72 protein-coding genes (1 of these 72 cut by a window edge) are annotated in these 85,233 nt (G+C 43.3%); 23 read left to right on the top strand and 49 right to left on the bottom strand.

Translation table 11 applies throughout. The annotated features are described in order from the left end of the window. Positions 1-29: 29 nt before the first annotated feature. Positions 30-974 (bottom strand): SDR family oxidoreductase, encoded by a 945-nt coding sequence (locus L4D78_RS12045; protein WP_428467148.1) that lies wholly within the window; start codon positions 972-974, stop codon positions 30-32. A gap of 255 nt (positions 975-1,229) precedes the next feature. On the opposite strand from L4D78_RS12045, the gene L4D78_RS12040 reads away from it, so the two are divergent. Further along, complete coding sequence (locus L4D78_RS12040; RefSeq protein ID WP_428467147.1) at positions 1,230-1,973, top strand: helix-turn-helix transcriptional regulator; 744 nt, start codon at positions 1,230-1,232, stop codon at positions 1,971-1,973. 69 nt (positions 1,974-2,042) lie between these two features. Then, positions 2,043-2,771, top strand: coding sequence for a transglutaminase-like domain-containing protein (locus L4D78_RS12035; protein ID WP_428467146.1), 729 nt, complete (start codon positions 2,043-2,045; stop codon positions 2,769-2,771). 25 nt (positions 2,772-2,796) lie between these two features. Here L4D78_RS12035 and L4D78_RS12030 read toward each other — a convergent pair whose 3' ends face one another. After that, on the bottom strand, positions 2,797-3,705 hold the full coding sequence (locus L4D78_RS12030) for a LysR family transcriptional regulator (RefSeq protein ID WP_428467145.1): 909 nt from the start codon (positions 3,703-3,705) through the stop codon (positions 2,797-2,799). A 181-nt stretch (positions 3,706-3,886) separates the two neighbouring features. On the opposite strand from L4D78_RS12030, the gene L4D78_RS12025 reads away from it, so the two are divergent. Beyond that, positions 3,887-5,872 (top strand): alkyl/aryl-sulfatase, encoded by a 1,986-nt coding sequence (locus tag L4D78_RS12025; protein WP_428467144.1) that lies wholly within the window; start codon positions 3,887-3,889, stop codon positions 5,870-5,872. 70 nt (positions 5,873-5,942) lie between these two features. On the opposite strand, the gene L4D78_RS12020 is transcribed toward L4D78_RS12025, so the two are convergent. Together L4D78_RS12020 and L4D78_RS12015 are read right to left on the bottom strand one after the other, a co-directional pair. Continuing rightward, the gene (locus tag L4D78_RS12020; RefSeq protein ID WP_428467143.1) at positions 5,943-6,698 is read right to left on the bottom strand and encodes an alpha/beta hydrolase; all 756 of its coding nucleotides are present in this window, start codon (positions 6,696-6,698) and stop codon (positions 5,943-5,945) included. 5 nt (positions 6,699-6,703) lie between these two features. Then, the gene (locus L4D78_RS12015) at positions 6,704-7,078 is read right to left on the bottom strand and encodes a DUF2784 domain-containing protein (protein WP_428467142.1); all 375 of its coding nucleotides are present in this window, start codon (positions 7,076-7,078) and stop codon (positions 6,704-6,706) included. Positions 7,079-7,377: 299 nt separating this feature from the next. Here L4D78_RS12015 and L4D78_RS12010 point away from each other — a divergent pair, with 299 nt between their 5' ends. Together L4D78_RS12010 and L4D78_RS12005 are read left to right on the top strand one after the other, a co-directional pair. Further along, the gene (locus L4D78_RS12010) at positions 7,378-7,764 is read left to right on the top strand and encodes a VOC family protein (RefSeq protein WP_428467141.1); all 387 of its coding nucleotides are present in this window, start codon (positions 7,378-7,380) and stop codon (positions 7,762-7,764) included. A 225-nt stretch (positions 7,765-7,989) separates the two neighbouring features. Continuing rightward, positions 7,990-8,280 (top strand): helix-turn-helix transcriptional regulator, encoded by a 291-nt coding sequence (locus L4D78_RS12005; protein WP_428460220.1) that lies wholly within the window; start codon positions 7,990-7,992, stop codon positions 8,278-8,280. 74 nt (positions 8,281-8,354) lie between these two features. Here the strand turns inward: L4D78_RS12005 and L4D78_RS12000 are convergent, their stop codons facing one another. Beyond that, positions 8,355-8,675, bottom strand: a complete 321-nt coding sequence (locus tag L4D78_RS12000; RefSeq protein ID WP_428467140.1) for a carboxymuconolactone decarboxylase family protein — start codon at positions 8,673-8,675, stop codon at positions 8,355-8,357. A gap of 182 nt (positions 8,676-8,857) precedes the next feature. On the opposite strand from L4D78_RS12000, the gene L4D78_RS11995 reads away from it, so the two are divergent. Beyond that, positions 8,858-9,757, top strand: coding sequence for a LysR family transcriptional regulator (locus L4D78_RS11995; RefSeq protein WP_428467139.1), 900 nt, complete (start codon positions 8,858-8,860; stop codon positions 9,755-9,757). A gap of 213 nt (positions 9,758-9,970) precedes the next feature. Here the strand turns inward: L4D78_RS11995 and L4D78_RS11990 are convergent, their stop codons facing one another. Both L4D78_RS11990 and L4D78_RS11985 read right to left on the bottom strand, forming a co-directional pair. Next, the gene (locus L4D78_RS11990) at positions 9,971-10,759 is read right to left on the bottom strand and encodes a phytanoyl-CoA dioxygenase family protein (protein WP_428467138.1); all 789 of its coding nucleotides are present in this window, start codon (positions 10,757-10,759) and stop codon (positions 9,971-9,973) included. A 27-nt stretch (positions 10,760-10,786) separates the two neighbouring features. After that, on the bottom strand, positions 10,787-10,957 hold the full coding sequence (locus L4D78_RS11985; protein WP_428467137.1) for a hypothetical protein: 171 nt from the start codon (positions 10,955-10,957) through the stop codon (positions 10,787-10,789). A 193-nt stretch (positions 10,958-11,150) separates the two neighbouring features. Here L4D78_RS11985 and tolA point away from each other — a divergent pair, with 193 nt between their 5' ends. The 3 genes from tolA to L4D78_RS11970 all read left to right on the top strand — a co-directional run bounded on the left by tolA (position 11,151) and on the right by L4D78_RS11970 (position 13,987). Beyond that, a complete protein-coding gene (gene tolA / locus L4D78_RS11980) occupies positions 11,151-12,011 on the top strand; it encodes a cell envelope integrity protein TolA (protein WP_428467136.1) in 861 nt (286 codons plus the stop codon). A gap of 159 nt (positions 12,012-12,170) precedes the next feature. Next, positions 12,171-12,860 (top strand): zinc metallopeptidase, encoded by a 690-nt coding sequence (locus tag L4D78_RS11975; RefSeq protein ID WP_428467135.1) that lies wholly within the window; start codon positions 12,171-12,173, stop codon positions 12,858-12,860. Positions 12,861-13,492: 632 nt separating this feature from the next. After that, positions 13,493-13,987: a YcxB family protein gene (locus L4D78_RS11970; protein WP_428467134.1), complete on the top strand. Its 495-nt coding sequence runs from the start codon at positions 13,493-13,495 to the stop codon at positions 13,985-13,987. Positions 13,988-14,322: 335 nt separating this feature from the next. Here L4D78_RS11970 and L4D78_RS11965 read toward each other — a convergent pair whose 3' ends face one another. Further along, positions 14,323-15,291, bottom strand: coding sequence for a LysR substrate-binding domain-containing protein (locus tag L4D78_RS11965; protein ID WP_428467133.1), 969 nt, complete (start codon positions 15,289-15,291; stop codon positions 14,323-14,325). Positions 15,292-15,413: 122 nt separating this feature from the next. Here L4D78_RS11965 and L4D78_RS11960 point away from each other — a divergent pair, with 122 nt between their 5' ends. After that, complete coding sequence (locus tag L4D78_RS11960) at positions 15,414-16,727, top strand: 6-phospho-beta-glucosidase (RefSeq protein WP_428467132.1); 1,314 nt, start codon at positions 15,414-15,416, stop codon at positions 16,725-16,727. 130 nt (positions 16,728-16,857) lie between these two features. Here the strand turns inward: L4D78_RS11960 and L4D78_RS11955 are convergent, their stop codons facing one another. After that, positions 16,858-16,986 (bottom strand): hypothetical protein, encoded by a 129-nt coding sequence (locus tag L4D78_RS11955; RefSeq protein WP_428467155.1) that lies wholly within the window; start codon positions 16,984-16,986, stop codon positions 16,858-16,860. A gap of 739 nt (positions 16,987-17,725) precedes the next feature. Between L4D78_RS11955 and L4D78_RS11950 the strand changes: the two genes are divergently transcribed. The 3 genes from L4D78_RS11950 to L4D78_RS11940 all read left to right on the top strand — a co-directional run bounded on the left by L4D78_RS11950 (position 17,726) and on the right by L4D78_RS11940 (position 24,053). Then, the gene (locus L4D78_RS11950) at positions 17,726-21,565 is read left to right on the top strand and encodes an RHS repeat domain-containing protein (protein ID WP_428467131.1); all 3,840 of its coding nucleotides are present in this window, start codon (positions 17,726-17,728) and stop codon (positions 21,563-21,565) included. Then, the gene (locus tag L4D78_RS11945) at positions 21,562-22,800 is read left to right on the top strand and encodes an RHS repeat-associated core domain-containing protein (protein WP_428467130.1); all 1,239 of its coding nucleotides are present in this window, start codon (positions 21,562-21,564) and stop codon (positions 22,798-22,800) included. The genes L4D78_RS11950 and L4D78_RS11945 overlap by 4 nt, the downstream gene beginning before the upstream one ends. A gap of 92 nt (positions 22,801-22,892) precedes the next feature. After that, positions 22,893-24,053 (top strand): hypothetical protein, encoded by a 1,161-nt coding sequence (locus L4D78_RS11940; protein ID WP_428467129.1) that lies wholly within the window; start codon positions 22,893-22,895, stop codon positions 24,051-24,053. A gap of 210 nt (positions 24,054-24,263) precedes the next feature. Here L4D78_RS11940 and L4D78_RS11935 read toward each other — a convergent pair whose 3' ends face one another. Then, positions 24,264-25,523 carry a DEAD/DEAH box helicase gene (locus L4D78_RS11935; protein ID WP_428467128.1) on the bottom strand — a complete coding sequence of 420 codons (1,260 nt, stop codon included), beginning with the start codon at positions 25,521-25,523 and terminating at the stop codon, positions 24,264-24,266. Between the two features lie 320 nt (positions 25,524-25,843). Between L4D78_RS11935 and L4D78_RS11930 the strand changes: the two genes are divergently transcribed. Together L4D78_RS11930 and L4D78_RS11925 are read left to right on the top strand one after the other, a co-directional pair. Further along, entirely contained in the window at positions 25,844-26,101 is a 258-nt protein-coding gene (locus tag L4D78_RS11930; protein ID WP_428467127.1) for an HP1242/YdcH family protein, read from the top strand. A gap of 289 nt (positions 26,102-26,390) precedes the next feature. Continuing rightward, positions 26,391-27,770, top strand: coding sequence for a hypothetical protein (locus L4D78_RS11925; RefSeq protein ID WP_428467126.1), 1,380 nt, complete (start codon positions 26,391-26,393; stop codon positions 27,768-27,770). 94 nt (positions 27,771-27,864) lie between these two features. Here L4D78_RS11925 and L4D78_RS11920 read toward each other — a convergent pair whose 3' ends face one another. The 25 genes from L4D78_RS11920 to L4D78_RS11800 all read right to left on the bottom strand — a co-directional run bounded on the left by L4D78_RS11920 (position 27,865) and on the right by L4D78_RS11800 (position 58,015). Continuing rightward, positions 27,865-28,641, bottom strand: coding sequence for a protein kinase domain-containing protein (locus L4D78_RS11920; RefSeq protein ID WP_428467125.1), 777 nt, complete (start codon positions 28,639-28,641; stop codon positions 27,865-27,867). Then, entirely contained in the window at positions 28,638-32,027 is a 3,390-nt protein-coding gene (tssM, locus tag L4D78_RS11915; protein WP_428467124.1) for a type VI secretion system membrane subunit TssM, read from the bottom strand. Before tssM ends, L4D78_RS11920 begins: the two co-directional genes overlap by 4 nt. An 11-nt stretch (positions 32,028-32,038) precedes the next feature. Next, complete coding sequence (gene icmH / locus L4D78_RS11910) at positions 32,039-33,232, bottom strand: type IVB secretion system protein IcmH/DotU (protein ID WP_428467123.1); 1,194 nt, start codon at positions 33,230-33,232, stop codon at positions 32,039-32,041. A gap of 3 nt (positions 33,233-33,235) precedes the next feature. Continuing rightward, entirely contained in the window at positions 33,236-34,561 is a 1,326-nt protein-coding gene (tssK, locus tag L4D78_RS11905; RefSeq protein ID WP_428467122.1) for a type VI secretion system baseplate subunit TssK, read from the bottom strand. 12 nt (positions 34,562-34,573) lie between these two features. Continuing rightward, on the bottom strand, positions 34,574-35,086 hold the full coding sequence (tssJ, locus tag L4D78_RS11900) for a type VI secretion system lipoprotein TssJ (protein WP_428467121.1): 513 nt from the start codon (positions 35,084-35,086) through the stop codon (positions 34,574-34,576). Continuing rightward, a complete protein-coding gene (locus L4D78_RS11895; RefSeq protein WP_428467120.1) occupies positions 35,083-36,081 on the bottom strand; it encodes an FHA domain-containing protein in 999 nt (332 codons plus the stop codon). Before L4D78_RS11895 ends, tssJ begins: the two co-directional genes overlap by 4 nt. A gap of 20 nt (positions 36,082-36,101) precedes the next feature. Then, positions 36,102-36,791 (bottom strand): substrate-binding periplasmic protein, encoded by a 690-nt coding sequence (locus L4D78_RS11890; protein WP_428467119.1) that lies wholly within the window; start codon positions 36,789-36,791, stop codon positions 36,102-36,104. Positions 36,792-36,826: 35 nt separating this feature from the next. Continuing rightward, on the bottom strand, positions 36,827-39,439 hold the full coding sequence (gene tssH, locus L4D78_RS11885) for a type VI secretion system ATPase TssH (protein WP_428467118.1): 2,613 nt from the start codon (positions 39,437-39,439) through the stop codon (positions 36,827-36,829). Then, complete coding sequence (locus L4D78_RS11880) at positions 39,436-40,413, bottom strand: type VI secretion system baseplate subunit TssG (RefSeq protein WP_428467117.1); 978 nt, start codon at positions 40,411-40,413, stop codon at positions 39,436-39,438. Before L4D78_RS11880 ends, tssH begins: the two co-directional genes overlap by 4 nt. Beyond that, the gene (tssF, locus tag L4D78_RS11875; protein WP_428467116.1) at positions 40,404-42,179 is read right to left on the bottom strand and encodes a type VI secretion system baseplate subunit TssF; all 1,776 of its coding nucleotides are present in this window, start codon (positions 42,177-42,179) and stop codon (positions 40,404-40,406) included. Before tssF ends, L4D78_RS11880 begins: the two co-directional genes overlap by 10 nt. After that, the gene (tssE, locus tag L4D78_RS11870) at positions 42,172-42,615 is read right to left on the bottom strand and encodes a type VI secretion system baseplate subunit TssE (protein ID WP_428467115.1); all 444 of its coding nucleotides are present in this window, start codon (positions 42,613-42,615) and stop codon (positions 42,172-42,174) included. Before tssE ends, tssF begins: the two co-directional genes overlap by 8 nt. Then, positions 42,612-44,039 carry a type VI secretion system contractile sheath large subunit gene (tssC, locus tag L4D78_RS11865; RefSeq protein ID WP_428467114.1) on the bottom strand — a complete coding sequence of 476 codons (1,428 nt, stop codon included), beginning with the start codon at positions 44,037-44,039 and terminating at the stop codon, positions 42,612-42,614. The genes tssE and tssC (L4D78_RS11865) overlap by 4 nt, the downstream gene beginning before the upstream one ends. Positions 44,040-44,069: 30 nt before the next feature. Further along, positions 44,070-45,548: a type VI secretion system contractile sheath large subunit gene (gene tssC / locus L4D78_RS11860; RefSeq protein WP_428467113.1), complete on the bottom strand. Its 1,479-nt coding sequence runs from the start codon at positions 45,546-45,548 to the stop codon at positions 44,070-44,072. Next, on the bottom strand, positions 45,545-46,051 hold the full coding sequence (tssB, locus tag L4D78_RS11855) for a type VI secretion system contractile sheath small subunit (protein ID WP_428467112.1): 507 nt from the start codon (positions 46,049-46,051) through the stop codon (positions 45,545-45,547). The genes tssC (L4D78_RS11860) and tssB overlap by 4 nt, the downstream gene beginning before the upstream one ends. 23 nt (positions 46,052-46,074) lie before the next feature. Further along, positions 46,075-46,599: an Hcp family type VI secretion system effector gene (locus L4D78_RS11850; RefSeq protein ID WP_428467111.1), complete on the bottom strand. Its 525-nt coding sequence runs from the start codon at positions 46,597-46,599 to the stop codon at positions 46,075-46,077. Positions 46,600-46,651: 52 nt separating this feature from the next. After that, positions 46,652-47,971, bottom strand: a complete 1,320-nt coding sequence (locus L4D78_RS11845) for a type VI secretion system protein TssA (protein ID WP_428467110.1) — start codon at positions 47,969-47,971, stop codon at positions 46,652-46,654. A gap of 18 nt (positions 47,972-47,989) precedes the next feature. Next, positions 47,990-49,039, bottom strand: a complete 1,050-nt coding sequence (locus L4D78_RS11840; RefSeq protein WP_428467109.1) for a hypothetical protein — start codon at positions 49,037-49,039, stop codon at positions 47,990-47,992. Between the two features lie 30 nt (positions 49,040-49,069). Next, positions 49,070-49,369 carry a PAAR domain-containing protein gene (locus L4D78_RS11835; RefSeq protein ID WP_428467108.1) on the bottom strand — a complete coding sequence of 100 codons (300 nt, stop codon included), beginning with the start codon at positions 49,367-49,369 and terminating at the stop codon, positions 49,070-49,072. After that, on the bottom strand, positions 49,369-49,947 hold the full coding sequence (locus tag L4D78_RS11830) for a DUF6931 family protein (protein WP_428467107.1): 579 nt from the start codon (positions 49,945-49,947) through the stop codon (positions 49,369-49,371). The genes L4D78_RS11835 and L4D78_RS11830 overlap by 1 nt, the downstream gene beginning before the upstream one ends. 2 nt (positions 49,948-49,949) lie before the next feature. Then, positions 49,950-52,013 (bottom strand): type VI secretion system Vgr family protein, encoded by a 2,064-nt coding sequence (locus L4D78_RS11825; RefSeq protein ID WP_428467106.1) that lies wholly within the window; start codon positions 52,011-52,013, stop codon positions 49,950-49,952. Further along, entirely contained in the window at positions 52,013-53,086 is a 1,074-nt protein-coding gene (locus tag L4D78_RS11820; RefSeq protein WP_428467105.1) for an ABC transporter substrate binding protein, read from the bottom strand. The genes L4D78_RS11825 and L4D78_RS11820 overlap by 1 nt, the downstream gene beginning before the upstream one ends. After that, entirely contained in the window at positions 53,083-55,203 is a 2,121-nt protein-coding gene (locus L4D78_RS11815) for an MFS transporter (RefSeq protein WP_428467104.1), read from the bottom strand. Before L4D78_RS11815 ends, L4D78_RS11820 begins: the two co-directional genes overlap by 4 nt. Continuing rightward, complete coding sequence (locus L4D78_RS11810) at positions 55,200-55,922, bottom strand: hypothetical protein (protein ID WP_428467103.1); 723 nt, start codon at positions 55,920-55,922, stop codon at positions 55,200-55,202. Before L4D78_RS11810 ends, L4D78_RS11815 begins: the two co-directional genes overlap by 4 nt. Before the next feature lie 766 nt (positions 55,923-56,688). After that, a complete protein-coding gene (tsaA, locus tag L4D78_RS11805; RefSeq protein ID WP_428467102.1) occupies positions 56,689-57,108 on the bottom strand; it encodes a tRNA (N6-threonylcarbamoyladenosine(37)-N6)-methyltransferase TrmO in 420 nt (139 codons plus the stop codon). Positions 57,109-57,127: 19 nt separating this feature from the next. Continuing rightward, positions 57,128-58,015, bottom strand: a complete 888-nt coding sequence (locus L4D78_RS11800; RefSeq protein WP_428467101.1) for a DMT family transporter — start codon at positions 58,013-58,015, stop codon at positions 57,128-57,130. Between the two features lie 156 nt (positions 58,016-58,171). Here L4D78_RS11800 and L4D78_RS11795 point away from each other — a divergent pair, with 156 nt between their 5' ends. The 4 genes from L4D78_RS11795 (at position 58,172) to L4D78_RS11780 (ending at position 61,640) form a co-directional block, all read left to right on the top strand. Beyond that, positions 58,172-58,762 (top strand): TetR/AcrR family transcriptional regulator, encoded by a 591-nt coding sequence (locus L4D78_RS11795; RefSeq protein ID WP_428467100.1) that lies wholly within the window; start codon positions 58,172-58,174, stop codon positions 58,760-58,762. Between the two features lie 104 nt (positions 58,763-58,866). After that, on the top strand, positions 58,867-59,805 hold the full coding sequence (locus tag L4D78_RS11790; protein ID WP_428467099.1) for a 2-dehydropantoate 2-reductase: 939 nt from the start codon (positions 58,867-58,869) through the stop codon (positions 59,803-59,805). Between the two features lie 152 nt (positions 59,806-59,957). Then, the gene (locus tag L4D78_RS11785; RefSeq protein ID WP_428467098.1) at positions 59,958-60,218 is read left to right on the top strand and encodes a hypothetical protein; all 261 of its coding nucleotides are present in this window, start codon (positions 59,958-59,960) and stop codon (positions 60,216-60,218) included. Between the two features lie 42 nt (positions 60,219-60,260). Continuing rightward, on the top strand, positions 60,261-61,640 hold the full coding sequence (locus L4D78_RS11780) for an MATE family efflux transporter (RefSeq protein WP_428467097.1): 1,380 nt from the start codon (positions 60,261-60,263) through the stop codon (positions 61,638-61,640). Between the two features lie 197 nt (positions 61,641-61,837). Here the strand turns inward: L4D78_RS11780 and L4D78_RS11775 are convergent, their stop codons facing one another. From L4D78_RS11775 to L4D78_RS11730, 10 genes are all read right to left on the bottom strand, one after another. Next, positions 61,838-62,956, bottom strand: a complete 1,119-nt coding sequence (locus tag L4D78_RS11775; protein ID WP_428467154.1) for an AI-2E family transporter — start codon at positions 62,954-62,956, stop codon at positions 61,838-61,840. Further along, positions 62,949-63,620 (bottom strand): potassium channel family protein, encoded by a 672-nt coding sequence (locus L4D78_RS11770; RefSeq protein WP_428467096.1) that lies wholly within the window; start codon positions 63,618-63,620, stop codon positions 62,949-62,951. Before L4D78_RS11770 ends, L4D78_RS11775 begins: the two co-directional genes overlap by 8 nt. Before the next feature lie 11 nt (positions 63,621-63,631). Further along, positions 63,632-64,543 carry an HlyD family secretion protein gene (locus tag L4D78_RS11765; RefSeq protein ID WP_428467153.1) on the bottom strand — a complete coding sequence of 304 codons (912 nt, stop codon included), beginning with the start codon at positions 64,541-64,543 and terminating at the stop codon, positions 63,632-63,634. A gap of 17 nt (positions 64,544-64,560) precedes the next feature. Next, complete coding sequence (locus tag L4D78_RS11760; RefSeq protein WP_428459928.1) at positions 64,561-64,764, bottom strand: DUF1656 domain-containing protein; 204 nt, start codon at positions 64,762-64,764, stop codon at positions 64,561-64,563. A 5-nt stretch (positions 64,765-64,769) separates the two neighbouring features. Continuing rightward, a complete protein-coding gene (locus tag L4D78_RS11755; protein WP_428467095.1) occupies positions 64,770-66,437 on the bottom strand; it encodes a TolC family protein in 1,668 nt (555 codons plus the stop codon). Between the two features lie 9 nt (positions 66,438-66,446). After that, positions 66,447-68,696, bottom strand: coding sequence for an FUSC family protein (locus L4D78_RS11750; RefSeq protein ID WP_428467152.1), 2,250 nt, complete (start codon positions 68,694-68,696; stop codon positions 66,447-66,449). Between the two features lie 306 nt (positions 68,697-69,002). Continuing rightward, positions 69,003-70,310, bottom strand: a complete 1,308-nt coding sequence (locus L4D78_RS11745) for an amidohydrolase (RefSeq protein ID WP_428467094.1) — start codon at positions 70,308-70,310, stop codon at positions 69,003-69,005. Positions 70,311-70,345: 35 nt separating this feature from the next. Continuing rightward, positions 70,346-71,452 carry a lipocalin-like domain-containing protein gene (locus tag L4D78_RS11740; RefSeq protein WP_428467093.1) on the bottom strand — a complete coding sequence of 369 codons (1,107 nt, stop codon included), beginning with the start codon at positions 71,450-71,452 and terminating at the stop codon, positions 70,346-70,348. Then, entirely contained in the window at positions 71,452-73,917 is a 2,466-nt protein-coding gene (locus L4D78_RS11735) for an ABC transporter permease (RefSeq protein ID WP_428467092.1), read from the bottom strand. The genes L4D78_RS11740 and L4D78_RS11735 overlap by 1 nt, the downstream gene beginning before the upstream one ends. After that, positions 73,898-74,569 carry an ABC transporter ATP-binding protein gene (locus tag L4D78_RS11730; protein WP_428467091.1) on the bottom strand — a complete coding sequence of 224 codons (672 nt, stop codon included), beginning with the start codon at positions 74,567-74,569 and terminating at the stop codon, positions 73,898-73,900. Before L4D78_RS11730 ends, L4D78_RS11735 begins: the two co-directional genes overlap by 20 nt. 390 nt (positions 74,570-74,959) lie before the next feature. Here L4D78_RS11730 and L4D78_RS11725 point away from each other — a divergent pair, with 390 nt between their 5' ends. Beyond that, a complete protein-coding gene (locus L4D78_RS11725) occupies positions 74,960-76,420 on the top strand; it encodes an SDR family oxidoreductase (RefSeq protein ID WP_428467090.1) in 1,461 nt (486 codons plus the stop codon). A 97-nt stretch (positions 76,421-76,517) separates the two neighbouring features. Here the strand turns inward: L4D78_RS11725 and L4D78_RS11720 are convergent, their stop codons facing one another. The 3 genes from L4D78_RS11720 to rsuA all read right to left on the bottom strand — a co-directional run bounded on the left by L4D78_RS11720 (position 76,518) and on the right by rsuA (position 79,302). Continuing rightward, complete coding sequence (locus tag L4D78_RS11720; protein ID WP_428467089.1) at positions 76,518-77,168, bottom strand: DUF2913 family protein; 651 nt, start codon at positions 77,166-77,168, stop codon at positions 76,518-76,520. An 8-nt stretch (positions 77,169-77,176) separates the two neighbouring features. After that, on the bottom strand, positions 77,177-78,367 hold the full coding sequence (locus L4D78_RS11715) for a Bcr/CflA family multidrug efflux MFS transporter (protein ID WP_428467088.1): 1,191 nt from the start codon (positions 78,365-78,367) through the stop codon (positions 77,177-77,179). Between the two features lie 239 nt (positions 78,368-78,606). Beyond that, positions 78,607-79,302 carry a 16S rRNA pseudouridine(516) synthase RsuA gene (gene rsuA, locus L4D78_RS11710; protein WP_428467087.1) on the bottom strand — a complete coding sequence of 232 codons (696 nt, stop codon included), beginning with the start codon at positions 79,300-79,302 and terminating at the stop codon, positions 78,607-78,609. Positions 79,303-79,606: 304 nt separating this feature from the next. On the opposite strand from rsuA, the gene L4D78_RS11705 reads away from it, so the two are divergent. From L4D78_RS11705 to L4D78_RS11695, 3 genes are all read left to right on the top strand, one after another. Further along, on the top strand, positions 79,607-80,101 hold the full coding sequence (locus tag L4D78_RS11705) for a GNAT family N-acetyltransferase (protein ID WP_428467086.1): 495 nt from the start codon (positions 79,607-79,609) through the stop codon (positions 80,099-80,101). A 140-nt stretch (positions 80,102-80,241) separates the two neighbouring features. After that, complete coding sequence (radD, locus tag L4D78_RS11700; protein WP_428467085.1) at positions 80,242-81,987, top strand: DNA repair helicase RadD; 1,746 nt, start codon at positions 80,242-80,244, stop codon at positions 81,985-81,987. Between the two features lie 172 nt (positions 81,988-82,159). Beyond that, positions 82,160-83,314 carry a conjugal transfer protein TraF gene (locus tag L4D78_RS11695; protein WP_428467084.1) on the top strand — a complete coding sequence of 385 codons (1,155 nt, stop codon included), beginning with the start codon at positions 82,160-82,162 and terminating at the stop codon, positions 83,312-83,314. Positions 83,315-83,401: 87 nt separating this feature from the next. On the opposite strand, the gene L4D78_RS11690 is transcribed toward L4D78_RS11695, so the two are convergent. Further along, positions 83,402-85,233, bottom strand: partial view of a TonB-dependent hemoglobin/transferrin/lactoferrin family receptor gene (locus tag L4D78_RS11690; RefSeq protein WP_428467083.1) — the 3' portion only. The gene runs 328 nt beyond the window's last position; the window shows 1,832 of its 2,160 coding nt (coding positions 329-2,160); its start codon lies off the right edge, out of view — the gene reads right to left on this strand; it ends in the stop codon at positions 83,402-83,404.

The following is an 85,233-nucleotide window of genomic DNA, read 5'->3' as shown; positions in this document are numbered from 1 at the left end:
GTTCTTATAGCGTTCTAACTCTTATCCTTTTAAAACAAGTCTCGTTGCAAGCTCGCCCCTGGTTTGCAGGCATAGTCAGAAAAATCTGTCACCCCTTGGTGTTTCAACACTTCTTCATCAATAAAAAAGTTGCCAGAACACTGAGAAGCTTCACGGGTAATAATTTCATAGCAAGCGTCAGCCATAATGGTGGGATGACGTGAATGCTCCATAATCCTTTTGCCGTTCTTCATATGCGAGATTGCAGAAGTTGCGATGGTCGTTTTCGGCCAAAGAGAGTTAGCCGCAATATCGTACCCTTTCAGCTCTTGCGAGAAAGTTAGCGTCATCATGGACATGGCATATTTTGAGCTGGTATACGCACCATAGTTTTTAAACCAGTCGGGATTTAGATCAATCGGTGGCGACAAGGTGAGTATGTGTGGGTTGGAAGACTTTCGCAGAAAAGGTAAGCATGCCTGAGTCAATAAATATGTACCACGCACATTAATGGAGTACATCAAATCAAAGCGTTTACTCGGGGTGTTTTCCATGTTCTGCAGGTGGATACTACTGGCATTATTAATAACGACATCTATTCCACCTGTTTCGGCAGCAACATGCTCTACCGCAGCTGATATCGCAACTTCATCACGTACATCCAACACGACGGGAATCGCTTTACCCTTACCCAGTTGGTTTATTTCTTCCGCTGCAGTGTAAATGGTACCGGGTAACGTCGGATGTGCTTCTGCTGTTTTAGCGGCAATAACTACCGTCGCACCCGCTTGGGCGCAGCGCTTAGCAATCGCAAAGCCAATACCCCGAGAACCGCCACTAATAAACACGGTTTTATTTTCTAAACTGCTAAATTGCTCGGTTAACTTCTCGCTGTGATTGGTTTCATCAGCCTTTACTTTCGGCATCGATAACGTATTTGTCATTACTTCTAATTGGTTAATAACACGCCTTGCTTTGTCGAATAGATTTGCCATTGCTATACACATCCTGTTGTGTTCAATATTAGTTCGCGACGATCATGTTATCGCCCTTAAACCAAGTATAGAGTAAATATTCCAATCACAAAAAAAAGTAACAAATAGATAACTCACAATGAGAACCGACATGTATTTATTCAATTAGCACACAGRTCCACTACGCGCATCTAGTACAATCAAAGGAGCCAAGTACAGTTTAATACTTGAACAAAATGTATTTTTTATAGAAACGAGAAGTAGAGACGAGAAGTGATGAAGTCTAATGTTTGGATAAAGGCAGGTATAGTGATCATATATGGTTCATCTATCGATGCTGCGCCTCATCGTCACCATGCGATTCAGTTGGCTTGGTCTAGAAATGGCTTTAGCTGCAAACTAGATAAGAACGAAATATCGACACCTGTAATTATTGACTCTAACGTCGAGCATCAGCTACAAATTGATGAGGGCTGGATATTGTTGGTCGAACCCACTAGCGAATTAGGGATAGCGCTATCTAAGAAATTGGTAGGACAACCGTCAAAAGTACTTATCGCGCCTTCATCTAACTTTGAGCTTACAGAACACACTGATGATTTAACTGTACTACTTTCTCCTTTATTTGAAGCTTTAGATCTTTCAAATCATTACCCTCTCATCAATAAAAGCCAAATCATGGATCATCGCATTAAGAAGCTGCTGCATGAACTCAATCACTGCTTAGATGGGAACTGCCTTAAACCAACCAACTGGCGAGCATCTGATGTTGCTCAAAAGCTGTCTCTATCTGAAAGTCGTTTTCTTCATTTATTTAGCAAAGAGCTTGGCATTCCTTGGCGACCATACTTGCTATGGTGCCGAATGATTTGTGCTGTAAGAGCAATATTAAATGGAGAGCCTGCTACAGATGCCGCTCATATGGCAGGTTTTTCTGATAGTGCACATTTAAGTCGAACTTTTCGAAAGACGTTTGGAATGACGATTCGCCAAGCAAAAACTATTTTTCAAAAAAGTTAGCCAGTTTATTCAAGTTTTAGCGCAGCGCATTGGTTACTCTTTTCACATAATCGATGAAAGGAGCTACCCATGAACGAGCTATCAAAAAATTACCTACTAGAAACACCAATGCTGGATTTCATGCATCCATATATCCAAGATCTGGTTGAGACAAAAAAATGGAAAACACTGTCTCAATATGACGCTATTGGTGCCATTTATAATTATGTACGAGATGAGGTACGTTTCGGCTATAACAAAGATGACCGCTTACCTGCCAGCCAAGTATTAAAAGATGGTTACGGACAATGTAATACCAAAGGAACGCTATTAATGGCACTGCTTCGTGCGGTTGGGATTGCGACTCGTTTTCACGGTTTTACCATTTATAATGAGCTACAGCGAGGGGCTATCCCGAACTATCTTTTCAAGGTCGCGCCTGATCGCATCATCCATAGCTGGGTAGAAGTTTATCAAGGAGGGCGCTGGATTAACTTGGAAGGCTATATATTAGATATAGATTATTTAAAGCAGGTTCAAATTCGATTCGCCGAACAAAGTGACGCGTTTTCAGGCTACGCAATTTCGACCAAGTGCTTATCTAATCCTGATGTTGACTGGAACGGGCAAGATACCTATATACAAAGTGAAGGGATTGCTGATGACTTTGGTGTATTTAGTCAGCCAGAAGAGTTCTATTCAATACATGGTAGTAATTTATCAGGTATAAAAAAAGTGATATTTCGATATGTACTCCGCCACCTAATGAACTGGAATGTGGATAATATTCGTACAAACGGAATTCCAAATAAAAGGTAACTAAAACAGATAAGAATGTTTGCCACTAAAAGCACTTTTTAATTACCATTTTTACTCTTTCTCGAAGCCATTGGTGAGTAGAGGAAGAAGAGTTTGATTTGTGCCATTGCATATAAAATGGAATACGCTTGAGTGGAATTGGGGGTTCAATAATAGTTAACCCAAGCGTTTGCTTATAATACATAGCAAGGCTTCTGGTTGTATGGCAAAACAGCTGAGTTTCACTCACCACTAGCATATTCGCGAGCATCGAACTGGCTTCATTCACGATATGACGTTTGATGTTCACCGGCTTTTCAAAAAACAAATTCAAAGCCAGCTTATTATTACGCCGCAAACTCAATACTGATTGAGGCAATATTTGATAATCATCGAGACTAATCCCAACCTCACTGTGTGAGTGCGAACTTGCGACCACCAGCACAATATCATCTTCGAAAAGTAACTCATGAGCTAAGCTCTTGTCTTCTAAAAGATAGCTATCAACAATGAGATCAATTTTCCGATTTCGAAGATCTGCAATACCACGCTCTTCATCATAAATATGCTCATGCAACGAATAGGTTATCTTCTCGTTTTCCTTGCTTGGGGGCTCTCTCAGCAGCTGAGTATGGAACTCCTCTGGCGTTGAAATAAAAAACCGTTTAGTTGACGTCTGCGGATTAAAAGTATCAAACGAATTAACCACTTGTTCAAAGGCGAGTAGCTCATTACGGACATTATTATACAGTGCTAACGCCGCAGAAGTCGGACGCACTTTACTGTTGCCTCGGATAAACAGATCTACCCCAAGTGATTTCTGTAAACGGCTCATCGCCAAACTCACCGCAGGGGGAGATACATCCAGCGCTTCACTCGCTTGGACATAACTCCCCGTTTCCATCACTTTGACAAAGACCTTGAACAAATTGAGATCGAACTTAGAAAAATGCATCCGCCCCCCATTGGAGATAAATATTATTAATCTTCGAGATACACCCTAGTCAATGTTGATTATCTCGGCAAGTTGTTAAAGTTTACTCATCAACAGGACTCATCTTGATGGCGAAAAGGTTCGCTTTAATGAATAGGTGGGCCCCATTTTAGCTATCTCTTTGAGATTCTAAGGAAACGTTATGAATAAAAGTTTATTAGCAGTTGCAATTGGGTTAGCTCCACATATCGCACTAGCAGACTATGATTCTATTGATAACTATCAGGGAAAGCCTGCAACTAAGCATACTATTCAAGCCAATAAAGCGTTTGCCGAACACCTACCTTGGGACGATAGCAGCGCCTTTGATCGCACTAGTCGTGGGCTTGTTGCAGAGCTTGAAGGTGATGCGACTAACGTTCGTGCGCGTTTCCCTCACTACTCAGATATGAACCTTGATGAGCTGCCTCACTCGGTGAATCCATCATTGTATCGCCAAGGTATACTCAACTATGCTGCAAATGGTTTATATGAAGTGACAGAAGGTGTATGGCAAGTTCGCGGGGCCGATATTACCAATATGACCATCTATCGCTCAGACAATGGCTATATAATTCATGATCCGCTATTAACAGAAAGCGCAGGCAATGCAGCGTGGGAATTTGCAAAAAAGCATCTGCCAACAATCAATGGTGAGCATAAGATTACAGGCGTGATCTATTCACACTCTCATCAAGATCACTTTGGTGGCTCACGTGGGATTATTGACGAGTCCTTTGATGGCTTAATTATTGCTCCAGATAAATTTATGGAGTCTATCGCAGCTGAGGCGATGGTCGGTGGCAATGCGATGAGCCGACGCTCTCAATATCAATATGGCACAACACTTCCAACTACCACCAAAGGCATCGTTGATAATGCATTAGGGTTAGCACCAAGCCAAGGTGACGTCACCTTAGTGCCACACAATAAAGAAATCAATGAGCGTGAAGAGTGGGTAAATGTTGACGGCATAGATATATTATTCATCAATATGCCAGGCGCCGAAGCACCGAGTAAGCACGTACATTGGATCCCAAAATACAAAGCACTTCACACCGCAGAGCTTACGTTCGATGGTCAACACAACATATATACATTCCGAGGAGCCAAGACTCGAGATGCTCTGATTTGGTCTAAATATCTACACGAATTAAAACTGCGCTTTGCCTCTGAAGCCGAGGTTCTGCATCAAGCACACTCAGCGCCTGTCTGGAATGATGGAAATGGTGAAATTTCCGAGTATCTAACACTGCAACGTGATAACTATGGTTTCTTACATAACCAAACCATGCGCTTAGCTAATCAAGGTGTCACCATAAATGATATTGGCCGAGAGATTGAAAAAATCATCCCTCAAGCACAACTGGACACATGGCATACCAATGGTTATCACGGCTCATATAGCCACAATGCACGTGCTATCGTAAATCTGTATTTAGGCTACTTAGACTTAAACCCTGTTAACGTAAATCCATTGCAAACGGTTGATAAGTCTTGCGTATACGTCAACGCCGCTGGTGAAAATACGCTGATTAAAGCAGGTAAAGAGCATTACGCTCAAGGAGAGTACCAAGAAGCATCTCAACTGCTTAATGATGTACTGCAATGTAACCCATCAAATGATACAGCCCGCCAACTGTTAGCTGATTCATTTGAGCAACAAGGGTATCAATCAGAAACCATGGCATGGCGTAACTCGTACCTTCAAGGGGCCTATGAGTTACGGACTGGTCATGTTGCGGAATCAATCAAAATGTCGTCTGTAGATATTATCGCCAATACGCCAACATCAGGCTTCTTGGACTTCTTAGCGGTATCCATTAATGGCAACAAAGCGATTGAACTAGGGTTAGATTTCAGCTTAACCATTAGCCACCCAGATCTGAACGAGCATTACTATGCAGAGATCAGCAATGGTAACTTAACAGCAATCCAAACGGATGAGCCAATAAAAGCCGACACAACATTGACGATCAACAAGAGCGATATGTCAGAGCTATTAATTTCAGAAATTACACTTGCGGACCTACTGGAGAGCAAAAAAGCAGCACTAAAAGGAGATAATGACTCCTTCATGAAGATGGTATCAACGGTTGTCACCTTCACTCCAGATTTTGATATTGTGCCGATGCCTTTGAGCAAATAGACATGTGAGTCAAAGAGGTTAAGGAGCCTTGATATTTATCACTTCTTAGCCTCTACTGTACCCCCTCCCCCTAATCCAATACACGCTTCAGCCCTGATATATAGGCAGGAAATTGTGAAATAGTATTGTGGCCTGCACCTGTAATGACAACCACCTCTACCAGCTTATCGCCAAATTCAGCAATTAGCTGGTCGGTTCTAGCCCGAGGAATCACCCTATCCTCTTCTGCAATGAATATATAGGTATGAGCCGTAATATCTTTAGCCCTATCCGAAGATCGGTATCTGTCTTTTATCATCCAGGAGACGGGAAACATCCAATAAATATCTTTAGCGACATTTTCAATGCTATCAAATGGCGTCACCAAGATAAGCTTGTCCACTTGCCGATTAGCCGCCACGTATGTGGCAATACCTGAACCAAGGCTCCTGCCCATCAAGGATATTGAATCATGTTTACTTTTAACCGACTGAAATATCTGTACAGCATCGCTATATAGCACCTTCTCAGTCGGCGTACCTGCATTATTACCGTAACCTCGGTAAGGGATCAGGTAGATGGTATAATCCGGAATTACCGCATTAAAGAATGGGATATTGGCTTCGATACTTTCTGCGTTCCCGCCGTAATAGATTAACGCCTTAGGTTGCCCTTCATTGAGTACCCAGCCAAAAAGCTGTACACCATCAACAACGAAGCTGGTATTCATTTCGCCATAAACATCACTGGCAAGCTGAGGAAAATACAGAAACTGACGCTGTAGGGAACAAAAAGTAAGAGCAAAAAGTGCGTAGCACACCACTAAGGTAACCAATATACTATTCATTCCCGCTACCTGTCTTGCCTGTGCTTATAACAATAATAGACGAGCACATAAATAACTATATTGATCCCCACAGCCGCAATACCCAGTAAAATCTGGACATCAAAGCGCAATCCAACCGGATAAATAATGGGAATAATATAGTGCTCGACAAATCCTTCTGGATAACCTTCACCACCTGCCGCTTGCCTCAATTGGTTTTCCAATGGTGTTAAAGGGCAGATCCAACCTTTGAAGCTGATCACAGCAACCCAGAGTGCTGCAGGAAGATGGACAAAGAACATATAGCCACGCCATAGTAGCAGCGAGCCTCCGAGCAACGCGAAGATGATAAATAAAAGGTGAAGTATTACGACAAGATCTGCCAGTACCCGATAAATCATAAGCTATCTCCCCCTCCCCTTGGTCAAACATAGCTTATCAAAGCAATAACTGTTATCCACATTCAGGTTAATATTTGAAAGTTATACCGACCTACAACACGTGGGTTCTTAGCTGTTATCAACAAAATCTGGGGACAGTTCAAGCTAAACGATGTGGGAAAATAGTAGAGTGGAATAAACAGGTAGCTTGCACCGCAATTCAGCAAGTAATAAAAGTATATAAAAGCAATCTGGAATAAGTTTTTCCACAACGCTTTGACTATCATTTGCCTAATCCAAACTGCATAAGGTAATTATCAATGAAAATCTGCGTAACAAGTGTGCCTGTTGAAAACCAAGAAAAAGCTCTTGATTTCTATACAAATATTTTAGGCTTTATCAAGAAAACAGAAGTACCACTTGGTGAGTACAAATGGCTGACTGTTGTGTCTCCACAGGAGCAATCAGGCGTTGAGTTGCTACTTGAGCCTATGGCTTTCGAGCCTGCTAAGCTGTACCAAGAAGCCCTGAAAGAAGCTGGTATCCCTTGGACATCGTTCGCTGTCGATGACGTTAATGAAGAGTACACCAGACTTTCTAAGCTTGGGGTTCAATTCTCAATTGCTCCTAAAGAGGCAGGTAACGTTATCATTGCGGTATTAGATGATACCTGTGGTAATTACATCCAACTAATGCAGCAACTATAAAACCGTCGTAATGCATTAGACCGTCCAGATGACACCATTAGTGTTACCTGAATTATTCGCTATTGCCCATTCAGTGTTAGTATAAAACATGAGCCCCTAACAAATTACAGGTGCAAAATGCCCTTCGGCCCTAAGACATTCTATGAGAGAGAACTCGATCGTTTATACAGTGAGGTATCACTCCCAGCCAAGCAGTACACGCTTATCAGGCAGTCGAAGGCATTCATGGAAAAGTATCACTCTGAAAGAATTGAGTTAAATGATTTAGCCAAAGCTGCATTCATGTCTCGATTCCACTATGTTCGAGTATTCAAACAAGTATATGGGGTAACTCCTAGAAGCTACCTGAAAGATATGCGTATCTCAAAAGCCAAACAGCTTCTGAAAGACGGTCGCTCAATAACGGACACTTGCTTCGAGGTAGGTTATGAAAGCTTGGCGACTTTCTCTACCACCTTTAAAAAGAGCACAGGTTACTCTCCACGAGAGTTTCAAGATTATTATAAAAAGGCCTGAAATAAGCTTTGAACAAACCAAACGGCAACCCCATTCAAGAGACAGTACCCGAGCCGAAGATTAAATTTACCTTGTTATGCTAGCTTTCCTACACGATTGAAGGAATTCACCAATATCGCATACTCTACAAGTGCTACATCGTAATACTGCTGATCAATTAACTCACATCTAACGACACCTTGAATGATAGCTGCGGCTTTTACCGGATTTAACGACTCAATTTCTGCTTCAGAGAACTTTTCAAGCTCTTTACTATGCATCTCCATGCAATAGCTGCATCCGTTTAACTTAGATATTTCCAGTGCAATGTAGGCGGCCTCTGCTTGATTTTGACAAGCCAGTTGCAGTTCACCATAAATCGCCCCAAACTTTTGTTGAATATTTGATAATCGCATAGATAACTCCCAAATGAATAAAAGTGAAACAAGTTAAAGTCGCGTAAGGTAAAGCGGTATGTATTTATTCGAATTAGCCGTTGGCTCAACTTTTCTTGAATCGAACAAGATAGGAAAATTATATATCGACAGTTTCATGACTTAAATGCTATTTTTTCTATAACACTAATAGCCAAATTGACATGAATATGGGTGAGCCATCGATTTACGAGTTGGAGGTTTTTGTCGCAGTAGCTGAGGCAAAGAGTTTCAGTAAAGCAGCAAATATAAAAAATGTAACTCAACCCGTTGTTAGTCGAACGATACGGAAATTGGAATCAAGGTTTAATGCATCTCTTTTTAAGCGAACAACAAGAAAGGTTCTATTGACAGACGATGGAGAGTGGTTACTAAAGCGTGCTTATTTAATATTAAAAGAGCATGAAACTATAATTCCGCATTTTCAGCAATTAACTCATGAAGTATCTGGTGAGATAGTTGTCGACGCTGCAACGCCATTTTCGCTCTACGCCATTATTCCACTAATGCATAAACTTCAGGATGTTTACCCCAAATTAAAAGTTAATCTGATTAATAATGAAGGACGAACTGAATTACTAAACTCGAACGTAGACATTGCTATTCGCATAGGTGATTTACAAGACTCGTCGATGAGAGCAAGAAAGCTCGGTGTAACTAATCGAGGCCTTTATGCATCACCAGAATATATCGCGCGATCGGGTTTACCCTCTAACTACTCTCAGCTATCGGAACATCATCTCTTAGGGTTTTATCAATTTGAATATTTAAACCAGTGGCCGTTGGAAAACTCAGAGGGGGATGTGTTTACTGTTAAGGATACTATTGCAACGAGTAATAGCGGTGAATCTCTCAAACAGATGGCTTTGAATCACATCGGGATAACTTGCTTATCTCGTTTTACTGTAGAAGAAGATCTAAAGGCTGGCCGCCTAATTCCGATAATGGAAGAGAAATGGCGAGATGAAAACATCCCAATATATGCGGTATTTTACACTGGGCAACATTTAAATTTTCGTACCAAAGCATTCTTAGATTTTTTGGTTGATAACATTATGCTCTAGCTCAATATAATTGAGGACTTCAATAAGTACGTCTACGTGAGCTAATCCAGCTTTTATTCATATGACCATCACCAGTATAACTAAGCTTTAAATCTTGAATGGATAGACGCTCTAATACACTGTGTGGTGGTCGGTTTTCGGATGTTGCATTCACTTTTATGACATACCCAAATTAATATTTTTGGGCTAAAAGCATGATATATCGCTAATTTACTAAGAGCACGCCATCGACTTCAGGTGCAGCGTGTTCATAAATAATCTTGGGTCGGCAATATTATTCAGCATTGATTGAGTGGGTAAGCAATCGTTATCGACGTAGTCGACATAATCAGACGCCGAATCAAAAATCAAAATATCCAACGCCAAACGATCCAACCCGTATAAACCTCGGTGGATCATATCCGCTGAAAACACCAACAAGTCGCCTGCCGCTAACGCAATCTGTTTACCGCCAGAAATGCTATCACTGCTCACCTTACCATTCACTTCTTGGCGAACATTGTACTCTTCTTCATTGTCCCATCGCTTGTGCGTCCCGGGGATGATCTCCATGCCGCGCTCATCAAATAAAGGCACGCGAAGGTGTAACACTTGCGTATCTTGTATTACTTTCATCTGGTCTTTAATGTCATAGTCATATTGGCAGTCACGATGCCAAAAGTCTTTTTGTTGCGGATTCACAGGGTTGAAGAACAGTTGCGTATTCATGAACGCTGGGGTTTCCGGAATCACCGCATCGACCACTTCCATGATTTTTTTTGAGCTGATGAAGTTAAAAAGTATCGTTCTATCGTCGATGGGTAAATATTCGCTTCCCGTAATTAAAGACGAGTTAAACGCTTCTTCCTGATAGAACTCTTCGTTGTCTGCTTTCCACAACTCATGGAATTTCAATACTACTTTTCTAAGCGATGAAATCTGAGTTTCATCGAAATAATTTCTGATAACAAAGTAACCATGTTCGTCGTAACTGTTACTTAATTGTTGGCTGTTTTCTATCACTGACTACCTTCGCACTCTTTGTACCGTTTACTGGCCACGGCGTTCTTTGGCGTATGATGCCAGACAGGCGTCATTCAACCAAGCAACTAATGAGGGAACAACTAGGGAAAGTCGCGCTAAGAAAGGAGTATCTTTATATGTATCATGGGTTTGTGCTTTCAGTGTCAAAGACAATGACACAAACCGCGTATCTCTCATCAGTCTCGACACCACCCATTAATCGATCAATGACCAGACATCGATATAATCAGGTTTGGCAGGTTGTTCTAAATTACTTTTGCCCCAAAACTTGTTGCGACCGATCGACTACTCAGTTCACCTAATCGCTATTTGACTTACTTTTCCTCATGCTTGTAATGTGAGGGCAAGAAGCTAAGGGCAAAGGAATATAATGAAATACTTTATCTTGTTTTCAGCACTGGTTGGCTCACTACAAGCAAATGCATCATTCAAAAATAAAGATTGGTCTGATGATATGGAGGATATACATATCTATCATTCATACACATCGAAGTCATATGGATATGGCGATTATGTGAATTTCGGTATTGAGTGCAGAATTCATGAGGGAGACAGCAAAGGTAAGGTTGGCTTATCATTCTATGATAGTGGTGCAATTGCTACCCCAAACTCAAGTGTTAGATTAAGAGTCCGAGTTGATAAAAACACTGTATATAACCTCGAAGGATTTATGTATAGCAACTCCTATAGAGGTGGGCTTGTCAACCGTAATATTCCTGAAAAATTATGGGTTGAGATGAAATTAGGGAGCAGCATTAACCTAGAGGTGTATAACCACAATGAATTAAAAACTAAAGAAAAGTTAAGCCTTAATGGTTCAGCCAAAGCCATTGAACGCATATCTTCAAAGTGTAGTACTCCACTTGCCGACGATGTAAAACCTATATATAAATCAACAGCCTCAAACACACTTTCAGCAAAAAACAAAAAGAATATCAGCTCCGAAACAAGTGTTCGAGATAGGTTTGTTTCATCAGAAATGTTGAGATACAAAGAAATTTACATGCAAATGATTAAACAAAACCTTTTAGTGTCTCCTTCATACTCTTCAAAAGAATGTGAAATATCGATGAGACTGTCAACTAACGGGCTTGTGCTAGATGCAAGTGGCTATGGAGACAACAGTTATTGTAGAGCACTAAGAGCAGCGGTGGTAAAAGTCTCACAATTCCCAATGCCACACGACAAAGCTATTATTGAAAAACTTAGAAACGTAGATATGTCGTTTTAAAAACAAAGAACAGGTTTGTCCGATTATAGTCGAGTACATAAAGGTAATAACTCCGTAGCGCCGCTTTCGAGTCAGCCTATTGTCGGCAAGCATCTGCTGCTTATTTCTATGCGTATAATATTTAGTAGTCACACAATTGATCATGGCATACTGATTTAAATGTTTTGGATAGTCATATTACTCATAATCGCTATATGCGTCTTCCTGCCGGGCCTGTGGGTCAAGCATGTGATGGAAAAGTACAGACAGCCGGCTGATCGCTACCGCAAGCAGGGAAGTGGTGGTGAACTTGCTCGCCACCTGCTGGATAGCTTCGGCTTGGGTAACGTCGAGGTAGAGGAGACCTCTGCCGGTGATCACTATGATCCGGTCGCTAAGGCTGTGCGTCTGACGCCGGACAACTACTCAGGATACTCGCTGACGGCAGTGACTGTGGCCTCTCATGAAGTGGGGCATGCCATCCAGGATTCACGTGGAGAGTCCTTGTTTCTGGCGCGGCAGAAACTCGTAAAGACTGCCATGGTTGGTGAGCGTATTGCCGGAATGATGCTAGTGGCTGCTCCGCTTGTCCTAATGCTAACCCGCCTGCCGCAAGCGGGAGCGATAACGATAATGATTGGCATTGTTTCAATGGCACTAAGTACCATGGTGCACCTGTTGACTCTTCCGGTTGAGTTCGATGCCAGTTATGGCAAGGCTCTGCCGATCCTGCAGAAAGGCGGCTACCTGCACGATGGTGATCTGGAGCATGCGGAGAAAATTCTCAAGGCGGCGGCGCTGACCTATGTCGCTGCCTCGCTGACCAGCTTGTTAAACTTGGGGCGATGGGTCGCGGTGCTCCGTCGGTAATGGCTGCTTGATGCCAGAGGTTTAGCGAGTGCCATGTCATTGAGCAAGCGTGGTATCAACTCGGCGCACTAACCATTCGCTCTAGGAGACTCCCAAAAGCCTCGTAGCGCTCGGCACAACTTCTTGTGCCGCCCTTGAACTCAAACGTTACTTTTCCATACCTCATATTATCCGTTATCTTCTAAATTACTAAAATATCTAACACGGAAATGTCCACAACTGAGTTACGAGGTGGCCGACTCTATTTGTGATCACCAAGCGATTCTGTCGTATTCGATATAGGAATCCACGTATTAGCAAAGTGGCTAATCAATTCAAGTTAAGATGCGTATGTATACTCAGCGCCTTGTTGAGGGAGCGAGCCTTTAATGTTTGCGCACCAGTTGCCCTCAACGAGCTATCAACTTTATATAGCATTACAGAGCACCTGGGTTTTTAGTTGGTTGGTCTTACCTTTATATTCATCATTTAATAGCAAATTGGCAATGGCGAGAGTAGACCCTGTCGGTGTTCTTGATTTAAAAAAGAGGATCAAAATAGCTAAAGAAAAGCACCGAGAAGCTATACAATACTCGAGTTGCGAGATCGCAGCATGGGATACTCATTCACAGATAACCTCAAAGTAGCCACATATGTCTAAAGATTTTAGTTTCACCACAGAATACACCCTCGACAAGGCCTTTTTTGCAGAGTGTTATGATCAAACTAGCCGTCCTACTGAATTTCCAAAAGCCTATTTAAAAGGCATAATTTTTCTTCTTTTTGGTGTAATTTTATTAGGATTTGAGCTATTACCCAGCGGTTACGTTGGTTGGTTCTTTATTGTTTTGAGTGTTATTGAGGCGTTCAGTATTTATTTTAAGAGAACCTGGTGGTTATGGCGACAAACATTCAGCTCGGGCTCAGGCAGCAAAGTGGTATTTCAGGTTGACTCTAACGGTGTGAGTTATAAAAGCGGTAAAAACACCCGTAGCATCGCCTGGAGTGAAATCGACCAACTTGAACAAAGCGACTTAGGGTTTATCCTTCATATGGGTAAACAGCGCCAATATGTCAGTAAATCTTGCTTAAATGATGAAGTGATCGCGTTCATTGTAGAGCAGCACGCAGTATCAAAAATGAACTAACGTCATGCGCGCAAAATAGAGGTAATAAAACGAATACGGTCAGGTCTTTCATTTTGCTTTGATAAGAGTGGTTTAGTTCCTAGCTAGGTGTGTAGTGGATGAGAGGGTTTGGCCAGCTACAAGTAAGTTGGCTGAATGATTGTAATACTAGAACTAATTCGTAGAGTCAGAGTGTTCTATGGTTCGTGACGTGTTACAGCTAATAGTTATCTATCACCCTTATTGTTCAGGTGATCACCTAGCTTTCCAATACCTATAGTAATGGAGACAAGATACAAAATCTGACCCTATTATTCGGCTTTTGAAGGGTGATGGTTGTGGTAACGAGAAGTGTCTTAAGTCGTTGGCAAGCACGTCGTTAACCAATCAATAAAGGCTTTGTTCCTTGGCCTTGTTTGTTGCCCTTGAGGGCAGATCAAATAGTAACCGCGTCCTGAGGGTACGCTTTCAAAAGGCGCGATTAGCTCGTTCGTTTGCAGTTTTTCTTCTACTAGTGCGACTCTCCCCATCGCCATACCCATCGAGTAACTTGCTGCTGATATTGCCATCTCAGCATGGTTGATTAACACGCTCGCTTCAGGAATAACTAGCTTTTTGACTTGCTCATCTGTCTGCCCATCGAGCCAATACTTCCATTCATATTGCGGTTGGTTTGATTCAAGCGATTCTGAGCAATGAATCAAGGTTAAACCCCCAAAGCTATCAACTAGAAGCTGATTATTTTCAAACTGGCCACCTTTGAGATTGTTCTCTTTGAAATGAATAGCTCCGAGCTGGCTATCAAAATAGTCAGGAGAACAAACCGGAGTAATAAATTCATCAAACAACTTTTGGCTGAAAAACTCAGCGTGATGCCCTTCACTATAATAAATAGCCAAGTCCACCGGTTCGTGTTGAAAGTTTAGCGGACTCGCCTTCACTCTTAGCTTAATTTTCAAGTTAGGGTACATCGCTTGAAACTCAGGTAAGCGCTTTAGCAACCAACTTTGAGCAAAGGTCGGTGCAAGGCCAATGTACAGCTCGCCACTTAACTCCTTAAACTTAATATCGTCTATTTCAGAATAAATTAGATCAAAGGACTGGTTAAGTGCCTGTAACAACCGCTCCCCTTCCACCGTCAACTCTAGGCGCCTTGTCAGGCGCACAAACAACATAAAACCTAGCTCTTGCTCTAGCTGCTTGATTCGTTGACTCACCGCACCTTGAGAAATAAATAACTCTTCCGCTGCTTTGGTAAAGCTTAAAAACTTCGCCGCTACGCTAAACGTGTGCATGTTGGTGAACACTTGTTGTTTTCTACCCATTTGGACGGAATATTCCATTTATGAATTAGCATAACTAATCTATAGTAAACTTTGTTTGGTTTGTCGTGCCTCTTCAATGTGTATTTAATTAACTTAACTAATCCATAAAGAGCAAACCTCATATGAATAACCAACTTAAAATTACAATTATTGGTGCTGGCTCTAGTTACACTCCCGAGCTCATTGAAGGTCTCATTCATCGTAGCGGAGAGCTTCCTATTGGGCAGCTTTGGCTAGTCGATATCGAAGAAGGTTACGAAAAGGTGAACATCATCGGTGACCTAACACGCCGTATGCTTGCTAAAAACAATTTGGAGCACATTGAAGTTCACGTCACGCTTGATCGCAGAAAAGCGCTGAAAGATGCTGATTTTGTTTGTTCTCAGTTCCGTGCAGGCTGCCTAGAAGGTCGTATTCGTGATGAGCGTATTTCTCTAAAGTACGGCATGATTGGTCAAGAAACCAATGGTCTTGGTGGCTTTGCTAACGCTTGTCGTACAATTCCTATCGCGCTTAAAATTGCTCGTGAGATGGAAACATTGTGTCCCGATGCATGGTTACTCAATTTCACCAACCCATCAGGCATAGTGACAGAAGCGATTCTTAAGCACACCAAAGTGAAAGCGGTCGGCCTATGTAATGTGCCAGTGATCATGCAAAAAGGCATCGCCAAAATGCTTGATGTCAACGAGCAAGACTTTATCTTACAAGTGGCAGGTTTGAACCACTTCATTTTTGCTCGTCAGGTGCTGCTTAACGGTCAAGACAAACTGGAAGACATTGTTGATGAGATGCTGTCAGGTAACGATAAGCTTGTTCCAGCGAACATACCTGCATTCGAATGGCCAGAAAAGCTGTTGCGTAACATGGGGATGATTCCATGTGCTTACTTGCGCTACTACTACACCAGCCAAGATATCATGCAACAAGAAATCCAAGAGGCAGATGGTGAAGGTACACGTGGCGAAGTCGTTAAGGCAATGGAAGAGCGTTTATTCAATATCTACGCTAATCCAGATCTTAACGAGAAGCCAAAAGAGCTAGAAAAACGGGGCGGTCAATACTACTCAGAAGCAGCTTGTGAACTAATGAGTTCTATTCACAACGACAAACGTACTATCATGCACGTTAATACACGAAACAATGGCGCAATTGCAGGTCTTCCAGATGACTGCGCGGTTGAAGTAAGCAGCATGATCACTAAATCTGGCCCAGTGCCATTGAACGTTGCACCGTTCCCTTCAGATACATTGCGTCTGATTCAAACAATGAAAGATTTTGAATCGCTAACAGTTGAAGCAGCAGTAACAGGTGATCGTAATGCAGCACATCGAGCGCTAATTCTGAACCCATTGGTCACGACAGGCAGTATTTTAGAAGAAGCATTAAATGAAACCATTAACGCAAACTTAGGTTTTATGCCTCAGTTCAGTTAATCAACTACCTATCTATAGATTAGGGGCTGTGTTAGTGAACAGCCCCTTCTTTAACTCGCTGTTAAACTAACAGGGAGCCTTACCTTGTATTCATGGCCGCTTTATCTGCGCACTTTTTTCTTACCGCTACCTACTGTTTATTTGCGGCTAAAAGCTCTTCACTAATAACGTCGTCGACCTCAAAACCTTCACCTTGCTCACGTTCAAGTCGGACCTTATTCTTCTTTTCGATGACTTTGAGCACTCTTAATGGTTTCAATAGTTTCCAGAGGGTGTGCACCACGAATAAATTGAAATAATGCAAAGTTCACCCTGAGTAATAATGCCTCTGCACGGCTTAAGTACCTCATAATCCAAACATGAAGACAGTAGGTTCAAGACATGATGTTCTTTCTTAATGTATTCAAGCTCTCTGCTTTCGTTATATTGTTTAAGTACATAGGTTTATTCATTTGACCATCACCAGTATAACTAAGCTTTAAATCTTGAATGTATCCAAAATTATCTCTTCAACGTCGCGCCTGATCGCATCATCCATAGCTGGGTGGAAGCTTATCAAGGAGGGCGCAGGACTAACTTGAAAGGCTATATATTAGATATAGATTATTTAAAGCAGGTTCAAATTCGATTCGCCGAACAAAGTGAAGAGATTGCTGATGACTTTGGTATATTTAGTCAGCCAGAAGATTTCTATTCAATACATGGTAGTAATTAATCAGATATAAAAAAGTGATATTTCGATATGTACTCCGCCACTTAATGAACTGGAATAAGACTCGTACAAACGAAATTTCAAATAAAAGGTAACTTAAATAGAGAACAATGCTTCTATTAACTGGATTTATTTAGACCAAATCCAACATTAAAAACTTAATAGTTGAACTATGGGGTTTTGTGCCTATTCTCAAAAAGACACAAAAAAGATAAGATATTAATTAACTGCAATACTTTTATATAGTTAACTTCTAGCTGTTCAAGCCTGCTTTGGGTTATATTTTATGCATGCAATTGCACTGCCCGATGTTGCAATTAAGGATTCACCTAACAAAGGCGTATCACTTATGTTAACTAGCAATGCTTTTAACTTTATCGAGTACCTTGATTCCGGTGTAGATCCGCGCACCGGCTCCTATTCGGCTACCATTAATACACTGCAACTGATGGGCAACGATCTTTTGGGTCCCAACTTCAGTGGCAATCTCTCTTTCAGCTTTCTCAATGACTCAGATAGTGGCTTTGGATTAGGCTGGAGTTTACCCTCCGGCTTTTTCAACAAGCACACGAGTCAACTCACACTCACGGACGGCAGCAGCTTTCAAATCCGCTGGAATGGCGCTCTGGGGCGTTATAACATACCCTACAATAAATTAAAAAATCTGCGAGTATATTTTAAGAGAGAACTCAACACCAAAGATGGCGAGATTTTTGTTTATCATGCTGATGGTGAAATCGAGATCTATGATTACAATCGAGGTACGCTGCTGGAAAAAATATCTAGCTACGGCTACAAACTCACCTTCGACTACTATTCCCGCGATAATGTGCAGACGCTCTATCAGGTATCAGATGAAAAAGGGCTGACACTTCATTTCGATACCTGGTCCAATACTTGGCAGACTGTGATCAGCCTCTGGGATCACAGCCAAAAAATCTCAGAACTCACACTGTACCTGTCGCAATACGGGCCTGGTAAAGTGTTGGAATATGCTTCCCTTGCCAACCAGCCGGACAAATACATTACCTTTGAATATAAATACGTCTCTTCTAATTCTACTTTGCTGATCAGTGCCTGTACCTACCCTACAGGGCTAAGAGAAGAAATAACATATCGAGATTTTGGCTTTCACACCGCCAAGGACAGTCCCTTTGAAACTTTACCTCACGTGGCCAAGTATCGACGTGATCCCGGAAGCAGCCAGCCTGCGGCGATCCATACCTATCGCTATTCAGATAAAAATTTCTTGGGGTTTGGTGGCAGCTATAGCTATGTCGCCGGGGAAGACACCCTGTTTAAAGAGAATCGTGACTACCGCTATTGGTGTGAGGAAACCATTAACGGGAATCGAACTGTCTTCAGGGAGTACAATAAATATCACCTACAATTGAAAGAGCTTGTCCACCACTATAGTACCCTGTATCAGGATGTGGACTTTGAGTACTACTGTGACGAGAGCCTTAGCATTGATCGCCAACCTCCACAGTACACCTTCCTAAAACAAAAGCGGACTCGTTTGATCAATACCAGCGAGCGCACTTTGTTGGACAGTTTTGGCATCGATGAGTGGGGCAATGAAATCCGATCCGTCGCGGCCAACGGTACCGTGGTAGAGCACGAATATTTTCATGAAGATGGCGAAGCGCATATATCGGCCTCACAGCATGCCTTTCGTAATAAGATAAAGAAAACACTCACCTATAATCTTGGCGGCAGCGCCGAGGAGTTTAACACCCAGTACTTTGACTACCAACAGATTGCCACTGGGAGTTATGACCAGCTGGCTTGCTTATTAAAAAGCGAACGCATGGGCAGTACCCGTATTGATTACGAATATTACACCGACCCCAAAGACACAGTGCGTTTTGGTCGGAAAAAAACGGAACAAGTCAACATCAATGGTCAAATCACACGTTACGGCAATGATTACCAGGCCAGTAAAACGTATTATCAAATTGTATTGCAGATCCATTATTTTGACGGCAGCAACGAGGCCAAATATGAGCGCTTTGACAAATATACCGGCAACGTGATCGAAAGGCAGGAAAATGAAGCCTTAACCATCAAAATCCAATGGAGTGACCAGCAACGAGTAATCGCCGAACAGCTATTTCATCGCGGTCAGTTCCATTCAGAGGTGCGTTATAACACTAGAACCGGCAAAGATCAAAATCGCACTACGGAAATACAAGCTAACGGCATGAATCTGAACACCGATCTAAATAATGAGGGTGCCGAAATCCGCCGGAGTACTGTGTTAGAAGGCTGGGATTACCCCTTGTCCAGTTCGGCGTATAACGCCGACGGAGAAAAAGTAACCGTCACCCAATATGAGCACTTTGATACCAACATACTCGAACTGACTTTCCGGCTTGATTATGACATCTGGGGGGAGATCAAGAGTGTTATTCACCCAACAGGAATGGTTGAACATTCAGTGTTCGATCCTATTCAGAATATTCAAAGCCGATGGGTAGAGGGCCTCAACCGTCGAGTGCAATCCTTTAACGACAGTGATCAACTAATACAGGAAATAGTCTACGACAGTACAGGGCAGCAATTATACGACACCCACAACGAGTATGACGAACGTGCCTTACTGGCCCGTACCACCACCTCCCTAGGTGCGCAGATAGAATACAGCTATGACGTTCTCGAGCGTGTGATCGAACGCCGAGTTCATGCTGACGGCTCGGTGATGACCGAGACCTATTACTATGATCCTCGGTTTAACGAGGGAAAAATCACCGCAGTTGCCATCAATGGGGTGATTATCGCAGAGAGGGGTTACGATGCTAGGGGGCGCACAGTGATGAAGCGGTACAACGGTTGCGAATACCGTTACCAGAATTTTGACGTCAACGGTCACCCCCAGATCATTATCGAACCAGCGGGCCGAACCCGTCTCCTACAATACGACGAAGTTAATGAACAGGTGATCCGCAGTGAAGTACTCGGGGACACCAAATCACTTACACAATTCAGCTATGACGACTATGGCCAGCGCATTAACGACGCCAATGCCAACAGTGACTCCCGCTACACGTGGGATCTGCTAGGGAACCTGAAAAGTATAACGCTCTCTGTCTTAAACCAGTCTCCATTGGTGGCAAATTTTGAGCACTCTCTGTCCGGTAGCCTGCTAAACAGCAGCGATTTTGCAGCGACCGACACCCGATACAAATTCGATGAGTATGGTCGGCCTGTCATCACCCGCGTAATCGCGGGCCAGCGTACTCTGGTTTGCGAAACCGAGTTCGATATCTATTCGCGGCCAACCAAATATCAGTTTTCCGATGACCGAAATAGGGCCGAATTGATCATTGATTATGGCCCTGCGGGCCAAGAGCTGCGCCGTCAATGGCGGACCAATGGTAAAATCAGCTTGGTTATTGAAAATAAATATGATCATACCTTGCGGCTGATCCAGCGAAGTACCCAATTTGAAGAGCAGTACAACCATGAACAGTTCAGCTACGACCAGCTCGGTCGGCTCAAGGTCTTCACCGTCAGCGGTGATTGTTTGCCGACAGATCGTTGGGGCAATGAGATCCTGCATCAGGTATTCAGCTATGACGAGTTTAACAATATTGCTCAAGTGATCACCGATTTTGCTCAGGGTGCTAGCAATACTGAACGCTATCGTTACGACATCACCAACCCCATGCGGTTGGTGACCATAGAACACAGTCGGGCAGACTTTTCCAATCAGGAGTTTGAATATGACGCTTGGGGCAACCAAACACTGGGAACCGATGGGATCCGTTTGAGTTACAACAGCAACGATAAGGTTGAGGCCATCCACTCATCTCAGAAACAACTTATTCGCCAGTATCTTTACAGTGCCCACGACGAGCAGATATATGCTAAAGACGGAATCAACAGCGCGCAACTGTTCAATGCCTATGGGCAGCTCGTAACAGTCAGAAATGATACAGCAACAGCCAGCTTGCAGTCTTTTGGGGCAACCAGTGCATTACGGACACGCTATGACAGTAACTCGGTTGAATTCGATCTGGAACGCCAATCTGTCAACGGCGATCACCTGGGTAATGCCCTCGCCCCGACCCAAACCAAAACCTATACCCCGTTTGGACAATCGACTAAAGGAAGCAAACTATGACAAACCTAAGCAGACGTAAATTTATCAAAAACGCCTCACTGTCGTTAGCTGGTGCTTCCTTCGCTCCCTCAATTCCTATAAATGCCATGATGCTCGATAAAACTACCGATATTGTCTGGGAGCTGAGCCAATTCGGATTTCAGGGCCACCGGCTGGAAGCCAAGGTTGACCTCTACCATACGGGAAATGGTTACCGGCTGTACGATCCCGCCCAGCGTCGTTTTACCCAGTACGATCGAGAGATGGCCCCGTTCGGCTTGGGCGGACTGAACGGTTATACCTATGTTATGAACGACCCCATCAACCAGATTGATCCGGAAGGGCGTTTTAACATCAGTGGCTTTTTCAGGGCACTGCTCGGGATCATTTTAGGTGTCGCCGTGACAGTCTCTACCATCCTCTCTGGGGGAGCAGCTATCATCGTCGCAGGTGGGGTCTTCACCGGAGTCGCCGGTGTGGTTTCGGGTATGAAAGATATGACCTCAGCCATCTTGGACAGTGAGCACTCAGCGCAACGAGGCTTGGCCATCGCCTCTGGGGTTACCTCTCTGGTCTCAGCGCTTGTCGGCAATGGTAAAGGACTTGCATCGGCCTTAGGCAATGGCGCTAAGGTCTCTGGATTGGCGCAAAACGCGTCCAACTTTACCAGAATCACAGGCTTCGCCAGTAATAATCTGGGCAAACAGCTGTCCCATGCTGGCAAGGGCAAATTAGGGGGGGTAGCCGCAGGTTTAGCGGGGGCTGTCGGCTCCACCACAAGTTTAGCTGGTACGGTCCAAGACGATGAAAAAATCAAGTTAGCCGGCGGGGTTATTCAGTTCACCAGCGGCATGGTTAGCGGCGGTCTAACAAACAAGGGGAACCTCAGTAAAACCACCGACACATTTGGTAAAACGCACTACTTTATCGACCCAAAAAAACGAATTGACCAGCGTGTTGACTGGGCCAAGCGAGGCTTCTCCGTGAGTAAGGATCCCCGTTCGATTATAGAAAGAGGGATAGGGTTAAATGATACCTCGGATCCTGAGAGAAGCAACAATCACGACACTACCCAGCCCGAGAAAATATTCGCTGGCCGCAACCTACAAGCGGGTAGCCAGAACAGTATCATGCGGCTTGAGGCCATAGCCAAAAATAGCTTGCAGCGCTTTACGGATTACCAGCGCCATACCTTGAACGACGTCAGCCTAAACCAGTCCCGTTTCGGCGGCGAAAATGTAGTAGGGGCTTGGTGAGGCTCAAGCTATATGATGCTTTGAAGTGTTGCAAAATAGCTTCCCTCCCTAAAGGGGAAGCTAAACTCACTAAAAGTTAATAAGGATGTAATATGAAGCAGATTAAACTTCTTTGGCTCGTCAGTGTTACGGCTGGCCTAATGCTTTTTTCCACCTTTGCAACCGCAGTACCTGGAGGTCCTCCGGGTGATGGGATCTATTCGGTATCTCTACGTACTCACGCCAACCAGAGTAAGATTTACGCCAATGGCAATATGCAACTGGGCTTGGATGTATTCTACGAGCTGGAAGACGGTGAGTCGTTAAATAAGATCGAATTGCTGAAGTTTCCCACCTTGCAGCCGATTTCTCAGCTGGGGATTAATATCGATACCAGTCCCAATGAGTATCTAAAGCAAATCGGATCAGCCCCCCGGCTTCTGGCGTCAACTCAGGTTGAAACCAACCAGCAGCGGTACCTGAGAACCGACAATATATCAAAAGTAGAGGTGTGCGTGAAAGTGACCACCAAGTCTGGCAAGAGCAAAGATAGTTGTAACCTTTCTATTGCTAACGGGGTGATCGTCCTAGATGCAGTAAGGCCTGTACTTTATGATATGGATGACTATCAAATTTCTGGTTCCTACGAAGGCTGGCGCGGTCAGGATATCCATTTCCTCTCTATTGCCAAGCGTTCACAAAATATGCCGGACATTATCATGATCGATCATCCTGTTATTAAGCGAGACATGTATCACCCTGGTGATCAATATGCGGTCGGTAATATCCATTTTAATACCAACCATTGGAGCCAGTTAAAAGGCTTCCTCGTTGGGCCCAATATATCCCAAATCACACTTTGGGAGTCACGCAACAATTATGACATTAGAGATACTATCACTACTCGTGCTTTCACCCGGCTCGATGAAAGTTACAAGTCACGATACCAATTTGGTTTGTTGCTCAATTACACACACAAGCAGAACAATACATACACAACGGAATTGGTCGATGGCCATCTCTGTGCAACAGTGTGGAGTGCTCCGCGTCGTACCTGGGTCTGCTCCTACAACAATTGGGGCAATTCTGCATCTTTCAGGAACATGAACCACTTAGCTCCCCTAGCACTAGGGGGGCGCGGCAGTCCAACCCGGCAAATGACAGAGGTTGACATGTATGATGAATATGGCACCAGACAGGCGTTTACCTTCTTGTTCGACAGGGATATTTCATCCGGCGTCTGGGGGTTACCAGCCATTGAAATATACATGTAGGCTTGAATAGTAGAAATTTAAAGAGAAGAAGGTAAATATACAATCAGACGTACATCTTTTTGCGGCTGTTTCAGCGCTAGCTCGATCACAGCGTAGGCCAACAGGGCAACCCTTTAGAAATACCCAGAGATACTGTGGCCATTATCATAGAAGTAATGGCCACTCATTGACACGCTGTTAATCTATAAGGGGGAGAACCCTACCTTGTATTCATAGGTATTTATTGCGTGCTTTTTTCTTACCGCTGCCTGCTGGCTTTGCCATTGGCTTATTTGCAGCTAAGAGTTCTTCACTGATAACGTCATCGACCTCAAAACCTTCAACTTGCTCACGTTCAAGTCGGATTTTATTCTTCTTTTCGATGACTTTGAAATGATGATAATCTTCATAATCGAGCAGTGATAATGCTAAGCCGACTTCACCCGCACGGCCACTACGACCGATGCGGTGCATATAGTCTGCAGGGCTTCTTGGTAAATCAAAGTTGATCACCACTGGTAATTTTTCGATGTCTAAACCACGAGCAGCAATATCTGTTGCAATTAATACTTCAATTTCGCCCGATTTAAATGCCTCAAGCACACGACTACGTGCACCCTGCCCTTTGTCACCGTGGAACACTTCAGCATTAATGCCACGTTTGTGAAGCTTATCCGCTAAGTGTTCACAGCTTTTTTTAGCATTAACGAAGATCAGTGCTTGTCGCCATTGATGCTGTTGGATCAAATGTGCGAGTACGGCTGTTTTTTCACCTTTGTTAACAGTGAAAACGCGCTGTACTAATGTGCTCGCATCAGCACTTTGCAGTTGAATTTCAACAGGATCGTTAAGTAACTCTTGAGTTAACGTCTGTACTTTTTCAGGGAAGGTCGCAGAGAACAATAGCGTCTGCTTTTTCTTTGGCAATAATGCCAACAGCTCAGATAGCTCTTCAGTAAAGCCTAGGCTTAACATACGATCGGCTTCATCAAGCACTAAGGTTTTAACCCTATCGAGCTTAATAGCATTACTTGAAATTAAATCGAGTAATCGGCCAGGCGTTGCCACCAAAATATCAGTACCACCGCGCAGGGCGAGCATTTGAGTATTCGCTGACACACCACCAAAAACAGCAACCGTTTTAATCGCGCCGTTAAAATGTACCGCATAAGATTTAATGCTGTCTGCAACTTGCTTCGCTAGTTCACGAGTAGGGACTAAAATCAGCCCAGTAACATAGTTACCTTTACTGGTTTTGTTACTCTGTGTGTTGTCCGCATATAAGTGCTGCAACATAGGCAATGCAAAGCTAGCCGTTTTACCCGAACCGGTATTCGCCCCAGCAATTAAATCACGCCCTTCTAATACACTTGGGATAGCTTGCGCTTGAATGGGCGTTGGCTGTTGATATTCCAGCTCAGTCAATCGAGCTAACAAGGGTGGAATAAGGCCAAGTTCTGTAAAATTGGCAGGCGTTGTGACAGTGGTCATTAATATAAAAGGCTCAAAGCTAAAAAATAATCCGCTATTTTAGCGTATTTATGCCTGTTAAGTTAGTGAATTCGGTCGCCCCCTCCGGAATGTCATTCCCCGTATAGATCGAATTTAACTGGGTATGGGTATTGATATGTCTCCTACAAAATCGAATCCGTATTACTACCAGCAAAAATAATAGCCCTAACAAGCTGTTGCCCATCGACATGTTTGAACGCTTCGCTTAAAACATACTTGGTTGCTTTGCGTTTTAAGTCGCATTTTTTTCAGAGAATCACTTCTATACTGAGGGTAATCCGACTGAAGAGGTAATGCCTATGCTAAATGAAAATCATGCCTTCATCTTAGATTTCCCTGATCTTAAATTAGATATTGTTCAGCTCAACCACGACGACCCAACATTTAAAGCCGATCTTCAGCAGTATCATGAGCTGGATTATGATATCCGCCAGCTGGAGATCTCAGGCAGCCCTATTGATGATGACAGCATGCATAACCTGAAGCTTCAACGTATGACATTAAAAGACATGCTATATAAGCAGCTAACCAAGCATCATGAGCAGGCAAGCACCTAACCCACCTGAACATACAAAGCCTATATATAAAGCACTTGTGCCGTTGCAACGACAAACGTTGCAACGCCTAAAGCACTTAAGTGACTAGCGACTAGCGACTCAATTCATTCTCTTACCTCTCTACTTACTCCGTAAAAAAGCAATTTACTACGAACAAAAACAATCTGAACGCTGTAATAGCATGTAATAACGCCACTGAATGCTTGGAGCTATGATTTTTATCAGAGCCTTATAGCACCACGTACTAATGCAGTCCAAGGCACTAAACATCCATTTATGGAGAATTAAAATGTTTGGTTCGTTATTGAATAGTATTCAGGGAATTAATAGTAAATCTGTAAGCAGCTCTGAGGCAGGTATAGAAGAAGTTCTTAAAAGTCTCCCCGCTAATTTAAAACAGAATGAAGAATATTTCATCAATGTGATCGCTCGTTCGATCGAACTTCTAAAGTCCGAAACCGAAGTGTTAACCCTGCCAACCATTAACTTAAACCTATCGAAAGAAAACGCCCTACCACAGTTTATGGACGAATGGGAGAAAACAGCGCAAGATGGCACAACTATTTATTTGCAAGACTATGCTGAACGCGGTGAGAATAACCGCAAAAAGAAAGCCTATTTTTCTGCCTTAACTCCAGATTTATTTAACGACGCTTATCGCGAAAAAGTCAGCTGTTTTTTTGAACAACTACTTGATAAGGACAATGTCGATAAACCTATTATGTCCAATTATCAAAATAGTTATCTTGACCTTTTTTGGTCTTTGCATCTGGATGTAATGCCGAATGATATCCCCGATTATGCCAAAGGTATCGGCCTAAATTTCATGAACTGTCTGGCACTAGTGACGCCTCTCGTGCCATTGAGTGAAGAAAATGCAATAGATCGTATGCATTCCTATTATAAAAGTTATATGTACGTCCGAGAAAACCGCAGCAAATTAGACCGCTGGATCAAACCTCATGTAGACACCATTGTCGCCAACCCTGATAAATATACTAATACTTTTGTCCACTATTGGGATATCAACGGTGATAAGAACATGGCCGGTGGGCACTTTGAGAAAAACGATATCGTGTTTGAGTGCTTCCACAATTTTCTTGCGCTTAACCAGTGGGGCAACGTTATCTATAACATTATGAATTTATTAAGAGAGGATAATAACGAACCACAAGCTCTCCAAATTCAGGCGTATCATCAGGAACTGATGAGTGGGGACTATAATGTTAACGATGGCGACTTTACCAAGCTAGACTATTTTGTGTTTGATCTACTGCGGGCCATTATGCCAAATGATGGCAGCATTTCTCGCGCAAAGTACGACGGAAAAATCAATCAATTCACCGATACCTTAAATATTCATGACCATAATCAGGTCAAGTTAGCAGACGGTCGTACTATCGAAAACAATGCCTATGGCACGACATATAGCAGCCATTCTGGAGGGCAATGCCCTGTCGCTGAAACAGCAGGTTATTCACCGTTCGGCTTTGGCTACCACCGCTGCCCCGGGGAGTTATTTACCGCAAATATATTCAAGATATTCCTTATTACTGCATGGGACAACGATATAGGTTTTAAATTAAATGAAGGCACCACTCATAAACCGATAGCAGTCGCTCCAGCTGCATTTGTACCTGACAACATTACTTTCATTGTTAAATCTTAACTGGCTTTACAATAAAGGGGGGAGTTCTATTAGCCAAGTATACAGTAAGAAACATGAAAACCAATCTCCATCAGAGGTCATAGATGGCGGGCTCTCATGTCAGCCCCCATAGCAACATCTGGCTTTCTTTATCATCCAAATCTTCCTTTATCTTCTGTTGGTAGAACTCAAGTTGCTGATAACTTTTATCAGAAATCCCCCACTTCCGATATTCGTTGTGCGTTAATTGAAAAAGATCCGCGACTGAATGACATCTTGCTAAGCCTTGGTTATCAAACAGTGCTGCTATCGAAATTAAAAAAGCGAAATAGTCATGTTCACGCTTGGCAACCAGAGCCGCTTGTGGATAACGAAATGATGGGCTGAATTGGCTAAATCCTCTTTCTTGCCATTGTTCATTAACGCGCCGCATATTTGAAAAGTCGATTAACGTTGCCTGACTTCCCTCCATGAATATGATATTACTCGGTTTAATATCGCCATGTACCAACCCTTCACGATGGAATAGTTCTAAATTATTTAAAGCGGCCTCTACGTATTTAGCCAGTGCTAGCCGATAGTGCTGCTTACCTTGATGCTCGTTGAACCAATCAGATGCTGAACGCCCCGGTATAAAACTCGTTATCAAAGTGCACATGTTCGCATTTTTATAAAATGACAAGCATTGTGGTATGTGTACATTGATGTATTTTAACCGATTTAGCCAATGCGCCTCCTTTTGTAACGCGTAAGCACTTTCTAAGGTTTCACCAAACTTCACTCGGTAAGACTGCTGCTTACCCTCGACAAGCAAGCAACATCGACCAATTAGCGTTCGTCGACCTTCCGGTAGTATTTCCTCAAGCCATGCAGGATAAAGACTGTCACTCATAATTTTTCTGGTAACTCTAACCCTTGGAAAAACCGCGGTGAGAATGGTTGCTCTCGCCCGTTCGACTTCACGATAAGATTGACGTAATTATTATCCGCCAAATATTGCCAAGCTAAGTTGTCCGTCCCGACAATATTCGAACCTTGCATCTTATCTGCCACTCTGAACCATCCCCATTCACCGGCAAGTTTCTCTCGGGTATCTGCCCCGTTATTATCACTGGTGACAATAGATATATCACTGATACCATTACTCACTATCGGCCAACTTTGTTTACGCCACAATAATGGTCCGTTTTTATACTCAAACAATCTATTACCAGACTCGATTGAAAAGCGAGTTAATGACGGCGACATACGCTCTGCTTTTAATAAAAACTCAAAGCCAACTTTATCGTTAGAAAAAATGCCACGCTGTAGCCGCTGGACTGTTGCCTCCAAAGGGGGAAACTGATTAGAGACAATCATATTTTGGTGGGGAATAAAGCCGCGTATTACCGTTTCGCCAAAGCCTCCGGAATCAAAGTAACCATCATATTTTTGTACAAAGCTGTCGAACAACCCACCCCGCTTAAAGAAATCTTCGAAGTCGCTAATTGAAGTATCAAACATCGACTGTTTATCAAATGGGTAACGACCTTTGAAACGCTTGTTATAGAACCGATAAATGCTATCCCAATCGTCATTGATGTAAGTTCGTGAAGCGCTCAAAGCCAGCTCATTAATCATCAACGCCTGCCCTCTCATTAGAATAGGGAGGATAGGATCATCATAGTTATTAGATAACTTATACAAATGCGCGATTGGCGTGCTGGTATCTGCATTTTTAAGCTGTTCTAGGTAATATTCACCACGGCTTCTCACTTCCTTTGAGTTTTCTATCCATTCAAGTGATAGTCGTAACTGTTTTAATGCTACGGCTAACTTACTTTGGCCAGTATCACCCGCAGCAAGCAATTGGTGAATATTCAAAAATGGCATGGCGATCGAGTTCGCGACGCGTTCAATAGTATCGCTACGTAACGCATTGGGATTTTCTCCACCCTCTGCCTTTTCCTCTGAAATTAAATCTGCTCTATTGGCAAGGCGTGTATGGGTATCAATAAGTCGATAGAGTTGCGCCAAAGGTGAATAAAGTGGGTCGGTAGCCACTTCAAGTTGAATGGTAGTCTCGCCCCAAGTCGTTACCTCAGCCCAAACCACATTGGCTGTTAGTGACTTCCAGAATTTCACATAATCATTAATATAGCGCTCGCGTAGCTGACGATTAATACGGTTCATTTCCGCTTCACCGCTAATACGCCCCATAACACCTTCATAAGCTTGAGTCGCCTCAGACGCCAACTGCAAGCCTGTCTCATTGGTCAGTTCATCAAAGCCTTCACGCGTAAACACATAAGGCACAAGGTAGCCACTAAAACCCGGCGTGAAGGTAAATATTGATTTATATGCTGGAGAGAGTTGTTTACGTATATCAATCCGGCGAGAGAAATTAGGGTGCTGCATTATGTGTTGATACAACAGCTCACTCATGTCATTTAAAGAAAGTGAAGCTCTCACTAATGCTAACAGCTCCGCATCTGATTGCGGAGGGACTGCACCACTATTTAAAGCATCCATCGCAAGTGATTCAAAATGCTCAAGAAGAACGGCATCACCTTCTCCTTCTTCTTTCAGCGCCGCAATATAATAGCTAACCAAAGCGCCGACATCCCGTCTGTTCGGGTTATACAAAAGCTGGTGATAATTGAGCAACTCAAGTGTTTTCACTTTATCGTCTAACGAGTTATAAACGAACATATCCTTTAAGATATAGTCTCTCATTATTGTTAAAAGCACAGAATTCAGCTCTTGATAATACGCACTTTCAACATATGTTTTTATGCTCGAGTCTGGTAACCATTCTGATAAGTCATACCATGGTGTTTCATCTTTTTGATAGAGCAGATTAATTGCACGTAGCTCTGATAAGCTAAAAACCGGCGAAGAAAGATCGTCGGGCACAATCGCATTGTTTTTTAAGTTCTCTTTATAACGCTCAAGCATTACAAGCGCTTTATTATCCATTTTTTGCTGACTTTCATAACTTGCTTGCAGTAACAAAACGAAACCTGAAAGCACTAAAGCCAAGCAAGCCAAAATAGCAATTCGAGAGAAACGATAACGCCATTCTTTGGCACGATAGACGCCCACCAAGTTGGCTTCATTAATAATACAGCTACGAAACAGTTTTTTGCTGAATAAGCTTAAGCTGGTTTCTATCGCTGGATCAGATGCGAGGCTATCAAAGCCCAGCTCTGCTGCATTCATAAAAGTCAGTATGTCTGTCGCGGTAGACTCACCACCAGCGTTCAATAAGAAGTACCCTCTGAAATGTAAAACAACATCATCAAATTGGTGCTGGTTAAACGTCGTTGCCAAAAAATCTTCAATATCAAACCGGATCGCTGATAGCTGGAAAATACCAGATACCGTGGATTCACGGTAATCATCATTAAGCTGCTGTTTCAACGCTTCACTCATTGTCACTGACAAGCGCTGGATCAAGTCATCAAACGAGGTATCAAACCAGTCTTTATCGTAGCCACTCCCTTGTATTGCTGGCCTTAGTGCGCCAAAGGGTTGTTCTCGGTCGACTTCACTCAGTGTTGAAAAAAGCTCACAACAATCCTTTATGCCAGCCAGGTGAGTAAAGATACAGTAAGTAGGAATAGACAAACCAGTACGGCTATTAAAGTCAGCTAAATAGCCTCTATATTTCAAACTTGTTTCATTTACCGCAATTTCATCACTTTGTGCGAGTGTCTTAAGGTTTAATGTACATAAAACACCATTAATAGCTTGGCGCTCCCTCTTTTTCATGACTAAGTCGAAAAGAGTCGCAATGCTTTCTTTAACGGTTTCCTGAGGGTGGCTCAAATCTATTGATATCAAAACGGCATTATCAGAGCCCCAGAAATGCACTGGGCTTAAAGTCTCATCCGGCACCTCAGATGATTCAACGGCTTCAAAGCCAACCTGACGAAGGAAGGTAGTATCCTCACTCAAGTTATTAGTTAAATGAACATACCAAGGTATTTGATATGGGTTCGCGTTCAAGCCCGAATGATTTTTCCATATGACTGAAAACCGGCTTTTTATCGCTTGAGCCTGCCGTTGTTGCCGCTTGACGTTATCTTCATCGATAACAGGTTTAGGGCGACGTAAAAAATAGAACATCCCCCCTCCTACCAGTGCCATTTCGAGCACAATCGCAATAACTTCCAAGCTCAACAGCCATTGAGGTGTGAGGCTATACCAGCCCAATAGCCACAAGGCGGCACATGTTATGCCAGCAGTAGCCAATGCCAGCAACGATGAAAATATAATAGCTTTGCTTTTTCCCATCACATCACCTACTAACGCTTCTCACTAAAAATGAACGCATCTTCTATCCCTTGTTGCTTTGCGGTCGCAAGAGTCTGAATCGCCACTTCCTTATTTTGGGCGATACTCAGTAGTCGATACTTCCCTCCCCATTCACCGATTGAGGTATTGGGGATCGCCTTTTCATATTGTGATTGAAACCTCTCAACATTCTGCCGTGTATTAAACGTGGCAAGCTGTACCGCCCATACTTGTGAGCCCACTGTCATTGCTTCAGGGGTTGAGACTGGTATTGCTGGTTGTAAACCCGCTGAACGACCCATATCAGCAGGTGTGCTCGTGTAGATGTATTCATTGTCCTGAGCACTTTCTATCCGATAGAAATCATCTGTAAAGTCAGTTAACTGTGTAAACGGCGTCGCTTTTTGTGGCGCAATACTCTCATACCAATAGTGCAATCCACCCCATAGGCAGCAGACCAGAACAATAAATGTCACGATAAATCGACTTATTTTTATTGGCTTCTGCGGCCGCTGACTTTGTCCTGCTTGCTCAGTATCTGTAGTAATTGGGGCAACTCTGTCAGACTGTGTATACAATCGTTTCTTTGCAAAGACTGCTTCTTCCAATCGGTTAAGGATAGTATTTAGCTGCTCGCGGCCATCAACTCTGAACCGACCTTTAAAGCCAACTTTTAGTAGAATAAAAATAAGCTCTAGCAAATCCACCAGCAAAACAGGCTGCAGTAATGCTCTTTCTGCCACAATATAAAACTGCTCACCGCCATTTTTGATCCCAAAGAGCTCGCTGACTAAACTCTGGTTTTCCCAGCCAGCAGCTTCTCCCCATGGCGAGTGAACAATTTGCTCGTCCAACATTGCAGCAAACATAAAGCACGTTTTATCCGCTACTGATGGTGGATATTCCAGTTTGGCAATTTTATATTTAAGTTCCGTAATGGCTTGTTTTAGCTCAGCTCTAAACGCAAAGAGATCCTCGGGGCATTGCATGCGTTTTACACTTACTGCAAAAGAGAGCAAGTCCGAGCTTTCGCTTAATAATCGATTCTCAAAAGGCTGTCCATTTTGCTGCGCAAACATGTAGCGCGCTTTATTCTTCAACACATTTGCATGTGATAAGGATATCCCCTGCGTACCCTGTTTACTTTTAGTCTCAGGGCGAACAGCTGCAAGCGTAATGGTTTCTTCATCAAACAAATCATTCATAATTTAACCCAATGCGTAGAGTTTGATCTGCAGTTCGGGAATTCGACTATCTACATGCAGCGCTATCGGCTCTCGATTCGTTTTAAGCTGCTGCCAATACTCATGCGATGGGTCGATATCGAAATAGGCAACATCGGCTTGCGCCTTCAGCTCTGTTGGTGCAACAGGAAGAGCATTGACGTTTACACCTGATTGGCCATTGCGCACCAGTTCCACTATCTGGCTTAAACCACTTAACGTGCAGCAACTCGGAAAGGTTTGTACCAACTCACCCGTCCCAACGGATGACTGTACCGATAAGACAAAGCGCTTCCCTTCTAGCTGGTTGATATTTGGAATTGAAAGCCTTAGCAAACGGCGTTTATTGAAAAGTGTTGTATCCCAATCAAACTCTGTGACATTGTCACTTTGAACCATCGATAGCTTTTCTCTAAGTTCAGCGAATAGTCCAGAGAAGACATTGGCCAAATTTTCCCTCGATAACGTTTTTGGCGGTACTGCTATCGCGGGAGCGAAGCTATCCAATTCCGCAGAGAAAGCAACGAGCCCTTCATATAACACTTCAACCTGTGTTTCTGGTTGTTCCAATTTAAGGTGGAACCAAGGCAGCCAACGATTCAACGTTTGTAACCAAAGAAACTCCCTCATCAGACTCAAGTCACTCTTGGTTTTCTGACCTGCGCCAATACGCTGTACAACGTCTTTGGCTTTGACTTGACTAAGAATATACAACTCTTTAAACCGCTCTTTTAGCAATGGCGAGGCACCGTACTGCAGGCAGGTGGGGATAAAGCTTTTATCGAGCAATACCTCACCGTCATCTTTACGCTCAAGGATCTTGGCAATAGGTAGCAAAGTAAGCCCTGTGACATCATCACCTTCAATAACAAGGCGGATATTCGGCTCAGCAAGTTGCGCATCTATCGCACTTTGTCCCGAATCACTGACGTCAAATAAGTTGCTATGTGATACGGCATACCTGCGTAGTTCGGAAGCTTCACCGTATTCGTTCTCTCCATCGACGGAGAGCGGTAACCCAAGATAAACCCGCTGGTTCAACGTTCCTTCTGGCACTTCAAGAAGAAGTTCTTTTGCATAATCAAACAGCGTACCATCAGGAAAAATCCCGCAGCATTTCACCACACCAAACTTACCAAGTTTCAGATAGTTAGACTCAATGTCCAATATCGACACTCCAAAACGTTGACCGCTAGAGGCTAATGACATGTATTTTTGAATATATTGATTAGTATGACGATCTTGTTGTTGAAAGTGCTGTGGGGCGATAAACATCCCCTCTTTCCATACCACTTTATTTTGACGTTTCAAAAGTAATACTCCTTAAAAAACATTCCACCAGGAATTCTCAACGGGTTGAGATACTTMCACCTTATTACTCGTGATACGTATAATGAGCGGATAATCTTCCGGTTTTTCCACTATTGCGGTATACGCTTTAGGGGTTGCCGATTCATAGTTTGCAAACTCAGCCAACACTGCAATGAACTTGGTTTGTTGTTGAACTTCTAATTTAAATGTTCTTTCTTCACCAGGAATAACTGGTTCAACAACCGTAGAGTCAATCAGTGAGTCAGACAAAACAGTTTTATCTGACTCGTATAGCGTAATAAAATCTGATTTTTGAAAATTACCCGTGTCAGCTAATTGGTATACGCGGATAATAACAGGGCGTGACTGGCCATCTTCAAAAACATTGATATCTTCAGAAGCGGCTAGCTGGACTGAAATATCAAGTGTTGGCATAAATACTGTCTTATCATTCGAACTGCACCCAAATAATAAACTGAAGATAACTAACAATGCGCTATATATAACGGCTTTATTTTTCATCATCTCTTCTCGCTCAATTCTTCAAATAAAATTGATGAAAACAGACGGTAAAATTCTCGACGTTCATGCTTTCGATGAAATTGCTTTTTATATAGCGCCCAGTATTTTTTTTCTTTGTTTCCCCAGCCAGTAATATAATCATCGAACTCCTCTTCAAGCTGAGAAGGGTTAAAGCTATCTAAAAACCGTTCTAACGTCGCCTCTATCGAGACAACCAATTTCTCTCTGTCTATCGATGATGATAAGTTTCTTTCCTGTTGTGCAATGATGGCATTCAAGCGTTTGATACTATTCTGTAATTCGTCTGAATAGCAACTGTCAGATAGGGTTAAGGCCTGAGCGTTGGCCAATGTCCGTTCTGAGTCTTCTTCCACCATGACAACCTCGTCAGGCTGAGTGGTTTTCTGTGCTTCCCAACTCTCATCTTCGTCAAACGGATCGAAACCATACAGGTCATCACCGAGTATATTTTCAGAGGAAAAAGGATCCGGTACTGTCTGGGATAGATGACCTGCTTTTTGTTTCACTACGTTGGCGTGAGTACCTAATACTATATCCTGAAAATCCTCATCAAGATTATTAATATTAAAAGGCGATAGTTTCTCTTCTACCTGATGCGATTCGTGCCCATTGCTATTGTTACTGTTACTGTTACTGTTACTGTTACTGTTAAATAAAGCATCGACATCGCTAACAAGTAAGGTATATTCTCCCAGCTCTAATTTATCGCCATCACTTAATTTTTGATTAACACCTTTACCTAACAATACACCATTAATGAATAACCCGTTTGTGCTACGGTCAATAACCTGAAATCCTCCTAATGGATGCGGGCGTATTTCAGCATGCACTCTTGATAATGTTTTATTGAAGTCTTCAAGCTGAATCGTACACTCATACGACCGCCCCAAAGTACCACCACTAGATGGTAATGAAACTTGTCGACTATTTACTTGCTCATCTTCAGGCGTTGCTATTAATTGAAAGCTAATGGTCATGCGATTATTCCTTCTTTATTTCACCTGCACTGTTCCATGGCAAGGTTGAAGCGATTTAAAAAAGCAGGCTTGCCTACCAAAAAAGCTTTTGAAAAATGCACCATTAAGTCTTGCTTGTTCGTTCTTATTTTCTTGAAGTAATCGAGTGGAATTCCCGCTTTAACCATTGCCTCTTCAAATACCAGCTCATATTCATAAGCAACATCTAGCTCTCCTTGCCACAGCATTTGCAAGAGAGAATCTGCATCCCTCGGTTTTTTTATGACATTGTACCCCTCTTTTTTTAACGATAACCATTTGTTGGTATTGTATTTAACACCATATCTTAAGCTATATTTTGCCGTTTCATCGTTCAGGTCTCCTCTCACTCCCGGACTAACAAACCATGCAAGGTTTTCAGAAACGATAGGGCTAGAAGATTGAGCATACGACGCACGTTTTGCATTCGCTGAACCTGAAAAGAAACCGTGAGCTTGGCCTGTTTCTACCAGCAACTGCGCTTTATCCCAGCGCATCATTCTGATTTCATACGGCTGCCCCATCTTTCGAAAAGTACATTTCACACGATGAACAGCAACTCCCCCAATCGTGCCATTCTCATCGACAGTTTGATAAGGCGACCAATTCTGAGTTGCCAGTACAACTCGCTCTACCGCATTCGCGGCAAAGCAGATCAGGCAAATCAGAACAGCTACGACTCCTTTCAACATACGCTTTAGCACTCCCTATTCGCGATTTTAATTTTCTACTTAATCTCTAACACCAACTCACCGGATGTTCGTTCCGCACTTACCACAACTTGCTCAATCGGTAAGCCGTCACTAAGGCGCTGTATACATTCAATGGCTAAACGTGGCATCAATAAACGATTGATGATCTGTTCAACTGCACGGCCACCTGTTGTCGGATCTGAATTTCGAGATACCACAAAATCAATAAAAGCTTGATCCCAAGTAAAGCTCGCTTGGTATTTTTCTTTGATTTTTCGAGAAATTCGCTCAAGGTTTATCGCTGTTATCTTGCCAAGTTCATCATGGTTTAGTGGGTAATAAGGGACGATGGTTGTTCGCCCTAAGAAGGCAGGTTTGAAAAATTGCTGAAGTGCGGGGCGGATCTGTTCAACAAGGCTTTCTGTTTCAGGTCGCTCATCACTTTGCACGCAAATATCGCAAATGGCCTGATCGGCAGTATTGGAAGTCATGATGATAATGGTATGTTTAAAATCAATCATCCGCCCTTCGCTGTCTTTGATATAGCCTTTATCAAACACCTGATAGAAAAGATCATGTACGCCAGGATGCGCCTTTTCCATTTCATCGAGTAATAGAACTGAATATGGGTTACGCCTTATTGCCTCGGTTAACACCCCACCTTCACCATAACCAACATACCCAGCAGGAGAGCCCAGTAACATCGATACTTTATGCTCTTCTTTAAACTCAGTCATATTGATAACTGTCAGGTTGTTATCACCGCCAAATACTTCATCGGCAAGCGCCATTGCGGTTTCTGTTTTCCCAACTCCGCTTGGGCCACACATCAAGAACACGCCAACAGGCTTACGGTTATCGGTTAAGCCCGCACGGGAGATACGTATGCTCTTGGCCAGTTCACCAATTGCTGTATCTTGGCCTATAACCCTATGGTGCAGTGCCTCTTCCAATGACAGCAGCTCTGCCACTTCTTCCTTCACCATGTTGCCGGCAGGAATGCCCGTCCAGGCTGATATTATTTCCGCAATAACCTGTCTATCAACCATGGCAAAAACCAACGGCTCTTCACCCTGTAATCTATCTAGCTCAGACAGCATTTCCTGCAGTGCGAGTTGGCTGTCTTTTATATCAGTGGAATTTAGATGGCCTTGCTCTATAACACCTGTCAGCTGCGTTATTTCTGCGACTAATACCTTTTCTTGCTCCCACTTTACTGTCAGCGAATTAAGGTCTGCTTGTTTGTTAACAATACTTTCTCGCAAGCTGTGACGGTTTTCGGCTTGTTCAACAAGCACGGCATCTTCAACCGAGTATGCTTCAAGCTCATTGTTTAAATAGCGTATTTGCTGCTCAAGATATTCAATACGTTCAGGTTTTGCGCCTTGCGTTAAGGCTATACGGGCACATGCGGTATCCAATAGGCTGATTGCTTTATCTGGTAATTGCCGTGCTGGTAGGTACCTGACCGACAGGGAAACTGCAGCTTCAAGTGCATCTTCTCGAATAAAGACACCATGATGCTTACGTAAAGAGGCAGCAACACCTCGTAGCATTTGCAGTGCATCAGTCGTGCTAGGCTCTTCAACCTTCACGACCTGAAAACGACGAGTCAGCGCAGGATCTTTTTCAAAGTACTTTTTATACTCCGCCCACGTTGTGGCGGCAATAGAACGAAACTCCCCTCTCGCTAAAGCCGGTTTTAATAAATTTGCTGCGTCATTTTGCCCTGCCGTGCCTCCAGCCCCTATAAGGGTATGAGCTTCATCAATAAACACGATAATTGGTGTCTCTGAGTTTTTAACTTCGCTGATCACATCCTTCAAGCGATTTTCAAACTCACCTTTAATGCTCGCGCCAGCCTGTAGTAAACCTAAATCGAGCGACCGAATCTCAACCCCCAGCAGTACTGGGGGAACTTCACCACTTATAATTCTTAATGCAAGCCCTTCAACCACCGCCGTTTTACCCACCCCGGGTTCACCGACCAAGATTGGGTTGTTCTGTCGCTTCCTGCACAGAATATCAATTGCATCGCGAACTTCGCTGTTCCGCCCTGAAATGGGTTCAATTTTCCCATCGATAGCTTGCTGGTTTAGGTTAACCGTATACTTATCCAGTGCACCACCAGCACTCTGACCTGAGGGTGCGCCAGCTGCCGTAGGAGTGCTTACACTTTTATCACCAGAACTTAATTGAGCGGTCTGAGATGACAATGCTTCAATAGAAATATTTTTGAGGCTTTCCAGTACCAGTTTTTTCACACCAAAATGATCTGACTGCTGTAATACTAAGAGCAAATGCAAGCTGGTGATCTGCGTATGACCATAGTTAACCGATGCCTGTAACCACGCTTCTTCCATCAACTCACTAAGGCCGCGACTTATTGTTGGCTGCCCATTCGCCCCCTTTACTAGCCGTTCTATGCGTACGGTTAACTCATTAACAACCTCATTTATATCAACACCCTGCCTATTTAGACATGACAGTAAATGCTCATCTTTCGCCGTAATAAGCTGCACGAGCCAGTGCTCAACTTCAATGGCTGGCACCGTTTGCGACATGGCTGCTGCTGCAGATTCCTCCAGAGTTTCCTTTAGCTGAGGAGTGAGCTTCCCAACTAAATTACCCAGCTTTACCTGTGTCATATATTATTCTCCGGCAGTAGTAGTATTTTCCGAAAGTGGCTGCTCCTTCTTTGTGGAGCAAGGCAATTTGCTTCGCCAAGACGCATACTACTGTTCCCATATGAAAGGACTGGCGAATCAATATATTCACGTTTTACATATAAATAGAGCTTCGGTTCTGTGTTTTCTCGTAAGTATGTACGCGCCAATTGCTTCATCGTGCTTGCCAAATGCGCATTTTTTGACAAGTTAAGGTATTCATCTTTCGTTCTTGGCGTAATACAAATTTCCAACGACTTGAAAGCTTGATCCCCCTTAGAACCCAGTACGACACCCTGACCTAACTGGTGGTTTTGCCCTCCATACCAACCAATTTTGGTCTGATGAGCGGGGCGGATCTGATACAGGGCGGAAGGTAAAACATTAGGAGATATATCAAGTAAAAAGTAATCACATAGAAGCCGCTTTAGTCCGGATAAGCTTCTGCTTTTATTAGATAGTGCCAATCCATAGCGGAGAATACTTGGATCTTGCCGGCCATGTTGCCGCCCCGGTAGGGCGAACATGCTAGCAAGTGCTGCCTTCTGGCTTAAGCGTGTCATTGTTGGTTCAAGCGCCGACTCTTTTTCATCCCTCAGCAGTAAATTACCTGCACTTTCTACACTGGCGCGAAGCTCGTAGTAACGCTGATTGAATACATCGAGAAACTTCTGTAACGCTTGATCATCTTGGTGGAGGCTTTGGAGCATTTCAGCGTAAAGGTAATCAGGAATAACGCCCTTACATCCTGATAATGCCTCCAGCCCTAAACGTAGTTTTATCTCGTCATTTGTTTTTTCAATACCAGTAACAGCCGTTGGCATCCCCTTTGGCATAGGGTCCGACTCTAGCCGTAACGACATACCAGCATGGCCTCCCATCGTATTTAGAATACGAACGGCCTGAATAAAGTCGAATGTCTGTGGGTGAGTGAATAAACGGGAAACTACAGACATATCTGGCTCCCATGGCATTTATCAAAATGGATACCAGATTCATCACTGCCAAAACGTTCAACCGACACCTGAATGAAACGATCAAAGCTACAAAATTGCTGAAAATAGGTGTTGAGTACGGCACTGACAACCGCAAACTCAGAATCTAGTAACTCATTATCCAGCAGTAATGTGACCTCCGTCCCCGATGAAAAGATGCTTTTCTGGCCAATCGTCACAGGGGCAACGAGATGGCTGTATGTGACTTTTTTTATTGAGTCGGCAACGTTACATAAAACGCTGTTACTGCATAACCGAACGGAATCCTGTAGTGCCTTTGTGGGGTCTTCGACTTGAATCAAGCTTGATAAGTTTGCATTCAGCAAGGCGATAAACCGCCAACTCAGGTTATTATCCAATGAAGGGAACTGCGGTGCTGTCGGTGTTTTTAGTACACGAACCGTGCCGGGAAGATCAATCGCTGCTAATGATTCTGCTTCGCTATCGCTTGGAAGTAAGCAAGGTAACCGACCATTACAAACATTGAGTAGAAGTGACAACACAACATCCTCTTTTTCCCCTTTTAATTGGGTATCACTTATCGAGATGTCCATTTGGCGTCGCCCCTTCTCATCCCAATACTGACGGGTCTGCCATTTAGGTGTTTGCTCATCCAACCAAAATCCCCCTTCATAAATAGAAGCTAAAGGAAGATCCCCTGTCGGCAGTACCTCGCTTACCGTCTCGACTGACACCACGGCCAACTCGTTATCTGTATTCACATCTGCAATTACCGGCATCGATAGCTTGGTGAAGTCATAGCGTATTGGCTCACCATGTTGTTGGTATAGGTTTATCGTAGGTACTGTGTTTAAGGCGAAAACTTGTTGGCTAAACAGCCGTAAATATTCAGTTGGCAATTGCTGTACAAAGAAGTTGAGTGTGACTTTGTTAGATGAAAAGCCCATGAGGTCACGGCCTAATTCTTCTATTCTTAGGTAGGCCGCTTTATCGGGAAAAGCGAAGTAATCTCTAAGTTGATCAAAGCCACTTAGGTGGTTGCCATACTGCGGCAGCCAATTGAATTCAGGATCAGCAACCCTCGAGCGAAAGCGCTTCACATCCACCACCACCTGATGACCCGATTCATCGAGTACCGACAAGGCTTCGGTATTGAGCAACAGCAAATCAATCAAGCTACGTGAACTGTTTTCAAATCCACGAACATAGAAATCAAAATGATCGAGTGTCATTTGTGAAAACATCACTGAAGGATCATCACTTGAGAGGGTTAGTTGGATTACTGAATCTGCACGCCTGATAGTTGGTGGCGTAAGGAAATTAAAAGGGGCGGACTTGGCCTGAATATCTTCGATAACATAGGGTACAACGATCAGCTCATCAACCAATGTAAACAGGCACTCTGCTTGATTAACCGTAACTGCCAATTCCGAACCTTTAGGTAACGATACCAGCTCGCCACCAGCCTCTCCTTCCAGAACTAGAGCGAAAGGTGCGTAGCTAGGAACAATTTGTAGATACCCAGGGTACAGCACATTAAATAGGCCTTGGAGCACTTCTGGGAACTGCTCGTCTATACGCTTTTCTGTTTTTGCGGTTAACAAAGCGACTGCATCAACTAGGCGAGTAATGTTGGGGTCTTCCTGACCACTTTGGTTAAGCCGCATAGATGCAGAATGATCGGGAAAACTTCCTCCAAATCCATCCAGCGCCCGACGAATGTAGGCAAGTTCTCTTTCATAGTAGCTGAGTAATTGATCAGACAATTTCCTGCCCCTCCATCTTTGCCGTTTGACTGGAAAGGCTTATGCTGGAATCAAATAGAAAGACATGCTCCCCGTTGGGTATATTGACTCTTGCCATTAACGAAAACTTCATCACATTTTTATGCGGATCACTTTCATTAACGAATACACTCACCTCTGACAGGCGCGGCTCAAAAGCCCTTACCCATTTTTCAAGGGAACGTGAAAACTGCTCTTTATTTACCTGACTACTCACACTGTACGCAGCATCGAGACCAAAGCTAAAATTGGATAACTGCACTTCTTTGAACTGCTTGGGTAGCGTTCTCATCGGTGCTTCTGAATTAAGCAATACCGTTAACTGATACCGGATCGATTCTAATAGTTCGTCATCACTATTCGTTTTCTGTCCATTGCTAGCTTCCCGCTGATCGATAAAAGTTCGCCAAAAACTCATCGCGCCCCTCCTACAATTCCGTAGCCACTTGACTCAGCACCTAAATCCGTTGAAATCAACACCTCACCGCAAGCGTTATCGAACTGGTATTGCGGCTGAACAAGCACGTCGCAAGTAAAACGGCCAAGCTGGCCTTCAATCTCTTTGACTTCAACCCGCCCCTTGCTTAGCGGATATTTAGCCAATGTACTTTCATCGGCATCAGACAGGTTACTTGCGTATCTATCTAACCAGCTGTTCAGAAAGTTTTCACACTCCTTTGCCGTCTGGAAGTTACCCATCATTCCTCTGATCTGTACCTTGAGGTAATGTGCAATACGGCAAATCATCAACGTTGTTTGGATTTGTCCCATTACCGCTTCGGCATCATCTTTTCCGTGATTCCAGATAGAGGCATTCCCCCTAAAGAAATACTTATCGGTCGTTAAGCTATGACAGAGAGGAATAAAGCCGTAATCAGCATAAAAGCCACCCATTTCAGTAATAAAACGAATATCGGGTGCTGGATGCAACGTTGCCTCTGTCCCCGGTCCCGTTGGCGGAAGATTAACAAGGGCACCGCAATGTTTGTCCTGCCAACGAGATTTCATGAACCCAAACCAATTGATTCGATTGAATTCTCGCATCGCGATTGAAGCAAACAGAAAAGCAGAATTTCCCCATAGCCCCTCGCCAGTATGATTGCCATTGTTGAAGACGACCCTTTTGGCTGAACTACTGGTATAAGGCTGTCGAAGGCACACATTGGGAAGTGTAATCCCGATAAAGCGGGAGATAGATAAGCTTCTAAGGCGCTGCCATGAAATAAATTCTGGCCCTTGGATGATTTTATCAATCCGTGCGGTGTCCGATAGCCAGTCCGCACCAGACTCCCCGAAAAAGTTATCGGCAGGAGAAGAAATAAATGGGCATAAACACATATCGCCCATTTGCGCTAATAACTCCAAGGTGTATAGGTCGTCGTAATCGCTCTCAAAGTTCATTGAAATCTTATGGTCAACAACAACCATTCCGTAAGGTTGCCCTCCTGAAGTATTTAACTCTCGATTACCAATCAAGTTATAAAGTGCAGTACGCTTTAGCGATACTGCGGTATTGAGTTCGTGAGATAACTGGTCCCATGATAAATCTAAGATCTTCACTTTTATTTTTTGATAATTAACAGGTAGAGACACCAATGTCTCTACTCCTCTCCATGTTGATTCAAGTTGTGAAAAATCAGAATGATGAATAAGCGCAGAGAGCTGCTCAGACACTAGTCGGTCTATCTCGGCGATCAAATGGTTAATCGACGCCCTCAGAGCTTGCTTACTTTTAAGCATCTCTTGATCTAATTGGGCGAGCAGCAATAAAGCGTTTTTTAAGTAAGCCTTATCGTTACTGTCTAACCGGATTAATTGCTCTTGCAGATCTGCGCTTATCATCCAGATACCACCTCTACTAACCACAGGTTACTAACCCGGTATTTTGGCGACCATACGAACAGACGTCGTCAGCTCTTCCATCTGCAACCAAGGGCGTAAATGCGCTATCGCAGAATACGAGCCTGGCCGTCCGGGTTGCTCAACCACCTGAATTTGAGATTCACACAGAGGCGTCTTGGAGCGCTCAGTATTCCCAACTGCACCTGAATTGGTATATTGGTCAATCCAAGTCTGGAGCTGCTTTTGAATATCATTGGCTTCAAGGTTTGAGCCCAGCATGTCGCGTCCCATTACTTTCAGGTAGTGGGCAATACGGCTACTTGCCATGATGTATGATAAGCGTGCCGAAATAGCGGCATTACTCGTCGCATCGGGATCCGTATAGGTCTTCGGCTTCTGGGCTGTCTGGCTACCGATAAACACCCCGTAATTGGCATTTTTATAATGAACCAATGGCAGCATGCCAAGATCGCTCAGCTCTTTTTCCCGTTCATCGGTCAAGTTAACTTCAATCGGGCACTGTTGCTGCAAATCCCCTGCAAGGGATTTAAACGTCAGGTTAGGCAAATTCTCGACCTTGCCCCCGTTGTCTAGCCCTCGAATTGCCGTACACCAGCCAAAGGCCGTATGCGATTGGGTCATCTTCAAACCAAGCTCGTAGGCGGCGTTTGACCAAACTAACTGAGAGTTATCGCTTGGTTTTGGATTACCATCGCTATCTGTCGCTAGCTCCTCATAAGCGAATGAGTTCGTTCCTAACCCCTTATCACCATACGGTAGGCGAGCAAGCGTCTGCGGCAGTGTCAGTACAACATAACGCGCATCATCACTTTCTCGGAACGCATTCCAAGAAGCGTATGCCGGAGAGTCAAAACCTGCGGCTACCGGTTTACCTTCGTTAAACGTCTCAAAGCTATCCAGTTCAAACATTTGAGGGTTAGCAGCAGAAATAAATGGGGCATGGCTTGCGGCGGCGGTTTCACCCATATAACGCAACAGGGCGACATCTTCATCTTTATGGGAGAAGTGGTAGTCACCAATCAATGCGCCATAAGGCTCACCACCAGCGGTGCCAAACTCTTTCTGATATAACGCATCGAATAGTGGACTGCGATCAACTGCGGGGGCATCTTCGAACTGATCCAGCAGTTCATCTTTATTAAAGTCGACCAATTTGATCTTAAGTGATTGGCCAGTGTCGCTTTCACGGACTAACTTGTTGAGCCCGCGCCAAGAGCCTTCTAATTGACGAAACTCGTCTTGTTGCATGATCTCAGAGAGTTGACATGACATTTGTTTGTCAATTTCTGCAATTGCATTCTCGATGGTTTTGGTGACGTTTTTATCCCAAGTTACCGTACCGCTCAGCGCTTGCTCGGTAAGAACTGAGAATAGATCCTTGGTTGTATCAGCCGGTGTTTGGGTGGTAGCTGAAATGGCGCGATCCAATAAGCTAACAGAGCCCGCTTCTGCTTCAGCCGCCGCTTGTGTTTCTAATTCAGCACTCATGACTCTTCCCCTTTTGCCTCTATACCCAGCTCACTGGATAGTGCATTGATCTGATCCGCGCTTTGCAGGACCTCCTTCAGCAGCTTCTCTAAGTCACGAGAGCGATCTGCCTTTGACAGCAGTGTTTTAAGTTGCTGCCTTGTTTCCGCCAACTTTCTCAGTGGATCAACTTGCTCTATCAGTGAATCAGGTTCGAAATCTTTCATGGAAGTGAAGGACAAAGCAGCCTCAAACTGACTGTCATCGTCTGCGAGGGTATTATCGACTTTCAGTTTTAATTCAGGACCGACACGGTTAAGTACTGTGTCGAAATTGTCTTTGTCTATTTGATAGAATGTTCGGTCTTCAAGCTCTTTACGATCTTCCTTGTGTGCGGAAAAATCGCCAATAACACCAACAACAAACGGTAGCTCCTTCGTTTCAACGGCACCATTTGTTTCAACGTCATAGGTAATACTTACCCGATTTTTACTGACACGTTTATGCTGGGAATTTAAGGCCACGTTGTATCTCCTTTCTATCTAAATTAGCTTGCTTTCGACTCTAACTTACCTGTAGTACAGTCAAACTTTACGGTGTCCCCTTTCTCTATCTTGCCGCCATCCCCCTCTTGGTAATACACCTTAGTCAGCGTGGTGTACGTCAAACTAAAGTCTTCTGCTGGCAGGTTGCCATCAGAGCCATTTATGTTGTATCCAGCAATACGCGCCTTCTCTAAGGTCATAACCAAATACGGGTCGGCACCAGCACCATCACGCGATGGTTTGGTTAACAGGATCTCAACCGTTTTACCTTCAGTGCCTGGGGCAAATAAAAACGTTGTTAAATGAGGAGATGCACCATCAGATACACGAGTGACATTAATCGCATCCAAAGAGACCATGCCTTTGTCGGCATTATTGGCATTACCAACATCAACGTTCACACCTCGGTTAGCCCCCCAGCTCATGGTATCGAGGGCAAAAAAGCCTTTTTTACCTCCAATATCGCCCACGGTTGCTGCACCTTTAATATCATTCAGTCCATCGATTCGCATAAAAATAGAAGCCATTTCTTATCCCTCTTTATTTACAATGGTGATGCATAAAAAATAAAAGATTTGATTACCATTCAATCTCAGACAAACCATCGCTATCAGGGCTATTGCTTGTCGTTCTTGAATTCTGAGTTGGTTCATCAAGTGGCATCGAAACGGCTGATGACGCTTGAACTTCGTTTAACGGAGCGCTAGCAGGCGCCAATGTTGCTTGGTGCTCGGCGCTTTCCAGCCCTGCTAGTTGCTGGATCCTCTGGTTCACAGAGTCTTGATCGCCCACCAGCTCTTGAAGAAGCTCTGGTAGTGACATGCCCCCCCAGCGTATTGCCCGCTTTAACAGCAAGTAAATCGGGCTATGAGGCTCTGTTTGCTGAAAGTAGTCCGCAATTTTTTGCAACTCTGCCAAAGCCTGATCACGCGAAGCCAGAGTGTGTGTACCGATAGCCGCAGGTTGAGCGGCTTGTTGCCTTTCAGGCGTCCTGCCCCCTTCTTGCCTTGTGTCTGAAACAGCTAGAACAACAGGTGGCTGATCTACGGTGCCAGCTTTCATGCCTTGTACTTCAGGCTGAACACTGCCAACATCCAAAGGCCATTGAGAAAACTGTTCCCCAACCAAAAATTGCACCGCATTAATCAGTCGTTCAATAGACTCTTTAACAAATCGAAAGCTCACACTACTTACACCAGCAGCGGTGCATTTTTTTGCAATGCTTTGCTCAAGCACAGTCATTGAATCGAGCACCTTTCCTAGCGCTACAATTTTTGATTCAATATCTGCTTGCTCAGTACTGAAGTATTCTGACGCGGCCTGTTTAAGCGCTGATAAATTGCCTGTTTTCTCTGCGGCAAAAAAGCGACCAAAATCAATATCCCCCACCAATGGGATCATCTGTAATGGCATGTAAAGCAGGCCACTTTCAGCAGTATCTCCGACCAACTGCAGCAGTGGCTTCACCCTATGCTCGGTAACCTCTTTAGTTTGATCTGCCTCTGTTGCCCCTCTGCGTTTTTTTTCCGGCAATATGGGTTGCAACGTATCCCAGTATTGGTTCACGACCTGATCAAAAGCAGAAAGCGCATTGGCCAAGTTGTTGATTGGATCGCTGGTAAAGAGTTGAGAGACGGTGTACCAAGACAAAATTTCGACGTCTTTTGAATGCTCTGATAAGCAGCTTCGACATTCAGATGCAAGCTGAGTCCAGTTTTCATTATTTGCATTCACTGTTTCGGCATTTTCCAGTGCTTCAGGGGTCTCAATTAACTGCCGGAACGACGACTGAGCAACATTGAATGCATTACGATACGAGCGGTACAGCACGCGATTATCCTTAAGATATTCGCCCCCGGGCTGCTCTTCTGAAATAGGCTGAAGCAATTCATCAAACATGGTTTCCGAGTTCCTTTTCTAGTGCTCTGCAAACCAGTTCGCAGACGTCCCAGTCACTCCGGGTTTACGCTGAAAAGCGGTAAAGTTGCCCCAGATAAAGCTCGACAGATAAGAAATCGCCCAAGCCTGTGCAGGCCCTGAGTCCTGACTACCTGCTTGTTTGTAGTCATAAGGACCACACCGGATCACCAATGGGGTCGTCCCGTTTTCGTAAACGTTATGCTCAACCTTCTTACCCGTGACTCGTTTATCGAGTAACCGAAGGTTATTAGTCAGCAATTTTGACAATATATTTGTCGCTAATAAGACGTCTTGATCACCCAAGGCCATACTGCGGCACATCACGATTGCGGTACGTAATTTATTACCTACATTGCCTTTCTTGGCCCCGGGCACCGTGATAACACAGCTAGGGTTATCCCAAATAAACCGGTCTTTGCCATCAAGCTTCGCCAAGCGAGAAAGGTTGTAAAAGGCATGGCCGTAACTTTTGCCTCTCGCCATTTGTGAGACATTGAGCTGCAACTCAACAATGTGAGGAATAGTGCGCTTTTCAGGGGCGCGGTTAGTTACCCTTCCAGTAAATTCAATGTTTACCTCAAGGAAAAATTTCACATCCTTGTACTGATCTTCGACGCCTTTGGTCCAGAGATCTTTCACTGCAGGTGATTGTTTGTCCTTTATATTTTGATAATTTGGGGATTTGTAGATGTAATTACGAAACGCCATCATTTGAGCAATAGTGCTAAATACAATGGTTGCCCGGGCAATGTCCTTTACCTCAAGGGGTGTTTTTGCCCCTGATGTTCTATCGGTGCTTGGATCATCCCACTTGGTAATGCCACATTTTTCGGCAATACGCTCACGCGTTTTAATCGGTCCCCGCGAATACTTTATGGGCTTACCACTTTCGTTTTTAACGTTTTTAGTCAGCGCCTGCATAAATTTCTGAAGCTCTTTATTCGCTACCTTTGCCTGCTCGACCAGTTCTTCAATCTGCTCTCGCTTATGGTAGGTACTCCAAAAGGTCGTTTGCGAAATGATGTCTCCACGCGTATAAGTCGGCATAGCTCTCTCCACTAAGCTTTTCGTTCCTAATTAACCACCAATCTGCACCGTTGGAGCACCAATAATGATTGATCCTCCATGACTCGTGGTATCCCCCATCCTCGCGGCTGGCGTGTTATTGATCAGCACCGTCGAACTCCCTTTGGCAATGCTGTCTGGCGGACCAACACAAACTAATGAGTCGCCCATTTTTGCCGCTGGCATGCAGCAAATTAGGACTGTCGCAGCACCGGGGCCAACAACTGGGCCGCCGACATGCGGTATCGGTGGTGTACCAGGTGTTTGCATTGGGCAAGTATGCATATCCGTCAATCGGGCAGCGCAAGGCATTAATCATTCCCTCTGGTTGAAGTGCCTGAACCACCATTTGCTAGATCCAGAGCAATACTAAAAACACGCTGATAATATGTTTGGTAATCATTCCATTCAGGTAGTACGGCGGCCGTATTCACCGCTCCCGCCACCGCTTTTGCATAAAGGTGCTCTACAGGCATCACGACCGGGTTATCTGCCGGTGCGATACTGCCGGTGCCACTCCAAAAAACGGATTGCCCAAGCCACTTTGGCGCTCTGTTATCATCAAGCTTTGATATTTGCTGCTCAATTGATCGTCGTATGGCTTCATTCGGATCTCGCACCCAGAGCATACAGTCGTCAATCAAGCGTAACTCTGCTGCAGTCCATTCTTGTTGGCGTACTTTTAATGCATGGACACACCACCAGATAGCTTCTCTCACGGGTAAAGCATGAGCGAAAAAGTTGGCCAGTTCGATGAAGCACTTAGCCTCTTTAAGTTGTTCAATCACGTCTATTGGCGCAGCTTCTTTTTCGACGAATTGCTCAGCCTCTTCAGAAAGCTCGAAGTGGGCAAAAATGGGAGCTGAATTGCTATAAGGGATTTTTTTCATCGCTAGTTCACCATCACTATGCCGCCTTTAACGGCCGTTTGACCGCTAGAGCTAACTTCTGCCTTAGCGCTTCCTTTCACCGTTGCACCAACATCGCCCTGCAAGGTGGCATTCAATCCTTTAATAGTCGCACTACTGGTTGCCTTGGCTGTAAAACTGCTATTGGCTTGCAATGACATAGAGCTACCCGCCTTGGCACTTAATGACCCATCGGAAGCAATACTCACTGAGCTACCTGACTGGCTCAAGCTTCCTCCTTCAATAGATACTTTAGAGTCACCAGCAATGGATATTTGGCTACTAGAAAGCTCTATCTTGCTGCTGCTCATAACAATCTTGCTATCTCCAACCTTGAGTGTGAGAGAGTCTGATCCTGTTATCGTAATAGACTTACCCTGCTCGGTTATCGCGTCATCAGCCTTCAAGCTGTACGACTTACTGGAGGTCACCGCAACGTCTTCTTTAGCGGTCAGTGAATAAGACTGCTCGACACTTTGCGCAATATTTTTGGTCACCGATAAGGTCATTTCACCACCAACAGTTTCTTGGTGATCGTTTACAACATCACTACTGAAGTCTTTTGCGGCGTGTAGATAAAAAGACTCATTGTCTTTTTTGTCATCGAATCGGAGTTCATTAGATTCACCCGCAAGCTTGGTTTTTACACCGCTTTGTGACGTATTTGCGGTTGGATAAGGCGGCTTGTTGCCACTGTTGTACACACTAGAGACAACGATAGGCTGGTCGGGGTCGCCATTGATAAAGCTGACCAATACCTCCTGCCCAGCCCTAGGCAAGAACTGCATCCCGTAGCTGCTACCAGCCATTCCCTGTGCAACCCTCACCCAGCAGCTGGTTTTATCGCCGGTCTCGGCATCCCAATGAAATTTTATTCTGACTCTTGCGGAAGTATCACTCGCTGGCTCCCCTTCGGTACTGCCAGCAACAACAGCTGATTGCAAACCGTGTAGCGTCGGCTTTTCTTTGAGTGGCGGGTAGTAGTCTTGGTCTTCAGGAATACAGATGAAATCAGATTGAACATTGACATTGTTCGCCCCTTTGGCACTAAAGACATAACTGACTTCTGACACTAGGTAGTACCCTTCTTCACCACTTTGACTGTGTGAGACCAGCTTCAGATAGTGACCAACACACACATCTGGCGAAGCCGTCTTTGCATAGGCACAGTGGTATTTAGAGTCTTGCTGTCCTCGCTGAATATCACCTAACGAAGACGATAAATCGGTATATGTACCAGCCAGGCTTGCTGCTGGGTAACGGTAATCTGTAAGCTTGGTATTCCCAGAAATTGTGTATTTGCTTTTTTTAGTTTTACTGGTGATAAGCTTGGACTGGTTATAGTCGTAGCCGGCAATCTCTAGCGAGGCGCTGTGAAAGGAATGTTCTCGCTGCCAACTGTCGATGATGTCATTATCACCAGTTGGTGCCGATGCATAATCCAGCATTACTGAGTCATCCTTTGAAAAGGATTTTGAGGCTTGTTGCAGATAAAGGGTTTCTGCATTCTTATCTTTACCAAAGTAAAAATGTACGCCCTCTTCAGCTAATAATCGCGTGACAAAATCAAAATCGGACTCGTTAAATTGGACACAATATTCACGCTTTGTCGAAGGCATGCTTTTCACGCTATAGCACCCTTTGAAACCCAGCTCATCAAAAATCGATGTGACAATATTTTGCGTGGTTTCTTCTTGAAAAACCCGGCACTGCCGAGAGTATTGCAACAGGTATAGCCAAGGCTGAAATGTTAACTTGATACTGTAGTAGCTGGAGTCGACTCGTTGAGACTGTGCTTGTGCTTTAACAACAACGCCCTGAAACTCACGTATACTACTTCGACTATCACCCAATACGTTATATACATTGCAGGTAAGCGCCTCGCCTATCCAGCTAGCTGGATCTGACTTTGAAACCAAAACATCGACACTGCACTGGTAATTACCACTCAATACTTCCTTTACCATTAAATCAGAGGCGACAAACTCATTACTACTCGCATCTTTGATAACCAGGAAACTTCCTTGCACATCCAATAGCTCATTCATTATTGGCTACCTCTCGAGTTACCTTTCTCATTGGCTGTGTTTTGATTTATCGAAGTTTCGATATTTACCAGATTCGCAAATCGCATCAGCTGTATCGGTGGGAACAAGGACATCTGGCGAGCAACAGCCATATTGATCGACATGGAATAGCGGCTTAGCTCCGCAATTGGAAGCTCACCAGGGGTCATACCCTCGAAGAGTATTTTCACCGCCTGATTTGCGGCAAGCTGCCCAACGCGGTAATACTTATTTGAAACCGAAATTAGTGCCGACGAATCTGTCACCATTGCGTCGTATGCGCTTGCTACAGGTAGGCCATGTTTAATGGCTGCTTGAGTAAAACGATCACTATTTGCCAAGTTGTAAGAGCTTGAGCCGACATAGACGACATCGACCCCTGCCGTTGCTAGCTCGCTAATTTTGGCTTCGAATTGATTGGGGACAGGCTTACCGGCTTCGTCAAGGGCATATAGCGCCTCAACAATCTCAAATTCCATCTCGGGTGCGAGAGCTTTTAGTTTCTGTGTATTTAATACTGAATTGAGTTCGGCGTTTGAGTAAACAACCCCGATTTTATTAACGTGAAGGTATTCACGCATTGCCCTTATTTGTACATCTTCACTGACTCGGTTACGGATCCCTGCGACATTTGGCCGCCCCGTCTTATTCTTCTCTGCGATAATATCGGCGCCCAGAGGATCGGCCACAATCATAAACAATGATGGGATCTGACCCAGCTTCGTTTCTGAGCCATATTCAGTGCGGGTACCAATTAACGCCTTCGTAACTCTGGTTCCCCACGTCACAACCAAATCCGGTGAAATTAATTTTGCTTCATCTAAGAAGAAATCCAATGTTGAACGATCACGCCCCGCATCACGAACGATGACCTCGACGGGGTATTCATTGCTTGTTAGATAATCTTTAAAGCCCTGACACGCTTCTTCACAGCCGCGCCACACCACCATATAAACCGTTTTGCTATTTGCTGCTATTGATGATGTTACGGTTGCCGTGCTCGCCATCGGTGTCATGCTCAAACACAGCACTACTGTTATAAATAGTTGCTTCATATTTGCGCCTCCTGTACCGATCGTCTGGCAGGTATTTTCAGAAAGACAAACATCAGCAAGCCGCTAATAATAATGCCTGCGCCAACAGCAGCCATCGCCAAACCAAAGTCGCCCACGACTAACAATGAAGCAACGGTGATGGGGCCTAAAACACTACCGATGCGTTCCGCCGTTCGAAGAATACCCAACACCTCAGTTCTACCAACTTCTGGCGTTGCTTCAGACGCTTCCAGCGCACAAGCAATGAGCGGTGCTTTTAGAATAGAGTGCGCGATACCCATTAAAGTGACCGCTAATATGATTTTGAAAAGTGAAGCTTCACCATAGAGCGACAACAATATTGCACCTGACAATACGGTACCGAGCACAATAAGTTCACGGGTTTTCTGTGTTTTATCTGCAATACCAGACGCTATCGGGCTTAGCGGGATGATAACCAAAGAGTAAATCATCATAATGCGGCCAATTTCAGATTGGCTTGCATCTAGCGATACCAGATAAATCGGTACCATAAAATAGAGAAACCCAGTTAACACAATTTTGGCCGGAATGGCGCAGCACACAATAATGGCAATAAAACGGATGTTACGCGCTAACAAGCGTAAGCCACCTTTTTTAGCCATCGGCTTATTACTGGTGGAATCCAACTCACCTGAGAACATCCTCCAAGCCAATAGCCCGGCAAAGGCCGCTAATACTGCCGAAATAAAGAATACAGGTTGATAGCCAATACGGTCTGCAATAATACCCCCTAGCGCAGTGCCGCACATGGTTGCCGTCATAAGGACTCCCACAAATATCGACATCCCTTTCGCGCGATTTTCAGAGGTCACAACCGCTGCGATATAGCTCTGGCAACTGATGGTTATCACCGCATACCCCAGCGCTGTAACACCTCGTGAAATAACAATGTCTAAACTATTCGTTGCGAATGCACACCCTAAGTAGCCAGCAATTGCCGGGATCAGCCCCAATATGAACAGCCTTTTTTGCCCCCATCGCTCAACCAGCTTTGCCGCAAAGGGCGTAAATACTGCGATAACAAGCATAAAGACAGAAATGGGTAAGCCGAGCATTACATCTTGCGAGATCCACGATGATGGCTCATAAAATTCAGCGACAAACAGCGGCATAAATGATTTTTGCAGCTCTTCACCAAATGAGAAAACAAACAGAGGTATACGAGCATCGACAATATCCCCTTTTTTCACCTGTAGCTTATTCTGTAGCTGAAACTTATCTGCCACCTCTTTAATACGGCGTTTTACGCCCGAAGCGTCCTGCTTACTGTCACTAAGGTAACCAAATAACGCGCTAAATTTGCTTTGTAGCTGTCTGGAGTCGCGGTTCAACCTCTCTGAAAACAGTCCTATCGTCCCACGCACTGCTGCCTTTTCATTAACTGAAAAATCGCCCTCTATCTGCCGTTTTAAAATAGATTCTGATTCTTCTAGTGGCCCAGAGATATAGATCATCACCACAACCATGACGACCTCGAAACAAACTAAAAGTACTGCGACAAGTACAATTGCAATATCAAAGAAAATATCCATTAGCTGGGACTGGATATACATTGAGCTCAAACCGACAAAGACACTACCATCTAGATTATTACTTTCATTAAGTGCTAGCCGGAATACATCGCCCTTGGGTAAATCATCTGAGAAAAGAGATGGAAAAAGATGAGGTAGCTCATTTATTACAACGCTAACCCGCTCGATAAAAGATGCATTAAGATAATGTGATGAAACCACCTCAAAAGCTTTGGTATCAAGTCTATTTAGATCGGATACAGTTCCCGCCTGATAGAGAGCATTGTCACCTTTGGTGACTGCAACAAAAGTCAGCTCTGGATATTTTGATAGCACATCTTCAAGATAACGATCCATCCCACGGATCTGTTCAAAAGGTACCCCCGCATTAACGGCTAGATCAACATCGTCATGCACTATTTGCGCAATAACATTGGCTTTTTTCAACAATTCTGGTTTTACAGAGAAATTGAATTCAGCCAGTGTGTAAAGAGCACTTAATGTGGACGCAAACAAAGCACTCAAAATGGTAATAAGTATCAAGCGGCTATTAATAAAGCTGGCCAAGCTTTTTACTTGGCTCATGGGCTTACCTCTTTCAAGGGTTCTTTTTCATCATTTTTTTTATGACGCGTCATGCTTTGAATTTTTTCAATTTCTTCAGCAACATAGGTTTTCATTTTTTCACTTTGCTTGATCTGCTCAGCAAAGTTTTTAGTCATTTCTCCATTGGGTACTTGCTCTAGTTTTTTAAAATCTTTTGATGAGTAGCCATGAATAAGTTTGATGACATTCGTAACATCCCCAAACCCAAAGCGTATTGCTATTAACACGATAAAAGCAGTAGCAAGAAAAATAACAACGGTTGCTTCCAGTAAATGCAGCTGTACTGCGGCATACACACCAAACAATGCCGATTTGTCATACTCAATAACAATACTTCCCGCTGATTTATCGAAACCATCTTTAATTTGGAGCCCACTGAATAACATCGTTTCATGGCTAAGCACCCAGCTTGTCTCATTTGACTTCAACGCCCGTCGAACAACCTCCTCTGGTAAACGCTGCGTTACTTTCGCATCAGCTGTAGATTGAATAACCACATTGCCTTTTTTATCTATTAATATAATCGCCTGTACGTTAGCTTCTCTTTGACGCGCTCGTTCGAAATTCTCTTTTAAATTACTTGCCGATTGGAGTGGAATGCCTAACCGTTCAACACGCTTTATAGACGTCTCTAGTGAAGACGAAATCACCTCAAGTTTTGACGAAACAACTTGGGACATTAAGCTATCAAATTTCATGTAGTTCATAAGGTACAAAAGACCAAGTACGAATAGTAATATCACCCAAACAGTGAGTACTAAACGCAAATGTACCTCAAAAAATGCCTTCATTGGCCATAACTCCTACATATGACATTACCGCTAATCAAATAATATGCAGGGAATACGAAAAAAATGTGCAAGCGAGAATCTTAATGTGAGAAATCTGATCTTCATTCTAAAAACATAAAATCAACTTTGTTTTTTTTATATTATTGACTATTAACAAAAATATAAAATAACCTTACAGATAACCTAGTTATATTAATGAAGCACCTATAACCGGCATCTAGTTAGTATAAAAGTTAAATCAAAAGCAGTTAAAAACATCATTGCACCAAGATATACATCTCTTATCAAATTTATAAATTCGTAAATCTTATAGCTTTATATTTAATTTATAGAATCACCATACTCAAAGGAAGTTTTAATAAATAGTGAACATTTGTGGATATACGCCAGTGAACTTTCACCGTCATAAACACCCAATAAGATGATGAATATTATCTATTCTTCACGAATGTGTTCGATTATTATTCCTATCTCATCTCACAAGGCATTAGCCTTTAGGGTTATAACTTCCATGCTGTTATTGGTTTAAGGGAACTTAAGCTAACTTTCAACGCACCATTACCTTCACTGGTTTTCAGTGAAGGTTTTTTTTGCCAGAAAACTGATTAAGGTGCAAAGTTCTGCGCTGAATTATTATCGCCCATCAGACAGATGAGTGAATGCACCTTTTAGCTTACTTTCCATTTTCAACTTCATGATAAATAGCAGGTTTAATATCAATAAGTTTCGTTTTATCCAAACAGTCTAGTCCTCGTACTGTTATCTTACCGCCTTCTAGCTTCTCAATAGGTAATACTGCCGCACCGATAGGGTTTGGACGCAGGGGTGAACGTAACGCAAAAGTCCCCTTCATCACCGATTTGCAAGTCTTTTGTACGCAAGCATTTTTTATATCAGCCTTGTTATCGCTGCACCCAAGCCAATATAGAATCAAAATATGTTGCCCTGTCACTAATCCTAATAACCCGTCTTTATATTCATCATATAATGTGATGTCACATAAGTTTCCATCTAATTGAATGTTGTTCGGGCAATCTTTGATTTTTTTAAATGGTGTATTAATAAACCCAATAAATTTAAGTTCTGCTGTCATTATTCTATTCCTGTATAAATTACTGTTCGTCTTTCATCATGGAAAGCACATAGATAAAGATTGTGATAAGAATGATCAACCCGCCGATAATGCTCGCGGCTGGCGGTATTTCATCAAAGAAGGTATAAGCCCAAACAGATGCGAGTACTGTTTCTATCATCAGGATCATGCCTACCTCTGGTGCAGTGATATAGCGGGTAGCAACTTGTGACAACACTCGTCCGAAAGGTGCTGTAAACAACCCCATCACACCCATAATTAGCCATGTATTTACGCCATACTCCGACGGAGTGGCGATAAAGAACATCGAAATTGCCAAGAATAAGCCACCAAAGCCAACGCTCGCCATCCGGCTTACATTCTGATACTTGCGCAACTGGGTTTGATTTAGAGACAAGCAAAAAACAGCAAACAATGCTAAGCCGTCGCCTAATAAGTTACCCGACTTAAATGATCCTGAAACTACAATCGCTATGCCCACCATTACAGAAGCTATCGCAAGCCAAGTTGAGCGCTTTGTCACCTCCCCTAAAAACATCCAACTAAATACAGCAGCTAGAGCAGGTGAAGCACTAAGAATCACAAACGTATTCGCAATAGAGGTATGGCTAATGCTCAAAACAAGGCCAGCAGCACTACCTAGCATAAGCAGACCTGAAATAAGCACCTGCCAACCGCTTTCTTTTACTGCGCCTACCAAGCCTCGTTCATCTCTTAACTGAATGCATATCGGCATCGAGATAGCGGTAAACAAGCCAAATAGAAACGCGGTGTCAAACCCACTTACACCTGATAAGCGTATAAATATGGGATCAAAGCTCATGAGCAAAGCACCGAGCAAAGTAATCATAAAGCCTACTGTTCGAGCCCCTTTCTTTGTGATGGCGCTTAATATTGTCGCTGTCATAAATATATCCTGATAATAAATCATACTTGCGGGTATGATTTATTATCGCGCCGACCATGTCAACTAAAATCATACTTTGAAGTATGATTTTAGTTTTACGTTGCCCTCGCAAAAACCATACCGTATAGTATGATGTTGATTTGTGAGGACCTAAAAATGAGCAAAATCGAACAAAATAAAGAGAAAAAAAGAAGAGCGATTTTAGCTAGTGCACAAGATGTTTTTTTATCTGACGGTTATGTTCTAGCAAACATGGACAAAATTTCCGCTCAAGCGCAGATGACTAAACAAACTGTTTATCGTTATTTCCCGTCTAAAATCGACCTGTTCCAAGCAACATTGCGTAAAATTGGTGAACAGTTTGATGAGAGCTATCTAGAGCATCTAGAAAATCCTGATACGCGCGCAGCGTTAACAGGCTTCGCTAAAGAATTTATTGCCTTCCATTTATCTGAAGAGCATATAGCGACATATCGTTTATTAATTGCAGAAAGCACTAAAGCCCCAGAAATTTTGGATAGCTTCAAGTCAGTAGGGTCCAATGAGACACATGAAAAGCTATCTTTATTCTTTACTGAACGCCTGAAACTTAAAGAAGCCGAAACACCCATTCGTTTCTGGATCGGTATGCTGCTATCTCTACGGGATGAAGTGCTTATGGAATTGGAAAAACCTAATCAGACAAAGATTGATCATCATGCCGAGCAAGCCACAGCCTTTTTACTTGTGGCAATATCAGCATCTTAGTCTCGGTATTACTAGAAGCGTTTAAATTTCAAATAGAAACATAGCTGCCTTCACCTAAAATCATGTACATTAACTAAACAGTTAATAACAAGGAGGTAAAGCAGATGGATCGCAAAACATACGCAGTGATAGGTACTGGTGCTATTGGCGGATATTATGGTGCACGATTACACCACGGTGGGAGCAATGTTCATTTTCTCTTCAACAGTGACTATGATCATGTCAGCCAACATGGTTTAAAGGTTGATTCACACTATGGCGACTTTTCGATTTCTGCCGATAGGCTCAATGCTTATCAAACCAGTAACCAAATGCCAACTGTCGATGTTGTTCTAGTCGCGATGAAAACGACTCAAAATCACCTGCTACCTTCACTGATTCGCCCCCTATTAAAATCAAATACGCTGGTTGTACTACTGCAAAACGGTATTGGTGCCGAACAAGAGTTAGCCAAGCAGCTCGATTTACCTTATGTTGGCGGTGGGCTGTGTTTTATTTGCTCAAACAAACTAGGACCGGGTCATATTCACCACCTCGATTACGGTAGACTTACCTTAGGCATGTATGGCGAAACAGGCTTGCCTGCATTGAAGCAGCTTGCTGAAGACTTTAGTCAAAGCGGTGTAGAAGTTGATGTGGAAGATAAGATCCTCTGTGCTCGCTGGAAAAAACTGCTGTGGAATACACCTTTTAATGGCCTATCTGCTGTATTAGATACCGACACTGCGCAAATGATGCAATGCCCTGAAATAGTTGATCTGGCAAAAGCAATCATGCTTGAAGTCAAAGATGCGGCGCAAACAAGTGGCACAGAATTAGAGATAGAGCTGATTGAGACCATGCTATCGAACACAGCTAAAATGAAGCCTTACCTTACCAGCATGTTGCTAGACAAGCGCAATGGCCGCGAACTCGAATTACAATACATGTATAAAAACGCACTTGATATGGCTCGACGCCATAACATCGAGATGCCTAAAACCGAAGCTCTGTACCAGCAACTATGTTGTGTTAATCAGCTTTCCAAAGTGCTCATCAATTAAATTGGCATGAATGATAACACCGTAACATTTACTTTCATTCTTTAACCGTATGACATGCAATAGCGTTCAAATAACGAACGCTTTGCGTTATATTGACCCCGCAACTTAATTTGACTCATAAAATATAAAAGTGAGAAAGGAAGTTCATATAAATGCTCGCAGATAAAATCTTAAACGTATTAAAAAAAGCTATTGAATTCAAATCTAGAATTTGGGTTATTCAAATCACTGATGGGCATTTCAAAGACGAGTCATTAATCATCAATGAAGATTCCTTCACTGAACCAATGCAGTGGATGAAAGAGCAGTACTATTCTGATGAGATGGTTGCCCAAGTCGATAAACTACAGCGTTCTGAAATCATTTTTTTGGAACTGATTGATACCGAGCACCGGATCATGCGCGTCAAGTAGCCACTAATATACTAACAATTAATAATAAAAAGAGTGCACTGAATGCAAGCTGTGTTGAGTAATATTTATAACCACACCCGAGGTGACTTCCTTAAGAAAATACTCACCATAGCCTTACCAATTACCTTACAGAACATTATGTTTTCTAGTAAAGGATTGGTTGATGTCATGATGTTAGGCCAGCTAACCGAAACCGATATCGCTGCCGTAGGGGTCGCCAGTAAAATATTGTTTGTCGCAACCATTATGTTGATAGGTATTACAACTGGTGGCGGCTTATTAACCGCTCAATACTGGGGAGCCAAAGATAACAAAGGGCTACAAGAAAGTACGACACTCAGCCTATTATTCACGCTGATCGCAGCCTTGACCACCATCTTGGTGTTCAATTTATTCGCGAATCAAATAATGGGGCTAGCCACGCATTCTAAAGACGTCATTACCCTTGGTAGCCAATACCTTGTAATTACATCATTTAGTTTACTCTTCGCCGCTATTGTAAGTAGCCTATCAGCAAGCTTACGTTCTATGCAGCAACCAGGCGTTTGTACTTTTTTTAGTGGTATTAGCATTTCGACCAATATTCTTCTGAACTGGCTCTTAATCTTTGGTAAGTTTGGGCTCCCTGAATTGGGAATTAAAGGGGCCGCGATTGCAACGCTCATAAGTAGCATAGTCGAAATGGCGTGCTTACTACTTTATCTATATTTCAAACGTCATTTATTGCTTTTTAGTTTTACAACAGGCCTATCAGCCTGTCAAAGCCGCAAAATAATACGTTTTCTTAAGCTTTCAATCCCAACGACATTCAATTTCTTGCTCTGGTCTGCAGGACTATTTGCTTACCATGCCATTATGGGTAGTACCGGAACACAAGGCTTAGTTGCGCTCTCTGTTATAACGCCAATAGAGGCAATGTCACTCAGTTTTCTTGTTGGTGTTGCGAATGCCTCTTCTGTATTAATCGGCAACCAGCTTGGTGCAAAAAATTATACCGCGGCATATTATCAAGCCATCATTTTCATCGCTATAGCCGTAACAGTAACGGTTATAGTCTCTTGCACCTTATACCTTAACCAAACCGCAATCCTTGATCAGTTTTCAGCTATCACGGCTGACACCCGAGAATTAGCTGAACAATTTTTTGCCATTCTTTGTATCGGCATCGTTTTACGTTCTGTCCCAACAACACTGGTTGTCGGCGTTCTACGAGCCGGAGGTGATGTGAAATTTTGCTTATACCAAGACATGCTTACACAGTGGGCATTTGGTATTCCGTTAACCGCGATTGGCGCCTTTTTACTTGGCTTCACTCCTGAATGGGTGTTTGCTATGTTTTTCCTAGAAACACTCTTTAAATGGTATGCATCCGTACAGCGTTTTAGAAGCCGGAAATGGATACGTAATCTGGTTGAAGAGTGACCGCGTAATAGAAGCGTTCATCACATCCCCTAACTGCTGAGCCCTAAATGCCCATCACCTACACCTTGGGTCTTACAGTGTACCTGACACGGTTTTCCATCCTTCGAAAAGACGAAATACATGATAACTATAAATTAATAGTTATCATGTATACCCGTTTGATAGAACCATACAGATTCAATAATTTGCTTCCGCTTTTATTCCTTGTCAGGCTCTGGCTGTAGGTCTGCTTCTTTCTTATCCGCTTCTGGTGATATCTTAAGCCAGGCGGTAAACAGCTCATACCAAATAGCTAAGATAACTGCCCCCAAGAACAAACCGATGATCCCAGCAGAAATCATTCCCCCAATCGCACCAATTAAGATAACAGGCATTGGAATGGATACCCCCCGGCCCATTAGCATGGGTTTTAGTATATTATCCGACAGGGCCGCCAATAACACCCAAATGGTAAAAATGGTTGCTGATGTCGTATCTTGTGCGGAATACATATAAAGAATGACAGGTAAAACCACTAGCAATGCAGGTAATTGAGCGATAGCCAAGATAAAAACAAGAAGCGTTATCCCTGCTGCTGCAGGCACTTCAAACACAAACATCGCGGCACCAATTAATACCGACTGAATAAAGGCAACACCCACAACACCAAGTAAGACACTACGTATGGTAGCAGCCGTTAAGCTCGCCCACTCTTCGCCGTGTTTACCAACTACTCTGATGGAAACGGTTTTAACAGCTGCCGCCATCGAATCGGAGTGCGCCATAAAACCAGCTGCAATAAGTAGTGAGATAATAAACATCACAATAGTGGCTAAACTACCCCCTAACCATCCAGCAAATGTCCCTATACCCGCTTTTATCTCCGGTAAAAATTTCGCAACAGCATGTTCAAGGTTGGTCGCAAATAGTGTCCAAACTTCAAACAACTTGTCGCCAACCACCGGAATATTGGCAATCCGCTCAGTTGGTCTTGGTATCGCCACTGAGCCTTCTTGCAGCATCGCTGTAACCGCAACGCCACCGTCATACAATGATCCTGACACCACAACTATTGGCACAATTAAAATACCGACGCCAAGAAGTGCCAGTATTGTTGCTGCCAGTCCCCGCTTCCCGTTAAGCATTCGTTCGAGCTTCATGGTTAGCGGCATTAATGCAACCGCAATTATTGCCCCCCACAAAACAGGAATAATAAAGGGTTTGATTATGTCGTAAGTCCAAACAATCAACGCAAACAATAAGCCAATGCGAATTGCTGACTCGACCATGTTATTGACGAAAATACTACTTTTGTTTCTTTCAAGTTGTTCATTCATCATTTTTATCCTGATTACTTTGGCTAGCACCAACCAAACTCGCAACAACAATAGCCATATAAAAAACACCAGCAATGGCTTCTAGGTATACAATTACTTGGGCTACCGGTGATACAGGGCTCATGTCGCCATACCCTAAGGTAGTTAAAGTAACAAAACTAAAATAAGCAGCATTGGCGAAATTCTCCCCCCATGCTTTATACTCAATGCCGGTAAAAGCATTGGGTGAAAATTCCAGTACAAACAAATAAATAATGGCCCACATCAACCCCAATAATAAAAATAGAGCCAGTGAACCCACTACTTTATTATTGTCGATAGAACCCGTTAATAAGATTTGGCGCATGATAGATTTAAACGTGCCAAAGAAAAAACTGAACATCAAAATCAACATAAACAGATCAGTATTATAAAGCTCGAAAAAACTCTTTAATATACTAACGGCAACCCATAGTACGAGTAACATCATTAAGAACCGATACCACCCAGTATCAAACCGCAGGCTGAGTAAACACACCAAAAAAGTGGTCGCGGTAATAGCTTGAAAAACAATTTCAAGCCACCCAGATTTGAGAACAAGCTCAAGCGATGAACTCACCAACAAAATAATCAATGATAAAGTTAAGTAATAAAAATTATTCTGTGATGTGATTTTTCTTCCCATGATGCTCCCCCCTATCTATTCGTACCTGCTGTATCTGGTGAATGGCTGTCTTCTTCATCTTGCAGCACCATGATAGATGCCGTCATACCAAAACGAAGGCTAACTCCTTCAGGTAACTGACTTAATGAGATCCTTACAGGTATCCGTTGCGCTAATCTGATCCATTGAAATACAGGATTTACATTAGGTAATAAATTATAGCCAACTGCCCCATCTTTCGGTGCTATCCCCCAGCCGAGTGAATCAACGACCGCATCGACTGGTTGTTCGGGATAAGCCATTAAAGTCACCCTCGCTTCATCACCAATGTTAATATTCGCCAGCTGGTTCTCTCTAAAATAGCCAAAGACCCAAAAGCTATTCACATCAACCAGTGCCAGTAATGGCTGGTTGGCAACAGCTTGTGTGCCTTCTTGAATATCAATATTTGATACATAACCATCAACTGACGCAAATATTTGAGTAAACGCCATATTCAGCTTTGCACCTCGAAGTTTCTGCTGTGCAACTTTAATTTGAATCAACGACTCTTCGTAGGCAATTTGACGCCGTGTAATATCTTTATGGGAAACAGCACCTCGGTCTTTAGCTTGAATATCTAGCAAGCGGTCATATTCGATTTTCTTACCACGAGAACTGATTTTTGCTCGTTCTAATGACGCTTCTGCCTGCGATAAAGAGACCTCATAAGTACTTGGATCTATCTGAAAGAGTAGATCGCCTTTACGAACAAACTGGTTATCTTTCACTGCTACATACACAATTGGGCCAGATACACGTGGCGCAATTTTGACTATATTCGCCCTCACTTGCCCGTTTCGTGTCCATGGATTATCAAAGTACTCTTCAAACTTCTGATAACCGATATATAAGGCACCCGCAATGACACATAAATTAAGTGCAACTACGAATAGCTTCTTTATTTTCTTCATACCCACACCTAAAACTTTAAGAAAAAGGCATCAATCGCCACGATATAAAACACGGTAATGGCAAGAAATGTCACTGACGGAAACGCAATTAGCCGCGATAGGCGTGTCTTATTTAACACACCGACTGAAATCCATGCAGAGATAACAGCTAACACCAGTACCTGTAGAAATGGCGAATAATAAACATCCCCCCAAGCAAGTTCATGAGGCATTTCCATTATTGCTCTCCTGTATGCTGTGGTTTAAAGGGATAATTTTGTTTACTTGGGTCAATAGGCTCCCCAAATGAAGATGTCGCAACCGGAACAGCATCAGTGGAAAGTATAGGCAACTCAGTATTCTCTAATAGCTCTCCCCAATCTGTTCGTTGTTCCATTTGCTCTTTTATCGAAGGCTTAAGGAATGGCTTTCCGGTTTCAGCCTCCCAACCACCACCTAATGACTTATACAAGGCAACAACTTGCGTTGCGACGTTGCCTTTCACTTGCGCATAGGCATCTTCGCTGCGCGTCATTTTTTCAACTGAACTCAATAGACGTTCAAACGTAATTTGACCATTCTCATATTGAGTTAACGAAATATTGAATGCTCGAACCGACGCACTTACAGAATTAAAAGCCAACCCTTTCTGCTCAAGGTTTAGTTGATAAGACGATAAAGCAGTACTCACTTCCTGTACCGCGAGTAGCACCTGTTTATTGTAATTAGTTAGGCTTTCTTGAAATTTGGCATCTTCAATACGAATCGCATTTTTAACCCGGCCATATTGGAAAATGTTCCATGAAAATGCCGGGCCAAGCGTGAGACTTAATGAGTCGCTAAAACTAAAGTCATTCCCTGCTTGTACGGTGCTGTTTAAACCGATTGCGCCAAACAGCGAAAATTGCGGGTACAAGTCAGCTTCCGCAATACCGATTTGGCTACTTTGTGCATGCGCTTGTAATTCTGCCAGCTGTAGGTCGGGTCGCCTAAGGACTAGGTTTGCATCAACTTGTGTCGTCACAGCTGGTGTTGGTGGGATCAAGGAATATTGATCATAGGTATCTGATAGCTTGGCTGAACGACGGTGATTGTATTTATTATCAAAGGCTTGTATTTTGGCGTTAATCGCAGGATCAGACAGTAGCATTTGCGCTTCCTCAGGCATAATACCCAATAATAGCGCTAGTGCATTACGTGATTGCATCATCCCTATTTTCAAACTGGGTAATGCCGATTGGGTATTATAAAGCTGAGTTTTTGCCTGCTGCACATCAAGTTCGGTGACATTACCAGAATCAAACTGTACTTGTGTTATACGCGCYACCCGTTTTTGGATCTCAATATTGCGCTCAGATAACAGTACTCGCTCCTGAAATGTACGGTAATTAATGTAGTTTCTTGCCACCTCAGAAGTAATTGTGACCAAAATATCATGATATGACGCTATCGAGGCATATAACCCGGCTTCTGCAGATTCAATGCCGCGAGCATAACGTCCCCAAACATCAAGCTCCCAGCCAGCATCAAAGCTAACGGTTGCATTATCAAATGTTGTTTCATTCTGATAAATCTTAGCGAGACTACCTGATACTGTTTGTCGTTGTGGATACTGAAATGAATTCGCGATACCAATAGCAGCTCTCGCCTGAAGGATCCTTAACCCTGCGGATTCTAAATCAAGGTTTTGTTGTGATGCCCGCGATACAAGCTCATTTAAAATAGGATCGTTAAACTGTTGCCACCATTTGGCCGTTTTCCAACTACTGTCTTGATAATCGACAGCCTGCCACTGTGAAGGTAACTCGACAGGTTCAACCCCATCAAAATCAGGGCCTAGGACGGTACACCCCGGTATCGTTAACAAAGAGAGCAAAGCAATTGTATGTCGTATATAGCCTACCACCCTACCCCCTTAAAATTTCTTGTCAGATAACGTGACCCATGAAATATCATCATGCGCTTGTTTACAGGCTATCAATGACTCAAATATATTTTTCTTTAAGTTTAGAAAAATATAAAAACCTGCAATGTCTGAATTTGAATACTTTTCAATTTCGATTGTCGAAAAGTATTGGTCAAGTTGCCGTTCTAAGTCGGTATACTCTTTCCGCATAACAATAAATTGACTATCAGTTTCAGTACAATCAATACTGATTGCTTCACTCGCCATCGCTTTACTTGGTAGAGGTTTACTCAGTATCGCGCTATCTTGATATGAAACTAAACTTTGAGCCAACGCCGGAATAATTCGATCTTTGTACTTTCCTCTTGTCATAGAAACAAGTGGGTTCTCAACAATGCTTTTTTCAGCCTGAAGTAATGTCATTAAATGGTGATGGAAAACATCACACCGTGTATTAAATGTTGTTAATGCCTCTAAGGTTACTGGTGCATAATATTCGGCATTGATCTTCGTACTCCAAACCGTCATTTTCTTAAGTGCGACCTTCATCGTTGCAATGCGCCAACCTAACTCAAGCTGCTGAAATGTTGAACGTTTACTGTTTTGTTGTAGTAAAATAATGCCCTTTGCATGACGAAAAAAACGCTCTCTAAATACGAGTACTAAATGCTCAGACCTTGCCGAAAAAGGAAAGTAATAAGAGAAAATAACCGAAATAACGACGAGGTAAAATAAACTGACAATCATTATTGTGATACCAAAGTGATAGACCATTTCATTGTTAATGCCGAGCGTGAACATTCCTAATAAAAAGAATATGGTTACTGGTCCTTTGAATATATAAAAACCGACAAATGTATAAATAAAAATAAATGCTGCAAGCTCTGATCCCAGTGTTAACTGAGGTAATATAAACACATACGCTGGCACTGAAAAAATGAACCCCAACGTAAATAAGATAAAGAGCAGAAAAGGATGGACAGGTAGATAGGACAGTATGGATACAAACAACGTGCTCAGTACAATGAAATTATATCCTCCTGGCGGGTTAAAATAAATCCAAAACAATGCTGCACACCAATATGTTAGGAACACTTTCACTGCTGTTTTAGCATTTTCAGCATCCCACCAATTGAAATCTGGCAGTGCTTTTAGAGAGGGTAATTCAAATGGAACACGACCGACCACGGAATCAATACTACTGATACAAGTATGGAGTTGAGCTAGCCTCTCTCTTAATTGCTTTAACAAATAAGCGCTGCTTATTGCCTCTCCTCGGTACAAATGCCCAGCTTGTTCCAGTTTATCCTTATCACACTCTATGGGGTCAAAATATTCTGGTGCTTCGGTGTGCTGTGCTTGCCATGCCGTAGGTATTCGATCAAACATCGCAATAAGTTGCTCTCTAAGCGCCTCAAAGTCATGAATAAACTCACTGGGGTGGCCACCAGATCGCGAGTGTTCTTTTGCTGCAAACAACAATATTTCAGTAATTTTCTGATAGAGTGCAACTGAACCGTCCCATTCTTTTTTATACGCTGATATTTCACTACAATCCGCATTAATCGTATGGTACCGCGTTTCAAATGCTTGCTGCGCTTGAAAAAGTTGCTGGCTCAATTCAGCAATAGTAGGGGCGGGAACATCCCCTTCTTCCGTTTCTTTTTCAGGTGTATTGGGGCTTTCAGCTTCGTGATGAGTTTGGTCTTCAGTTTTTGGAGAGCCACTTATTCTGTTAAATAATTCTCGCTGCTTTTCCGTTAATGCTGTCGCGAGTTTCTGTAGGTTTCGCTCAACTTTAGGTGGAAATAAAAATACCCCAACAAGGGTATATATAACCACACCAAATATAGTCATGAATGTCCGATCTAAACCGTAAATAAACGCGCCTTCTGCATCGCCTCCATTGTACATCATTAAGATCATCACCCCTGTTAACATAAACAAGGTGGGATCTTTTAAATAAGCCGAACGGATATAAAAAATAACGGTAATAACAACAGAAACGGCCAACATGTACTGAAAACGATCTTGTGCAAAGGCCCCGACTAACATCAGCCCAATAATGCCTCCCGCAATGGTACCTAATACACGCAGTGTTCCTTTCGCAAACGACTCACGCCGACTGCCAGTTGAAGCGATTAACATCACCGTTGTTGCTGCTGTGGATGGTTGAGACCAACCCAATGCCATAGGGAGTAAATACGCAATCGTCAGGCTAATAGCAACTCGAAAAGCAAACTTAAATTTGTCGCTCAGACAGAAAGGTACCAACCAATTATCAATATTCAACAGCCGTGCAAATACACTGGGTGACCGTGTTAATTCCGATTTTGATTCTATACCCGATTCTGCCACTGAACACCCTCAATAGATTAACGTTGAACTTCTATTGGAATAATAAGGGTAGATGAAGAATGGGAATCGAAAGTAAGATTATGTCTTAGGGCTTGAATTATTTTGTGGATACGATATTTATTCGATGCAACGCCTTAAGCTCATCGCTAGCTCAAGGCGCTGCCGTATCTTTTGTTTAGGTACGACTTCAGAGTTTGTACTTTGATCTTATTCGATAGAAGAAGGCTGCTGTTGTTTTGCTTTTACCGCATTAAATAACAGCTTCACCGCTGAAAGCATGCGGCTTTCATCAATATCAAAATCACCATTATGGTGGCCAGCAGTTAGATCTGAACCAACAAGGCAGTAGATTGCCTTGCCGCCACAAGTTTGTACTCTATCAACCAGATAGCCAGCATCTTCACTTGCACCAAAGTCTTTCTCTCGGAGTACCTGAGTGAAACCACTAACTTCACCAATGCTTTCAAGTAAAGTAACCAGTTCAGGATCATTGGTTAACCCAATCGCTTCACCTTGTGGGCAAATATCAACGCTGACACCATGCATCATCGCTGCCGCTTGCGCAATTTGCTCTACATGTTGGTACATGAAAGAATTCAGCTCTCTGTTTTCACCCCTCGTTTCACCCATTAAAACCGCACTGGCTGGAATAACATTTCGCCCATCTCCCGCATGCATCTGCCCGACATTAATACGGGTCATGCCATCTCTATGGCGAGGAATTGCCAACATTTGCGTCACGGCAGTACATGCTGCTGCTAATGCATTTTGTCCGGCGTTGGGCTCAATACCAGCATGCGCCGGCTTTCCAGAAAAGTGTAAGTCAAACTTAGAACTGCAAAGGAAGTGCTGAGGGTTACACACCAAAGTACCGCTAGGCACATTCATCCCAATATGCGCAGCAAAGAAATAGTCAACATCATCTAGCCACCCACTTTCAGCAATGGCTTTCCCCGCACGACAGCCTTCCTCTGCGGGTTGAAATAATAGTTTTATCTTTCCGTTTAGGTTCGACTTTTCCGAAGCAAGCAGTTCAGCCACCCCTAAGCCAATGGCAGCATGGGCATCATGGCCGCAAGCATGTGCCACGCCGGGGGCTAATGAGTCAAAACCTAAAAAACGCGGGCGGTGTGAATCGTCTTGGCTTTCCATGACTTCAACAGCATCAATATCAAACCTTAGGGCGATGACAGGGCCTGGTCGACCGGTATCTAATACGGCGCCAACCCCCGTCATACCATTCATCTGGGCGAGAAGTTGTAAATCCGCCCCCCAGCTAATTGCCCTCTCTTGCGCTTTAGCAACTAAGTTGGCATCGCGACCCATAACAGAGTCACGGTGAATAATTTCATCATCAAAGCACAACGAATAACCCATAACTTGAAGGTGACTCGCGATGCGACTTGTCGTGAAAAACTCTCGCCATGCAGCTTCTGGGTATCGGTGGAACTCTCGGCGATGATTCATTAACCGCTGCGCTAACACATTTTCATCAAAGCTAATGTTACTTTGCACGTTTCTTTCCTATCGTTTTATGGCGACAGCACAAATTAATAACCTGTGAGTTCCATAAATCCTTGTCCTGAGTGGCTACCTGAAACCGATATTGGGCCTTCCCAATATGAGAACACAAATGGCAACCACTGCTCCTTGCGAACTACATCCACTTTTAGTTTAATTTGCTGGCTTGGTATCTCTAAATTCCAATTCAGCGGATAGTTTTTACCTTTATGGGTCGTATACGACACTGGCACTAACCTGATATCTTCTTGAGCAAGAGAAATCGATTCACCATTCGGCCAACTAATTGACCCAAAATAATATGGTTGGCTTTGCTTTTCTCTGATCTGGTACAGCATTAATGCACGACCATCATCTAAATGTATCGAAAACCAATCCCAGCCTTCTTGCTTCTGGGAAAGTCCAGCACTGCTCCACTCACGATCATACCAGCCTTTTCCCTTTACTTGATACTCTTTGCCGTCAAGCTCCAGCTTCCCGGCTACCTGTAAAAAAGGTTCACTAAAATAATACGAGGCAATATTTTCAGTACTGTGTTTTTTGCTATATCCGCTCTCACCTTGCAATATGCGTTTTCCGCTTTTTTGAACGGAAAGCGACGCTTCCATATTGCCATCGGAAAAAGTTAATACCGCAGGGAATGGAGAGTCGCTATAAGATTTCCATTTCCAGTTATCTAACCAAGCTTGAAATGGACGTCCAGTCACGCCCGCTTGCCCTATTCCACCACGAGAAAAACGCTCTGCTGCCCATGTATTATCTTTACTTGTGATAACAGCATGCGCCATAAAGCGCTGCGGGCTCATCCACCCTTTTTCTTTTTTTATCGAAGAAGCAGACCTGAATAATGTCCATTGAACGCCAAATACATCACCCTTTTCAGATTGTAAATTAGCCGTAAAATACCACCACTCATTTTTAAATTCAGGGTGTGGCAGGTGATCTTCAGGGAAGCTGAACACCTTATTGGGTTCAACTTGCTTAAAATGCTCGTTACCCTGTTCAGCCATGATAGCCACAGATCGATTATCGACATTTGCCGCGTTGTCACAGCCAAACAAGAACAGCAGCCCAGCAAGGACTATGGCTATTCTTTTTGTGCATGCCCAGCCCAAAGTACTCAATTTCACTCTCATTAAAACGCCTCACGAAGTGATGTAATTGCAGAACGTTTTACTAAGCGCCAAACTGGCCAAGCTCCTGCAATGAGTAATACAATTAATGCAGAGCCCAGTGAAATCAAATAATCATTCGGAAAATACTCCACAGGCATCGTCCAACCAAACGAGTATTTCAACACGACATCTATTAATAATTGTGCCAAAACTAACCCTAACGGTAAGGCAATTAGTGCGGTGAGCAAGCCAATAAGTAGAAGCTGGCCTCCCCCTAGTAATGCTAACTCTCGCCCTGTCATCCCCATACAACGTAACAAAGCAAATTGCCGTTGCCGTGAAACCTCGCCCGCTACCGTCGCAAAGAACAAACCGCACACCGCGACAAAAAGAGTCAACTTGCCCAACGTTGCCGTTACAATAAAGGTACGGTCAAACACTTGCATGGCGTTTTGCATAAGCTCGGCATTATTGCGCACGCGCTCTGGAGGTAGTCGGAAAGCCTCACCGAGATCTTTCATGACTTCTAGGGTATTTGCACCTTGATTCAAATGAATCGCTAAGCCGACCTGCCCACGATATGGCCATAGCGCCTGCCAACGTTTTTGAGCCAGCACGACCTGTCCATGAGGGTTCCCATAGTCATAATACACCCCAGCAATAATCCATTTTTTATTCATCGGTGCAGGTAAATTAATGACATCACCAGGCTGCCAACCTTGCTTCAAAGCCAAGGATTCGCTAACTAATACTGAACGATTGTGATGTAGTTGCTGCCAATATTCGGGCATTGCAACTTTCATTACCATCGCACTTTTTTCATCTTGTGTTCCACCAACACTCACAACTTGCAACGTGCCAGCATCAGTATTCAGGGTTTTACGCCACTGCCACCACACTTGTTTTACATCTTCATGGTTTTCTAACCAGTTTGAGACTCGAGGTGCAACATTAATGGATGGACGAACATAAATATCAGCCGCTAATCGTTGGTCAAGCCACGTCTCAGTAGTATGCCTAAAACTTCCCACCATGGTTTCCATACCAATGTTCGATGCTAACGCCAGCATAAATGCCATCGCAGCGACACCTCGATAACTCAAGCTTGCTGCGGCATCAGAAAAGAACCAGCGCAACCTTGCAGATCGCACAACGGTACCCAGTATTTTAAATAACTGCCATAACAAAAATGGCATGGCTAATGCCGATGCAATCAAGATGCACGCAATCAACATGAAGCCTGCCTGCTGCCCATGCGGTAGCTGATAGATGCCAATTGCTGCACCAAGGAATACACAAGATAAAACGGCTTGTATCGCAAACTCTTTACCACTGAAACGAACCAACGACATATGGGTCGCAAGACGGGCTGGCGGTGTACGAATTAAACGAATGAGTGGCCAGCCACACGCTAGCAAGCTGCCAAACAGTGCAATCAATAACGACGTTACCCCCCATTGCCAATGCCAAGTAACAGAAAGACTGACATTGGCACCATATAAATCATTTAAAGATTCGGCCACTGACGGCAATAATTGCTGCGCTAAAAGCATACCGAGCAAATTACCGCCAACGAGCCCTAATACAATCCAAACAACTAGCTCTAACATCAAGCCTTTTGCCAATTGCGATGAAGAGACGCCAGCCTGCCGTAATAAGCCAACCAATGGCTGTCGCTGCGTGAATGACAACGACATAGCCTGATAAAATATGAATAACCCAACAACAAACGCAAGCATCCCCATCGCAAATAAGTTGAGATGGAAAGCATTGGTGAGCGGTTCGAGCCCTGCGCTTTGTTCTTTTTCTAAAATGAAGGCGTGAGGTAATTTATCTTGTAATGCAGCAAGCTCACCTTCAGTCATTGCCCCGCATAAAATAGCCGTTAAACCTGCACTTGGTTGAAGCTGACGAAGTAAAGACATGTCAGCGATCATCCTTGGCCCTTTCACCCGTTCTTCTGCGACAACTTTTAGTGGGCCAATTTGCTTGCCACTTTCTAGCGTCAAACGTTGGCCATCAACCACACCCATATAGTTAGCAAGCTGTGCACCCACTAATATCGGGTAAGGCGGCTGCATCAGTTCCATCATTTGAATTTGGTTTGCTTGCGAAAGTCCACCAACAGATGAAAAACTGGAAAACAATGAAATAGGATCAATACCCACTAATTCAAAATCTTGCCCTTTATCAGTAACAACCCTCGCTTGATCAAAAGGAACACATTGCTTAAACCCTTCACGCCGCAACTGGATATAAAAACCTTGTGGTACTTTTAATGACGGTTGATTATGTCGAATTCGGTGCGGGAAAGGATTTGAAAAAAGTTGCTCACCATCACGGTAGCTTTCACGGGCTTGCTGATTGACACCTAACACCCCTACTAGCAGTGCAATACCAAGCGTCAACCCGAACCAAACAAGAACAATTTGAAGAGGGTGGCGTTTATAATGCCCCCACAGCGCTTTAGCTACGGGGTTTGACATGAAGTTGCCCTCCTTGAAGACGGATACAACCATTCATATGCTCTGCCACTTTTTTACTGTGCGTAACCAGCAATAACGTGCAATCCAGTTGTTTGGTTAAATTAACCAATAATCGAATAACTGCACCAGCATTGCGCTCATCTAAACTCCCCGTTGGTTCATCAGCCAATAAGATTTCCGGCTCCATATATAATGCCCGAGCAATTGCGGCGCGCTGTTGCTGCCCACCAGACATCTCTTCTGGGTAACGACCGAGCAAAGGCATGAGATCCAATGCAGATATTATTTGGCGCCACAATGCCGGGTTTTCTTTCAACCCTTTCAATTGTCGGCAAAAACGAATGTTATCTGCGGTTACTAGCGTAGGGAGTAAGTTAAACTGCTGAAAAACGAGACCTATATTGTTACGACGAAAAGCGGTACGTTCACGCTCAGAAATAGCATGAATTGGAGTGTCACCAAGCCAAACCTCACCAGAATCTGACGAGTCTAGACCTGCGATGAGGTTAAGAAGTGTACTTTTTCCTGAGCCACTCTCTCCCATTAAAGCCAACTGCTCACCTTGCTGAAGTGCGAGCTCCGCCCCTTGCAAAACAGAATGGTATTCACCGCCATCATGATACCCTTTGCATAGGTCGACCAGTCGTAACATTTTTATCCCCAGTTTAGGAAAGTTGTGGAAGGAATTTACCGTAAACCCCTAATTCTATAAAGCACTTTAAAAGCAATAATGAAAAATACAATCCAAGACGCTACATCACCTCTACAAATACCCTACACTGCAAACAATACGCTCACAAAATAAATGAAAGCAGTTTAGTAACGTTCTATATCCACCTCTAAATGTATTGATTAGTATAAAAATCAATTATGAATTTAGCTGAGTATTATACTGTTAGCTCCTTTAATGTATTCTCTTTGTTAAACGATCATTTTGATCATTCAGCTCAAGTAATTAAATCTTTTCACTCAGTTTTCCACTACATTGATAGTATTAAAAGCGTAACATGCATTTATGATTACAGCAGGGAGCATGTAATTTATGGTAAAAACAGTTTTAGTTGTTGGCGCATCGGGCTATATCGGTACTCACCTTGTCCCCGAGCTTTCAAACGCGGGTTATAACGTAAAAGCAACGTCACGCAATGTAAAATTGTTAAAGAAAAGAAAGTGGGAAAAAACAGGTAACATTTCACTTCATGAACTTGATTTAAACACCCCGAATAACCTTAATGAGCTACTCCAAGATGTTGATACTGTTTTCTTTTTAGTTCATGGTATGAACCATGGGCACGATTTTATTGATATCGAAATAGATGCCGCAGAAAACTTCAGCTCAGCCTTGAAGCAAAGCCAAGTTAAGCGTGTCATTTACCTTGGAGCTCTGCAACCGAAGGACGGGGTCTCGAAACATTTATCGGCCCGTAAAGCGACAGGCGAAATTCTTCGAAAATGTGATATTCCAGTCACTGAATTACGAGCAGGGATCATTGTTGGCCCCGGCTCTGCCGCTTTTGAAGTTATGCGAGATTTTGTCTACCACTTACCCGTTATTGCCACGCCTAAATGGGTTAAATCCCGAAATTCCCCAATCGCATTACGTAACTTACTTTATTACTTACTTGAGTTATTAAAATTCGAACCATGCCGCCATCAAATCATGGATATTGCGGGCCCAGAAGACATTACCTATGAATCACAAATGCGTATACTTGGCCGTCAGGCAGGTAAAAAAGTACGCATTCTACCCATCCCTTTTTTAACCCCGAAATTTGCCGCATTTTGGTTACGTTTTATTACTTCAGTACCCACAAATATTGCTAAAGCCCTAATCGGAGGCTTGCGATTCGATCTTCCTGCTGACGGCAGTGCAATACAGTCTCTCATTCCTCAATACCTACTAAGTTACGATGAAGCCGTAGAAGAATGTTTAAGCCATGAAACCGAAGTAGTTAGAAGTGATATTTGGGGGTTTGACCCTGATGCTTTATCTCGCTGGCAACCTGGCTACGGTTATTACCCCAAGCAGGCGGGTTACACCTTACAAACAGACGCAACTTGCGAGCAACTCTGGCGACAAGTGCAACTTGTGGGTGGTAAAGAAGGATATTTTTATGCCAATTTTTTGTGGCGTATACGAGAATGGATGGACTTTGCCATTGGTGGGAGCGCATTAAAACGTCATCGACGCGATCCTAATGAACTACAGCTCGGCGATAAAGTAGATTCATGGAAGGTTATTAACCTTAAAGATAATAAGTTTTTGTCTTTATTATTTGGCATGAAAGCACCAGGGCTTGGTCGCTTAGAATTTACTATCGAGGATAAAGGCGAATACCGTGAGGTCGACATTCGTGCATGGTGGCACCCCGCAGGTTTTACTGGCCTACTCTATTGGTTTGCCATGATGCCAGCCCACTTGTTTATCTTTCGAGGTATGACACACGCCCTTGTCAAGCGATGCAAAGCAAAGGGACATGATGGTAAAAGTGATACACTCTAATAGGACATCCATTGGCCGATATCATCACCAAATATGTAGATAAAAAATAAGCGAGAGCAAAAGCCCTCGCTTACTTATTCAGCCAATACAGTGTCGTTTAGCGTGTTGGCAATTCAGGCAAATGTGAACCCGCATTTCCTGGGTAAACAAGGTACTCACCATGGTACTTAACCATCGACTTATAATCCGTCACTTTATACAGCAACAAACCGTGCTCAAACGCGGCATCAACCAAAGCTTTAGCATCGCCACGAACAAAAAATGAAAGAGGCTTCATCAGTTCATCACCTTCTGAAAACCCGGCTTTAATTTGTGCCGAACACACCACTAATGAAGCTTGACCATCAGTAAAATGCTTAACCTTACGATTGACTTCGTATTCCGTTGTCACTAACCAATCATCAGCTTCAAGCTGCTGGTATAAAGCATCAACTTGGCTTTTGCTGATCGCTTTACCGCTATTGTTGTTATCAGCTTGAGTTCCACCTATCGTGTATTGAATGTGCTCAAACTGCTGCTTTAGTTGTGCATTCTTACCCTTGCTTCGAGCTTGTTTTTGCCACGCAATGAGTGTTTTAGCCACACAATGATCATAATATTGCTGCTTGATCACTTTTGTAACCCAAGCACTAAGAAAATGGGTTTCACTGATTGGGTTACGTGGTGTTTTACCTGATGACTGAGACTCAGACAATAAGGTTAAGCCATCGGTTACTAGCTTATAAATCTCTTGATAAAAAGTTGTCATGTGTTTCCTTAAGCATCACGCGATAAAAACCAGTAAAAGCCAGCAGATAAAAACGCACACAGCGCCATTGTAATTGCCATCGGCCATGCTGATGAATTGTGCATTAAAGCAACCAACCCACCAACAACAGTACCGGTTCCAAATCGCATTGTGCCTGCCAATGAAGAAGCCGTTCCCGCCATATGCGGATACTTCGCAAGCAAGCACGCCATTGTATTACTACCAATGATAGAAATTGTACCAACAAATAGCATGACAGGGATAACAACCCCCCACAAGCCCAGACCTAGCACCTGCCCAAGAATCGCACCGATACCCGCAATTAGCTGAATAATCAGTCCAAATCGTAACATCCAATGCGAGCCCATTTTTTTAACTAAGCGTCCATTAATGCTGGTCATTAATATTAAACACACGACATTTAAGCCAAATAACAAGCCAAAGTGCTCAGTGCTTACATTGTACAAATCGATGTAGACGAATGACCCAACAGTTAAAAACGTAAACATGCCAGCAAATGAAAAGCCACTACAGAAAATCAATCCAACAGCCGTCGGTGTCGTTAGCATTTTGGCGTAATTACGTAGGGTCGAACCAAGATGAAAAGGCAGACGTTTTTCAGGTGGCAATGTCTCGGGAATACGAAAGACAACGGCGATGACAATCAGTATCGCAAAGCCAGCCAATACCCAGAAGATCGAGCGCCAGCCAAACCATACCGACAAGTACCCCCCTAACATGGGTGCGATGAGAGGGGCAATCGTCATGACCAAGGTAATAAACGACATCATTCGAGCAAATTCTTCCCGCTCAAACATATCACGTACCAAAGCCTGAATTATGACCGCGGCAGCAGCGCCAGCAAAGCCTTGTGCAGCACGAACCCACGTTAGTTCAACGATACCTTGGCTGGTTGCACTGAACATAGCGGCAATCGCGAAAGCAATAACGCCAATGATTAAAATTGGCTTACGTCCGTAGCTATCAGCTAAAGGTCCATGTAAAAGCTGACCGATAGCAAAACCTGCGGTATACGCTGTCAATGTTGTTTGGACTAAACTTGGGTTTACTGCTAAATCTCTGGCAATTGTTGGCATTGCCGGTAAATACATATCGATAGCAAGTGGTGTTAATGCACCAATCGCACCAAGAATAATAATTAGTTGCAAGCTCAGCTTTTGGCCGTCTTGTGTTGTCATAAGAACTCTATTACTGGTGGAATTATCAAGAAGAAGCTTATTGTACGATGAATTAGCTGAATTGACTCTTTCTCAATAAGAAAGATTGCGTTTCTAATAAGGTATTTACGAAATATGACGTAGATACTCGGCTTTCGGCAAGAGTTTATAGAGGGATATAGTGGGAATAACTAAACAAGGGAGCAAAGCTCCCCTGAAAATCGTTTGTCTAATATCAAATAAACGTTAAACGCTCACTCTTACTTTTGAAACGATGCGACTTCTTCTTCCGTCAGTTGACGGTATTCGCCCGGCTCAAGCTCTTCATCAAGCTCAACACTGCCAATCTGCTCGCGATGTAGCCCAACAACCTTATTACCAACAGCGGCAAACATACGCTTAACTTGATGGTATTTACCTTCAGAAATGGTAATAACAGCTTCACGCTCACTTAAAATTTCAAGTTTAGCTGGTCGTGTTAGATCTTTTTCACCACGCAGTTGCACCCCTTCAGCAAACTGCTGAATAGTTTCTTCTGCTAGAGGATCAGCCAACTCCACATAATACACTTTTTCGCAAACATGGCGTGGAGACGTTATACGGTGAGACCATTGCCCGTCATCGGTAAGTAGGACCAGCCCTGTCGTATCACCATCTAGGCGGCCCGCTACATGAAGCTTTTCTGGGCTTACTTCATCAATAAGTACAAAAACCGTTGGGTTGTAGTCATCCACATGGGAACACACAAAGCCTGTTGGCTTGTTAAGCATAAAGTAACGGGGACCATTGAACCGCAAAGAACGACCATTAAATTCAACGTCACAATCATCAGTGACTTTTAGTGAGCCATTTTTAACAACCTCACCATTGATTTCGATCTGCTTGTCTTTTAGCAGCTTACCTGCTTCTCTGCGGGTAATACCTAGCGTGGTACTTAGGAATTTATCAAGCCTCATTACTGGCTCCATATGGTACAAAAACGCGCATCATAACAACTTACACATTGTATGCACATCTTAACGCGCATTATGAGCTAAAATAGAAGCGATCGTTGACACCATTCAATATGCAACCCAAGGAATTTGTGCAAGCTTTAAAGTTCAAGGTTATTCTTCAATTTCTAACGAACATCTAAATCTCGAACATTTTTTACTTTATGTGGTCTGAATTATTGGACGTGTCAGATATTGGTTACGTATAAACAGGAAGTATACCTTTCACTACGTTTGGGTAGTGAAGCCTAACTGCTAAGGTCAAAATATGAACATCTCACTTGTTGCGCCAAGTATGTCGTCAAAGGATATGCTCCTTAAACTCGTTGAGGAGCTATTTGAATATGAAGTTCTTCCTCAAAAGAAAGAACAGACTCAACACGCCATCAATCAGCTTCTTAGTAACCCCGAGCTCGGCCAAGCTTGGTTTATTGAAATAGACAACGATGGTGAAAAAATCATTGCTGGGCACATCATTGTTAGTTACAGCTTCAGCCTTGAACACGGCGGGCGAGTTGGTTTAATCGACCAATTTTATCTCAAACCAGATTGGCGCCAGCAAGGGATCGGTACAGACCTTATCCCTCAAATCGAACAACATACTGCTGAAGCTGGCGTACACGCCCTTTCACTTGAAGTAAATATCGGTAATAAAGGTGCGCGTAAATTCTATGAAAAGCATGGTTTTGTTCCTCGACGTCAGTTCTGCATGATGACCAAAGTGATTAGTCCAAGCGAAATACCACTGACTATTGCCTCATAGTACCAGCACCAGAATACCTGCTTCATAATAGTGAACTGCCTAACCAAGAGGCAGTTCAAGTATCCAATCAACACTCGCCAATAAGCATAACGATCGGTACACTAGCAAGCCTCATCTCGCAATGCTCATAACGCCATTTTATGTATACCCTTCGTCCTTATCAGCAAGACAGTGTCAACGCAACGATCCATTACTTTCGCAAAAACTCTACCCCAGCAGTACTTGCTTTACCAACGGGTGCCGGTAAGAGCTTAGTGGTTGCTGAACTTGCAAGGATAGCCCGTGGACGCGTTTTAGTTCTCACCCACGTTAAAGAACTGGTAGAGCAAAACCATGCGAAATATGAAAGTTATGGCCTGAAAGCTTCTATATTTTCCGCGGGGCTGGGTCGTAAAGAAACCGACAAGCAAGTTGTTTTTGCCTCTGTACAGTCGATGGCTAACAGCCTTGAACTATTTGCTAATGAGTTTTCACTATTGGTTATCGATGAATGCCACCGTGTACCAGACGATGAAAATAGTGCTTATCGTAAAGTCATCGCTCATGTTCAGAAGATAAACCCGGGCATTAAGATCCTTGGCCTTACTGCAACCCCCTATCGCCTTGGCATGGGTTGGATTTATAAATATCACACGCGTGGGCAAGTACGCACAGAACAAGAGCGGTTCTTCCGAGACTGTATCTTTGAATTACCCATTCGTTATTTACTTGATGAAGGCTTTCTCACTGAACCCAAAGTCATGGATATGGCTGTGCTTGGTTATGATTTTTCCAGCCTAAAAGCATCAAACAGTGGCCATTATAAAGAGTCAGATCTCGATAGCGTCATCGAAAAATCCGCACGGGCGACGCCGATGATCATTGACCAAGTCATTGATTATGCAAAAGACCGTCGGGGTATAATGATTTTTGCGTCAACAGTAAACCATGCGCAAGAAATTATGGGCTATCTGGAAGGTGAAAACGCCGCTCTCGTTGTTGGCGATACGCCAGTAGACGAGCGTGATCGTATTATAAACAGTTTCAAGCGACAAGAGATCAAGTATTTAGTGAACGTTTCTGTTCTTACTACAGGCTTTGATGCTCCGCATGTTGATCTTATTGCGATTCTTCGTCCAACAGAATCTATTAGCCTTTACCAACAAATTGTCGGCCGAGGTTTACGCTTATCTGACGGCAAGAAAGATTGCCTCGTTCTAGAATATGCTGGTAATTGCTATGACTTATATCAACCCGAAGTCGGCGATCCTAAACCAAACAGCGATAGCGAAGTGATCATGGTTCCCTGCCCTGCATGTGGGTTTAACAACAGCTTTTGGGGCAAACTTGATCCTGCAGGCTTTTTAATTGAGCACTATGGGCGTCGCTGCCAAGGCTATTTTGAAGATGATGATACTGGTGAGCGTGAAGAGTGTGGTTATCGATTTAGAGCCAAATATTGCGAAGAGTGCGGTGCTGATAATGACATTGCCGCGCGCCGTTGCCATCAATGCGATGCGGTGATGGTCGATCCGGATAAAAAACTCCGCGATGCATTGAAGTTAAAAGACGCGATGATCATGAAGTGTACTGATCTGCGTTTAGAGCCAGGCAAGAACAAATTTGAAAAGCCACAATTAAAAGTTATCTACGTCAGTGATGAAGGCTCAGAAATTAGCGAAGTTTGGCCGTTATCGACTAAAGGGCAAAAAAACGAGTTTCTGCGTAAATTCATTAACCCACACTTAGTCGATCGTCACCGCCCATTCACTGATACCGCACCAACAAAGGTCGCCAATAATGAGCACCGACTACGTCCACCAGAAATCATAATAGCCCGTAAAAGTGGCCGCTTTTGGGCAATTCGAGATAAGCTATTTGATATCGACCAGTACCAAAAAGCGTAGTCATATTTAATTACATAATATCGACAATGACCGACCAAAATACAAACAGTTACAATAAAGTCGATTTTATTGTTTAAGTTATGACACACAAAGGGATTGCATAATAGCAATATCATCTCCCATCATTACAATTCATAACTGATCATCATCATAATGCTTCAGGGACTTAGTATTGAAAAACTATAACAAGGCTGTATTACCACTTTTGCTAATCGTTACACCATTTTCAGCCAAGGCGATGACAACTTTCGATACACGAAGTGTAGGTATGGGGGGAACAGGTGTAGCCTCTGCCAATTACCTTACAGCAAGTTTCCATAACCCAGCCCTTACAGCAGCTTATGGATACGATGATTCTTTCGGCATGATTCTCCCTATGGTCGGTGCCCGTGTACATGATGCTGATAGCTCACTGGATAAACTTGACCATTTTCAAGAACTCGATAACAACCTTGGTAACAACCCGACGCCAGACGAACTCAATCAATGGCGTGAAGCACTAAGACAATTAGACAATAATACGTTAAATGCTGAAGCCAACTTAGGTATCGTCATCGCGATTCCTAACCGCTATTTAAGTACCAATTTTTTTGTTAAATCACAGATGTCTGCCATTGCAGCGTTTGATGTTAATGATGATGATTTAACCTTAGATGATCCCGCTAATTCCGAACTAAAATCCAGCGGTCAGGCCATTGCTGGCGCAACTATCGATGTCGGTTTCACTTTCGCAAAATCATTTGGCCCCAAAGATCAACCATTGTTCATTGGTATCTCACCCAAATACCAACGTATTTATGCGGTTAACTACATAGAAACGCTAGATAAATTTGAAGATGATGACTTTGACTGGGCAGATGAGTATGTTGAAAAATCTTCAGTCAACTTTGATATCGGTGCAGCTTACCAACTTACCGATGATATGTTGGTTGGTATTGCAGGACGCAACATAATCAAACATACCCTTGCCGCTAATCCTCAAAATGGCATAAGGGCAACCTACATTGTGAACCCTGAATATGTCTTGGGTATCGAGTATGAGCTTGATTGGATTAGCCTTGCCGCAGACATTGATTTAAATACTAAAAAGTACTTCAAAGAGTATGACTATAAGACTCAATACGCCCGCTTAGGTGCAGAACTTGATGCTTGGGGCTGGGCACAATTTCGTATGGGTTACATACACAGCATGACAAGTTTTACCGATGATATGGTAACCCTCGGCTTAGGTTTCCGCCCATTTGGCAAAATTGGGTTTGATTTGGGCGCACAAGCAGGTAAAGACGATAATTACGCTCTTTCAGCACAAATGACGCTGAATTTCTAACCCAGAGTCCCCTACAAGTCGAAACCGATGAATTAAAAAAGGTCTAACCATTGGTTAGACCTTTTCATTTTCAGCCGAAAAGTAAACTTAGAAGCTGTAATCTAGATTAACGCCCCAGTTACGGCCGGGTTGAGTACGGCGATCAATACCTTCCGTTGATGCGGTTGCACCGTCAAGATCTTGGTACTGCCAGTACTTCTCATCAAAGGCATTAAACAAGCCTGCACGTAGTGTCAGATCATTCATTGGACGGTAATATGCGGTCAAATCAACAACGGTGTAGCTTGGTGCATCAACATTGGCGTCTTCACCAGCTTCAGGTGCTTCCCAATCACTGCCTGATTTAGAGGCAACCATTGTAACGGTTACAGCACTACCCCAGTTTTCACTTGGTGCGTCATAACCAAGGCCTACAACGGTTGTGAATGGTGCAATCGTATTCAGAGTTTCACCCGTTTCTTTATCTTCACCATCTAGGTAGGCTAAAGACAAGCGTGCGTATGTGCCCATCGGTGCGCTAAATGCTTCATCTAACCACAAGTTACCTTTGAACTCAGAACCATAGATTCGTGCTTTATCAATGTTCTCATTGGTCGTGACTTCTACACTGCCATCCATTGTTGTCTGGCTTTTAATGAAGTTCTTGTAGTCATTATAAAATGCTGACAGTTCAAGGTTACCGAAACGGTTAGCCGCTCTCACACCCACTTCGTATGACTGACTTTCTTCCGGTTTAAGATCAGGGTTTGCCTCAATACGATAACCAAACATCGTATTATCTTTGTCGTAATACATTTCATGAATGGTCGGTGAACGGAAGCCCTCGCTGTACTGAGCATACGTACTTAGGTTATTTGTCCAATGATATACCGCGCCCAAGCGTGACGTTAATGCATCGCTATTATGCTCTTCTAGGCCTGACGAACTGTCTGGTGTCGCGGTAAAGTCATCGTAACGAAGGCCTGCGGTAACGACCATTTGATCATCCATGAAGAACATCTGATCTTGTACAAATACAGCGCGCTTTTCAGATTCAGAGTTCGGCACTTCTTGGCTGCCAGGGGTACTTGATCCATCGTCTAGGTTATAATCGGTGTAACTTAGGCTAAATTTATCGTTTGCCGCTGAAACACCGTAAGTGAATTCGTGTCGGCTTGTAGCCAGCTCAATCATTTTCTGCATTTGTAGATCAAACTGCAGACTTTCATCTTTACCTGAACGGAAGCGGTTACGATTTCCTTTTGCTTGAGTGTGATCAAAGCTATTGTGCTCAGCATCGCTTTCTGTCCAGTTCACGCTCCAATCGAGTGTGTCAAACATAACAAGATCAGCTAACCATTCATGCTCAAAGCCAATGCGATAACGCTGATCTTCATCTTCACCACGTACATTGGTATAAATGTAACCCGGCATACCACCATCACGACCTTCACCAGATAAAATTTTACCATTGGCTGATCGAGTGAAGAATTCGCCAGTGACACCTACACGATGTTCATTGTTAATCTGATAAAAAGCTTTTGCTAATACATTATGAGATTCAATGCTGTAAGGGTCAGCTTGGCCACGGTCTGGACCTGTTATATCAGCGCCATCACCATGAGTTTCAGTTTCGTTCCCATCTCGATAGGTATAGATAACCATTGTTTCAAGATCGCCAGTTCTATTTGCAACCTCAACCGTCGCTTTATACTCATCGCTCGCACTGGCATAACCAGTTTTCAAACCGACATGCGTATCATCACCACCATCAAGTAAATCTTCAGGATTCTTGGTACGCATCAGCACTGTACCACCAAGCGCATCACTGCCGTATAAGGTTGATGATGGGCCTTTGTTGACCTCAATTGCCGTTAGGGTATCAACTTCAATCGTATTGGAGTTTTTACGCATTGCTTCAGCACCAGGGTTGTATGATG

Origin of the sequence: Photobacterium minamisatsumaniensis, assembly GCF_050336695.1 — a bacterium.
Classification (GTDB): Bacteria; Pseudomonadota; Gammaproteobacteria; order Enterobacterales; family Vibrionaceae; genus Photobacterium; species Photobacterium minamisatsumaniensis.
Note: the sequence above shows the minus strand (reverse complement) of the source record. Positions and strands in the feature narration are given on the sequence as shown.

Coding starts and splice junctions, on each gene's coding strand:
- L4D78_RS12045 (WP_428467148.1), bottom strand. CDS start 974: ATGGCAAATCTATTCGACAAAGCAAGGCGTGTTATTAACCAATTAGAA.
- L4D78_RS12040 (WP_428467147.1), top strand. CDS start 1,230: ATGAAGTCTAATGTTTGGATAAAGGCAGGTATAGTGATCATATATGGT.
- L4D78_RS12035 (WP_428467146.1), top strand. CDS start 2,043: ATGAACGAGCTATCAAAAAATTACCTACTAGAAACACCAATGCTGGAT.
- L4D78_RS12030 (WP_428467145.1), bottom strand. CDS start 3,705: ATGCATTTTTCTAAGTTCGATCTCAATTTGTTCAAGGTCTTTGTCAAA.
- L4D78_RS12025 (WP_428467144.1), top strand. CDS start 3,887: ATGAATAAAAGTTTATTAGCAGTTGCAATTGGGTTAGCTCCACATATC.
- L4D78_RS12020 (WP_428467143.1), bottom strand. CDS start 6,698: ATGAATAGTATATTGGTTACCTTAGTGGTGTGCTACGCACTTTTTGCT.
- L4D78_RS12015 (WP_428467142.1), bottom strand. CDS start 7,078: ATGATTTATCGGGTACTGGCAGATCTTGTCGTAATACTTCACCTTTTA.
- L4D78_RS12010 (WP_428467141.1), top strand. CDS start 7,378: ATGAAAATCTGCGTAACAAGTGTGCCTGTTGAAAACCAAGAAAAAGCT.
- L4D78_RS12005 (WP_428460220.1), top strand. CDS start 7,990: ATGGAAAAGTATCACTCTGAAAGAATTGAGTTAAATGATTTAGCCAAA.
- L4D78_RS12000 (WP_428467140.1), bottom strand. CDS start 8,675: ATGCGATTATCAAATATTCAACAAAAGTTTGGGGCGATTTATGGTGAA.
- L4D78_RS11995 (WP_428467139.1), top strand. CDS start 8,858: ATGAATATGGGTGAGCCATCGATTTACGAGTTGGAGGTTTTTGTCGCA.
- L4D78_RS11985 (WP_428467137.1), bottom strand. CDS start 10,957: ATGAGAGATACGCGGTTTGTGTCATTGTCTTTGACACTGAAAGCACAA.
- tolA (WP_428467136.1), top strand. CDS start 11,151: ATGAAATACTTTATCTTGTTTTCAGCACTGGTTGGCTCACTACAAGCA.
- L4D78_RS11975 (WP_428467135.1), top strand. CDS start 12,171: ATGTTTTGGATAGTCATATTACTCATAATCGCTATATGCGTCTTCCTG.
- L4D78_RS11970 (WP_428467134.1), top strand. CDS start 13,493: ATGTCTAAAGATTTTAGTTTCACCACAGAATACACCCTCGACAAGGCC.
- L4D78_RS11965 (WP_428467133.1), bottom strand. CDS start 15,291: ATGGGTAGAAAACAACAAGTGTTCACCAACATGCACACGTTTAGCGTA.
- L4D78_RS11960 (WP_428467132.1), top strand. CDS start 15,414: ATGAATAACCAACTTAAAATTACAATTATTGGTGCTGGCTCTAGTTAC.
- L4D78_RS11950 (WP_428467131.1), top strand. CDS start 17,726: ATGCATGCAATTGCACTGCCCGATGTTGCAATTAAGGATTCACCTAAC.
- L4D78_RS11945 (WP_428467130.1), top strand. CDS start 21,562: ATGACAAACCTAAGCAGACGTAAATTTATCAAAAACGCCTCACTGTCG.
- L4D78_RS11940 (WP_428467129.1), top strand. CDS start 22,893: ATGAAGCAGATTAAACTTCTTTGGCTCGTCAGTGTTACGGCTGGCCTA.
- L4D78_RS11935 (WP_428467128.1), bottom strand. CDS start 25,523: ATGACCACTGTCACAACGCCTGCCAATTTTACAGAACTTGGCCTTATT.
- L4D78_RS11930 (WP_428467127.1), top strand. CDS start 25,844: ATGCTAAATGAAAATCATGCCTTCATCTTAGATTTCCCTGATCTTAAA.
- L4D78_RS11925 (WP_428467126.1), top strand. CDS start 26,391: ATGTTTGGTTCGTTATTGAATAGTATTCAGGGAATTAATAGTAAATCT.
- L4D78_RS11920 (WP_428467125.1), bottom strand. CDS start 28,641: ATGAGTGACAGTCTTTATCCTGCATGGCTTGAGGAAATACTACCGGAA.
- tssM (WP_428467124.1), bottom strand. CDS start 32,027: ATGGGAAAAAGCAAAGCTATTATATTTTCATCGTTGCTGGCATTGGCT.
- icmH (WP_428467123.1), bottom strand. CDS start 33,232: ATGAATGATTTGTTTGATGAAGAAACCATTACGCTTGCAGCTGTTCGC.
- L4D78_RS11895 (WP_428467120.1), bottom strand. CDS start 36,081: ATGACCATTAGCTTTCAATTAATAGCAACGCCTGAAGATGAGCAAGTA.
- L4D78_RS11890 (WP_428467119.1), bottom strand. CDS start 36,791: ATGTTGAAAGGAGTCGTAGCTGTTCTGATTTGCCTGATCTGCTTTGCC.
- tssH (WP_428467118.1), bottom strand. CDS start 39,439: ATGACACAGGTAAAGCTGGGTAATTTAGTTGGGAAGCTCACTCCTCAG.
- L4D78_RS11880 (WP_428467117.1), bottom strand. CDS start 40,413: ATGTCTGTAGTTTCCCGTTTATTCACTCACCCACAGACATTCGACTTT.
- tssE (WP_428467115.1), bottom strand. CDS start 42,615: ATGAGTTTTTGGCGAACTTTTATCGATCAGCGGGAAGCTAGCAATGGA.
- tssC (WP_428467114.1), bottom strand. CDS start 44,039: ATGATAAGCGCAGATCTGCAAGAGCAATTAATCCGGTTAGACAGTAAC.
- tssC (WP_428467113.1), bottom strand. CDS start 45,548: ATGAGTGCTGAATTAGAAACACAAGCGGCGGCTGAAGCAGAAGCGGGC.
- L4D78_RS11850 (WP_428467111.1), bottom strand. CDS start 46,599: ATGGCTTCTATTTTTATGCGAATCGATGGACTGAATGATATTAAAGGT.
- L4D78_RS11845 (WP_428467110.1), bottom strand. CDS start 47,971: ATGTTTGATGAATTGCTTCAGCCTATTTCAGAAGAGCAGCCCGGGGGC.
- L4D78_RS11840 (WP_428467109.1), bottom strand. CDS start 49,039: ATGCCGACTTATACGCGTGGAGACATCATTTCGCAAACGACCTTTTGG.
- L4D78_RS11835 (WP_428467108.1), bottom strand. CDS start 49,369: ATGCCTTGCGCTGCCCGATTGACGGATATGCATACTTGCCCAATGCAA.
- L4D78_RS11830 (WP_428467107.1), bottom strand. CDS start 49,947: ATGAAAAAAATCCCTTATAGCAATTCAGCTCCCATTTTTGCCCACTTC.
- L4D78_RS11825 (WP_428467106.1), bottom strand. CDS start 52,013: ATGAATGAGCTATTGGATGTGCAAGGAAGTTTCCTGGTTATCAAAGAT.
- L4D78_RS11820 (WP_428467105.1), bottom strand. CDS start 53,086: ATGAAGCAACTATTTATAACAGTAGTGCTGTGTTTGAGCATGACACCG.
- L4D78_RS11815 (WP_428467104.1), bottom strand. CDS start 55,203: ATGAGCCAAGTAAAAAGCTTGGCCAGCTTTATTAATAGCCGCTTGATA.
- L4D78_RS11810 (WP_428467103.1), bottom strand. CDS start 55,922: ATGAAATTTGATAGCTTAATGTCCCAAGTTGTTTCGTCAAAACTTGAG.
- tsaA (WP_428467102.1), bottom strand. CDS start 57,108: ATGACAGCAGAACTTAAATTTATTGGGTTTATTAATACACCATTTAAA.
- L4D78_RS11800 (WP_428467101.1), bottom strand. CDS start 58,015: ATGACAGCGACAATATTAAGCGCCATCACAAAGAAAGGGGCTCGAACA.
- L4D78_RS11795 (WP_428467100.1), top strand. CDS start 58,172: ATGAGCAAAATCGAACAAAATAAAGAGAAAAAAAGAAGAGCGATTTTA.
- L4D78_RS11790 (WP_428467099.1), top strand. CDS start 58,867: ATGGATCGCAAAACATACGCAGTGATAGGTACTGGTGCTATTGGCGGA.
- L4D78_RS11785 (WP_428467098.1), top strand. CDS start 59,958: ATGCTCGCAGATAAAATCTTAAACGTATTAAAAAAAGCTATTGAATTC.
- L4D78_RS11780 (WP_428467097.1), top strand. CDS start 60,261: ATGCAAGCTGTGTTGAGTAATATTTATAACCACACCCGAGGTGACTTC.
- L4D78_RS11775 (WP_428467154.1), bottom strand. CDS start 62,956: ATGAATGAACAACTTGAAAGAAACAAAAGTAGTATTTTCGTCAATAAC.
- L4D78_RS11770 (WP_428467096.1), bottom strand. CDS start 63,620: ATGGGAAGAAAAATCACATCACAGAATAATTTTTATTACTTAACTTTA.
- L4D78_RS11760 (WP_428459928.1), bottom strand. CDS start 64,764: ATGCCTCATGAACTTGCTTGGGGGGATGTTTATTATTCGCCATTTCTA.
- L4D78_RS11740 (WP_428467093.1), bottom strand. CDS start 71,452: ATGAGAGTGAAATTGAGTACTTTGGGCTGGGCATGCACAAAAAGAATA.
- L4D78_RS11735 (WP_428467092.1), bottom strand. CDS start 73,917: ATGTCAAACCCCGTAGCTAAAGCGCTGTGGGGGCATTATAAACGCCAC.
- L4D78_RS11730 (WP_428467091.1), bottom strand. CDS start 74,569: ATGTTACGACTGGTCGACCTATGCAAAGGGTATCATGATGGCGGTGAA.
- L4D78_RS11725 (WP_428467090.1), top strand. CDS start 74,960: ATGGTAAAAACAGTTTTAGTTGTTGGCGCATCGGGCTATATCGGTACT.
- L4D78_RS11720 (WP_428467089.1), bottom strand. CDS start 77,168: ATGACAACTTTTTATCAAGAGATTTATAAGCTAGTAACCGATGGCTTA.
- L4D78_RS11715 (WP_428467088.1), bottom strand. CDS start 78,367: ATGACAACACAAGACGGCCAAAAGCTGAGCTTGCAACTAATTATTATT.
- rsuA (WP_428467087.1), bottom strand. CDS start 79,302: ATGAGGCTTGATAAATTCCTAAGTACCACGCTAGGTATTACCCGCAGA.
- L4D78_RS11705 (WP_428467086.1), top strand. CDS start 79,607: ATGAACATCTCACTTGTTGCGCCAAGTATGTCGTCAAAGGATATGCTC.
- radD (WP_428467085.1), top strand. CDS start 80,242: ATGTATACCCTTCGTCCTTATCAGCAAGACAGTGTCAACGCAACGATC.